At 70.1% G+C, this 115,343-nt stretch carries 90 protein-coding genes, 1 tRNA gene and 3 pseudogenes; 34 read left to right on the top strand and 60 right to left on the bottom strand.

The features are described from left to right. Positions 1–40 precede the first annotated feature (40 nt). Positions 41–2,497: a DNA topoisomerase (ATP-hydrolyzing) subunit A gene (locus KCH48_RS24600; protein WP_210576884.1), complete on the top strand. Its 2,457-nt coding sequence runs from the start codon at positions 41–43 to the stop codon at positions 2,495–2,497. Here the strand turns inward: KCH48_RS24600 and KCH48_RS24595 are convergent. Further along, positions 2,494–3,558 carry a GTP-binding protein gene (locus KCH48_RS24595; RefSeq protein WP_210576883.1) on the bottom strand — a complete coding sequence of 355 codons (1,065 nt, stop codon included), beginning with the start codon at positions 3,556–3,558 and terminating at the stop codon, positions 2,494–2,496. The genes KCH48_RS24600 and KCH48_RS24595 overlap by 4 nt on opposite strands. Positions 3,559–3,877: 319 nt before the next feature. On the opposite strand from KCH48_RS24595, the gene KCH48_RS24590 reads away from it, so the two are divergent. Further along, on the top strand, positions 3,878–4,444 hold the full coding sequence (locus KCH48_RS24590) for a DUF6082 family protein (RefSeq protein ID WP_210576882.1): 567 nt from the start codon (positions 3,878–3,880) through the stop codon (positions 4,442–4,444). 68 nt (positions 4,445–4,512) lie between these two features. Here KCH48_RS24590 and KCH48_RS24585 read toward each other — a convergent pair whose 3' ends face one another. Further along, positions 4,513–4,752, bottom strand: a complete 240-nt coding sequence (locus tag KCH48_RS24585) for a hypothetical protein (protein WP_210576881.1) — start codon at positions 4,750–4,752, stop codon at positions 4,513–4,515. 280 nt (positions 4,753–5,032) lie between these two features. After that, positions 5,033–6,196, bottom strand: a complete 1,164-nt coding sequence (locus KCH48_RS24580) for a citrate synthase/methylcitrate synthase (protein ID WP_210576880.1) — start codon at positions 6,194–6,196, stop codon at positions 5,033–5,035. Between the two features lie 110 nt (positions 6,197–6,306). Here KCH48_RS24580 and KCH48_RS24575 point away from each other — a divergent pair, with 110 nt between their 5' ends. From KCH48_RS24575 to KCH48_RS24560, 4 genes are all read left to right on the top strand, one after another. Then, on the top strand, positions 6,307–7,563 hold the full coding sequence (locus KCH48_RS24575) for a citrate synthase (protein WP_210576879.1): 1,257 nt from the start codon (positions 6,307–6,309) through the stop codon (positions 7,561–7,563). A 53-nt stretch (positions 7,564–7,616) separates the two neighbouring features. Next, positions 7,617–8,558, top strand: coding sequence for a sucrase ferredoxin (locus KCH48_RS24570; RefSeq protein ID WP_210576878.1), 942 nt, complete (start codon positions 7,617–7,619; stop codon positions 8,556–8,558). Between the two features lie 127 nt (positions 8,559–8,685). Then, the gene (locus tag KCH48_RS24565; RefSeq protein ID WP_210576877.1) at positions 8,686–10,362 is read left to right on the top strand and encodes a sensor histidine kinase; all 1,677 of its coding nucleotides are present in this window, start codon (positions 8,686–8,688) and stop codon (positions 10,360–10,362) included. Further along, positions 10,359–11,039 carry a response regulator gene (locus KCH48_RS24560; protein WP_210576876.1) on the top strand — a complete coding sequence of 227 codons (681 nt, stop codon included), beginning with the start codon at positions 10,359–10,361 and terminating at the stop codon, positions 11,037–11,039. Before KCH48_RS24565 ends, KCH48_RS24560 begins: the two co-directional genes overlap by 4 nt. 85 nt (positions 11,040–11,124) lie before the next feature. On the opposite strand, the gene KCH48_RS24555 is transcribed toward KCH48_RS24560, so the two are convergent. The 5 genes and pseudogenes from KCH48_RS24555 to KCH48_RS24535 form a co-directional block, all read right to left on the bottom strand. Further along, positions 11,125–12,717, bottom strand: coding sequence for a cation acetate symporter (locus KCH48_RS24555; protein WP_210576875.1), 1,593 nt, complete (start codon positions 12,715–12,717; stop codon positions 11,125–11,127). Next, positions 12,714–13,268 carry a DUF485 domain-containing protein gene (locus KCH48_RS24550; protein ID WP_210576874.1) on the bottom strand — a complete coding sequence of 185 codons (555 nt, stop codon included), beginning with the start codon at positions 13,266–13,268 and terminating at the stop codon, positions 12,714–12,716. Before KCH48_RS24550 ends, KCH48_RS24555 begins: the two co-directional genes overlap by 4 nt. Positions 13,269–13,336: 68 nt before the next feature. After that, positions 13,337–13,543: pseudogene (locus tag KCH48_RS24545) on the bottom strand (DNA-binding response regulator); the annotation flags it as partial. A gap of 99 nt (positions 13,544–13,642) precedes the next feature. Next, positions 13,643–14,036 (bottom strand): annotated as a pseudogene (locus KCH48_RS24540) (DUF1453 domain-containing protein). A 487-nt stretch (positions 14,037–14,523) separates the two neighbouring features. Next, positions 14,524–16,647 (bottom strand): type IIA DNA topoisomerase subunit B, encoded by a 2,124-nt coding sequence (locus KCH48_RS24535; protein WP_210576873.1) that lies wholly within the window; start codon positions 16,645–16,647, stop codon positions 14,524–14,526. Positions 16,648–17,088: 441 nt separating this feature from the next. Here KCH48_RS24535 and KCH48_RS24530 point away from each other — a divergent pair, with 441 nt between their 5' ends. Beyond that, positions 17,089–17,319, top strand: coding sequence for a hypothetical protein (locus KCH48_RS24530; protein ID WP_210576872.1), 231 nt, complete (start codon positions 17,089–17,091; stop codon positions 17,317–17,319). A 104-nt stretch (positions 17,320–17,423) separates the two neighbouring features. Here the strand turns inward: KCH48_RS24530 and KCH48_RS24525 are convergent, their stop codons facing one another. The 7 genes from KCH48_RS24525 to KCH48_RS24495 all read right to left on the bottom strand — a co-directional run bounded on the left by KCH48_RS24525 (position 17,424) and on the right by KCH48_RS24495 (position 28,717). Next, the gene (locus tag KCH48_RS24525; protein ID WP_210576871.1) at positions 17,424–18,293 is read right to left on the bottom strand and encodes a serine protease; all 870 of its coding nucleotides are present in this window, start codon (positions 18,291–18,293) and stop codon (positions 17,424–17,426) included. Positions 18,294–18,423: 130 nt separating this feature from the next. Next, positions 18,424–19,965: an RNA polymerase sigma factor gene (locus KCH48_RS24520; protein WP_210576870.1), complete on the bottom strand. Its 1,542-nt coding sequence runs from the start codon at positions 19,963–19,965 to the stop codon at positions 18,424–18,426. 425 nt (positions 19,966–20,390) lie between these two features. Beyond that, positions 20,391–21,278, bottom strand: coding sequence for a FadR/GntR family transcriptional regulator (locus tag KCH48_RS24515; protein WP_210576869.1), 888 nt, complete (start codon positions 21,276–21,278; stop codon positions 20,391–20,393). A gap of 163 nt (positions 21,279–21,441) precedes the next feature. Further along, on the bottom strand, positions 21,442–23,610 hold the full coding sequence (locus KCH48_RS24510; RefSeq protein WP_210576868.1) for an ATP-binding cassette domain-containing protein: 2,169 nt from the start codon (positions 23,608–23,610) through the stop codon (positions 21,442–21,444). Positions 23,611–23,722: 112 nt separating this feature from the next. After that, positions 23,723–24,481, bottom strand: coding sequence for an NUDIX domain-containing protein (locus tag KCH48_RS24505; protein WP_210576867.1), 759 nt, complete (start codon positions 24,479–24,481; stop codon positions 23,723–23,725). A 130-nt stretch (positions 24,482–24,611) separates the two neighbouring features. Further along, positions 24,612–26,786: a glycogen debranching N-terminal domain-containing protein gene (locus KCH48_RS24500; RefSeq protein ID WP_246885798.1), complete on the bottom strand. Its 2,175-nt coding sequence runs from the start codon at positions 26,784–26,786 to the stop codon at positions 24,612–24,614. A 269-nt stretch (positions 26,787–27,055) separates the two neighbouring features. Continuing rightward, positions 27,056–28,717, bottom strand: a complete 1,662-nt coding sequence (locus KCH48_RS24495) for a DUF4192 domain-containing protein (protein WP_210576866.1) — start codon at positions 28,715–28,717, stop codon at positions 27,056–27,058. Positions 28,718–28,858: 141 nt separating this feature from the next. Between KCH48_RS24495 and KCH48_RS24490 the strand changes: the two genes are divergently transcribed. Both KCH48_RS24490 and KCH48_RS24485 read left to right on the top strand, forming a co-directional pair. Next, positions 28,859–31,024, top strand: coding sequence for a RecQ family ATP-dependent DNA helicase (locus KCH48_RS24490; RefSeq protein ID WP_210576865.1), 2,166 nt, complete (start codon positions 28,859–28,861; stop codon positions 31,022–31,024). 356 nt (positions 31,025–31,380) lie between these two features. Then, positions 31,381–32,001, top strand: a complete 621-nt coding sequence (locus KCH48_RS24485; protein WP_210576864.1) for a hypothetical protein — start codon at positions 31,381–31,383, stop codon at positions 31,999–32,001. Positions 32,002–32,369: 368 nt separating this feature from the next. On the opposite strand, the gene KCH48_RS24480 is transcribed toward KCH48_RS24485, so the two are convergent. The 3 genes from KCH48_RS24480 to KCH48_RS24470 all read right to left on the bottom strand — a co-directional run bounded on the left by KCH48_RS24480 (position 32,370) and on the right by KCH48_RS24470 (position 34,481). Further along, positions 32,370–33,005 (bottom strand): hypothetical protein, encoded by a 636-nt coding sequence (locus tag KCH48_RS24480; RefSeq protein ID WP_210576863.1) that lies wholly within the window; start codon positions 33,003–33,005, stop codon positions 32,370–32,372. A 68-nt stretch (positions 33,006–33,073) separates the two neighbouring features. After that, a complete protein-coding gene (locus KCH48_RS24475; protein ID WP_210576862.1) occupies positions 33,074–33,775 on the bottom strand; it encodes a ribonuclease HII in 702 nt (233 codons plus the stop codon). Positions 33,776–33,857: 82 nt separating this feature from the next. Next, positions 33,858–34,481 carry a TetR/AcrR family transcriptional regulator gene (locus KCH48_RS24470; protein ID WP_210577005.1) on the bottom strand — a complete coding sequence of 208 codons (624 nt, stop codon included), beginning with the start codon at positions 34,479–34,481 and terminating at the stop codon, positions 33,858–33,860. A 188-nt stretch (positions 34,482–34,669) separates the two neighbouring features. On the opposite strand from KCH48_RS24470, the gene KCH48_RS24465 reads away from it, so the two are divergent. After that, complete coding sequence (locus tag KCH48_RS24465) at positions 34,670–36,220, top strand: MFS transporter (RefSeq protein ID WP_210576861.1); 1,551 nt, start codon at positions 34,670–34,672, stop codon at positions 36,218–36,220. A 262-nt stretch (positions 36,221–36,482) separates the two neighbouring features. Here the strand turns inward: KCH48_RS24465 and KCH48_RS24460 are convergent, their stop codons facing one another. Next, positions 36,483–37,388 (bottom strand): ADP-ribosylglycohydrolase family protein, encoded by a 906-nt coding sequence (locus tag KCH48_RS24460; protein ID WP_210576860.1) that lies wholly within the window; start codon positions 37,386–37,388, stop codon positions 36,483–36,485. 599 nt (positions 37,389–37,987) lie between these two features. Here KCH48_RS24460 and KCH48_RS24455 point away from each other — a divergent pair. Next, positions 37,988–39,217, top strand: coding sequence for an IS110 family transposase (locus KCH48_RS24455; protein WP_210576859.1), 1,230 nt, complete (start codon positions 37,988–37,990; stop codon positions 39,215–39,217). A gap of 20 nt (positions 39,218–39,237) precedes the next feature. On the opposite strand, the gene KCH48_RS24450 is transcribed toward KCH48_RS24455, so the two are convergent. Both KCH48_RS24450 and KCH48_RS24445 read right to left on the bottom strand, forming a co-directional pair. Further along, positions 39,238–39,897 (bottom strand): histidine phosphatase family protein, encoded by a 660-nt coding sequence (locus tag KCH48_RS24450; RefSeq protein ID WP_210576858.1) that lies wholly within the window; start codon positions 39,895–39,897, stop codon positions 39,238–39,240. Between the two features lie 118 nt (positions 39,898–40,015). Next, positions 40,016–40,621 carry a YdbC family protein gene (locus KCH48_RS24445; RefSeq protein ID WP_210576857.1) on the bottom strand — a complete coding sequence of 202 codons (606 nt, stop codon included), beginning with the start codon at positions 40,619–40,621 and terminating at the stop codon, positions 40,016–40,018. A 148-nt stretch (positions 40,622–40,769) separates the two neighbouring features. Between KCH48_RS24445 and KCH48_RS24440 the strand changes: the two genes are divergently transcribed. Beyond that, on the top strand, positions 40,770–41,303 hold the full coding sequence (locus tag KCH48_RS24440; RefSeq protein ID WP_210576856.1) for a TerD family protein: 534 nt from the start codon (positions 40,770–40,772) through the stop codon (positions 41,301–41,303). Positions 41,304–41,370: 67 nt separating this feature from the next. Here KCH48_RS24440 and KCH48_RS24435 read toward each other — a convergent pair whose 3' ends face one another. Beyond that, positions 41,371–44,277: a vitamin B12-dependent ribonucleotide reductase gene (locus KCH48_RS24435; RefSeq protein WP_210576855.1), complete on the bottom strand. Its 2,907-nt coding sequence runs from the start codon at positions 44,275–44,277 to the stop codon at positions 41,371–41,373. 162 nt (positions 44,278–44,439) lie between these two features. Beyond that, a complete protein-coding gene (gene nrdR / locus KCH48_RS24430) occupies positions 44,440–44,994 on the bottom strand; it encodes a transcriptional regulator NrdR (RefSeq protein WP_210576854.1) in 555 nt (184 codons plus the stop codon). A 563-nt stretch (positions 44,995–45,557) separates the two neighbouring features. On the opposite strand from nrdR, the gene lexA reads away from it, so the two are divergent. Beyond that, on the top strand, positions 45,558–46,337 hold the full coding sequence (gene lexA / locus KCH48_RS24425; protein WP_210576853.1) for a transcriptional repressor LexA: 780 nt from the start codon (positions 45,558–45,560) through the stop codon (positions 46,335–46,337). A gap of 112 nt (positions 46,338–46,449) precedes the next feature. Here lexA and KCH48_RS24420 read toward each other — a convergent pair whose 3' ends face one another. The 3 genes from KCH48_RS24420 to KCH48_RS24410 form a co-directional block, all read right to left on the bottom strand. Next, a complete protein-coding gene (locus tag KCH48_RS24420) occupies positions 46,450–48,435 on the bottom strand; it encodes an ATP-dependent DNA helicase (RefSeq protein ID WP_210576852.1) in 1,986 nt (661 codons plus the stop codon). A gap of 486 nt (positions 48,436–48,921) precedes the next feature. Then, a complete protein-coding gene (locus KCH48_RS24415) occupies positions 48,922–49,968 on the bottom strand; it encodes a GNAT family N-acetyltransferase (protein WP_374104706.1) in 1,047 nt (348 codons plus the stop codon). 64 nt (positions 49,969–50,032) lie between these two features. After that, on the bottom strand, positions 50,033–51,949 hold the full coding sequence (locus KCH48_RS24410) for an IucA/IucC family siderophore biosynthesis protein (protein ID WP_246885822.1): 1,917 nt from the start codon (positions 51,947–51,949) through the stop codon (positions 50,033–50,035). On the opposite strand from KCH48_RS24410, the gene KCH48_RS42370 reads away from it, so the two are divergent. Next, a complete protein-coding gene (locus KCH48_RS42370; RefSeq protein WP_246885856.1) occupies positions 51,929–52,069 on the top strand; it encodes a hypothetical protein in 141 nt (46 codons plus the stop codon). The two genes, KCH48_RS24410 and KCH48_RS42370, sit on opposite strands and share 21 nt — an antisense overlap. A 279-nt stretch (positions 52,070–52,348) precedes the next feature. Here the strand turns inward: KCH48_RS42370 and KCH48_RS24405 are convergent, their stop codons facing one another. Then, the gene (locus KCH48_RS24405) at positions 52,349–53,965 is read right to left on the bottom strand and encodes a diaminobutyrate--2-oxoglutarate transaminase family protein (RefSeq protein ID WP_307840933.1); all 1,617 of its coding nucleotides are present in this window, start codon (positions 53,963–53,965) and stop codon (positions 52,349–52,351) included. A gap of 353 nt (positions 53,966–54,318) precedes the next feature. Between KCH48_RS24405 and KCH48_RS24400 the strand changes: the two genes are divergently transcribed. After that, entirely contained in the window at positions 54,319–55,533 is a 1,215-nt protein-coding gene (locus KCH48_RS24400) for a serine protease (protein WP_210576850.1), read from the top strand. Between the two features lie 133 nt (positions 55,534–55,666). On the opposite strand, the gene hflX is transcribed toward KCH48_RS24400, so the two are convergent. From hflX to miaA, 6 genes are all read right to left on the bottom strand, one after another. Further along, complete coding sequence (hflX, locus tag KCH48_RS24395) at positions 55,667–57,160, bottom strand: GTPase HflX (RefSeq protein ID WP_210576849.1); 1,494 nt, start codon at positions 57,158–57,160, stop codon at positions 55,667–55,669. Between the two features lie 174 nt (positions 57,161–57,334). Then, positions 57,335–58,798, bottom strand: coding sequence for a M1 family metallopeptidase (locus KCH48_RS24390; RefSeq protein ID WP_210576848.1), 1,464 nt, complete (start codon positions 58,796–58,798; stop codon positions 57,335–57,337). A 121-nt stretch (positions 58,799–58,919) separates the two neighbouring features. Next, positions 58,920–61,040 carry a bifunctional (p)ppGpp synthetase/guanosine-3',5'-bis(diphosphate) 3'-pyrophosphohydrolase gene (locus tag KCH48_RS24385; RefSeq protein WP_210576847.1) on the bottom strand — a complete coding sequence of 707 codons (2,121 nt, stop codon included), beginning with the start codon at positions 61,038–61,040 and terminating at the stop codon, positions 58,920–58,922. Between the two features lie 279 nt (positions 61,041–61,319). Continuing rightward, positions 61,320–62,189, bottom strand: coding sequence for a diaminopimelate epimerase (gene dapF, locus KCH48_RS24380; RefSeq protein ID WP_210576846.1), 870 nt, complete (start codon positions 62,187–62,189; stop codon positions 61,320–61,322). A 34-nt stretch (positions 62,190–62,223) separates the two neighbouring features. Next, the gene (locus KCH48_RS24375; RefSeq protein WP_210577002.1) at positions 62,224–62,721 is read right to left on the bottom strand and encodes a hypothetical protein; all 498 of its coding nucleotides are present in this window, start codon (positions 62,719–62,721) and stop codon (positions 62,224–62,226) included. A 108-nt stretch (positions 62,722–62,829) separates the two neighbouring features. Next, the gene (miaA, locus tag KCH48_RS24370) at positions 62,830–63,768 is read right to left on the bottom strand and encodes a tRNA (adenosine(37)-N6)-dimethylallyltransferase MiaA (protein ID WP_210576845.1); all 939 of its coding nucleotides are present in this window, start codon (positions 63,766–63,768) and stop codon (positions 62,830–62,832) included. 284 nt (positions 63,769–64,052) lie between these two features. On the opposite strand from miaA, the gene KCH48_RS43210 reads away from it, so the two are divergent. Both KCH48_RS43210 and KCH48_RS24360 read left to right on the top strand, forming a co-directional pair. Continuing rightward, the gene (locus KCH48_RS43210) at positions 64,053–64,229 is read left to right on the top strand and encodes a gliding motility protein (protein ID WP_307840932.1); all 177 of its coding nucleotides are present in this window, start codon (positions 64,053–64,055) and stop codon (positions 64,227–64,229) included. 25 nt (positions 64,230–64,254) lie between these two features. After that, a complete protein-coding gene (locus KCH48_RS24360; protein ID WP_210576843.1) occupies positions 64,255–64,527 on the top strand; it encodes an antitoxin in 273 nt (90 codons plus the stop codon). Between the two features lie 100 nt (positions 64,528–64,627). Here KCH48_RS24360 and KCH48_RS24355 read toward each other — a convergent pair whose 3' ends face one another. Together KCH48_RS24355 and miaB are read right to left on the bottom strand one after the other, a co-directional pair. After that, positions 64,628–65,359, bottom strand: a complete 732-nt coding sequence (locus KCH48_RS24355; RefSeq protein WP_210576842.1) for a class III extradiol dioxygenase subunit B-like domain-containing protein — start codon at positions 65,357–65,359, stop codon at positions 64,628–64,630. A gap of 75 nt (positions 65,360–65,434) precedes the next feature. Continuing rightward, positions 65,435–66,955, bottom strand: a complete 1,521-nt coding sequence (gene miaB, locus KCH48_RS24350; RefSeq protein WP_210576841.1) for a tRNA (N6-isopentenyl adenosine(37)-C2)-methylthiotransferase MiaB — start codon at positions 66,953–66,955, stop codon at positions 65,435–65,437. Positions 66,956–67,052: 97 nt separating this feature from the next. Between miaB and KCH48_RS24345 the strand changes: the two genes are divergently transcribed. Beyond that, positions 67,053–68,636 (top strand): carboxylesterase/lipase family protein, encoded by a 1,584-nt coding sequence (locus KCH48_RS24345; RefSeq protein ID WP_210576840.1) that lies wholly within the window; start codon positions 67,053–67,055, stop codon positions 68,634–68,636. Here KCH48_RS24345 and KCH48_RS24340 read toward each other — a convergent pair. Genes KCH48_RS24340 through KCH48_RS24330 form a run of 3 tightly spaced genes read right to left on the bottom strand, consistent with a single transcriptional unit; the run spans position 68,575 to position 72,144 of the window. Continuing rightward, complete coding sequence (locus KCH48_RS24340; RefSeq protein WP_246885820.1) at positions 68,575–70,440, bottom strand: glycoside hydrolase family 5 protein; 1,866 nt, start codon at positions 70,438–70,440, stop codon at positions 68,575–68,577. The genes KCH48_RS24345 and KCH48_RS24340 overlap by 62 nt on opposite strands. 55 nt (positions 70,441–70,495) lie before the next feature. After that, entirely contained in the window at positions 70,496–71,200 is a 705-nt protein-coding gene (locus KCH48_RS24335; protein WP_246885795.1) for a response regulator transcription factor, read from the bottom strand. Beyond that, positions 71,200–72,144 carry a sensor histidine kinase gene (locus tag KCH48_RS24330; RefSeq protein ID WP_307840931.1) on the bottom strand — a complete coding sequence of 315 codons (945 nt, stop codon included), beginning with the start codon at positions 72,142–72,144 and terminating at the stop codon, positions 71,200–71,202. Before KCH48_RS24330 ends, KCH48_RS24335 begins: the two co-directional genes overlap by 1 nt. Before the next feature lie 247 nt (positions 72,145–72,391). On the opposite strand from KCH48_RS24330, the gene KCH48_RS24325 reads away from it, so the two are divergent. Both KCH48_RS24325 and KCH48_RS24320 read left to right on the top strand, forming a co-directional pair. Continuing rightward, positions 72,392–72,877, top strand: a complete 486-nt coding sequence (locus KCH48_RS24325) for a cation:proton antiporter regulatory subunit (RefSeq protein WP_210576838.1) — start codon at positions 72,392–72,394, stop codon at positions 72,875–72,877. Positions 72,878–72,881: 4 nt separating this feature from the next. Further along, the gene (locus KCH48_RS24320; protein ID WP_210576837.1) at positions 72,882–74,135 is read left to right on the top strand and encodes a cation:proton antiporter; all 1,254 of its coding nucleotides are present in this window, start codon (positions 72,882–72,884) and stop codon (positions 74,133–74,135) included. 55 nt (positions 74,136–74,190) lie between these two features. Here the strand turns inward: KCH48_RS24320 and KCH48_RS24315 are convergent, their stop codons facing one another. Next, positions 74,191–74,595, bottom strand: a complete 405-nt coding sequence (locus tag KCH48_RS24315; protein WP_210576836.1) for a MazG nucleotide pyrophosphohydrolase domain-containing protein — start codon at positions 74,593–74,595, stop codon at positions 74,191–74,193. A gap of 109 nt (positions 74,596–74,704) precedes the next feature. Here KCH48_RS24315 and KCH48_RS24310 point away from each other — a divergent pair, with 109 nt between their 5' ends. After that, positions 74,705–75,703: a TAXI family TRAP transporter solute-binding subunit gene (locus tag KCH48_RS24310; protein WP_210576835.1), complete on the top strand. Its 999-nt coding sequence runs from the start codon at positions 74,705–74,707 to the stop codon at positions 75,701–75,703. 21 nt (positions 75,704–75,724) lie between these two features. Here the strand turns inward: KCH48_RS24310 and KCH48_RS24305 are convergent, their stop codons facing one another. Together KCH48_RS24305 and KCH48_RS24300 are read right to left on the bottom strand one after the other, a co-directional pair. Next, positions 75,725–77,134, bottom strand: coding sequence for a HAMP domain-containing sensor histidine kinase (locus tag KCH48_RS24305; protein ID WP_210576834.1), 1,410 nt, complete (start codon positions 77,132–77,134; stop codon positions 75,725–75,727). Between the two features lie 9 nt (positions 77,135–77,143). Beyond that, positions 77,144–77,830, bottom strand: coding sequence for a response regulator transcription factor (locus tag KCH48_RS24300; RefSeq protein ID WP_210576833.1), 687 nt, complete (start codon positions 77,828–77,830; stop codon positions 77,144–77,146). Between the two features lie 290 nt (positions 77,831–78,120). Between KCH48_RS24300 and KCH48_RS24295 the strand changes: the two genes are divergently transcribed. From KCH48_RS24295 to KCH48_RS24265, 8 genes are all read left to right on the top strand, one after another. Further along, positions 78,121–78,897: an amino acid ABC transporter ATP-binding protein gene (locus tag KCH48_RS24295; RefSeq protein WP_210576832.1), complete on the top strand. Its 777-nt coding sequence runs from the start codon at positions 78,121–78,123 to the stop codon at positions 78,895–78,897. Positions 78,898–78,979: 82 nt separating this feature from the next. Further along, positions 78,980–79,831, top strand: coding sequence for a glutamate ABC transporter substrate-binding protein (locus KCH48_RS24290; protein ID WP_210576831.1), 852 nt, complete (start codon positions 78,980–78,982; stop codon positions 79,829–79,831). Positions 79,832–79,906: 75 nt separating this feature from the next. Beyond that, the gene (locus KCH48_RS24285) at positions 79,907–80,575 is read left to right on the top strand and encodes an amino acid ABC transporter permease (protein WP_210576830.1); all 669 of its coding nucleotides are present in this window, start codon (positions 79,907–79,909) and stop codon (positions 80,573–80,575) included. Next, positions 80,572–81,498 carry an amino acid ABC transporter permease gene (locus KCH48_RS24280; protein ID WP_210576829.1) on the top strand — a complete coding sequence of 309 codons (927 nt, stop codon included), beginning with the start codon at positions 80,572–80,574 and terminating at the stop codon, positions 81,496–81,498. Before KCH48_RS24285 ends, KCH48_RS24280 begins: the two co-directional genes overlap by 4 nt. A 176-nt stretch (positions 81,499–81,674) precedes the next feature. Next, positions 81,675–83,309 carry an FAD-dependent monooxygenase gene (locus KCH48_RS24275; RefSeq protein WP_210576828.1) on the top strand — a complete coding sequence of 545 codons (1,635 nt, stop codon included), beginning with the start codon at positions 81,675–81,677 and terminating at the stop codon, positions 83,307–83,309. A gap of 81 nt (positions 83,310–83,390) precedes the next feature. Next, entirely contained in the window at positions 83,391–83,477 is an 87-nt protein-coding gene (locus KCH48_RS43460) for a putative leader peptide (protein ID WP_374104709.1), read from the top strand. Positions 83,478–83,555: 78 nt separating this feature from the next. Continuing rightward, entirely contained in the window at positions 83,556–84,098 is a 543-nt protein-coding gene (locus KCH48_RS24270) for a cysteine dioxygenase family protein (protein ID WP_210576827.1), read from the top strand. Then, positions 84,095–84,514 carry a rhodanese-like domain-containing protein gene (locus tag KCH48_RS24265; RefSeq protein ID WP_307840930.1) on the top strand — a complete coding sequence of 140 codons (420 nt, stop codon included), beginning with the start codon at positions 84,095–84,097 and terminating at the stop codon, positions 84,512–84,514. Before KCH48_RS24270 ends, KCH48_RS24265 begins: the two co-directional genes overlap by 4 nt. A 208-nt stretch (positions 84,515–84,722) precedes the next feature. Here KCH48_RS24265 and recX read toward each other — a convergent pair whose 3' ends face one another. The 4 genes from recX to KCH48_RS24245 form a co-directional block, all read right to left on the bottom strand. Further along, positions 84,723–85,730 (bottom strand): recombination regulator RecX, encoded by a 1,008-nt coding sequence (gene recX, locus KCH48_RS24260; RefSeq protein ID WP_210576826.1) that lies wholly within the window; start codon positions 85,728–85,730, stop codon positions 84,723–84,725. A 4-nt stretch (positions 85,731–85,734) separates the two neighbouring features. Beyond that, complete coding sequence (gene recA, locus KCH48_RS24255; RefSeq protein WP_210576825.1) at positions 85,735–86,862, bottom strand: recombinase RecA; 1,128 nt, start codon at positions 86,860–86,862, stop codon at positions 85,735–85,737. A 263-nt stretch (positions 86,863–87,125) separates the two neighbouring features. Then, positions 87,126–88,412 carry an AI-2E family transporter gene (locus KCH48_RS24250; protein WP_307840929.1) on the bottom strand — a complete coding sequence of 429 codons (1,287 nt, stop codon included), beginning with the start codon at positions 88,410–88,412 and terminating at the stop codon, positions 87,126–87,128. 60 nt (positions 88,413–88,472) lie between these two features. Beyond that, complete coding sequence (locus KCH48_RS24245) at positions 88,473–88,667, bottom strand: DUF3046 domain-containing protein (protein WP_210576824.1); 195 nt, start codon at positions 88,665–88,667, stop codon at positions 88,473–88,475. 80 nt (positions 88,668–88,747) lie between these two features. Here KCH48_RS24245 and KCH48_RS24240 point away from each other — a divergent pair, with 80 nt between their 5' ends. Then, positions 88,748–89,692 carry a hypothetical protein gene (locus KCH48_RS24240; RefSeq protein WP_210576823.1) on the top strand — a complete coding sequence of 315 codons (945 nt, stop codon included), beginning with the start codon at positions 88,748–88,750 and terminating at the stop codon, positions 89,690–89,692. A gap of 6 nt (positions 89,693–89,698) precedes the next feature. On the opposite strand, the gene KCH48_RS24235 is transcribed toward KCH48_RS24240, so the two are convergent. The 3 genes from KCH48_RS24235 to KCH48_RS24225 are packed head-to-tail and all read right to left on the bottom strand — an operon-like array spanning position 89,699 to position 91,613. Beyond that, positions 89,699–90,007, bottom strand: coding sequence for an AzlD domain-containing protein (locus tag KCH48_RS24235; protein ID WP_210576822.1), 309 nt, complete (start codon positions 90,005–90,007; stop codon positions 89,699–89,701). Beyond that, complete coding sequence (locus KCH48_RS24230; protein ID WP_210576821.1) at positions 90,004–90,750, bottom strand: AzlC family ABC transporter permease; 747 nt, start codon at positions 90,748–90,750, stop codon at positions 90,004–90,006. Before KCH48_RS24230 ends, KCH48_RS24235 begins: the two co-directional genes overlap by 4 nt. Next, positions 90,651–91,613 carry an AraC family transcriptional regulator gene (locus KCH48_RS24225; protein WP_210576820.1) on the bottom strand — a complete coding sequence of 321 codons (963 nt, stop codon included), beginning with the start codon at positions 91,611–91,613 and terminating at the stop codon, positions 90,651–90,653. The genes KCH48_RS24230 and KCH48_RS24225 overlap by 100 nt, the downstream gene beginning before the upstream one ends. A gap of 93 nt (positions 91,614–91,706) precedes the next feature. Here KCH48_RS24225 and KCH48_RS24220 point away from each other — a divergent pair, with 93 nt between their 5' ends. The 3 genes from KCH48_RS24220 (at position 91,707) to KCH48_RS24210 (ending at position 98,554) form a co-directional block, all read left to right on the top strand. After that, a complete protein-coding gene (locus KCH48_RS24220) occupies positions 91,707–96,710 on the top strand; it encodes an ATP-dependent helicase (RefSeq protein ID WP_210576819.1) in 5,004 nt (1,667 codons plus the stop codon). A gap of 161 nt (positions 96,711–96,871) precedes the next feature. Then, on the top strand, positions 96,872–97,711 hold the full coding sequence (locus KCH48_RS24215) for an Fpg/Nei family DNA glycosylase (protein ID WP_210576818.1): 840 nt from the start codon (positions 96,872–96,874) through the stop codon (positions 97,709–97,711). A 78-nt stretch (positions 97,712–97,789) separates the two neighbouring features. Continuing rightward, positions 97,790–98,554 carry an SDR family NAD(P)-dependent oxidoreductase gene (locus tag KCH48_RS24210; protein WP_210576817.1) on the top strand — a complete coding sequence of 255 codons (765 nt, stop codon included), beginning with the start codon at positions 97,790–97,792 and terminating at the stop codon, positions 98,552–98,554. Here the strand turns inward: KCH48_RS24210 and KCH48_RS24205 are convergent. The 10 genes and pseudogenes from KCH48_RS24205 to KCH48_RS24160 all read right to left on the bottom strand — a co-directional run. Then, a complete protein-coding gene (locus KCH48_RS24205; RefSeq protein ID WP_210576816.1) occupies positions 98,502–98,780 on the bottom strand; it encodes a hypothetical protein in 279 nt (92 codons plus the stop codon). The genes KCH48_RS24210 and KCH48_RS24205 overlap by 53 nt on opposite strands. A gap of 211 nt (positions 98,781–98,991) precedes the next feature. After that, complete coding sequence (locus KCH48_RS24200; RefSeq protein ID WP_210576815.1) at positions 98,992–99,462, bottom strand: Dps family protein; 471 nt, start codon at positions 99,460–99,462, stop codon at positions 98,992–98,994. Between the two features lie 184 nt (positions 99,463–99,646). After that, entirely contained in the window at positions 99,647–100,027 is a 381-nt protein-coding gene (locus KCH48_RS24195) for a helix-turn-helix domain-containing protein (RefSeq protein WP_210576814.1), read from the bottom strand. A gap of 109 nt (positions 100,028–100,136) precedes the next feature. Then, entirely contained in the window at positions 100,137–100,682 is a 546-nt protein-coding gene (locus tag KCH48_RS24190; RefSeq protein WP_210576813.1) for a CinA family protein, read from the bottom strand. After that, the gene (gene pgsA, locus KCH48_RS24185; protein WP_210576812.1) at positions 100,679–101,440 is read right to left on the bottom strand and encodes a CDP-diacylglycerol--glycerol-3-phosphate 3-phosphatidyltransferase; all 762 of its coding nucleotides are present in this window, start codon (positions 101,438–101,440) and stop codon (positions 100,679–100,681) included. Before pgsA ends, KCH48_RS24190 begins: the two co-directional genes overlap by 4 nt. After that, positions 101,437–102,909 carry a 30S ribosomal protein S12 methylthiotransferase RimO gene (gene rimO, locus KCH48_RS24180; protein ID WP_210576811.1) on the bottom strand — a complete coding sequence of 491 codons (1,473 nt, stop codon included), beginning with the start codon at positions 102,907–102,909 and terminating at the stop codon, positions 101,437–101,439. Before rimO ends, pgsA begins: the two co-directional genes overlap by 4 nt. Before the next feature lie 93 nt (positions 102,910–103,002). Continuing rightward, a complete protein-coding gene (locus tag KCH48_RS24175) occupies positions 103,003–103,833 on the bottom strand; it encodes a helix-turn-helix domain-containing protein (RefSeq protein ID WP_210576810.1) in 831 nt (276 codons plus the stop codon). A 262-nt stretch (positions 103,834–104,095) separates the two neighbouring features. Continuing rightward, positions 104,096–106,813, bottom strand: a complete 2,718-nt coding sequence (locus KCH48_RS24170) for a DNA translocase FtsK (RefSeq protein WP_210576809.1) — start codon at positions 106,811–106,813, stop codon at positions 104,096–104,098. Between the two features lie 141 nt (positions 106,814–106,954). Beyond that, the gene (locus tag KCH48_RS24165) at positions 106,955–107,641 is read right to left on the bottom strand and encodes a two-component system response regulator (RefSeq protein WP_210576808.1); all 687 of its coding nucleotides are present in this window, start codon (positions 107,639–107,641) and stop codon (positions 106,955–106,957) included. Between the two features lie 318 nt (positions 107,642–107,959). Then, positions 107,960–110,707 (bottom strand): annotated as a pseudogene (locus tag KCH48_RS24160) (ATP-binding protein); the annotation flags it as partial. A 908-nt stretch (positions 110,708–111,615) separates the two neighbouring features. On the opposite strand from KCH48_RS24160, the gene KCH48_RS24155 reads away from it, so the two are divergent. Then, a complete protein-coding gene (locus tag KCH48_RS24155) occupies positions 111,616–114,369 on the top strand; it encodes a SpoIIE family protein phosphatase (protein WP_210576806.1) in 2,754 nt (917 codons plus the stop codon). 47 nt (positions 114,370–114,416) lie between these two features. On the opposite strand, the gene KCH48_RS24150 is transcribed toward KCH48_RS24155, so the two are convergent. Beyond that, a tRNA-Thr gene (locus KCH48_RS24150) sits at positions 114,417–114,492 on the bottom strand. Between the two features lie 83 nt (positions 114,493–114,575). Further along, positions 114,576–115,238, bottom strand: coding sequence for a DegT/DnrJ/EryC1/StrS family aminotransferase (locus tag KCH48_RS24145; RefSeq protein ID WP_210576998.1), 663 nt, complete (start codon positions 115,236–115,238; stop codon positions 114,576–114,578). Positions 115,239–115,343: the final 105 nt, after the last annotated feature.

Here is a 115,343-nt window from a genome sequence, read left to right as displayed (position 1 = left end):
CCGTGGGCGAGCGACCAGTAGACAGAGGAGCCAGGCAGCGATGGCCCGCCGCAGCACGAAGACCCCGCCGCCCGACGACTCGTACGAGGAGCGGATCCTCGACATCGACGTCGTGGACGAAATGCAGGGCTCCTTCCTCGAGTACGCGTACTCGGTCATCTACTCCCGAGCCCTGCCGGACGCCCGCGACGGCCTCAAGCCGGTGCACCGCCGCATCGTCTACCAGATGAACGAGATGGGCGTGCGCCCCGACCGCGGCTATGTGAAGTGCGCCCGCGTCGTCGGCGAGGTCATGGGTAAGTTGCACCCGCACGGCGACGCGTCGATCTACGACGCCCTGGTGCGCATGGCCCAGCCCTTCTCGATGCGTGTCCCCCTGGTCGACGGCCACGGCAACTTCGGCTCGCTGGGCAATGACGACCCGCCCGCCGCCATGCGGTACACCGAGTGCCGGATGGCCGAGGCCACGGGCCTGATGACGGAGTCGATCGATGAGGACACCGTCGACTTCAACCCGAACTACGACGGCCAGGAGCGGGAGCCGGTGGCCCTGCCCGCCGCCTTCCCGAACCTCCTGGTCAACGGCGCCTCGGGCATCGCGGTCGGTATGGCCACGAACATGCCGCCGCACAACCTGCGCGAGGTGATCGCGGCCGCCCGCCATCTGATCCGGTCCCCCGGCGCCGATCTCGACGCCCTGATGAAGCACGTCCCCGGCCCCGACCTGCCCACCGGCGGCCGGATCGTCGGCCTGTCCGGCATCCGGGACGCCTACGAGACGGGCCGCGGCACCTTCAAGATCCGCGCCACGGTCTCCGTGGAGACCGTGACCGCGCGCCGCAAGGGCCTCGTCATCACCGAGCTGCCCTTCACGGTCGGCCCGGAAAAGGTGATCGCCAAGATCAAGGATCTCGTCGGCTCGAAGAAGCTGCAGGGCATCGCCGACGTCAAGGACCTCACCGACCGTGCGCACGGCCTGCGCCTGGTCATCGAGATCAAGAACGGCTTCGTGCCGGAAGCCGTCCTGGAGCAGCTCTACAAGCTGACGCCGATGGAGGAGTCCTTCGGCATCAACAACGTGGCGCTGGTCGACGGCCAGCCGCTCACGCTGGGCCTGAAGGAACTGCTCGAGGTCTATCTCGACCACCGCTTCAACGTCGTGCGGCGCCGCAGCGAGTTCCGCCGGGGCAAGCGCCGCGACCGGCTGCACTTGGTGGAGGGCCTGCTCACCGCCCTGGTGGACATCGACGAGGTCATCCGCCTCATCCGCTCCAGCGACAACTCCGCGCAGGCCAAGCAGCGCCTGATGGAGCGCTTCTCGCTGAGCGAGATCCAGACGCAGTACATCCTGGACACGCCGCTGCGCCGCCTCACCAAGTACGACCGGATCGAGCTGGAGTCCGAGAAGGACCGCCTGAAGGCGGAGATCGAGGAGCTGACCCGGATCCTGGAGTCGGACGCGGAGCTGCGCAAGCTGGTCTCCGCCGAACTGGCCGCGGTGTCCAAGAAGTTCGGCACCGACCGGCGTACGGTCCTGATGGAGTCCGCGGGCTCCCAGGTCGCCGCCGTCCCGCTCCAGGTGGCGGACGACCCGTGCCGGGTGCTGCTGTCCTCGACGGGTCTGCTGGCCCGTACGGCCAATGGCGACCCGTTCGCGGAGGACGCCGACGCGCGCCGGACCAAGCACGACGTGATCATCTCGGCGGTACCGGCCACGGCCCGCGGTGAGATCGGCGCGGTCACCTCGTCCGGGCGTCTCCTCCGGATCAACGTCGTCGACCTGCCACAGCTCCCGGACACGGCGGCGACGCCGAACCTCGCGGGCGGCGCCCCGCTGGCCGAGTTCGTGTCCCTGGAGGACGACGAGACGGTGGTCTGCCTGACCACGCTCGACGAGTCGTCCCCGGGTCTGGCGCTCGGCACCGCGCAGGGCGTGGTCAAGCGTGTGGTCCCCGACTACCCGTCCAACAAGGAGGAGTTGGAGGTCATCACCCTCAAGGACGGTGACCGGATCGTCGGCGCGGTCGAGTTGCGCACCGGCGAGGAGGACCTGGTCTTCATCACGGACGACGCCCAGCTGCTGCGCTACCAGGCCGCGCAGGTCCGCCCGCAGGGCCGCGCCGCGGGCGGTATGACGGGCATCAAGCTCACCGAGGGCGCCAAGGTCATCTCGTTCACCGCGGTCGACCCGGCGGCCGACGCGGTGGTCTTCACCGTCGCCGGCTCGCGCGGCACGCTGGACGACTCCGTGCAGACGACGGCCAAGCTGACTCCGTTCGACCAGTACCCGCGCAAGGGCCGCGCCACCGGCGGCGTGCGCTGCCAGCGCTTCCTCAAGGGCGAGGACTGCCTCTCCCTGGCCTGGGCGGGCCCGGTCCCGGCGCGGGCCGCGCAGAAGAACGGCACACCGGCCGACCTCCCGGAGATCGACCCCCGCCGCGACGGCTCGGGCGTGTCCCTGGGGAAGACGGTGTCGGTGGTGGCGGGGCCGGTCTAGAGACCGGGCTCCTCCAGATCCCCTTCGGGATCCTGTACGTAGCGCAGGACGCCCCACATGCCGTGCTCGTCGGCGTGTGGGGCGTCGTCCTTGCACACCTCCAGCTCCTTGCCGAAGGCCGGGGCATCGACGCCGGCGCCGATGAGGACGAGCTGGGTCACGCGCGCGTCGCCGGAGCCCCAGGGCTCGGGACGGAACCGGAGGAACCGTCCGACGGCATGGACGCCGTACCAGTTGTTCGGGTCGTGGGGGCCGAAGTCGACGTATCCCTTGATCCGGTACAGCCCCTCGGGCCTGCTGTCGAGGAACTCCATCAACCGGCGTGGGTTCAGGGGCACTTCGGAGGTGAAGGACAGGCTGTCGTAGGCCGCGTGCAGATGACCGGCGTGGTCGTGGCCGTCTGGCCCGTGATCGTGGAGGTCGTCGAAGGTGAGCTGCCCGATGCGCTCGCCCGCCGGGCGGCAGTCGAAGAGGAACTCGGGGTCGATACGGCCGTAGGTGGCGGGGACGACGGCAGCGCGGTCGACGAGGGACCGGACGACGTCGAGGACCCGCTCACCGTCGGGCGCCCGGTCGACCTTGTTCACGACGACGAGGTCAGCGAGGGCGAGATGCCGGTCGATTTCGGGGTGCTTCGCGCGCGTGCCGTCGAACTCGGCGGCGTCGACGACCTCGATCAGACCGCCGTACACGATCCCCGGATGCTCACTGGCGAGCACCATCCGCACCAGCTCCTGCGGCTCGGCCAGGCCGCTGGCCTCGATGACGACGACGTCGATACCGGCCGAGGGCCGGGCGAGCCGGTCGAGGTAGAGATCGAGTTCACTGACGTCGACGGCACAGCACAGGCAGCCGTTCCCGAGCGACACGGTGGAGTCGCCGAGCGCCCCCGCCACGGCCATCGCGTCGATCTCGATGGCGCCGAAGTCGTTGACGATGGCCCCGATACGGCTGCCGCCGCTGCGGTGGAGCAGATGGTTGAGCAGCGTCGTCTTGCCGGAGCCCAGGAAACCGGCGAGCACGACGACCGGGATCTGCGTCCGGCCCGGGCTCGGTACCAATGTGCGACCTCTCTCGCGCCAACGCGCACCCCGGCTCGCGGCCCGGCGTGCGTCCGAAACTGTGAATGCCGCCCCAGGATACGAGCGGAGAGAATCCCCGCGAAGTGAACGATTGTTAGCAGCCCGCGCGGGGCAGACGTTGGGCAAGGCGCCGGAGCGTGCGACCCTCGCATTCCTCTGTGCGCCTCCTCTCCGCCTCCCCGCCGATCAGAGCCGCTCGGCACCCTGGAGGCGGCAAGCGCCGCCCATCGCTCGCCGGTCCCCCTCAGTCGACCCGCACCCGACGACCGGCGGACGGCCGCCTGATTCGGGGGTTGACATGGCCACACGGAAGTACGGGGTACGCGGACTCGGCTCGGCCGCCGCGGCCGGGCTCGGCGTCGTCGCGGGTGTCCTCGCCTGCAAGGCGGCCGAACGAGGCCGTCTCGATGCGCTGTGCGCACGCGTGGAGCGTCTTGAGGACGAAGCCAGAACCGCACAGAACGCCCGCGCCAACCTGGTGGCCTGGCAACAGCGTCAGCACTGGGAGCTGCTGAGCAAAGCCATCGACGACCCCGAACTCGCCGAGGTGCTCGACCACTACGAGGGAAACCTCACCCCGAAGCAGCGGCGCCAGTACCTCTTCGCCAACGCCATGTACACCAACCTGCTCACCTCCTACCGCATCGGCAACCTGAGCAAGGACGAGTTCTTCCAGCATGTTCGGGGGATGCTCCAGAACCCGGTCATGAGGGAGTACTGGCACGCCGGCGAGCAGCAGCGCGCCAGCCTGGCCGACACCGAAGAGGCCGGTCTGGGCCTGATCGTCGACGAACTGCTCCACGAACTGGAGGAGGCCGACCCCGAGGAGTGGTGGGTGGTGGGAGATCCGCCGGGCGAGCAATGACGAAGGCGCCCACCTGGCACGAAGCGATCTCGTACCGGGCAGACGCCTTCGGCGATACCGATGACGACTCAGGCGTCCGGGATATCGGCCTTCGCCTTGACGAGGGTCTCGCGGGTGATCACGACGATGCGCTCATAGTCGGCGCGAGCCGCGTCGGCGGGCAACCGCGAGTCCAGTGAGTCGGTGACATCCGTGCCGATAATGGCAAAATTGCCGTCGGCCAATTCAAAGATGTCGGGGCACGTCGCGCCGTTCGTGCTGCCGCGAAGGCGTGGAGATACGCCGAGGCGGCGAATGATCTGACTCACTGTCAATTTCCTCTGTCTCAAGGCACAAGCGTCTGCCAACGCTGCTGCGGCGGCGACGGCAGGATACGTCGAGCCTTGACCAGCGGTGCGTCCGAACCGCGATCGCCAGACGGCAAGCACCCGAGTTATCCAACCCCTGAGGCCTTCGGGTAGACGCACCTCTTTGCGACTTCGTTATCACTCACCGGGGTGAATGGAATCGCACACCGCCTGAACATCCCCAAGAGTGACGCACGAAGGCGAAGCCTGCACTTCCCCGCAAAGGAACATATATCCAATGTCAGGCCGCCGGCACGTCAACCGGCGCCCCCGGCCCCACATACCGCGCCACCGGGCGGATGATCTTCGAGTCCTCCGCCTGCTCCAGGATGTTGGCGCTCCAGCCCACCGCCCGCGCCGCCGCGAAGGTCGGGGTGAACATCTCGCGCGGCAGACCGCAGAGTTCCATGACCACGCCCGCGTAGAACTCGACGTTGGTGTGGAGTTCGCGGCCCGGCTTCAGCTCGGCGAGGATCGCCTCGACCCGCCGCTCGACCTCGACAGCGAAGTCGACACGCGGGCCGCCGAAGCGCTGGGCGATCTCGCGGAGCATCCGGGAGCGGGGGTCCTCCGTGCGGTAGACGGGGTGACCGAAGCCCATGATGCGGTCGCCGGCCAGGACGCGCTCGCGGATCCAGGCGTCGATGCGTTCGGGCGTGCCGATGGCGTCCAGGGTGTCGAGTGCCCGGCTGGGAGCCCCGCCGTGCAGCGGGCCGGACAGCGCGCCCACGGCTCCCACGAGGCACGCGGCCACGTCCGCTCCGGTGGAGGTGATGACGCGCGCCGTAAAGGTTGATGCATTGAAGCCGTGATCAATGGTTGAGATCAAGTATTGCTCGACCGCCCGGGCCCGCAGCGGGTCCGGCTCCGAGCCCGTCAACATGTACAGGTAGTTCGCCGCGTACGAGAGGTCCGCGCGCGGCTCCACCGGCTCGAGGCCCTTCCCCAGCCGGTGCAGTGCGGTCAGCAGCGTCGGCACGGCGGCGGCCGCGACGAGGGTGTCCCGGCGGCGCCGGTCCGCGTCGATGTCGTACACCGCCCGGAAGCCCTTGGCCGCACCCAGCAACGACAGTGCCGTACGCATACCGGCGAGCGGGCCGGACCGGGCGCTCGCCGCCGCGATGACGGGCAGTGCCACGCGCACCTCGTCGGGCAGTCGGCGCAGGGCGGCGGTCTCGGCCGCGAACGCGGCACCGCGCTCGGCGTCCGGCAGTTCGCCGACGACCAGAAGATGCCAGACGTCCTCGAACCCGCGGGTCTGCGCGAGCTCGACGGCCGAGTACTGGCGGTAGTGGTAGAAGCCCTCGAGTCCTCGCACGTCGCCGATCTCGGTGTCGGTCACGACGACACCGGCGAGCCCTCGCGGTACGTCGACGAGGGTGGTTGCGGACCTGTTGACGGACATGATTTCCTCCCTGAACTTGATTTGACTGTCCACTCTTGACTCAATCTCTGTCAATATTGATTGAATCAATATGAGATCAATGATTCTGCAAGACGGATACGGTGACCTCCATGCCCGATCAAGAACCCGCCCCCAGTCGCCCGGAACGGCGGCTGAGCACCAAGGAGGCCGCCGAGCTTCTGGGTGTGAAGGCCGAGACCGTGTACGCCTACGTGAGCCGCGGTCAGCTCAGCAGCCGCCGAGCGCCGGGCGGCCGGAGCAGCACCTTCGACGCGAAGGAGGTCGAGGCGCTGGCACGGCGCAACAGGCGGGCCGGCGGCGGGAGTCCGACCTCGGGCGGCGAGCTGTCCGTGCGCACCCGCATCACGCTCATCGACACGGACCGGTACTACTACCGGGGCGTCGACGCGACCGAGCTGGCCGCGCGCCACACCTACGAAGAGGTCGCCGAGTGGCTGTGGACCGGACAGCTGCGCCCCGGCACCGTCTTCACCGCCCCAGAGGCATCCGTCGCCGTCGCCCGCCGCGCCGTCGCCGCGCTGCCCGAACACACCGACCCGACCGACCGGTTGCGGGTCGCCGCCATCGCCGCCGCGACGGCGGATCCGCTGCGCTTCGACCTGTCCGAGGAGGCTGTGCTCGGCACGGCCCGCATTCTCATCCCCACGCTCGTCGACGCACTGCCGCCGATGCGTCCCGGCCACGGCGGCGAGGGCCCGCTGGCCCACCGGCTGTGGGCGCGGCTCAGCGGACGGCAGGCCGACGAGGCCTCGCTGCGCGTCCTGGACACCGCGCTCGGACTGCTCGTCGACCACGACCTGGCCGCCTCGACACTCGCGGTACGCGTCGCCGCGTCGGCCCGCGCACACGCCTACGCGGCCGTCTCCGCGGGCCTCGGCGTCATCGAGGGCCCCTTGCACGGCGCCGCGAGCGGACTCGTCCACCGGCTGCTGCTGGACGTCCTCGACCAGGGCGACGCCGGGCCCGTGATCGCGGACGAACTGCGCTCCGGGCGCCGTATCCCGGGACTCGGCCACCGGCTCTACGCCGGCGAGGACCCACGCGCGCGTGCCCTGTTCGCCCTTCTGGAGGACATCCCCCGGGCCGCACCCGCCCTAGCCGCGGCCCGCGACATCGTGGCCACCACCGCCCGGCACACCCCGCTGCACGCCAACGTCGACCTGGCACTCGCCGTGCTCACCGCATCCAGCGGCATGCCTGCCACGGCCGGCGAGACGATCTTCGCCGTGGCCCGTACGGCGGGCTGGATCGCCCACGCCCTGGAGGAGTACGGCGAGCGCCCGCTGCGCATGCGCCCGAGCGGGCTCTACGAGGGCCCGAGGCCGCCCAGACCGCTGCCGGGGTAGGACTCGACAGGGCCGGAAGTCACCCTGGATCAAGTCAGGTTAGGCTCACCTCTGTGAGTACGTGTGCAAGCGTCTCCCGAGACCTCGACGAGCCCATTTCGGGAACCGCGGCGACCGCGACGACCTGGCTGCTGCTGGAGCAGCCGGGTCCCTGGGGTGTCAAGGCGCTCACTTCGAGCCATCTGGATCCCACGCTGGGCCGTGCCCTGGAGACCGCCGCCGAGGGCACGGGCGTACGCATCGCACTCATCCGGCGCCCAGGACGCCACGCCGACCTCGGCACCCCCACCGCACGTCAGGTGTACGTGGCCCACACCGTGCCCGGCAACGTGTGGCTGCACGGGGCCACCGTCCGCGACCCGTGGCGCCTGCTCGACCTCGACTTCGCCGCACTCGGCAGAGGCGACCACCGCAGCGCCGGCACGGCGCTCGGCGCCCGGCCCCACGCCGGTGATCCGCTCGCGCTCGTGTGCACCAACGGCAAGCGGGACCGCTGCTGCGCGCTCCTCGGCCGTCCCCTGGCGGCCGCACTCGCCGCCTCCGGGGTCGAGGGGGCCTGGGAAGTCACCCATCTGGGCGGTCACCGCTTCTCGCCGACGCTGCTCGTCCTGCCGTACGGCTACGCCTACGGCAGGGTCGAGGCGCCCGCCGTGAAGGAGATCCTGCACGCCGTGCAGGAGGAACGGATCGTCCTGGAGGGGTGCCGGGGCAGTTCGGCCTGGGAACGGCCCGCTCAGGCGGCCGAGCTCGCGGTCCGCACGGCGGCCCGCGAACACACCGCGGACGCGCTGACGGTCGTACGGACGGACGGCGCGGCACCGCGCTGGGAGGTGACCGTCGCGCACGCGGACGGACGCCACTGGCGCGTGGTCGTCGCCCAGGGTGCGTCGCTGCCGCCCCGCCAGGAGAGCTGCGGCGCGTCCGTGCTCGGCTCACCCGCGCGGATGGACGTGGTGGCGGTGCGCGAGCTGACACCGGCCGCACTCGCGAGCTGACCGCACGACCGACGTCAGGGATGCCGCAGCACGGCGTGTCCGCAGGCAGCGCCTGTCCATGCGTTGATCAAGAGATCCATGCCACACCCCTACGGCTGCTCCGGCACGTCCGCGTAACGTCTTGGGTATGAGCCCCACTCCCCCCGCACGCCGTCTGCGGCTCGGTCTGCCGCGCCGGGTGTTCTCGCAGGTGCTGCTGATGCAGGTGGCGATCGCCGCGGGCGTCGCGGTACTCGCGACCGGGCTGTTCCTCGCGCCGCTCAGCGACCAGCTGGATGACCAGGCGATGCGCCGAGCGCTCTCGATCGCACAGACCGCGGCGGCCCAGCCGCAGCTCGCGGAGCAGGTCGAGCACACTCCGCCGACGGCCGGCGGGCCGGTTCAGCGGGAGGCGGAGAAGATCCGCAAGGCCACCAAGGCCGAGTACATCGTGATCATGGACACGCGCGGAGTGCGCTGGTCGCACACCGAGCCCGCGCAGATCGGCAAGCACGTCTCCACCGACCCCAGCGAGGCGCTCGCCGGCCAGGAGGTCATGGAGATCGACGAGGGCACGCTCGGCCGCTCCGCGCGCGGCAAGGTGCCGCTGCGGGACAGCGACGGGGAGATCGTCGGGGCGGTCTCGGTGGGCATCGCGTACGACAGTGTCCGGGCCCTGCTGATCCACGCGATCCCAGAGCTGCTGGCCTACGCGGGCGGAGCCCTGGCCGTCGGCGCGCTGGCCGCCTGGCTCATCTCCCGGCGGGTCCATCGGCAGACCCGGGATCTGGCCTTCTCCGACATCTCCGGACTGCTCGCGGAGCGTGAGGCGATGCTCCACGGCATCCGGGAGGGTGTCGTCGCCCTGGACCGCGCGGGCCGGGTCCGCCTGCTCAACGACGAGGCACAGCGCCTGCTGAGCATCGGCGACGAGGCCGTGGGCCGCTCCCCCGACGAGGCGCTCGGCGAGGGACGTACCGCCGATGTCCTGTCCGGGCGGGTGACGGGCACCGATCTGCTCACGGTGCGCGGCCAGCGTGTCCTGATCGCCAACCGGATGCCCACCGACGACGGCGGCGCCGTCGCCACCCTGCGCGACCGCACCGAGCTGGAGCAGCTGGGCCGGGAACTCGACTCGACGCACGGCCTGATCGACGCCCTGCGCGCCCAGGACCACGAGCACGCCAACCGCATGCACACGCTCCTGGGCCTGCTCGAGCTGGAGATGTACGACGACGCCGTGGACTTCGTGGGAGAGGTGGTCGGCGACCACCGGGCGACGGCGGAGCAGGTCACGGAGAAGATCGAGGACCCCCTGCTCGCCGCTCTGCTGGTCGGCAAGGCGACCGTCGCCGCGGAGCGCGGAGTCGCCCTGCGCGTCTCGGACCGGACACGGCTGCCGGACCGGCTGGTCGACCCGCGCGGGCTGGTCACGGTCGTCGGCAACCTCGTCGACAACGCTCTCGACGCCGTCGCGGGCACGATGCACGCGCGCGTGGAGGTCGAATTGCGCGCCGAGGGGCGGACCGTCGTCCTCAGGGTGCGCGACACGGGGCCCGGGATCCCTGAGGAGCAGCGGGAGTTGGTCTTCACCGAGGGGTGGTCCACCAAGCAGCCGCCGGCGCACGGCAAGCGCGGCATCGGGCTCTCCTTGGTGCGCAGGCTGGCCGAGCGGCAGGGGGGCAGCGCGGTTGTGGGCGAGGCGCACGGCGGGGGCGCGGAGTTCACCGTAGTCCTGCCCGAGGCACTGACCGAGCCGGACCTGGAACCGGCCCTCACGGTCCCGTCGGCACCTGCGAGCGCCGCCACAGAGGAGTCGCGATGATCGAGGTCCTGGTGGTGGACGACGACATCCGGGTCGCCCGGGTGAACGCCGCCTACGTCGAGAAGGTGCCGGGCTTCCATGTGGCCGGCGAGGCGCACAGCGCGGAGGAGGCGCTGCGCCAGGTGGAGTCGCTGCCGCGCCTTGACCTCGTCCTCATGGACCACTATCTGCCCGACGAGACGGGACTCGCGGTCGTCCAGGAGATGCGCCGCCGGGGCCACCAGACCGACGTGATCATGGTGACGGCGGCCCGGGACATCACGACCGTACAGGCGGCGATGCGGCAAGGCGCGCTGCAGTACCTGGTCAAACCGTTCGCCTTCGCGGGGCTGCGGGCCAAGCTGGAGGCGTACGCGGAGCTGCGCCGCACCCTCGACGGCGGCGGCGAGGCGGAGCAGGCCGAGGTGGACCGTATCTTCGGCGCGCTCTCGGCACCGTCGGAGCCCGACCTGCCCAAGGGGCACTCCCCCACCACCGTGGAGCTGGTCCGTCAGTGCCTGATGAGCGCCGACGGGCCGCTGTCGGCCCAGGAGATCGCCGAGCGGACCGGGGTGAGCCGCCAGACCGCCCAGCGCTATCTGAAACTCCTGGAACGCACCGGACGGGCCCGTCTCACCCTCAAGTACGGCGACGCGGGCCGCCCGGAACACCGTTACGTGTGGGCGACCCGCGCCTGAGGACACGGCCCGGGTGGGGGCGGGGGGAAGGGACCGTGCCCCCTCCTTATACGGATGCCGGGCGCCCTCTTCTCGGCCGCCCCGCCTACACCGCCCCCGCCCCGGTCAGCGACCGCACTTCGGTCTCCGCGTGTTTGGCGTCGTCGGGTTCCTCCGCCGAAGTGACCGTGCCGAGCCAGCCAGCGACGAAGCCCAGCGGGATGGAGACCAGGCCGGGGTTCTGCAGCGGGAAGTACTGGAAGTCCACGCCGGGGAACAGCGATTCGGGGCTGCCCGACACCACCGGCGACAGCACCACGAGGGCCACGGCTGGGATCAGCCCGCCGTATACGGCCCACACCGCGCCGCGTGTGGTGAAGCCGCGCCAGAACAGCGAGTAGAGCAGCACGGGCAAGTTGGCCGAGGCGGCGACGGCGAAGGCCAGCCCCACCAGGAAGGCGACGTTGAGGTCGCGTGCGAGTAGGCCGAGGGCGATGGCGACCACGCCGATGCCGACCGCGGCCGCGCGGGCGACGGCCACCTCGCTGCGCGGCTTGGCGTGCCGGCGTCGTAGGGACGCGTAGAGGTCATGGGCCACGGACGCCGAGGACGCAAGCGTGATGCCGGCGACCACCGCGAGGATCGTGGCGAAGGCGACAGCGGCCACGACCGCGAACAGAACCGTTCCGCCGGTGGAATCTGCGCCGCCTCCGAGATCGAGCGCGAGCAGGGGAACCGCCGTGTTTCCGGCCGCGTTCGACCCCTGTACGGCATCCGGGCCGACGATCGCTGCCGCGCCGAAGCCCAGCACGATGGTCATCAGGTAGAAGCCGCCGATGAGCCCGATCGCCCAGACCACCGAACGCCGTGCGGCCCGTGCGGTCGGCACGGTGTAGAAGCGGGACAGGATGTGCGGCAGCCCGGCCGTGCCCAGCACCAGGGCGAGTCCGAGGCTGATGAAGTCGAAGCGGGCGGTCCAGTCGCCGCCGTACTTCAACCCGGGCGCCAGGAACGATTCGCCATGACCGCTGCGCTCCGCCGCCGTCAGCAGCAGTTGGTCGAAGTCACCGCGGAAGCGCACCAGCACGAGCACGGTCAGCGCCACTGTGCCGCTGAGCAGCAGAACCGCCTTGACGATCTGAATCCATGTGGTGGCCCGCATCCCTCCCAGCGATACATAAATCACCATCAGCGCGCCGACACCGACGACCGTCCAGGCCTGTGCCGCCTCACTCTTACTCCCCAGCAGCAGCGCGACCAGGCTGCCCGCACCGACCATCTGCGCCACCAGATACAGAACGGACACGGTGACCGAGGAGGTTCCCGCCGCGATCCGCACCGGCCGCTCACGCATCCGCGCCGCGACCACATCGGCGAGCGTGAACCTCCCGCAATTGCGCACCAGTTCCGCGACCAGGAACAGCACGACGAGCCAGGCCACGAGGAAGCCCACCGAGTACAGCATCCCGTCGTAGCCGTAGAGGGCGATAAGCCCGGAAATGCCGAGGAAGGAGGCCGCCGACAGGTAGTCGCCCGCGATGGCAAAACCATTCTCCACCGGAGTGAACAGCCGCCCGCCCGCGTAGAACTCCTCCACCGAACCCTGCCGGTTGCGGCTGACCCAGGTAGTGATGCCCAGGGTGACGGCCACGAAGGCGCTGAACAGGAGCAGCGCCAGCGTCTGATGGTTGTCCGTCACGAAGCACCGCCCCGTGCCTCACGCGTCAGTTCCTGGGTGTCCCACCGCAGTTCGAGCGCGGCCCGGTCCCTGCGCAGCCGAGCATGCCGGACATAGGCCCAGGTCAGCAGAAACGTGGTGAGGAACTGCCCCAGCCCCGCGAGCATCGCCACATTCACGGCACCCACCACGGGTCGGCCCATCAGCCCTGGAGCGGTCGTGGCCGTCACCACGTATCCCACGTACCAGGCGAGGAATCCCGCCACCGCCGGCACCACGAACCGCCGGTAGCGACTGCGCACTTCCCGGAAGGCCGCGCTGCGTTGCACCTCGAGGTACACATCGGCCGCAGCCCTTTGCTCATGCTCCTCACGCGCGGGCGGAACGACCGGAACCGGTCCTCCGGCCTCGCCCGACTCCCCCCAGCCCGAGGCGAGCGCGTCGTACCAGGGATCGTCGTACCGCACGCTTCCGGGCTTCTCGGCGGGAGGTGGGCAATAGCCGCCGCTCTGCCCGGCCGTACTCTCGGGTCCACCCCCGCCTACGCCGGAGCGACCGTTGCTTGAGTGCATGCCCAAGGATGGACAGAACGGGAAGATCCCTGACTCTTCTTCCCCGCGCTCTCACCCCATCAGGTGACTCACCCCGTCGGCGGCCGCGCCAGCCCTTTCGCGAACGCGTAACGCACCGCCTGAGCACGGTCCTTCTCAGAGTTGCTGAGCCCTTCGGCGATCAGCTCCAGCACCTCGGTCTCCCGCGCGGTGAGCCCGTCGGGCGGCACCGCCGGCGCCGTCGGGGATTCAGGGTCCGACAGCCGCTCCAGCAACCGTCGTTGGATGCTCGGCGACGACCAGCCGGACGGCCGAGGCGAACAGCCGACGGGGCCTGGCGTGTTCCTTGCGGCTGAGCGCTTCCCGGGAGGGCCAGACCGTCCAGGTGTTCTCCCTCACACATGTTCCTTCCACGCGGGCCGGGACACGGTGTCACCGTACGCCGGGCTCTGCTCGGGAGTCGGACGCGGGGATCGAGCACGCCAGGTGAGGATCCCTCCACGGACGAGCAACGTGAGCGCCAGAGCGAGGAGCAGGGCGGACGTGTCCTGGGCTCCGCCCATATGCGGGTGGTCCACGCCCACGCGGCTCCCGTGGCGACGCCGATGAGGAGTTCGGCGCCGAGCAAGAACACTGACTCGGTGCGGTGATGGGCGTCGATGAGGACGGGCTCGCGCAACGCGACGACGGTCAGGACCGCGGGGGCGAGCCACCAGCGCTCTCCCTGCCGATCCGGCTTGCGCGGAACTGGCGCACGATCACCAGAGCGGCCACGGCCGTGATCAACAACGCGAGCGAGGAAGGACGGTGCCGACAGCGAGCGCTGCCGACGCCTTCGACACTACGGAAATTCGCTGGTCAGGAGATCGGAGCCAGGGTGGATCATGGGTGGATCCGGCACCGCTGCCGTCTCCACCCACGGGTGGACACGACGGACTCCGTCGCCGGTCGCCGGTGCTGCGGGCGAGGCACGCCTTGCTCGGCAGCAGTCCGACAGGACTGTAGGCAGGGCGATACCTTGCCTGACAGCCGGCCGACAGAACTGCTCGCATCGCACCTCTGCCCGACAGTCGGTCGGCGGCCGGGCATCCCGCACGGCAGCGCGGCCGGTGAGCGGCACGCACAACGCCCGTGCCGACAGCCACGGCACCCGCCTCCACCCGGCAGTGCCGCGACCCTCACCCGACGGCCGGCCACCGGCACCGTTTCCGGCACCCGACCGCCACCGTTTCCGGCACCCGACCGCCACCGTTTCCGGCCAGGCCGAGCGCAGCGGCTACGCGTCGATGCGGGACCGGTCCAGCGTCGCCGCCGAGTTGGAGATGAACTCCTTGCGCGGTGCGACGTCGTTGCCCATCAGCAGATCGAAGACCTGCTCAGCGGACTCCAGATCGCCGAGGTTGATCCGGCGCAGTGTGCGGTGACGCGGGTCCATGGTGGTCTCGGCCAGCTGGTCGGCGTCCATCTCGCCGAGGCCCTTGTACCGCTGGATGGAGTCCTTGTACCGGACGCCCTTGCTCTCGAACTCCATGAGCTTGTCGCGCAGTTCCCGGTCCGAGTACGTGTAGACGTACTTGTCCTGGCCCTTCTTGGGCTGGATGAGCTCGACACGGTGCAGTGGAGGGACGGCCGCGAAGACCCGGCCGGCCTCGACCATGGGCCGCATGTAGCGGTGGAACAGGGTCAGCAGCAGCGTCCGGATGTGGGAGCCGTCCACATCGGCGTCGGTCATCATGATGATCTTGCCGTAGCGGGCCGCGTCGATGTCGAAGGTCCGGCCCGACCCCGCTCCTATGACCTGGATGATCGCCCCGCATTCGGCGTTCTTGAGCATGTCGGTCACGGACGACTTCTGCACGTTGAGGATCTTGCCGCGGATCGGCAGCAGCGCCTGGAACTCGGAGTTCCGGGCGAGCTTGGCGGTGCCGAGCGCGGAGTCTCCCTCGACGATGAACAGCTCGCTGCGGTCGACGTCGTCACTGCGGCAGTCGGCGAGTTTGGCGGGCAGCGACGAGGACTCCAGAGCCGTCTTCCGGCGCTGCGCGTCCTTGTGCTGGCGGGCGGCGATCCGGGTACGGGCCGCGGAGACGGCCTTCTCCATGACCACGCGTGCCTGGGCCGCGTCGTCCCTCTTGGTGGAGGTGAGGAACGCCTTGAGCTCCTTGGTGATCACGGTGTTCACGATGCGGCGGGCCGCCGAGGTGCCGAGGACCTCCTTGGTCTGCCCCTCGAACTGGGGCTCGGCCAGACGCACGGTGACGACCGCGGTGAGGCCCTCCAGGGCGTCGTCCTTGACGATGTCGTCCTCGGCGACGCGCAGCAGCTTCTTGGCGCGCAGCACCTCGTTCAGCGTCTTGGCGACCGCCTGCTCGTAGCCCGCGACGTGGGTGCCGCCCTTGGGCGTGGCGATGATGTTGACGAACGACTTCAGGGTCGTGTCATAACCGGTGCCCCAACGCATCGCCACGTCGACGCCGAGCTCGCGGGTGACCTCCGTGGGCGTCATCTGGCCGTGGTCGTCCAGGACCGGGACCGTCTCCTTGAAGGAACCCTGCCCTGAGAAGCGGAGGACGTCGCAGACCGGCTTGTCGGTGGCGAGGTACTCGCAGAACTCGCTGATGCCCCCGTCGAAGCGGAAGGACTCCTCGCCCTTGCTGCCGTCTTCACCGAGGCCGAGCTCGTCGCGCACGACGATGGTCAGGCCGGGCACCAGGAAAGCCGTCTGGCGTGCCCGCTGGTGCAGGTTCTCCAGAGAGAGCTTGGCGTCCTTGAGGAAGATCTGGCGGTCGGCCCAGTACCGCACGCGGGTGCCGGTGCGGGTCTTGGGGATCTTCTTGGCCTTGCGCAGGCCGCTCTTGGCCTCGAACTTGGCGTCGGCGCCGTCGCCGTCGAAGGCTCCGGGGACACCGCGCCGGAAACTGATGGCGTGCGTGTGGCCACTGCGGTCCACCTCGACGTCGAGCCGGGCGGACAGGGCGTTCACCACGGAGGCGCCGACGCCGTGCAGACCGCCGGAGGCGGCGTACGAGCCGCCGCCGAACTTGCCGCCGGCGTGCAGCTTGGTCATGACGACCTCGATACCGGAGAGGCCGGTCTTGGGCTCGACGTCGACCGGAATGCCTCGGCCGTTGTCCCGGACCTCGACGGATCCGTCGTCGTGGAGGATCACGTCGATGTGGTCGCAGTAGCCCCCGAGGGCCTCGTCCACGGAGTTGTCGATGATCTCCCACAGGCAGTGCATCAAGCCACGGCTGTCGGTCGACCCGATGTACATACCCGGGCGCTTCCGCACGGCCTCGAGCCCCTCGAGGACGAGCAGGTGACGCGCGGTGTAGTTGGAACCGTCCCGGTCTGCTCCTGCCAGCAGCGCTGTGGACGGCACGGACGTCTCGGCGGTCACGCGGTTCGCTCCTCGCTGAATTTCAGGTGGGGCCCTTCTGGGTAAGGGCGCGGCTTCGGTTGCCGCTCAGAGGGTACCGAGGCCTGGTAGAGCCGTTGTAACGCCACCCTCGTCATGAACTCACACTAGCCCAGGGTCGCAAAGGTGTTCGATCCCTCGATGGAGTGAAGCACACATCACGTTCCCTTCCAGGCATGAACCATTTAGGCTCCGGGCACGTCCTCATGAACAACCGGCAACCCAGCCGGGAGGACCGACATTGACCGACAGTGCGAAACCGTAAGACACATAGACACGCAATACGGCACATTCGCCGCCAACCGGCAGCAGCCGGCCGCCCGCGAAGATTTTTTTCAAGGGAAAGCCACGAGCGGGAACGTTTTCGGGCTGGTTGGATGTTGACCCTGGTACGACAGCTCGTCGAGCTAGAGAAGAGGCGACGTGACTACTGTTCTGACCCCCGCGAGCCCGCTGACGGCCGCCGATCGCTGCGACCGCTGCGGCGCCCAGGCATACCTGCGCGTCGTCCTGCTGAGCGGCGGAGAACTGCTCTTCTGCGCCCACCACGGTCGCAAGTTCGAGCCGGAACTCAAGAAGATCGCCGCTGAGATACAGGACGAGACGGAGCGACTGACCGCCGCTCCAGCAGCCGCCTCCGAAGAAGACCGCTGACACCTCGCGTCCACGACGAGCCAGCACCGGCACAGGCCGGCCCGCGGGCGGCTCCCCTGAGAAAAACCAGGGGCGCCGCCCGTACTCGTACCCACAGACCCTCCTCAGCCCCGGCCAGGCGCCCCCGTACGCCTCGCCCCCGGGCTGCCGCCCCAGCCCAGCGTGCGCATGACCTCGGACACCCGCGTATAGACGCCAGGGCTCTCAGCACGCCCACAGCCGCTCCCCCAGGACACGAGCCCGATCAGCTTCCCCTGTGCGACGAGCGGCCCTCCACTGTCCCCCTGACAGGCATCGTGGCCACCCTTCTCTTCCCCGGCACACACCATGGTGTCGGCGCCATAGGTGCCTTCGGCGCTGCCCGGATACGCCTGCTCGCAGAGGGCATCACGCAGTACATGCACGCGTGCCCCCCGTAGACTGCGTGCGTAGTCGCCGGAGCCGGTGACATCACCCCAGCCGTAGACAGTGGCGGCCGTGCCCGGTTCGTACGCCTGATCGCCGGCGGCCGCCATCCGGACGACCGAGCTCTTCGGGAGGGCTTGCGCAAGGGTGACCACCGCGAAATCGCCGGCGTTGCTGACGCTGTCGTAGTCAGGGTTCACCCAGGTGTCGCGTACGGCGATCTCCCGTCCCTGGTCGGAGAGCAGGTCCGTACGCCCTGTGATGACCTTGAGGTCGCGCACCTTGTCCGGGGGCGCGCTCAGGACGTCCTCGCCCAGACAGTGAGCCGCGGTGAGCACGGTGGTGGGGCCTACCACCACGCCGTCACAGAACTGCCCCGCGCGCGTACCCCCGAACCGGTCACGGCTGGACAGCGCCACGGTCCACGGGCTCTCGGATATCTCGACCGGGAAACCACCGACGACGACGTTGTCCGCGGACACCGGGACGGCGGACACGACCGTTACGGCGGTGGCGGCGACCGCGAGAACCAGCGGCCGGGTCAGCCCCCGGGAAAAAGGAAAACGCATACACGTTCCTCACTCTGGGGTGGTCATGGAAAACCCAGGGTGATTCACAACTCCGACCCCCGCACCCGCTCAGCGCGAAGGCCCGGCCCCCCTGGAGGGAGCCGGGCCTTCGGCGTCGTACGACCGCGACCTAGTCGAGGTAGTCGCGCAGCACCTGCGAACGGGACGGGTGGCGCAGCTTCGACATGGTCTTGGACTCGATCTGGCGGATGCGCTCGCGCGTGACGCCGTACACCTTGCCGATCTCGTCGAGGGTCTTCGGCTGACCGTCGGTGAGACCGAAACGCATGGAGACGACGCCCGCCTCGCGCTCGGACAGGGTGTCGAGGACGGAGTGCAGCTGCTCCTGGAGGAGTGTGAAGCTGACCGCGTCGGCCGGCACGACGGCCTCGGAGTCCTCGATGAGGTCACCGAACTCGCTGTCGCCGTCCTCGCCCAGCGGGGTGTGCAGGGAGATGGGCTCGCGACCGTACTTCTGGACCTCGATGACCTTCTCCGGGGTCATGTCGAGTTCCTTGGCCAGCTCCTCCGGGGTGGGCTCGCGGCCCAGGTCCTGGAGCATCTGGCGCTGCACGCGCGCGAGCTTGTTGATGACCTCGACCATGTGCACCGGGATACGGATGGTGCGGGCCTGGTCGGCCATCGCGCGGGTGATCGCCTGGCGGATCCACCAGGTGGCGTACGTGGAGAACTTGTAGCCCTTGGTGTAGTCGAACTTCTCGACCGCGCGGATCAGACCGAGGTTGCCCTCCTGGATGAGGTCCAGGAAGAGCATGCCGCGGCCGGTGTAGCGCTTGGCCAGGGAGACCACCAGGCGGAGGTTGGCCTCCAGGAGGTGGTTCTTGGCTCGGCGGCCGTCCTCGGCGATGATCTCCAGCTCGCGCTTGAGCTTGGGGGCGAGCTTGTCGGCGTTGGCCAGCTTGTCCTCGGCGAACAGACCGGCCTCGATGCGCTTGGCGAGCTCGACCTCCTGCTCGGCGTTGAGCAGCGGGACCTTGCCGATCTGCTTGAGGTAGTCCTTGACGGGGTCGGCCGTGGCACCGGCCGCGGCGACCTGCTGCGCGGGCGCGTCGTCCTCGTCCTCGTCGGACAGCACGAACCCGGCACTCTCGCCGCCCTCGGGCTCCTCGCCCGGCTTGGCTGCTGTTTCCTCGAGGACTTCCTCTTCGCCCAGCTCGGCGTCGTCCTTCTTGGCGGCGGCCGTGGTCTTCTTGGCCGCCGTCTTCTTGGTAACGGTCTTCTTCGTGGCCGCCTTCTTGGCGGTCGTCTTCTTGGCAGCGGCCTTCGTCGCGGACGCCTCGTCCTCGACGGGCGGGTCGACGACGGGTGCCGTCGGCGTGGCGGTGGCGGTGGCCTTCTTGGCGGTCACCGTCTTCGCCGCGACCGTCTTGGTGGCGGTGCGCTTGGCCGGACTCTTCGCTGCGACGCTCTTACGGGTGCGCTTGGGCTCCGCGGCACTGACCATCAGCGTCACACCCTCTTCCTCGAGGATCTGGTTGAGGCTGCGCAGTACGTTCTTCCACTGAGTGGCCGGAATCTGGTCAGCTTCGAAGGCCCGACGCACGTCATCGCCGGCGATCTGCCCCTCAGCCTTTCCCCGCTCAATGAGCGCCATGACAGAGACGGACTCGGCGATCTCCGGCGGGAGCGTACGGGATGTGCTGGCCGACACGAACAACCTCTCGGAACGTTGGAAAACGGCTTCCGGCCCCGTCCACGGCGGACAGGAGCCGACCGCCGACTGGGGGATGAGCCGACGGTGCGGGCGGGGGCCGGGAAGATGCACAGCGCCTTGAACGGCGTCCGTATTCCCTCCGCGGCTGTCACCTCTTAGGTCATCGCACTGTTCCCACGAGCGTTACGCCCAATCTGCGTGGCCCGAGTCACACCCCGTAAGCACTCAAAGCAGTCAGATACGAGCAAAGGGGGTCACTCGTGCCTGTGACGGACCCATGCCGTGTGCCTTTCCGCTCGATCGCGCCGTCGGACCCCGCAGGAACCCGAGGGGTCCTGCGGGGTCCGACAGGGGGCGGTCCGCCGACCGGCATTGCCACAGGAGGGGGAGGCAATCCCGGTCCGCGCCGCCCGTGGTGCGCGTCAGTGCTCGCGCGGCGCGGGCACCACACGCTCCACCTCAGGATGGACGGTGAGCAATTGGCGCATCGCGGCCTCGGCGGCCGGGCCGTCGCCGGCGGCGAGGGCGTCGGCGATCCTGCCGTGATGCGCCAGCGACGTCTCGTTCGGCCTGTCACACCCCGTGACGGGGCCGCCGGAAACCTGGAGGGCGGCCGACACGATCCCGGAGAGGTGCTCCAGCATGCGGTTGCCCGCGACCTGAATCAGCAGGGAGTGGAACTCGGCGTCCGCGCGGGAGAAGGTGAGCGCGTCGCCTTGCCCCATGGCGTGGCCCATGATCTCGACCATGTCCACGAGCCGCTGCTGGATGTCCTCGCGCCCGTGCCCGGCGGCGAGGCGCGCGGCCAGAGGCTCGATCGTCCAGCGCAGTTCGCTCAGCTCGCGTCGCTGGTCGTCGCGCTGCGGCCCGAAGGCGCGCCATTCGATGATGTCCGGGTCGAGAAGGTTCCAGTCGCTGACGGGACGCACGCGCGTGCCGACGTTCGGGCGGGCGCTGACCAGGCCTTTGGCCTCCAGGACGCGGAGCGACTCACGGACGACGGTGCGGGAGACCTCGAAGCGCTGGCCGATCTCCTCGGGCACCAGCGGACGGTCGGCGCCCAGATCGCCGGAGACGATCATCTGGCCCAGCTGCTGGACGAGTTGGCCGTGCAGCCCGCGTCCGCGGCTGCCGGCGGCACGCCGGCCCACCCGGCCCAGCTCCGGATCGGCGCCGTCCCAGGCGGGGGCCCCGACACGGTCGGCGGGGGGCGCCTCGGCGTAGGGATAGCGGTCGAGTTCGCCCGGGCCGGCGAGACCAGAGTCTGCGGAGCGGGCGGCGGTCATCATGGTGTGCGCAAGGGTACTCACGGAACCTTTGTCGGCGCCGTCTCCAACTCCCTTGAGGTCTTTGGTGAAAAGCACACGAAAGGGTGATCGCTCACCCCGTCGCAATTGACGCCTTATCGGAAAGAAATGGGCTTTCCTCGGGGGAGTTGTGCGCAGGGCGGGATCGGAAGGGCTCGGACGGTCGTCATCGGACCCTGCTGCGCAGGGTCGTGAGCAGATATGCGCAGAGCAGAACGGACAGTGACAACGCCAATGCGCCGCCCACGGGTTGACCGACCACCCGGACCGCCGCGGCCAGATATCGCTCTCCGCCGAAGGGCCACTGCATGAGAAGCACCTCGCGCAGCCGCATGGGAAACCCAGCCGCCGTTCGCACAGCCGGCCCCTCCAGGGCCCTGTGTACGAGAGGTACGACGAGAATCGGTACGGAGACCACGGCGGCGAGGCCGGCCGTGGTGGACCGGAAGACACCGGCGGCCAGCACTCCGGCCCAGGCGCAGCCGACCACGAGACCGAGCCAACTCGCGCTCAGCGACAGCCAGTCGGCGGGAACTTGTGCGAGCTCCCGTCCGTATACGAGATAGAGCGCTTCGGCGTTGCAGCCGACCGTGAGGAAGGCCAGCAGCAGCGCGGTGGCCGCGGTGACGAGGAGTTTGGCGGCGAGCAGCCCCAGTCGGCGGGGCACGGTGCCGCGGTCCGCCGCCAGGGCGGGGTGGCGGAACTCGTCGCCGAAGGAGAGCGCGCCTAGCAGGCCGGCGCCGAGCGCCACGGGCGGCAGCGGCAGCTCCTGCGGCCACGCGGCCAGCAGCCGCGGCTGCGGAGTGTGCCCGATGCGGGCCAGGATGACGGCGGTGAGGACAGACACAGCGAGTACGACGGCCCCGGTGATGAACCCCGTGCTGATTCCCGCGGCGCGGCGCAGCTCGTAGCGGAGCGGGCGGAGGGGACTGGGCGAGGGGCGGACGGAGATGGGGGGTGGCAGCGCGGGCGGGGCGTCGAGGGTGCGGACTTCGCCGGGACTGCGGGAGCGCGTTCGCGTGCGGCTGGCCGCGACGCGCGCATCGTCGGAGACCTGCCCTCCCGGGGTCGTTTCGGTGGAGATCTGCGGCTCGTCGGCCGAGGGGGGTGACGCGTCGACAGGCTCGGCGGCGGTCTGCGATGCGTCGACAGCTGCCCGGGGTGCGTCTTCTGCGTTCCGCGACGCGTCGAGAGGCGCCCGGGGAGCGCCCACTGCGCTCTTCGACGCGTCGAAGGGAGGCCGGTGTGCGTCAGCGGAGGTCTGCGAGGCGTCGAGCGGCGCTCCCGGGGCGTCCCCGGTGTCGAGCGGCGCCGGCGATGCATCCCCGGCGTCCACGGACGGCTCAGGCGGTGCCGGAGAGTTCTCGGTCTGCCGCGGCACGTCCGGTGCACGATCGGCTGTGACCGGGGACGGTTGGCGGGGGGTTTGCGGTTCCTGCGCGGGTACGGCCGCCGCGCCGGCCCCCATGTCTCCGATCTCGTCGGCGAGTTGATGTACGAGGATGCCGTGGCGGAACGCGGTCTCGCCGACGTCGGCGCAGGTACTGCCGTACACGGAGAGCCGGTTGCCTCCCTCGCGCACGACCTCGACGGAGCGCTGCCCGGTGCGGGCCTCCTTGGTGAGCAGGGCGGCGAGGCGTGCGGCGTGCGGGCTGCGGACGGCGACCCGGGGGCGGAGCCGGGTGCGGGCGAACTCGGCGGCCTCCTGGTCTGCGACGAGCCTGCCCTGCTCCAGCGTGACGACGCGGTCGGCGGTGCGCGCGGCTTCCTTGGGGTCGGCAGTGGTGTACAGGACCGTGCCCCCCTGGGAGGCGTGCGCGCGCAGTATGGCGTGCAGCCAACGGATCTCGCGGGCGGTGAGGCCGTCGGCGGGGTCGTCGAGCACGAGCGTGTGCGGGTCGCAGAGCAGGGCACAGGCGAGGCCGAGGCGGCGGTCCATGCCGCGTGAGAGGGTGCCCAGACGCTCGTCACGCAGGCTGACCAGGCCGACCACCTCAAGGACCTCGTCGGCGCGGCGCACGGGCAGACCCGCGGCGGCACACAGCATGCGAAGGTGCCCTCGTACGGTCCGGGCGGGGTGTCCGGGCACGTCGCCGAGGAGTACGCCGACCTCACGCGAGGGATGGGCGATGCGGTGCAGGGGGCGGCCCCTGAAGTAGGTGATTCCGCGGCCCTGTTGAAGTTCGAGCATCAGTCTGAGCGCCGTCGTCTTGCCTGCCCCCGGCGCGCCGAGCAGCGCGGTGACGTGGCCCGCGCGCGCCTCGAAGGTGACGTCGTCGACGGCGGGTGGAAGCTCCTTGCGGGGGTTGCTGGTCAATCCGAAGACCTCGATCACCCGCAGCAAGATAGCGCGCTATGTCCAGTTTTTCGGGTATGTCACAGCTTGCTCACCGGCGGTGGTCGGCCGGATCGGACTTCCGTTCGCCCTTCACTCCCGGTGTCCGGCGTCACACCTCGGGGCGCAGCATCGGGGGGTTGAGCAGCGTGGCGCCGCCGGCCCGGAAGAGCTGGGCCGGGCGACCGCCCTGCCGGGTTGTGGTGCCGCCGGTGGGGACGAGGAAGCCCGGCGTACCCGTCACCTTGCGGTGGAAGTTGCGCGGGTCGAGCGCGACGCCCCACACCGCCTCGTAGACACGGCGCAGCTCACCGACGGTGAACTCGGTGGGGCAGAACGCCGTCGCCAGGGACGAGTACTCGATCTTGGATCGGGCGCGCTCGACCCCGTCCGACAGGATCTGTGCGTGGTCGAAGGCGAGCGGCGCCACGGGTTCCCCGTCGCGGCCGTAGCCAGTCTGCTGCAGCAGTTCCTCGACCGGCGCCCAGCGCGCATTGCTGGCGTCGCCGCCCGCTCGGGGGGCCGGCAGGTCGGGGGCGAGCGCCAGGTGCGCGACGCTGACCACCCGCATCCGGGGATCCCGCTTGGGGTCGCCGTACGTCGCGAGCTGCTCGAGGTGGGCGCCGTTGTCCTGGACGGGGACAGCCGGATCATGGGCGCGCAGCCCGGTCTCCTCGGCCAGCTCGCGGGCTGCCGCCTGCGCCAGGTCCTCGTCGGCCCGTACGAAGCCTCCAGGGAGCGCCCAGCGTCCCTGGAACGGCGGTTCGCCCCTGCGTACCGCCAGCGCGCACAGGGCATGGCGGCGCACGGTCAGCACGACCAGGTCCACGGTGACGGCGAAGGGCGGAAAGGCTGACGGGTCGTAGGGCATGCGGCGATCATAGTCGTCTGCCTGACGATAAACACTCCCTTCGTCGGCCGCATCGATTGCTGATCCACTTTGGCTCGGTATGGGTTTCACCCTGCTCCCCCGGCAGTCAGCGGTGCCGCGGCATACGAGGTCACCCTCCCAATTGCAGCTGATCGGCCGCTTCCTCGACCATGGCGAGGCCGAGTCTGCTGACCCGTACGGAGAAGGGGGCGTCCGCCACACGCAGTCCGGTCAGGACGACCTCTCCCAGGGGTGCGCTGGCCATGGGGCGCAGCGTGACCGTCCCGGCGGGTGCGTCGGGGCGGATGCCGGCGAGGGTGGTCAGCAGCAGCACACCGGCAGCCGCGGCCGTGGCAGCCGGGCGGCAGGCTGCGGGGTGTGGGAGGGGGGCGCTCCCGTCGGTGCGCTGCTCCCCCGCGTACATCTCGGGCAGCCGGTGGCCGAAGGTCTCGGCCGCGGACAGTACGCCCCGCAACAGGGCTCCCGCTTCCTTCTCGTACCCGGCCGCGGTCAGCCCGGCCACAGCGACGGCCGTCTCCTGGACGCGCACAGCCCCGGTGCGGTGGCCGAACGAGTTGTACCCCGGCTCCTTCGTTCCCAGCCCGCGCAGACCCCAGCCCGAGTCCATGGCCGGGCCCCCGAGCAGCCGGGCGAGCTGTTCGGTCTGCACCTTGTCGAGCAGGCCGGCTGCCTGCCGACCTCCGCCGCTCAGACCGGTGTCGAGGAGGTGGACGGCGGACGCGCCCAGGTGCGGCACGAGCCGGCCGTCCGGGGTACGGGCGGCTGCCGGCCGGCCGCCGCCCAGGTCGTCGACCCAGAAATCCGCCCGGAACGCCGTCCGCAAGGCCTCGGCCCACTGCCTCAGCTCCGCCCCACCCGGTCTGCCGGAGTCGTCGAGCAGATCGGCGCCGAGCAGTGCGGCACGGTGTGCGTGCGCCTGTGTCTCGCAGCGGAAGGGCCCGCCCGGGTACGGGTCGCGTAGATACGTGCCGTCGCCCACCGTGGTGCGTAGCCAGGTCAGACAGCGGTCGGCCGCCGGGAGCAGTTCCTGTGTCTCGCGTTCGGACAGGCCCCAACGGCGGGCCTCGGCCAGGAGCACGGGAAAGAGGAGCGTGGCCTCCGTGCCCGTACAGGCTGGCGGCAGATGAGGGCCCGCGTCCCGTCGTGGGCCCGGAATCATGCCGAACCGGGTTCCCGGGCCGTCGAGTTGGGTGCGGGCGAGGGTGCGCAGTGTGCCCGCGGCCAGCCGGGTGCCGAGGGGCAGCGTCATCCGGGCGGCGGCCAGTGCGTCCGCCGGAGCGAGGCCACAGCGCCACGGCACGCCTGCGGCCAGGTGCGTGTCCACCGGGTGGGCGGGGTCCCGCAGCAGCAGGGACTGGAGGTCCTCGATGCTCGTGCGCAGGAGTGTCTGGACTCCGGGGTTGTCTCCCGCCGCCCGGGCGGGTGACAGGGGGCTCGTCGCCGCACGGCCCACGGCCCGGAGGGGCCCCGCTCCGTCGGGCCGTACCCGCAGCTCCACGCTCGTGCTGCCTCCCGGGGGCAGTTCGAGCTCCCAGCGCAGCAGCCCCGCGGAGGCCAGCGCATCGTGCGGTGCTGGGTCGGCCGTGACCGAGGACTTCCCGGTGGCGCAGGACCAGCGCAGACCGGAGTCGTGGACACTGGCCGGCAGTTCGTGCCCCGAGGTGCCGCTCGCGATCATGGCCAGGTCGGCCAGATCCGTGCCGAGCGCCACCTCCACGGACAGGCGCAGGGGACGGAGTGCCGCGCTGTGCAAGGTGATCCGCTCTGTACCGTCCGCGCCGCGGATGCGCTCGACGACGACGTCCGGGTCCGGACCGGTGTGTGCGGAGGTGCGCAGGGTGCCCACGAACCGGGCGGTGTCGGCCGCGGTCATCCTGGCCTGCACCGCGAGTGGCTCGCGGCCGGCCACCCGAACCTGGCAGCGGGAGAGCACACGCCGACCCGCGCGGTAGAACCCCTCCAGCCCTCGACCGGTCAGCTGTCCCTGTTCCGTGGAGATGGCGAAACCGGGGAGCGCGACGCAGACCAGAGCGGTGTGGGTGGGCGGCAGGTCCAAGGGCCGAACCGGGGTCGACGGTGGGGCGAAGCGAGACGGGATCGGCGCCGGTCCGCGTGCCTGAGCCTGGGGCCGGGACGGTGCCCAGCCGTGAGAACCGCTCGGGAACCCGGACCTGCGGGTGCCGGCCCTGTCCGCGCACGACGGTGGACCAGCGCCCGGAGCGGACCCGCCGTGTGTGCGGCGCTCGTCGTCGACGACGGTGGCGGGCGGAGTCGGCTGATGCATGTACGGCTCCTTCTGCGCTCTGGGCGCCTTGGGCGTGTCGACGCCGTGCTGGATGCGTCCGGAGTGACATGGGTGGTGCGGCGGCCATGCCCGTCGAGGCGTTCCGCCACTCAGGTGAACGGCATGGGGCTGTTCGGGGTAACGCCCCCGGCAGGGCGACTGGATCGAGTGTTGGCGGACTGGGCCACCCACCGCCGACTGCTCCGGTTGTCGAACCGTCCTCACTCCGCTGCTGCCGTCCGTCCGAGTGCAGCCATTCGTGCTCCCGCTCACGTGTCTTCCTCTTGGCTGCCATCCTTGGCGTGCAGGTCTCCCGGATTGCCGGTGCCATGGGCCGCTCCCTTGGCTGAGGCACGCGTGCGCGTGCCGCCCGCACGAGCAGCCGTCGGGCGCGCGACGCCCGCAGCCGTCGTGCGCGGCCGGGAGGGCTTCGGCCTCGGCTCTCGAGCCTTGGGCTTCGCGGAACGAGGTGAGTCGTCGCTCGCACTCGCGGGCCGTGCACGGCGTCGGCGGCGTGAGGCTGACGCCGATGTGGGCGCGGCGCATGGGTCCGACTCGGCGGCCTCGCTCAGCGCCGGCTCCTGCGTGGCCTCCGCGCTTTCGGATCGCATCGGCTCACGACCATCGCGTTCCGCACGCAGGCAGCGGCGGATCGACTCCGGGTCCAGCCCCTCGTTGCAGGCCTGATGCAGCAGACGGGCGAAGAGGTAACCGGGGTCCGCGCCGAGCGCCATCGCGAGGGCTTCCCTGGCCTCCAGATCGTCCCCCGTCGACCAGGCGACCCACCCGGCAAGCGTGAGCGGCGCCGCGGCATGTTCGCTGTACGGGCCGACGCAGCGGCGGGCCAGGGCTCGCCACAGGCGCAGCGCCGGACCGGCTTCGTCGCCCTCCATCCACTCGGCCGCTCGATCACGCGTCGTACGGTCCTGCAGGCCGAGAATCAGCGTCGCGGCTTCGTCGTGTCCGAGCAGTCCGTCGTCGCGCAGGTCGGCCATGACCGTGCCGGACACGGACGGGGCTGTGGCCAGACGGCTGATGACCTGCCGGGCAAGATCGAGCGTCTCCTGGGCCACGCACGCCCTGCTTTCGTCGTCGAGGATCCGGGGGACGAGGCTCCTTCCGGCGGTGTCCAGAGCAACCTCCTGCTCCAGGGCAGCCGCCGTTTCCCAGGGCAGCAGCCTGGCTCGCAGTTCGCGCAGAGAGCCGCGCACCTGGAGGCCCGCATACGTGGCAGCGGCGGCCAGCACGGAGGTGCCGGGCAGGCCCATGGGCGTGCCTTCAGGCGGGCAGCATTGCCTGTTCACGCAGCAGTACGACCAGAAGCGGCCGTCCGAGATGCACAGTGCCTCGATCACCGGCACGTCCAGCAGACCGCACTCGACGCGCAGCCGCTGAGCCAGCGGCTGCAGTCGCTCCATGACCTGGCGGCCGGATTCCGCGCTCCCCGGCTCCTGGCAGACGTAGGCCACCAACTGTTCCGGGCGGGCACCCCGGCGCTCGCTGCCCGTCACCAGCCCGTGGGCCAACTGCCGGGCCGCGGACGGCCAGTCGTCCGGGTTCGCGGGAATGCCGAGTCGAGCCCGGCCGCCGAAGCGTCCGCGGCCACCCCTGTCGTGGAGGGCGACCAGGACGACGCTGTCCTCTGGGCGGTAGCCGAGCAGATACGGCAGGGCGTCGGCCAGTTCGGCCGGGGTGCGGAGGGTGACCTGGTGCTCGCCGGGATGGCCGTCATACAGGTCGGGTGGGTTGTGCGCGTCAGGGGTGCTGTACGCCTCAGGTGCGTTGTACTCCTCAGGACCGTGGGTCTCGCTGGGGCCGAAGGGCTCGTGGCCTCCGCCGGGCTCGTCCATCGCCCCGTGCGCATCGAGCCCCTCGCGCCGGGCCATGTCCTCGTTTTCCGGTGATCCAGTCGCTTCGCTGTGATTCGTCATGCGCCGACGATCTCCCGGATTGCAGGACTCCGCTTCGACCTGTGGATAAGTCCGATCAGGGACACGCCAATCCGGTCGTCGAGACCCCTCATCGTCCACAGCCGACCCGGATTGTCGGCGCCGTCCTGTTGTATGGGACGCATGGAGCACACGAGCAACGCGGATCTCCGGGCGGCCGCCGACGCGGTCCTCGCCCGCCTCGTCGGGGACGCCACAGGCACGGCCAGGCTGCGCGAAGACCAGTGGCGGGCGATCGAGGCGTTGGTGGCGGACAGACGCCGGGCCCTCGTCGTCCAGCGCACGGGGTGGGGCAAGTCGGCGGTGTACTTCGTCGCCACCTCGTTGCTCCGCGCCCGGGGCAGCGGCCCCACCGTGATCGTCTCCCCACTGCTCGCGCTGATGCGCAACCAGGTCGAGGCCGCGGCCCGTGCCGGTATCCACGCGCGGACCATCAACTCCTCCAACACCGAGGAGTGGGACATGGTCCAGAGCGAGATCGCCGCGGGCGAGGTCGATGTCCTGCTGGTCAGCCCGGAGCGGCTCAACAACCCGGACTTCCGCGACCAGGTGCTGCCCAAACTCGCCGCCGCGACCGGACTCCTCGTGGTCGACGAGGCGCACTGCATCTCCGACTGGGGTCACGACTTCCGCCCGGACTACCGACGGCTTCGCACGATGCTGATGGACCTCCCGCCCGGTGTGCCGGTACTAGCGACCACGGCCACCGCCAACGCGCGTGTGACCGCCGATGTCGCCGAGCAGCTCGGCACCGGGGGCACCTCGGACGCCCTCGTGCTGCGCGGACCGCTGGACCGGGAGAGCCTGAGCCTGAACGTACTCCGGCTGCCGGACGCCGCCCACCGGATGGCCTGGCTCGCCGACCACCTCGACGAGCTGCCGGGCTCCGGAATCATCTACACGCTCACCGTGGCCGCCGCCGAGGAGGTCACCGCCTTCCTGCGGCAGCGCGGACACACCGTCGCCCCGTACACGGGCAGGACGGAGAACGCCGACCGGCAACAGGCCGAGGAGGACCTGATCGCCAACCGGGTCAAGGCGCTGGTCGCCACCTCCGCGCTCGGTATGGGCTTCGACAAGCCCGACCTCGGATTCGTGGTGCACCTGGGCTCGCCCTCATCGCCCATCGCCTACTACCAGCAGGTGGGCCGAGCGGGACGAGGCGTCGAGCACGCCGAAGTACTCCTGCTCCCGGGCAGGGAGGACGAGGCGATCTGGGAGTACTTCGCCTCGCTCGCCTTCCCCCCGGAGGACCTGGTACGGCGCACGCTCGACGTCCTCGCCCGCGCGGAGCGCCCTCTTTCGCTGCCCGCTCTGGAGCCGTTGGTGGAGCTGCGCCGGTCCCGCCTGGAGACCATGCTCAAGGTCCTCGACGTGGACGGGGCGGTCAAGCGGGTCAAGGGCGGCTGGATCGCGACCGGGCAGCCGTGGACGTACGAGACGGAGCGGTACGACTGGGTGGCCCGGCAGCGCAAGGCCGAACAGCAGGCGATGCGCGAGTACGCGTCGGCGACGGGCTGCCGTATGGAGTTCCTGCAACGCCAGCTGGACGACGAAGGGGCAAAGCCCTGCGGACGCTGCGACAACTGCGCGGGCGCGCGCTTCACCGCCGACATGTCCCCGGCCGCTCTGGACGCCGCGCGCGACGACCTCGGCCGGGCGGGCGTGGAGGTGGAACCGCGCAGGATGTGGCCGACCGGGCTGCCGGCGATCGGCGTCGATCTCAAGGGTCGCATTCCCGTCGGTGAGCAGGCCGCGCCCGGCAGGGCTCTCGGACGGCTGTCGGACATCGGCTGGGGCAACCGGCTCCGGCCGATGCTGGCCCCGCACGCCTCGGACGGCCCGGTACCGGACGACGTGGCAAAGGCTGTCGTCGGCGTGCTGGCCGACTGGGCCAAGGGGCCCGGCGGCTGGGCCCAGGGGGCAACGGACGCCCAGGCGCGTCCCGTCGGTGTCGTCACCATCGCCTCGCGCTCCCGGCCACAACTGATCAACTCCCTCGGCGCACACATCTCGGAGGTGGGCCGACTGCCACTGCTGGGCTCCGTCGAGTACACGGGCGACGGGTATCAGGTCTCACGGAGCAACAGCGCCCAGCGGCTCAAAGCCCTCGACGGCGTGCTGACCCTGCCGCCGGCCCTCGCCTCTGCTCTGTCCGGCATCGGGGGTCCCGTCCTCCTGGTGGACGACTTCACCGAGACCGGTTGGACGCTCGCGGTCGCAGCCCGCATGCTCCGGCGTGCCGGCGCGCAGGGAGTGCTACCGCTGGTCCTGGCAGTCCAGGGTTGATCACATCCATCCCGAAGGGCGGCTCCCTGCACGCGTACGCTGGCGGGAAACCGTGCTCCGCGAGCCGCCCCGCCAGGCAGGCCGATTGCGTGGCCCTTCTCCACAAACGGGCGTCCGTCCTTGAAGCACGGCCGCACCATGCGTCGCAGATGACACACCTGGTGGGGATATAAACCACGCACCACCAGATATCGGTCGGTGGCCCCAATTGCTCGTTGCCGCATCCAGGTTCGACAGGAAGAATTGAGGTCCGCTCCCCGTACGGCCCGCCGTGATCCGGCAGGGCTCCTCTGCGGTGCGCGCTCCCCCGAATCCGACCCCGCCCGCAGTGTGGGCGCGTAGCCGAAGGGAGGACCGTGACCTTCGGATTCGCTCCGTCCCCCGCGGCATCCACGTCGTCCGACCTGTCCGCCGCGTCCGCGGCCCGCATGCTCGAACCCGCGGAGTGGGCCGCGGCCGGCATCCCCCTCCTGCGCAACCCACGGGAAATTGTCAGCGGACTGCATTCCCGGCACCATCCCCGGCCGGCAACCGCCATCGTGGCCGTCCTCGACCCGGACGAACGGCTCTGCGCCAGCGCCTCCTTCACCCGCCGCCCCGCCCCGGCCGACGGCTGGATGTTCCGCAACGTCCTGCTCGCCCAGCTGCGTCGGGTTATCCCCCACGACTTGCGGCGCCGCACGCCGGTGCGCACCGCGGTGCTGCTGTACTGCCGCGAGGGCGACGCGCGTTGGACGCAGGAGGACGGCGCATGGATGTGGGGGCTGCGTGACGCCTGCACTCTGCACGGGCTGCGCTGCGGGGCGTACATCACGCTGACCCGCGATGGCTGGCAGGTCCTCGGCGAGGACCGCGGCGGACGCCGACCCAGCGCGGATTCCACCCCGGAGCCCTTCGCCACGTCCGAGGCGCCACCGCCGAAGCCGCAGACCGGCGGAGCAGCCTCGGAGGTCCTGCGCCGCGCGGCGGCTCGCTGAGTGCGCGGTTCCCTGAGGAAGCGCTGACGGAACTGACGGAACGTTTCGACGGAGCCGACCATCGCTACGCTCCAGCCTCGACCCCGACACGAGCCACACCGTCGCCTGCGCTCGGCCCCACCCATCTCACGCCGTGACACGAAAAGCCCTGCGACATGGTCCTGCACGCGCCCTGAGTGGAGGCTTACGTGGCACGGCGTGCGGTCGGGCTCGGTGCTTTCGGTGAAGCGGATCGGCCGTCTCGGAACAAGCGGCACGCGAGCCCCACAAGCCCCACCCACCCGTGCACGCCAAACCCTCCACCGTGCAAACATCGGCGCGGCGACATCACCGTCACCCCGCCGTCCCCCGGACGTTGCGGAACAGGCTCAGACGCCCGCACCCAGTACCGAGTTGATCTGCTGCGGGTCGCCGCAGACGATCAACAGGGCGCCGGCCCGGGTGAGGGCCAGGGGAAGAGCCGAGGCGGCAGCGGCGTCAGGGCCGCCGTTGACGGCGACGACAACCACCGGACGCGAGGCAGCACGGCTCGCGACGGCGGCGTCCGCATAGAAGACGTCGTCACCTGAGTCATGCTGCGCCCAATAGGCGGCTTCACCGAAGGACAGCTCGTGAGCGGCCCATGGATGCTGTTCGCCGGTGGTGATCACCAGCACGTCACTGGGGGCGCGACCCGAGTCCAGCAGCAGATCCACGGCCTCTTCGGCGGCGTCGAGGGCGCCTTCCGCCGAGGCCGGGATCAGTTGGATCTGCGGAGTCGCCGGGGCCGCATCGGAGGCGGCGGGGGCAGCCGGGCCCGACGGCTCGGGCTTGGCCACGTCTCGCGGCGTACGTTGCACCGGCGGCGTGGGCCTGAGGGGCCCGGGACGACCGGGACGCGACGGAGCCGCGGGGCGGGGGCCGGGTACAGGACGAGGGGTCGGCGCGGTACGGCCACTGGCCGGAGTGGCGCGGGGACCCTGGGCACTCTCGTGAATCTGAGGCTCCTCGGGAATGAGAGGCATGAGCTGATATTTATCAAACGTTGGTACGGCTCGCGTCGGCGGGTGGCACATCAGTGCGAGCGGAATCGTCAGAAGTCGAAGCCGAGTTGCCCCTCGATCTCCGGAACGCTTCCGTCCACCCCGTTGCGGACCTTCTTGAGGTGCCGCCACTGGGGCAGCGCATCAAGATACGCCCACGACAACCGGTGGTACGGGGTGGGTCCCCGCTCCTCCAGCGCGGCCTTGTGCACGGGCGACGGGTACCCGGCATTGTCCGCAAAACCGAAGTCTGCATGGTCGATACCCAGTTCGGCCATCATTTTGTCGCGCCGAACCTTGGCGATCACCGAGGCCGCCGCAACCGCCACACAGGACTGGTCCCCCTTGATCACCGTGCGGACCTTCCAGGGCACGCCGAGATAGTCGTGCTTCCCGTCGAGAATCACCGCGTCGGGACGGACCGGCAGGCCCTCCAGCGCGCGCACCGCCGCCAGGCGCAGCGCGGCCGTCATGCCCAGTTCGTCGATCTCCTCCGGAGAGGCGTGCCCCAGGGCGTACGAGGTCACCCACGTGAGGAGCACCTCGGCGAGTTCGGTACGGCGCTTGACGGTGAGCAGCTTGGAGTCGGTGAGGCCTTCGGGGGGCCGACGCAGTCCGGTGATCGCGGCGCAGACGGTGACGGGGCCGGCCCACGCGCCTCGCCCCACCTCGTCGACACCGGCAATGACCTTCGCTCCGGTCGTAGCGCGAAGGGAGCGCTCGACGGTGTGAGTAGGTGGTTCGTACGGCATGGCGCCCTTAGCCTACGCCGCCCGGATCCCCCGACGACACCCTGGTTCACCTGGGGGACGTCACCATCGGCGAACCTCGCAGTCAGACCCCGTACGGCCGCAGCAGCGGGACCATCAACTGGTCGACCATCTCCTCGATTTCATGATCATTCCATTCGCTTGCGCACATCTTCGCTCGGTACATCATCATCGCCGGGATGGCATCGACGACGTATCCGTTGGCCGCGTCGGCTCGCACCTCGCCTCGCTCGATTCCACGGTCGATGACCTCTCGGAGCAACTGGATGGTCGGTTCCACGACACCTTTGATGATCACCCCATGGAACCGCTCGGCCTGGATGTTGTCGCATTCGTGAATCACCGAACGCAAGGCGAAACCGGGCCGCGAGTACATGGCGTCGCGCGCCTGGCGACACAACTGCAGCAGATCGTCGCGCACGCTCCCGAGGTTGGGCGCCGCCTCGAAGCTCGGCAGCCCGGCCCGCAGCGCATCCGCGACGAGATCCTCCTTGGACGGCCAGCGACGGTAGACCGCGGCCTTTCCGGTCTGAGCGCCCGCGGCGACGCCCTCCATCGTGAGGCCGTTCCAGCCGACCGTGCTGAGCTGATCCAACGCGGCGTCGAGGATCGCCCGTTCGAGCACAGCGCCGCGCCGACGGAGGGAAGCCGTCTGAGCGGGCGCGGCCGTCCAGCGCGAAGTAACCATCTGATCGTCTCCAACGAACAGCGGAAGCGGTAATTCCGGAGATGAGGGGACATGCCGCGCGGCGCCAAAGGGGGAAACGCCTCGCGACACAAAGCTAAGTGAACGCTTGCGTTCACTGTCGGGGACTCACTACGGTTGTCGCGACAGTGAACGCGAGCGTTCACTAAGGCACTTGTGGGGGACCCATAGTGACAACCTCTCAGTTGAGCAAGGATCAGAAGCCAGGTGCGGCACGCCGGGAAGGACATCCCGGTATCGCGCTCACCGTCATCGCGGCCTGCCAACTCATGGTGGTACTCGACGCGACGATTGTGAACATCGCTCTCCCGCACATTCAAGACGCACTCAAGTTCAGCACCACCGACCTCACGTGGGTGGTCAGCTCCTACACGCTCACCTTCGGCGGCCTGCTGCTGCTCGGCGGCCGGGCCGGAGACATCCTCGGCCGCCGCCGAGTGTTCATGACCGGCATCCTGCTGTTCACGTTCGCCTCGCTGCTCGGCGGATTCGCCCAGGAACCCTGGCAGTTGCTGGCCGCGCGCGCCCTTCAGGGCGTGGGTGGCGCGATTGCGTCGCCGACCTCGCTGGCACTCATCACCACCACGTTCCCCGAAGGCCCGGAACGGAACCGGGCGTTCGGAGTCTTCGCCGCCGTCTCCGCGGGCGGCGGCGCCGTCGGTCTGCTCGCCGGCGGCATGCTCACCGAGTGGCTCGACTGGCGGTGGGTGCTCTTCGTCAACGTACCGATCGGCGTTTTGATCGCTGTCCTCACGCCGTTGTACATCAGCGAGTCCGAACGGCACCCCGGCGGGCGCTTCGACATCGCCGGCGCGCTCACGTCGACGCTCGGCATGGCAGCGCTCGTCTACGGGTTCATCAGCGCGGCCGACGAGGGCTGGCGGGACAGCATGACCCTCGGCTCCTTCGGCGCCGCGGTGGTCCTGCTGCTCGCCTTCGCCTTCGTCGAGACCCGGGCCGCGGACCCGATCACCCCGCTGCGCATGTTCACCGACCGCAATCGATCGGGCACGTATGTGATCATGCTGAGCCTGGCAGCGGCGATGTTCGGCATGTTCTTCTACATCGTGCTGTTCGTGCAGAACGTGCTGGGATACAGCCCGATCGCGGCCGGCGTGGCCTTCCTGCCGGTGACAATGGTGATCGCGATCGGCGCGGGACTGTCGCAACGGTTCCTGCCCGTGCTCGGCCCCAAGCCGTTCATGCTCGTCGGCTCGGCGCTCGCGGTGATCGGCCTGGTCTGGCAGACCTTGATCAGCTCCGACAGCTCGTACGTCGGCGGGGTGCTCGGGCCGATGCTGGTGTTCGGCTTCGGCATGGGCCTGAACTTCGTCACCCTGACGGTCACCGCAGTGTCCGGTGTCGCCCAGCATGAGGCGGGTGCGGCCTCCGGACTGCTCAACGCCACGCAGCAGGTGGGCGGTTCGCTGGGCCTGTCCATCCTGACGACGGTGTTCGGCTCGGCCAGCAAGGACGAGGCGGAGAAGCAGCTGCCGAAGTTCATGGCCGACGGTTCGGCCGAGCAGAAGGCCGAGTTCGCCAAGACGCAGCAGTTGCCCGCGCCCTGGGGGCACGACGTGCTCACCCACGGCATTTCGATGGGCTTCGTGGCGGCAGCGTCGATGGCCGTGCTGGCGCTGATCACCGCGTGGTTGGTGATCCGGGTCCGCAAGAGCGACCTGGAAGCCCTCGCGGGTACACCGGGCCCGATGGCCGGCTGACCCGGACCGGTCCGCACCGGGCTCGATGTCAGGGGGCGCGATCTCGCGCCCCCTGACGGCACGTGGACACCAGGGCATCACGGCCGCCGCGACAAGCAGCGTCAACAGCCTCGCCCAGAACTCCATGACCACCCCCGCACCCCTCGCATGTCATCTGTATGCGCCGACCCATGCGTCGCACAGCAACTGCCACGACAACGAGCACACGGTTACTCAGAGTTCCCGTCATGCACAGAGAGTTTGCACCGGTGTTTTCGAGGCGCTACGCCGACGTGGGCATCCACTCCGGCAGCGCTTCCGTCCGCTCCGCCCAGGCGCCGGGCGGCGTCCCCGCCTTCCCGGCGGCGATCACCCCGCCCACGATGGCGCAGGTCGTGTCCACGTCTCCGCCGACCTGGGCGGTGGTCCAGAACGCCTCCTCGTAGTCACCGAGGGCACGCGCGGCGGACCAGAGCGCGAACGGCACGGTGTCGTGCGCCGTCGTACGCCGCCCACAACCCAGCACCGCCGCCACCGTGGCCGCGTCGGCGTAGTCGAGCATGTCGCGGGCGCGCCGCAAGCCGGCTCCGACAGCACTCTTGGGCACGAGCGCGATGACGCCGTCCAGGAGCGCCTCGGCACTGGGCGGGCCGCCGGGGGCCGCGGCCATGGAGGCGGCAGCGGCGACGGCCATGGCACCGACCACGGCCTCTCGGTGCTGGTGCGTGGGGTACGCCGAGATCTCGGCCTGGTGGGTCGCCTGTTCCGGGTCGTCCGCGTACCAGGCACCCAGAGGGGCGATCCGCATCGCTGCGCCGTTCCCCCAAGACCCCTGTCCGTTGAAGAGCGCGGCCGCGAGCTCACGCCAATCGCCGCCCTCACGGACCAGCCGCAGCAGACGGTTGACCGCCGGACCATATCCGCGGTCGAAGTCGTGGTGCTCGGCGAAGGAGCGGGCCAGTGCGTCCTGGTCGATGCGGTGGTGAGCGGCGAGGACGGCCACGACGGAGCACGCCATCTCCGTGTCGTCCGTCCACTGCCAAGGAGCCTGTGGCAGCTCGCGGCGCTTCAGCAGCGGGTAGTTCACCGGCACGAAGAACTGCGAGCCCAGGGCATCCCCGACCGCGAGTCCGCGCAGGCTGGCCAGGGCGCGGTCCAGGCGTCCGTCGGGGGAGGATTCAGCGGTCATCGCTCTGCCACTCTAATTCGTTGCTGACGGATCCAGCACCACAGGTGATGCCGCTGGGTCTGTTCGAGTACTGGGACCGCGAAATCTTCTGCCACTCCGGCTGATGAAAGCCTCCGGATAGACGGGTGCACGGCCTGGTGCTGGCGGTGGTGGCGGTCGCGTGGACGCCGAGCGGATGTCTTCATGCGACGTGGTCGACACGAGACCTCCCCAGAGAACGGCGGCGCTCGGCGTCTTCGCGGCCGCCACCACCGCAGAGGGTTGTCGGGCATGCGGGTGTCGTAGGGACGCCTTGCAACTACCAGGCACCAGGTGCCTTATGCCAGAGCGGCGCCATGAGGCACCCGCAGCCCGTCAATCACTATCCGCATGATCACTCGTTGGAGTTGGTGGTGCGAGCCCTCCGCACGGTGACCTCTTGATAGACGCGAGCCCGAGCTCCCGAGTAGACCGAGGCCCGTGGGGTGAGCTGGTGCCACGAACACGGCTGATGAGGTGTCGGACCAGTCACTGGCGGCTGAGTCCTGGAATTAGGTCGCTGCGTGGCCCGCATGCGCTCGTGACCAGCGCAAACACCCGCACTATGGGGAGGGAACAACTTGATCTACTGCGGTATCGACTGGGCCGAACGCCACCACGACGTCGCTCTGGTCGACGACACCGGCCAGTTACTCGCCAAGCGCCGTATCACCGACGATGCTGCCGGCTACCAGCTGCTGCTGGACCTGCTCGCCGAGTACGGCGACACGGAAGAAGCCCCGGTCCCTATCGCGATCGAGACGTCCCGTGGCCTGCTGGTCGCCGTCCTGCGGACCGGGAAACGCCAGGTCTTCGCGATCAACCCGATGGCCGCCGCCCGCTACCGCGACCGCCACTCCGTCTCCCGCAAGAAGTCCGACCCCGGCGACGCACTGGTCCTGGCGAACATCCTCCGCACCGACATGCACGCCCACCGGCCCCTGCCGCAGGACAGCGACCTGGCCCGCGCCATCGCCGTCCTGGCCCGCGCCCAGCAGGACGCCACCTGGAACCGGCAGCAGCACTCCAACCAGCTCCGGTCCCTGCTTCGCGAGTACTACCCATCCGCCCTGGACGCCTTCGCCACCTGGCAGAACGGCCTCTGCCGTCCCGAGGCACGCGAACTACTCAGGCTCGCCCCCACGCCCTCCCGCGCCGAGCGCCTGAGCTGCACGCAGATCCAGGCCGCCCTCAAGCGAGCCGGCCGCAAGCGCGGCATCGAGACCGAGGCCGACCGGATCCGCGCGGTCTTCCGCGGCGAGTGGGCCCACCAGCCGCCGCTGGTCGAGGACGCACTCGGCAAGCAGATGCTCGCCCTCCTGGGCCAGCTGGAAGCCGCCTGCACGGCCGCCGACGACCTCGCCACGGCGGTGGAGGAAGCTTTCCCTCAGCACCCGGACGCTGAAGTCATCCTCAGCTTCCCCGGCCTCGGCGTCCAGCTCGGCGCCCGGGTGCTGGCCGAGATCGGGGACGACCGAAAGCGGTTCGCCGACGCCCGCGGTCTGAAGGCCTACGCCGGCTCCTCGCCCATCACCAGGGCCTCCGGCAAGAAGTCAAGCATCATCCGGCGGAGGGTGAAGAACGACCGTCTCAACCATGCCGGCTATCTGTGGGCCTTCGCGGCCCCCAACGGATCCCCCGGGGCCAAGGCCCACTACCGGCGCCGACGCGACATCCACGGAGACTGGCACGCAGCCGCCCTGCGCAACCTCTTCAACCGCATGATCGGCCAGCTCTACCGCTGCCTACAGGAGCACGAGCTGTTCGATGAACAAGCAGCCTTCCCCACCCAACTCGCCGCCGCAGCTTGACTCTTAGCTTCATGAGGTGTCTATCCGGTGATCCCGTACGGTTCCGGATCTCGCCAGCGCTCGAACGGCCGGTCGAGCGAGTACTTGCCGTCGTCCCCGAGAACGAGCATCCGCATCTCCGCGTTCCCCGGATTCGAAAGCGACTCGAATTCCGCGACCGTCCAGTGGAACCAGCGCATACAGAACAGCCGCATCGCCAGGCCATGAGTGACCAGCAGCACGTTCGGCGGATGGTCGGGGGCCTCGAAGCTGCGGTACAGGCTCTCCAGGAAGCCGCCGACCCGGTCGTACACATCCGCCCCGGACTCGCCCTGGGCGAAGCGGTAGAAGAAGTGACCGTACGCGTCTCGGTAGGCCTTCTGGAGTTGGACGTCGTCCCGGTCCTGCCAGTTGCCCCAGTCCTGTTCGCGCAGCCGGGGTTCCTCGCGCACGCGGACGAGCTCGGGGTCGAGGTGGAAGGCGCGGAACGTCTCGTGTGTACGGCGGTACGGAGAGACGTACACGCTGATGCGCTCGCGGCCGAACACCTCGCGCAGCCGTTTTCCGGTCTCCTCAGCCTGCCGCCAGCCCCGCTCGGTCAGCGCCAGGGCATGGTCGGGCTGGCGTTCGTACACGGTGTCATCAACATTGCCGGTTGACTCACCATGCCGGACAAGGACGATGCGCCGTGGTCGTGCCATGCCAAAACCCTAGATCGAGTGACGGCCCATCGAGCACTCGTACGGGCTCTATACAGCGTAGGTCACACATTTCTTGCAGCATGGGCCCCACTGGGCACACGAAGAGTGCGTCCAGTTCTCAAACTATCCAGGCCGATTCCAGCCCCACGATGTCACCTCTGAGGGCCGCGATGTCCGCCTCGGTCTGAGCACGCAGGGCGAGCCGCTCCACGCGCTCGGTGCGGTATTTGCCGTGCTCGGCGGCCGACTGCCACATCGACAGCACCAGGAACTCGTTCCCGGGCGCCTCACCGAACAGTCCGCGGATCATGCCGGGCGAGCCGGCCATCGCGGGGTTCCACACCTTCTCCTGCATCAGCATGAAGTGCTCGGCACGGTCCTCGTGGACGCGGCAGTGGGCGAACCGGACCAGATCGGCGTCGGTGAAACGCGGCTCGAAGCCCGTCTTCACGTCGAAGCGATAGTCGAACAGCTTGACCTGGGCGTCCTTGAACGTACCCGACTGGGCCGCCGCGAGCCGGTCGTGGGAACGGGCCATGAAGGAGTCGTAGAAGGCACGGCTCTCCCAGAAGGCGAAAATGTGCGCGACGGAAGGCCGCCCCCGACTCCAGCCTCCGCCCTGCCCTCGAAACCCCGGCTCCCCCAGAAGCCCCGCCCACTTTCGCTGCCCCCGCTCGAAGCCGCGGCGGTCCACCACGGTGCAGCGAATCCACTTGACCAGCACCGCGCCATCGTAAGGCCACGGAGCGTGGCCTCGGTCACGCTCGCGCGGACCGCATCCGCGCACCTGCCCACGCGCGCGTGGCACGATGGACAAGCGACCCCGGCTGTCCGGCAGTTGGGGCAGGGGCACACGGGGAAGGGAACGTCTGGTGAACGGGCTCAGCAAGGGGATTCGGAAGGCCGAGGTCGGGCTGAAGTGGGACCCGAGTCCTGCGGGGCAGCCGCCCACGGATCTGGACATCGTGGCCGCGACCTACTTGGCGAGCGATCCGTACGGCGATCCCGCTTATGCGGTGTACTTCGGCAGCCGCTCTCCCGACGGCACCATCACGCTCAACCGGGACAGCAAGGACGGCAAGGGCTTCGGCTGGGACGAGGTCATGACCCTGGAGCTCGACCGGCTCGACAGCCGGTACGCGCGCGTGGTCGTCGGCGTGATCATCCAACAGCGCGCCGCACAGCGGACCTTCGTCAGCGTGCCCAAGCCGAACCTGCGCATCAGCGAGGGCTACGACGTCCTGGCCCAGGACGACTTCGGCGGAGTGCTCGCGGCGACGGCAGCAGCGGTCGGGGAGTTCGTGCGCGAAGGATCCGGCACATGGGACTTCCACGCGGGAATCCACGGCTTCGAGGACGACCCGGCCACGTTCACCCAGGTCATGGGCAAGACACGCTGGTCCTGAACAGCCCGAAGGGGCGCCGACACATGGTCGGCGCCCCTCTGTTTCAGGGCCTGGACGGCAACTGGGGTCAGCTGCAGCCGCTGGTCGAGCCGCAGCCCTCGCAGATGTAGCAGGAGCCGGCCCGCTGCATCTTCGTACCGCAGGAGAAGCACAGCGGGGCGTCGGCCTGGATGCCCAGCTGCATCTCCACCAGCTCGGCGCTGGTGTGGGCCTGCTGCGGGGCCGGCTTGGCCGCCTCGATGACGGCCTTCGGCGTCGCTACGGCCTTCAGCTCCTGGGCGCGCGGCGCCGACTGGGCCAGGCCCTCGACGTCGACCTCGTCGTCGGACGGCTCGTACGAACCGGTCTCCAGGTGACGCTGACGCTCCTCGGCGGAGTGGATGCCGAGCGCGGAGCGGGTCTCGAAGGGCAGGAAGTCCAGCGCCAGGCGGCGGAAGATGTAGTCGACGATCGACTGGGCCATCCGCACGTCCGGGTCGTCCGTCATACCCGCCGGCTCGAAGCGCATGTTCGTGAACTTCGAGACGTACGTCTCCAGCGGCACGCCGTACTGCAGACCCACCGAGACGGCGATCGAGAAGGCGTCCATCATGCCCGCGAGGGTCGAGCCCTGCTTGGACATCTTCAGGAAGACCTCGCCGAGGCCGTCGTCCGGGTAGGAGTTGGCGGTCATGTAGCCCTCGGCGCCGCCGACGGTGAAGGAGGTCGTGATGCCGGGACGGCCCTTCGGGAGGCGCTTGCGGACCGGGCGGTACTCGACGATCTTCTTCTCGACCGTCTCGCGGATGATCGCCTCGGCCTTCTCGGCGGCCGCGGTGGCTTCGGGGCTCTGGTTGCCCTTGTTCTTGGCGGAGAGCGGCTGGCCGACCTTGCAGTTGTCGCGGTAGATCGCGAGCGCCTTGACGCCCATCTTCCACGCCTCGAAGTAGACCTCTTCGACGTCCTCGACGGTCGCCGACTCCGGCAGGTTGACCGTCTTGGAGAGCGCGCCCGAGATCCACGGCTGGATCGCGGCCATCATCCGGACGTGGCCCATCGCGGAGATGGAGCGCTCGCCCATGGCGCAGTCGAACACCTCGTAGTGCTCGTGCTTGAGGCCCGGGGCGTCGACGACATTGCCGTGGTCGGCGATGTGGGCGACGATCGCCTCGATCTGCTCCTCCTGGTAGCCCAGGCGACGCAGAGCCTGCGGGACGGTGCCGTTGACGATCTGCATCGAGCCGCCGCCGACCAGCTTCTTGAACTTGACCAGGGCGAGGTCGGGCTCGAGGCCGGTGGTGTCGCAGGACATCGCCAGACCGATGGTGCCGGTCGGCGCGATGACGGACGCCTGAGAGTTACGGAAACCGTTCTTCTCGCCAAGACGCAGCACGTCCTGCCAGGCCTCCGTGGCCGCGGCCCAGACCGGCGTGTCCAGGTCGTCCATGCGGACGGCCTTCTCGTTGGCGTCGGAGTGCTGCTTCATGACCCGCAGGTGCGGCTGCGCGTTGCGGGCGTAGCCGTCGTACGGCCCCACGACCGCGGCGAGTTCGGCGGAGCGCCTGTACGACGTGCCGGTCATCAGGGAGGTGATGGCGCCGGCGAGGGAGCGGCCGCCGTCCGAGTCGTACGCGTGGCCGGTCGCCATCAGCAGGGCGCCGAGGTTGGCGTAGCCGATGCCGAGCTGGCGGAACGCGCGCGTGTTCTCGCCGATCTTCTGGGTCGGGAAGTCCGCGAAGCAGATGGAGATGTCCATCGCGGTGATCACGAGCTCGACGACCTTGGCGAAGCGCTCGGCTTCGAAGGACTGGTTGCCCTTGCCGTCGTCCTTCAGGAACTTCATCAGGTTCAGCGAGGCGAGGTTGCAGGACGTGTTGTCCAGGTGCATGTACTCGCTGCAGGGGTTCGAACCGTTGATACGGCCGGACTCCGGGCAGGTGTGCCAGTGGTTGATGGTGTCGTCGTACTGGATGCCGGGGTCGGCGCAGGCCCAGGCGGCCTCGGCCATCTTGCGGAAGAGGACCTTGGCGTCGACCTCCTCGATGACCTCGCCGGTCATCCGGGCACGCAGGCCGAACTTGTCGCCGTTCTCCACGGCCTTCATGAACTCGTCGTTCACCCGGACCGAGTTGTTGGCGTTCTGGTACTGGACGGAAGTGATGTCCTCGCCGCCCAGGTCCATGTCGAAGCCCGCGTCACGCAGGGCGCGGATCTTCACCTCCTCCTTCACCTTGGTCTCGATGAAGTCCTCGATGTCGGGGTGGTCGACGTCGAGGATGACCATCTTGGCGGCACGGCGGGTGGCGCCGCCCGACTTGATCGTTCCTGCGGAGGCGTCGGCGCCGCGCATGAAGGAGACCGGGCCGGAGGCGTTGCCACCGGAGGACAGGAGTTCCTTGGAGGAGCGGATACGGGACAGGTTCAGGCCGGCACCGGAGCCGCCCTTGAAGATCATGCCCTCTTCCTTGTACCAGTCGAGGATCGACTCCATGGAGTCGTCGACGGCCAGGATGAAGCAGGCCGAGACCTGCTGCGGCTGGGCCGTGCCCACGTTGAACCACACGGGGCTGTTGAAGCTGAAGATCTGGTGCAGGAGGGCGTAGGCCAGCTCGTGCTCGAAGATCTCGGCGTCGGCGGGCGAGGCGAAGTACTTGTGGTCCTCGCCGGCCTTCCGATACGTCTTCACGATGCGGTCGATCAGCTGCTTGAGGCCGGTCTCGCGCTGCGGGGTGCCGACGGCGCCCCGGAAGTACTTGCTGGTGACGATGTTGACCGCGTTCACCGACCAGAAGTCGGGGAACTCGACGCCACGCTGCTCGAAATTGACCGAGCCGTCGCGCCAGTTGGTCATGACGACATCACGGCGCTCCCAGGCCACCTCGTCGTACGGGTGCACGCCGGGGGTGGTGTGGATGCGCTCGATGCGCAGGCCCTTGCTCGCCTTGGTGCCCTTGGTTCGGGAACCCCGTGCCGGACCGCTCGCCGTCTCTGTCATGCCGCCTCCCTGTACGGGCTAAAACGCCCTGAAGTGCCACGATGTTCCCGTGGCACGGTGTGCTGTCTGGTGCTGCGGGCACCTCTCGCTGTCGCCCGCAGCAGGTCTTCGCTCGCCGCCGACCGACCGGCCCGGAGCCGTGGGTCCGGGCCGGTCCGCCTGTCAGTCGGCGGCGTTGGCGGGCACGGGGACCTGAGTGGTCCCCCCTGGCCCGCGATCGTCTTCCTGGCTCCCCGCGCGCGCGTCTTCGTCGTCGTCGGCGCCGGGACGTCGCATCTCTTCCCTGAGTTCCGCGATGGCGGCCTCGAAGTCCTCCAGCGAGTCGAACGCCCGGTAGACGGAGGCGAATCGCAGATAGGCGACGAGGTCGAGCTCCTGCAACGGGCCGAGTATGGCCAGCCCCACGTCATGGGTGGTCAGCTCGGCGCTTCCGGTGGCCCGCACCGCCTCCTCGACCCGCTGGCCGAGTTGGGCGAGCGCGTCCTCGGTGACAGGTCGTCCCTGGCATGCCTTGCGCACGCCGTTGATGACCTTGGTACGGCTGAAAGGCTCGGTGACTCCGGACCGCTTGACCACCATGAGCGAACACGTCTCCACGGTCGTGAAACGACGGGAGCAGTCCGGACACTGGCGGCGCCTGCGGATCGACGTGCCGTCATCGGTCGTACGACTGTCGACCACACGGCTGTCGGGGTGCCTGCAGAAGGGGCAGTGCATGATCTTCCAACCCTCCTCACAGCAGACTCAATAGCCTCGAAAGACCACTTGGGCCCCTCGAAGCAGCCCCAAGCATAGGCGATGATCGAGGGCTCGAAGACCCCGGGACCACAACTTCTGGGCTGCTGCCGCAATCCAACCACTAGATGTGGGGATTGGCTCATACATGCACACCCTTCGCGCGTGTCGCGCCCGAAGGCCACATGCCGTACGGCAACACCGCCACGTCGGCACGCGCGCGTGCACAGCCGTACCGCCGAGGCACATGCGGGGATACCGTGGGCACCGCAGGGAGAGGTCGTGCGACTCCCGCACAGATGAGGGCCGGTTACGTGTTGACCGGATGCCGGATGGCAGACTGGGGCAACGACCCAAGAGGTCGTTCCTCGGTGGCGAAGAGTACAACAATGGGCGCTTTTGTCCGCCAGGTGTCGCGCTAGCCATACACCCAGACACATGACCGCGGCGGGTGATTCGCGATTTTTCACTCGAACGTGTGTTTGGCGCAACCTTTCGAAAGCAACTACCGTTGTCCAGCAGGGAGACCATCGAGAGGGGCCGACGTGACCACCACCGCAGACAGTGCCACCATCACTGCCCAGGACCGCTCCCAGGGCCGACTCGAGCCGGTGCATGCGATGAACGAAGCCACCAATCCCGAGGGGCACAAGCGCTCCCTACCGGGCCGACCTCCGGGGATCCGGGCGGACAGCTCGGGCCTCACAGACCGGCAGCGCCGGGTCATCGAGGTCATCAGGGACTCTGTGCAGCGGCGCGGCTACCCGCCGTCGATGCGCGAGATCGGGCAGGCCGTCGGCCTTTCCAGCACCTCCTCTGTCGCACACCAGCTGATGGCACTGGAGCGCAAGGGCTTCCTGCGCCGCGACCCGCACCGTCCGCGCGCGTACGAAGTGCGAGGCTCGGACCAGTCAGCCTCCGTGCAGCCCACGGACACGGCGGGCAAGCCGGCCGCGTCGTATGTGCCGCTGGTCGGCCGTATCGCCGCCGGTGGACCGATCCTCGCCGAGGAGTCCGTCGAGGACGTCTTCCCCCTCCCCCGCCAGCTGGTCGGTGACGGTGAGCTGTTCGTACTGAAGGTCGTCGGCGACTCGATGATCGAGGCCGCGATCTGCGACGGCGACTGGGTCACGGTGCGCCGCCAGCCCGTCGCCGAGAACGGCGACATCGTGGCCGCCATGCTCGAGGGCGAGGCCACCGTCAAGCGCTTCAAGCGCGAGGACGGCCATGTCTGGCTCCTCCCGCACAACGCGGCGTACGAGCCGATCCCGGGCGACGACGCCACCATCCTCGGCAAGGTGGTGGCTGTGCTGCGGCGCGTGTGACGGCTGCGGCGGGCGGGCCGACCAGCCCGCCCCCTGACCGGGCCCCGGGACCCCTGCGCCGGTTCCGGGGCCCTGTGCTGTCCGGCTCCGCCCCGCCGGGCGGAGCCGGTTCTCATCCGGCCTGTTCCGCAGCCGCCTGTTGCGCTGCCGCATCGATCGCCGCCAGCGACTTCCGGACCTGGTCGCGGTCCGTGGTGTACCAGAAGTCGGGCAGTGACGCCTTCAGATAGCCGCCATATCGCGCGGTGGCCAGTCGCTGATCCAGTACGGCCACCACGCCGCGGTCTCCCGACGCCCGTACGAGGCGGCCGGCGCCCTGGGCCATGAGCAGGGCCGCGTGTGTGGCGGCGACCGCCATGAAGCCGTTGCCGCCGTTGTCCTCCACCGCCTTCTGGCGGGCGCTCATCAGCGGATCGTCCGGACGCGGGAAGGGAATCTTGTCCATGACGACCAGCTGACAGCTCGGGCCGGGGACGTCGACCCCCTGCCACAGCGACAGCGTGCCGAAGAGGCACGTCTGGGGGTCGGCTCCGAAGTTCTTGATCAGCTCACCGAGCGTCTCCTCGCCCTGGAGGAGGATCGGGAACTCGGGGATACGGGAGCGCAGTTCCTCGGCGGCGAGTTGGGCGGCACGCATTGAGGAGAACAAGCCCAGGGTGCGGCCTCCGGCAGCCTGGATCAGTTCGGTCAGCTCGTCCAGCATGTCCGCGCGGTCGCCGTCGCGCGCGGGGCGGGACAGGTGCTTGGCGACGTACAGGATGCCCTGCTTGCGGTAGTCGAAGGGGGAGCCGACGTCGAGGCCCTTCCACTGAGGGAGGTCGTCGCCCTCCGTGCCCTCGGGGGCCAGTCCCAGGGAGGCACCGACGCCGTTGAAGTCGCCGCCCAGCTTCAGGGTCGCGGAGGTCAGGACGACCGAGCGGTCGGTGAAGAGCTTCTCCCTGAGGAGGCCCGACACGGACATCGGGGCGACGCGTAGTGAGGCGCCGAAGCGGTCATGGCGCTCGTACCACACGACGTCCCACTCGGAGCCGTTGGTGATCCGCTCGGCCACGTCGTGCACCGATTCCACGGAGGCCAGGGCCTGTTTGCGGACCGCGTCCTCATCCTGGACCGACTTGTCGCGGGTCCCTCCGATCGCGGAGATGACCGTGCGGGCGGCGTCGCGTAGTGCCATGAGCGCGTAGCCGAGATCCTCCGGGATCTCCTCGAGACGACCGGGCAGGGCCAGTTCCATCAGCCGCTCGAAGCCCTCGGCGGCGGTCTGGAGCTGGTCGGCGGCCTTCTCGTTGACGAGCTTCGCTGCGCGGCGCACCGCGCGGTTGACCTGGCCGGGGGTGAGCTCACCGGTGGCCACGCCGGTGACCCGGGAGACCAGTTCATGCGCCTCGTCCACGATCAGCACCTCGTGCTGGGGGAGGACGGGGGCGCCCTCGATGGCGTCGATCGCGAGCAGGGCGTGGTTGGTGACGACGACCTCGGCGAGCTTGGCGCGCTCGCGGGCCATCTCGGCGAAGCACTCGGCGCCGTACGCGCATTTCGTGGCGCCCAGGCATTCCCTCGACGAGACCGAGATCTGCGCCCAGGCACGGTCGGACACGCCGGGGGTGAGGCCGTCGCGGTCACCGGTCTCCGTGTCCTGGGACCAGTCGCGCAACCTGAGCAGATCCTGGCCCAGCTTGCTGGTGGGTGCGGCTGCCTCGAACTGGTCGAAGAGGCCCTCTTCCTCGTCCTGCGGAACGCCTTCGTGGAGACGGTGCAGACAGAGGTAGTTCGACCTGCCCTTGAGCATCGCGAACTCCGGACGGCGGCGCAGCAGCGGGTGCAAAGCATCCACCGTGCGCGGCAGATCCCGCTCCACGAGCTGGCGCTGCAGTGCCAGCGTGGCGGTCGCCACGACGACGCGGTCTCCGTGCGCGAGCGCGGGCACGAGATAGCCGAGCGACTTTCCGGTGCCGGTGCCGGCCTGGACCAGCAGATGGGAGCCGTCGTCGATCGCCTTCGCGACGGATTCGGCCATGGTCACCTGGCCGGGGCGCTCCGTACCGCCGACGGCAGTGACGGCAGCATGCAGGAGTTCGGGGAGTGAGGGCTTCGTCATAGCGCGACCACCCTACGGCCCACCACTGACAAACGAGCGGTCAAGGCGAGGCGAGGGGCTGGATCAAGACCGTGGGCTGCACGGTTGGAGATCGGATCGGTTCGGGTGCCGGTCAGGGGTGACCTGATCGGAGCGGAGGTGTGTCACAGGTGGCTCGGATCGGTTCGGTTGTGGGCCGGGGGCGGGTTTGGTCGCGTGGGCATCTGCGGGCGTGATTCTGCGGAGAGTCGCGAGCTGCCGGGGCGGGTATGCAGGAACGATGCCGGTCCGTGGTCAAGCACCGACCGGTCGAGCCGAGGTATCGCGTCGATGGCCGAAGACCGGCCCCGGTTTCGGTATCGACCAGCGCCGAACGGCGCGGACCGGCCTTGAGCAGGGAGCCCATCGGCGTCGGACAGGCCGGCCGACGACCGCCTCGGTCCGGCGGGAGTGGGAACCGGATCGGCTCGAGCGGTGTACCAAAAGTGACAGCGTGATGGCACGGCGCTACAGCAGATGACGTAGGGAACGGTCTCGGACCATCAGAGCGGCCCGCTTGGCAGGCAGGTCGATCTCGGCGGAGAACCGGAAGCCTGCGCTCAGGAATGCGGCTACGGAGGGGGTGTTGCGAAGATCGGGTTCCGCGACGACGCGTGCGCAGGCGGGCCGCTTGTCGAGCGCGAGGTCGGCGACGGCTCTGAGCAGGGTGCCGCCGAGCCCCTGCCCGCGATCGGCAACTCGACCGATAAGGAGGTGGATTCCAGTGTCGTGAGGTCGAGCGGGATAGTGGCGGGCCAGCGGGTCGAGGTCCGCTCGGTAGACCTCCCAGTAGCTCATCGGCGTGCCCTCCAGCACGCCGAGGCAGGGGATGCTGCGTCCGTCTCCGGCGAACTGGGCACGCACATGGTCCTCGGTCGCGTCCTGGGCGCCCTCCAGCCCCCAGAACGCTGCCACGGCGGGGTCGTTCATCCAGCGGCTGATGAGCGGCAGGTCCTGCTCCAGGTCCACCGGGACGAGCCGGAACACGCCTGCTGGTGTGACGGTCGGCCCCCAGTCGGCGACGTGGTCGAGCAGGTCGTCGTCGACCTGTACGGAAGAGACGGAATGAGGCGCGTCCCCACCGCGGCTCCGCTTTCCATCCGTGCCGACCTGCCGCCCCGCCGCGGCACGCTGAGGCGCGCCCGCTTGCCTCGAGGGGTGGGTCAGCCCGTGCGTGTCGGCCTGCCAGTCGGCGTCGGCCCGCGCCTGCCCGCCCGTCTGCCAGTCACCGTCGCCGTGCGCCCCCGCGTCCGTGTGCCTCCCGGTGCCGACCTGCTCCCGCGCGCGGGCCCGGTCCTCTGCGGGCGCCCGATCCTCCGCGAGAAGGGCGACGAACTCGTCGGGCAGGCGCAGGTCGAGGGTGTCCTCGCAGTCCGCCTCCGAGCAGGCGTCCGTCCCGGTCCTGTTCTCGTCGGCATCAGGGCTCGGACAGGTGGCGTTCTCGGCGGCGGCGTTGGGACCACCGTCGGTGACGGCTGCGGTACCGGCGTCAGCGCTCGCGTCGGTGGGAGGCACTGGGACGCTCCTCTCAAGAGAAGGAGGGGGCATGTTCCTCGGAAGTGAAGGGAGTTGGTGATGGTCAGAAGTGGAGGGGGTTGGCGATGGTGACGTAGACGGACTGGGTGTCGATCGGGCCGATCAGCTCGTCGAGGCCGTGCAGCCGGGTCAGCAGGTTGGCCTTGCAGCGCAGCACGGGTGAGTCGAGCAGCTGGGTGGGCAATGAACTGCGCAAGCGGGCTGGACCGACTGCGACCTCGCCGAGGAAGCGGCGGAAGGCGGCGAGCAAAAGCTGCTCGTCGACAAGGCGTTGGGAGCCGAACGCACCGATGAGGCCAAGCACGTTGTTGATCGCCAGGTAGTAGGCGAAGCGCTCGTCGGCGACCTCGTCGGAGACGAAGGTGTCGCTGCGCCGACCGACGCCGGGCAGCCGGGCTTCGAGTTCCGCGCGCCGGGACTCACGGAAGTAGTAGCCCTGGTTGTCGCGGTAGCGACCGCCGGTCGGCCAGCCCTCGGCGTCCAGCAGAAGCAGCGTGTTCTGCTGGTGTGCCTCCAGCGCGATGCCTGCCTCCGCGTCCAGCCACAGGACGGGTCGGACGACCTGCTCGAGGTAGCGGAGGAACCACTCGGCGGCAACCGCGCCGAGAGGTCGGCCGGTCCGGTCGGCGAGACGCGTGACCACCTCTGCCAGACGGGACTTGACACATGGCCACCGCGATGGGGCGCCGCCGGACTCGGAGCAGCCTGCGACCGCGTCCGACGGAGGGTACGGCCGAAGGGAGACAAGTGCTGCGACGCAGGAGACGTCGTTCGAAGGGCTGAACGGGTTGTGCCGGATCATCACGTCGAGGCCAGGCACGGGGTTGCCGTCCAGCGTGTCGACTGCGAGCCAGGCCGGGTCGCGGACGATGTCGAAGCCCGGGTGAGCCGCCTGCCACTCCTTGGCCAGGCCACTGCGCAGCACACGGTGGACCTCGACGCCGCGGTGGAGCTCCTTGCGGAGGTTCTCCCGGCGGGAGTTGGTGATGCGCAGGCCCAGGGACAGCTTGAGCATCGCGGGGGCGTCGGAACGGTAGACGGTTCGCACGGAGGAGGTGGGATGCCACGGGGTGCCGTGCTCGCCGAGGTCACGGAGCAGTCCTGCGTCGAGCAGAGCCGCGGTCTCGGGGCGCCTCTGGACCTCGCGCAGTTGCCAGGGGTGCAGCGGGAGGGCCGCATGGCCGTCGGGCAGAGGCTGTTCCGCCTCGGTCAGTCGCGCGGTGAGCTGCGGTGCCGGGACAGGGCGGCCTCGTTCGGTCCAGGCGGAGTCGGTGGCGAGGACGGAGGGGGCGACAGCCAGCCAGCGCAAGGGGAAGGAGCCGCGCAACTCGGGTGAGTAGCACCGTGCTTCGCGCTCGGAGAGACCCTCGCGGCTCTTCGGGGTCGGGTGCAGTGGGTGGCCGAGAAGGAGCGCTTGTTCAGCCGCGAGGAACAGGTCGGGTGCGTCGGAAGGGCGTTGCCGACGGTCCTTGATGAAGGAGGTGGTCAGTCGGACGGAGTCGGCGACACGGGAGACGAGTTCGGTGCGGCTGGCTGCGTCGGGCGTGGTTCGATCGGTTGGGTCGAGGGTGGTGCGATCGCCTGCGCCAAGCATGGCGTGCCTGTCTGTATCGGAGGCGGCTCTCTGGAACGAGCCGGGGCTCGGCTCGGTAGCCCTGGCAGGCAGATCGGTCGTTCCCGCCACCGGAGATGCCTCCCTGGTGAGCAGGGCCGCGACCGTGACCGCGTCGGCCGGTGGGGATGCCTCCGGGGCGTTGGCAAAGCGGGGGAGACCGAAGCGGTGGCAGCCCGTCGGGGACCAGTAGTGGACCGGGACGAGCAGGGCCGTGCCGCTGGCCGGCAGGGGGATGCGGAGGGTGCCGTTGTCGGGAGAGGGGAGGTTGGTCTCGCGCGTCCAGCAGCGCAGCAGGTTCTCCACAGCCGCGGACTGAGCCGCCGTATGCGGGTCCGGGTGTTCCAGGAGGTCGGCGGTGACCTCGTGTGGCCGTCCGGCGTCAAGGGCTGCGTCCTGCTCGGGTTGGCGTTCCCCATCGGGAGCCCCGCCCTGTTCCGGGACCCGTTCCGGGCGCTCGGCGGATGACGGGGAGGTCGGCTGAGCCGTGGCCGTCAGGGGAGATCCGGGTTCGGCGGGGCCTGACAGATCCCTGTGGGCGTGAGCGCCGGGTGCGGGAGTGGTGTTCAACGCTGTTCCTCGTGAGGTGGTTCTGGCTCGTCGCGCGACAAGCTCTGGAGGTGAGATGGCATGGGCGAAAGAGTCGGCGGGCGGCGCATCGGTGCCCGTGCGACGGCGGACGCACGGGCATTCAGGCGAGCCCTTCCCGGGTCGCCGAGCCACCCCGTTCGCTGGGCGGGTGCGCCATCACGTCGGCGCGACGGGTGCTTCTCGTCGGGACGGATGACGTTCGCGGGCCACAGCGGCCACAGCATCGGCCAGTCGGTCGAGCACCGCGGTCGCCTGCTCGTCGCTGATCGTCAGCGGTGGCAGGAGCCGTACGACGCTCGAGTGCCGTCCACCGAGCTCGATGATCAAGCCGCGGCGCAGGCACTCCCGCTGTACGGCGGCCGCGAGTTGGGGCGCAGCTGGGCGAGGACCGCGAAGGGGTGCCTGCGCATCCGCAGGGCCAACTGTGCCCACGCGGCCATGCGCGGCGGCCCCGCCCGTGTGCGCCTCACCACCGGCACGGTCCCAACCACCCGAACCGCCCGCCGGTCCCCCTCCGCCTCCCGCCGGTTCAAATCCCGCCCAGGCGGCGCCCCCACCCACCTCACTGTCAGCCCCTCGTTCCGGCGCCGCACCCGCCTCCGGATCCACCACCTCGACGCCGATCATCAGCCCCCGCCCCCGCACATCACCCACGCAGGAGAACTCATCAGCAAGGGAGCGGAGTTGGGAAAGCATCCGGGTGCCGAGATCGGCCGCCCGTTCGGCGAGGCGGTTCTCGCGGACGTATGCCAGCGTCGCCGTCCCCGCCGCCATGGCGAGTTGGTTGCCACGGAAGGTGCCTGCGTGGGCGCCGGGTTGCCAGACGTCGAGGTCGTCGCGGTAGACCACGAGCGCCAGGGGCAGGCTGCCGCCGATGGCCTTGGAGAGGACCATCACGTCGGGGGTGACTCCACTGTGCTCGACCGCCCAGAAGGCACCGGTGCGCCCGACGCCCGTCTGGACCTCGTCGGCGATCAGCGGGATGGACCGGGCCCCGGTGATCTCCCGCATTCGGCGCATCCAGATGTCGGGCGCGGGGATGACCCCGCCCTCGCCCTGCACGGGTTCGAGGATCATCCCGGCGGGGTGCGGCACACCGGACTTGGGGTCGTCGAGGACGGACTCGGTCCAGCGGGCGGCGAGTTCGGCACCGTGTGCGCCGCCGATGCCGAAGGGACAGCGGTAGTCCTGCGGGTAGGGCAGCCGTGTGACTCGTACGTCGAAGGCGTGCCCGGACGCTTCGAGGGCGCCGGCGGTCATCCCGTGGTAGGCGCCGGTGAAGGCGAGCATCCCGGTGCGCCCGGTGGCGGACCGTACGAGCTTGAAGGCGGCCTCCACCGCGTCCGTGCCGGCCGGTCCGCAGAACTGCACGCGCGCGTGGTCGGCGAGGCCGGACGGCAGGGTGTGGAACAGCTCCGTGATGAACGCGTCCTTGACGGGCGTCGCCAGGTCGAGGACGTGCAGCGGTGCGCCGGAGTCGAGAACCTTGCGGATGGCCTCCAGGACGACCGGGTGGTTGTGCCCCAGGGCGAGGGTCCCGGCGCCGGAGAGGCAGTCGAGGTAACGGCGTCCGTCCGCACCTTCGATGGTCAGCCCGCGTGCCCGCACGGGCACGATCGGCAGGGCGCGCGCGTAGGTGCGTGCCGCCGACTCGCGTGCCGACTGGCGCCGCAGGATCCCCTCGTGCACGGAGCGCGTCCCCGCGGCATGACGCGCCACAGACACCCCCGCCGGCTCCGCAGTCCCCCCGGGCGCAGACTCGGTCACGGTCACGGCTCCCTGTCCTCCCGCTGTCCAGGGGCGACCGGGTCCCGGCATCAACCGCCCGACACCCGACACCCGGCATTTTTCGCACACTTGGCCATGCGCACGCAGCGCTGGGGACCGCACACGCAGACAGCAGGCCGCCCCCCACCGCTACCAACCGCGCACTGCTGACCGGGTTACGGGTTGCCTCAAGATCCTTCCCGTGACGGAACTGTTGCTGTTCCGTCGGAAGTCCCCCACAGCGAGCGCATAGTGTGAGTTGCCGTTCCTGGACGCCGTGGCGTCAGCCGCCATCAAGTGGGCTCCGCGCAAGAGCACGCCGCAGCGCCGCATTCGTTTACCTCAGGGGGAGTCAGATCATGCGATCGACAAGGCCTTCGTTCACCGCTCGCCGAGAAGGGAGCGCGCGCCGCAGAACCTCCCCCGTACTGGCCGCCGCCGCGCTCGCCTCCGCGCTCGTTCTCACCGCCACCGCCTGCGACTCGGGCGACGCCGATGCGGGCGGCCAGGCCTCGGCCTCCCCCGAGGGCGACGGCAAGATCACGATCCCGGACGACATCAAGGACCGGCTCAAAGAGCACGGGATCGACATGGACAACTGGAAGAACGGCGCCTGGAAGGACTGGAGCAAGGACGACTGGCTGCGTGAGGCCGAGGACTTCGTCAACCCCATCATCGAAGACCTGTGGAACCCGGACCGGATGCGGGACGCCGAAGAGCCGGACCAGGGCGTCGACGACAGCGACCTCGCCGGTGACCAGGGCGTGACCGACCCGACGCCCGAGCCGGTGGATGCCAAGGCCGTACCGCCTGCGTACCACGACAACGCCGCCACGGCAGGAAAGGTGTTCTTCGACTCCCCCGAGGGCACGATGGTCTGCTCGGCGACGGTCGTGCAGGATCCGGCCAACCCCGGCAAGTCCAACATGGTGTGGACGGCGGGCCACTGTGTGCACGCGGGCAAGAGCGGCGGCTGGTACCGCAACATCGCGTTCGTGCCGTCGTACAACGACTCGGGCAAGTCGGCCGCCGATCTGGAGAACGCCACCAAGGAGGAGGTCGCTCCCTACGGTGTCTGGTGGGGCGACTGGGCGCAGACCTCGGATCAGTGGATCGAGCAGGGCGGTGCGACGGGCGGGGACGGTGCGTCGTACGACTTCGCCGTCATCCATGTGACGCCCGAGACCGGCGACGGCAAGTCGCTGGAGGAAACGGTCGGTTCGGCGCTGCCGGTGGACTTCGAGGCTCCGGCCGTGCAGAAGGTGGAGAGCATCACGGCGACCGGTTACCCGGCGGGGGCGCCGTTCGACGGCCAGACGCTGTACCAGTGCCAGGACAAGCCCGGGCGGCTGTCGATCAACGCCTCCGACCCGACGATGTACCGCATCGGCTGCACCATGACCGGCGGTTCGTCCGGAGGCGGCTGGGTCACCACGGGTGCGGACGGCGAGGAGACGCTCGTTTCCAACACCTCGATCGGTCCGGTGACCGCCGGCTGGCTGGCGGGTCCGCGACTGGGTGAGGAAGCCAAGGGCGTGTACGACTCGGTGAGCGAGAAGTTCGCCGGCCAGTGATGTGAGCCGGCGGCGGCTGGGTCACCACAGACGTTAGCAAGGCGTACGGCGGTCAATGACCCGGCAGCCGCCCGCGCACGCGGAAGGCCCGCCCCGCAAGAAGCAGGGGCGGGCCTTCCGTTTCGTACCGGTGTCAGGCGAGCGGTGCCGGAACGTAGGGCGTGAGGTCCGCCGCCAGTTCCTCGTGCACCCGCGCCTTGAGCAGGGTGCCCTCCGGGGTGTGCTCCTCGGAGATCACCTCGCCCTCGGTGTGGGCGCGGGCGACCAGCCTGCCGTGCGTGTACGGCACAAGCGCCTCGATCTCGACCGATGGCCGCGGCAGCTCGTTGTCGATCAGCGCCAGCAACTCGGCGATGCCCCGGCCGGTGCGGGCCGAGACGGCGATGGAGCGCTTCTCGATCCGCAGCAGCCGCTGGAGCGTCAGCGGGTCCGCAGCGTCGGCCTTGTTGATCACGACGATCTCGGGTATGTCCGTGGCACCGACGTCCCTGACCACCTCGCGTACGGCGGCCAGCTGCTCCTCCGGGTTCGGGTGCGAACCGTCGACCACGTGCAGGATCAGGTCGGACTGGCCGACCTCTTCCATGGTGGAGCGGAACGCCTCGACCAGGTGGTGCGGCAGATGCCGGACGAAGCCGACGGTGTCCGCCAGCGTGTACTGCCGGCCGCTCGGCGTCTCGGCCCGGCGCACGGTCGGGTCCAGGGTCGCGAACAGGGCGTTCTCGACCAGGACGCCGGCGCCGGTGAGGCGGTTGAGCAGCGAGGACTTGCCGGCGTTGGTGTAGCCCGCGATGGCGACCGAGGGCACCTTGTTGCGTCGGCGCACCTGGCGCTGGATCTCGCGGCCGGTCTTCATCTCCGCGATCTCCCGGCGCATCTTCGCCATCTTCTCGCGGATCCGGCGCCGGTCCGTCTCGATCTTGGTCTCACCGGGGCCACGGGTGGCGAGGCCGCCGCCCTTGCCGCCGCCCATCTGCCGGGACAGCGACTGACCCCAGCCGCGGAGCCTCGGCAGCATGTACTGCATCTGCGCGAGCGCGACCTGCGCCTTGCCCTCTCGGGACTTGGCGTGCTGGGCGAAGATGTCGAGGATCAGGGCCGTACGGTCGATGACCTTGACCTTGACGACGTCCTCAAGGGCGATGAGCTGGCCCGGGCTGAGCTCACCGTCGCAGATGACGGTGTCCGCGCCGGACTCAACGACGATGTCGCGGAGCTCGAGGGCCTTGCCGGAGCCGATGAAGGTGGCCGCGTCGGGCTTGTCGCGGCGCTGGATCACACCGTCGAGCACGAGTGCGCCCGCCGTCTCGGCGAGAGCGGCGAGCTCTGCCAGGGAGTTGTCCGCGTCCTGCGCGGTGCCCGTGGTCCAGACGCCGACGAGCACGACCCGCTCCAGACGGAGCTGTCGGTACTCGACCTCGGTGACGTCCTCGAGCTCGGTGGAGAGGCCGGCGACGCGGCGCAGGGCCGCGCGCTCGGAGCGGTCGAACTGGTCGCCGTCCCGCTCTCCGTCGATCTCGTGGCTCCAGGCGACGTCCTCTTCCATCAGGGCATCGGCCCGAAGACCTTCGGGATAGGCGTGCGCGAGGCGCTCAGTGTCCTGGGAAGGGGAAGAAGAGGAGGTCATTGGGTCCTTACGTCGTTGGAAATGTCATTTCGGCGGTCATTGAACACAACGTACGAGCACTCCGGGAGATTCCCGCGCCCCGTACCCGCCGACCTGACGATGGTCGCACGGTACGGGGCGTCTCGTCACTGAGTTATTCGTCGGCGCCCCGGGTCAGGCAGGGCCGGTCAGGCGCTAGGCGCCCGGCGCCTCCGACTTCCAGTCCGGGTGACCTGGCATCGGCGGGGTCTTCGTGCCGTACAGCCAGTCCTGGAAGAACCCGCCGAGGTCGCGTCCGGACACCTCGGAGGCGAGCCGCACGAACTCAGCCGTGGTCGCCGAGCCGTCCCGGTGCTGCTGCACCCAGGTCCGCTCCAGGCGCTCGAAGGCCGGGCGGCCGATCGTCTCGCGCAGCGCGTACAGGACGAGCGCGGCGCCGTCGTAGACGTTCGGGCGGAAGATGCCGATCTTCTGGCCGGGCTCGGGCACCTTGGGTGCGGCCGGTGGTCCGCCGGCGGCACGCCAGCCGTCGGAGGAGCGGTACGCGGCCTTCATCCGGGTCTGGAGCTTCTTGCTCGCCTTCTCCTCCGCGTACAGGGCCTCGTACCAGGTGGCGTGCCCCTCGTTGAGCCACAGATCGGACCAGGTGCGGGGGCCGACGCTGTTGCCGAACCACTGGTGGGCCAGCTCATGGACCATGATCGAGTCGACGAACCACTCGGGGAAGCCGGACCCGGTGAACAGGTCTCTCTCGAAGAGAGAGAGGGTCTGCGTCTCGAGTTCGAACCCGGTGTCCGCCTCCGCGATGAGCAGCCCGTAGGTCTCGAAGGGGTACGGCCCGACCTTGCCCTCCATCCACTTCATCTGAACAGGGGTCTTCTTCAGCCACGGCTCGAACAGCTTGACGTCCTTGGTGGGGACGACGTCCCGGATCGGCATGCCGTGCGGCCCGGTGCGGTGCAGCACCGTGGAACGGCCGATGGAGACCTGCGCGAGTTCGGTGGCCATGGGGTGCCGGGTCCGGTACGTCCATGTCGTCTTCCCGCGCGCGCGGTCGACGCCGGCCGGCATCCCGTTGGCGACGGCGGTGTGGCCGTCGGGTGCGGTGACCCGGAAGGTGAACATCGCCTTGTCAGAGGGGTGGTCGTTGCACGGGAACACCAGGTGGGCGACGTCGGCCTGATTGGCCATGACGAGCCCGTCGGCGGTGCGCACCCACCCTCCGTCGCGGCCCCCGGCCGCCGGCCGGGGATCGCTGGAATGCCGCACGGTGATCCGCATCCAGTCGCCGGCGGGCAGCGGTTTCGCCGGGGTGACGACCAGGTCCTCCTCGGTACTGGTGAAGGTCGCCTTTTCCCCGTTGACCTCGACCGACTTGACCTCGCTGTGCGCGAAGTCGAGGTTGACGCGGTCCAGCGCGGTGGTCGTCCAGGCACTGATCGTCGTGACCGCCTGGAGGGGCTTGCTGTTGGTGCCGGGATAGGTGAACGAGAGGTCGTACGACGCCACGTCGTATCCGGGGTTGCCCAGGTGCGGGAAGAGGCGGTCGCCGACGCCGAGGGGGGCCGGCGGGGCACTTGCCGCGACGAGGCAGACGGACACGGCAGAGGCGAGCAGGGCCGCCTTCAGCCGTCGGGGGGTGCGGGGGGTGAGCAGCATGGACCACGGCTACCAGGGCTCACCCGGAGCACGGCGACGACGCGCGTCCGGCCCACTCGAAAGGGGTCCTGGAGGAGGTCGTACGGTGCGGCACGCGCGCGTGGGGGCGACGTCCCGCCCCTCACGCTCCCGGTGTCCGGGCCCGTCCCACGTCGTACACCCCTGGCACGTTCCGCATGGCCCGCATGAGGGCGGGAAGGTGGGCGGCGTCCGGGAGTTGGAGGGTGTAGGTGTGGCGGACGCGTTGCTGGCTCGGGGGTTCGACGGTCGCCGACACGATTTCCGCGCCCTCCAGGGCGATGGCTTCCGTGAGGTCGGCCAGGAGATGGGGGCGGCCGAACGATTCGGCGACCAGGGTGACCCGGCACTCGGTGGTCTCGCCCCAGCGCACGCCGACCTCCGCGCGCCCCGAGCTCTTCATACGCGCCACCGCGGCGCACTCGACGCGGTGCACGGTCACCGCTCCCCCGCGGACCGCGAATCCGGTGACCTCGTCGGGCGGTACGGGCGTGCAGCAGCCGGCGAGCCGTACGGTCGCGCCGGGCTGGTCGACGACCGCGTTCGCGGCGCCGGGCCGGGTGGCGGGGACGTCTGCGGCGGGCCGCGAGGCCGCGGACGGCGTCCCGGGGTCGCGCTCGGTCTCGGGTTCGGGTTCTGCCTGCGAAGGGTGGGTCGCGAGCCACCGTTGGATCGCGATCCTGGCCGCCGGTGTGTGCGCGTGCTCCAGCCACTCTCTGGAGGGCTCGGAGGCCGGGTCCTGCCCCATGAGGAGCTGGACGGTGTCGCCGTCCCGCAGGACCGTGCTCAGCGTCGCCAGGCGGCCGTTGACGCGGGCGCCCATGCAGGCGTGCGCGTCCTCGCCGTACTGCGCGTACGCGGCGTCCACGCAGGTCGCGCCGTCGGGCAGGCCGAGCGTGCCGCCGTCGGGCCGGAAGACGGTGATCTCGCGGTCCTGGGCGAGGTCCTCGCGCAGGGTGGACCAGAAGGTGTCGGGGTCGGGAGCGCCCTCCTGCCAGTCGAGCAGGCGGGAGAGCCAGCCGGGCCGGGTGGGGTCGACGCGCTCGCCGTCGGCCGGGTCTTCGGGGGCGGGGGCGTAGGGGTTGCCGAGCGCGACGACGCCGGCCTCGGCGACCTTGTGCATCTGGTGCGTGCGGATGAGGACTTCGGCGACCTGGCCGTCCTGCCGGGCGACAGCGGTGTGCAGCGACTGGTAGAGGTTGAACTTGGGGACGGCGATGAAGTCCTTGAACTCCGAGACGACGGGCGTCATACAGGTGTGCAGCTCGCCCAGGACGCCGTAGCAGTCCGCGTCCTCGCCCACCAGCACCAGCAGCCGGCCGAAGTCGCAGCCCCTGAGGCGCCCCCGCTTGCGGGCCACGCGGTGCAAGGAGACGAAGTGCCGGGGCCGGATGAGGACTTCGGCCTGGATGCCGGCGTCGCGCAGGACGGTGCGCACCTCTTGGGCGACCTCGGCGAGCGGGTCGTCGGGGAGCGCCGCGTTGTCGGCGATCAACTTGCGTGTGTGGTCGTACTCCTCGGGGTGCAGGATCGCGAAGACGAGGTCTTCCAGTTCGGTCTTCAGGGCCTGGACGCCGAGGCGTTCGGCGAGCGGGATGAGCACGTCCCGGGTCACCTTGGCGATGCGTGCCTGTTTCTCGGGGCGCATCACGCCGAGGGTGCGCATGTTGTGCAGCCGGTCGGCGAGTTTGATCGACATCACGCGGACGTCGCTGCCGGTGGCGACGAGCATCTTGCGGAAGGTCTCGGGTTCGGCGGCGGCGCCGTAGTCGACCTTCTCCAGCTTCGTGACGCCGTCGACGAGATAGCGGACCTCGGCGCCGAACTGCTCACCGACCTGATCGAGGGTCACCTCGGTGTCCTCGACGGTGTCGTGGAGCAGAGAGGCCGTCAAGGTCGTGGTCTCGGCGCCGAGTTCGGCGAGGATCAGGGTGACGGCGAGCGGGTGTGTGATGTAGGGCTCGCCGCTCTTGCGCATCTGCCCGCGGTGCGAGGACTCGGCCAGCACATAGGCGCGGCGCAGGGGTTCGATGTCGGCGTCGGGGTAGTGCGCGCGGTGGGCCTCCACGACATGGCCGATGGCGTCGGGCAGCCGGTCGCGGGCGGTGGGGCCGAGCAGCGCGGCGCGGCCCAGGCGGCGCAGGTCGATCCTGGGGAGCGACCTCCTGCGGGGCCCCGTGGGCGCTACGGGACCTGCGGCAGGGTTCGTTGCCTCCGCACTCATGGGCACCTCCGGCTGCGTGGACCGGCGGACGGGGTTGCCCCATGGCGGACGGCGGCTCAGGGGATGGCTTCGTTCCCCCGTCCGGGCCGGTGCTTGATGCTACCGAGCCCATCACGCGTGATTGACCGCCTCTCGCCGAGCGTGAAACGGATCACCCATTCGAGCGATGGTCTGGACGTTTACGATTTCCGGCCATGTGACCTGCGGCCAACGGCAGTTCCGGACCTCGCGAGCCCGTGAAACCAGGACTTCCGGTGTCGAGGGCCGTGCTACGGACCGTCACCGAACCGCGTTTTCCAGCCATTCCGCGTCGATCTCTCCCTCGGCCACGATCACCGCGGGACCGGTCATCTCGATCTCGCCGTCGGGCCGCTCGGTGATCACCAGGGTCCCGCCGGGGACATCGACGGTGTACGTCGCCGGGGTGCCGGTGACCGCGGGGTCGGCGCCGTCTCTGCGCGCGGCGGCCACGGCGACGGCGCACGCGCCCGTGCCGCACGAGCGGGTCTCGCCGGCGCCGCGCTCGTGCACGCGCAGCGCGACGTGGGCGGGGCCGCGGTCGACCACGAACTCGACGTTCACCCCGTCCGGGTAGGCGGACGCCGGGCTGAAGGGCGGCGGGGTGAACAGGGTGCCCGCGTGGGCGAGGTCCTCCACGAAGGCGACCGCGTGGGGGTTGCCCATGTTCACGTTCCGCGCGGGCCAGCTGCGCTCGCCGACGCTCACGGTGACGTCCCCTTCGGGCAGACGCGCCTTGCCCATGCCGACCGTGACGCCGCCGTCCTTCGCGATGTGCACGCTCTTCACGCCCCCGCGCGTGGCGACGGCGAGGTCACCTTCGACGACATGTCCGGCGCGCTGGAGATAGTGCGCGAACACCCGCACTCCGTTGCCGCACATCTCGGCGATCGAGCCGTCGCCGTTGCGGTAGTCCATGAACCACTCCGCCTCGGCCGCCATGTCCTTGGCCTCGGGGTGCGCTGCGGACCGTACGACATGCAGCAGCCCGTCGCCGCCGATGCCCGCGCGGCGGTCGCACAGGGCGGCGACGTCGGCCGGGGACAGGTCGATGGCGTTCTCGGGGTCCGGGACGATCACGAAGTCGTTCTCCGTACCGTGCCCCTTGAGGAAGGCGATCCGCGTGCTCATTCCTCGATCGTAAGGGGTGGGTACGACACCGGGCTCAGCGCAGCCGGGCCACTCGCCAGACGGCCAGCACCACAACGGCCGCGACCACCACGACGTATGCGATCACGACCCGCCAGTCCGGGCGGCGGCCCGAGCCGCGCTGGGGCAGGCCGGGCCACGTGTAGCCGACGCGGCGGGCGGCCATCATGCCCCAGCCGGCCGCGCAGGAGCAGATCAGCAGCCCCAGCATGGCGATCACGGCGCCGCTGTCGCCGAAGTCGAAGGCCAGCGGGAAGCCGAACATCAAGGAGCCGACCGCGGCCAGGGCGACGATGGGTGCGAGCTGCCAGATGCGCAGTCGGCGCTGCGGCCGCAGCTCGACCTCGACCTCCGGGCCGCCCGCGAGCATCTCGTCGGGTTCAGGACCGTCGTCGGTCACACTGTCCTCGTCGAGCCCGTCCGGGCTCAGACCGTCGCTGTCCGGCTCCCGCTCACCGCTCTCGGCGGTGAGGGGGTCGGTGTCTTGTGCGGTGTCGCGAGGGCCGGCCTCCATCGCCACGCGCCCTCCCAACTCGGACTCCACTTGGTCGATCGAAGCTCGATGATGGCACGGCGCCGGAGGCCGGGATGGTGGCCGGAGCGTCCCGATGCCATGACGTGATCAGGCTGTAACCGGTCGTTCGAGCAAGGCCAGCGCGAGGTGCGGAAGTTCTGTGAGATCCGCCGCCGCCCCACTCAGCCAGTGCACCCGTGGATCGCGTCTGAACCATGAATCCTGACGGCGCGCGAAGCGCTTGGTGGCACGGACGGTCTCGGCGCGCGCCTCCTCCTCCGTGTACTCCCCCGCGAGCGCGGCGAGCACCTGCTGGTAGCCGAGCGCGCGCGAGGCCGTACGCCCCTCCCGCAACCCTTGTGCCTCAAGGGCGCGCACCTCGTCGACGAGCCCCGCATCCCACATCCGGTCGACCCGGCGGGCGATGCGGTCGTCGAGTTCGGGGCGTGTCACGTCCACGCCGATCTGGACGGTGTCGTAGATCGAGTCATGGCCGGGAAGGTTGGCGGTGAAGGGCCTGCCGGTGATCTCGATCACCTCGAGGGCCCGGACGATACGGCGGCCGTTGCTGGGGAGGATCGCGTACGCGGCCTCGGGGTCCGCGGCGGCCAGCCGGGCGTGCAGCGCGCCGGAGCCGCGGAGCGTGAGCTCCTCCTCCAGGCGGGCCCTGACGTCGGGGTCCGTGCCGGGGAACTCCAGGTTGTCGACGGCGCCGCGGACGTACAGACCGGAGCCGCCGACCAGGATCGGCCAGCGTCCGGCGGCGAGCAGCGCGTCGATCCGTTCTCGCGCGAGTCTCTGGTACTCGGCGACGGACGCCGTGATGGTCACGTCCCAGATGTCCAGGAGGTGGTGCGGGACGCCGGAGCGTTCCTCGGGCGTCAGCTTGGCGGTGCCGATGTCCATCCCTCGGTAGAGCTGCATGGAGTCGGCGTTGACGACCTCGCCGCCGAGGCGCTGGGCCAGAAAGACGCCCAGATCGGACTTTCCGGCCGCGGTGGGTCCGACGACGGCGATGACGCGGGGGGCGGGGGGTGCACTGCTCACCGACCCAGTCTCGCAAACCTCTGGCAGCCCTCTCGAACGAGTTACGTGACGGCACGGCCCCGGGGTCGTTCCCTGTTGCGAGGTTTTCGCCGCCGATTTCGAGAGGCGGTGACCCGGGCCGCACAAACGGGCGCACCGGGCTACGCGGGAATTCGCCCGCACGAGTAACGTATGGAGTGGATATGGGCGTTTTTGCACGACTTCTCCGAAGGTCGAAGACTGCGGAGGAGACGTCAACCGCCGAGGCGCAGGCCGACACACCGACGGCCGACACCGCGGCGGACGTGACGGAGGCCACTGAGGCGGCGGAGCCGAAGGTGCCGTCCGAGGCCACGGAGGAGACGGCAGAGACTGTCGAGGCCACCGCCGCGGAGGGTGTCGAGGTCCCCAAGCACGACATCCCCAAGCAGTCCTCGGAGGAGGCTGCCGACCGGGAGGCCGGCGACGGCGCCCGCACGTAACTGCTCCCGCGAGGGAAGGTGGACCATGGGTCTCCTGGACAAGATGAAGGCCAAACTCGCCCCGGCCAAGGACAAGGTCTCGGGCCTCGCGCAGCAGCACGGGGACAAGATCACGCACGGCCTCGACAAGGCCGCAGAGACCGTCGACAAGAAGACCAAGGGCAAGTACAGCGGCAAGATCCAGTCGGGTACGGGCAAGGCCAAGGGAGCCATGGATCGACTCGCGCACAAGGACGACACCGGCACGGGCGACGCACCCACGACGCCGCCGCCGGACTCGCCGCCGCCGACTTCCTGAACGGCACACCGACGGACGGCCGCGGAGCGGATGAGCTCCCGGCCGTCCGCCGTTTCATCCACGCGGGGGCCGATGCCGCCCGGCCGTCCCGAATACGGCTCTACGACCAGGTCGCGACCACGTACCCCACGCCGTACGGCGCGTCCTCGTAGAGCAGCACACCCTCCAGCCGCGCCCCCTCGGCCGCGCCCGCGAGAACCTGCCAGGCGGCCCGCCCCGATGCCTTCAACTCATACGCCAGCTCCACGTCGAGCGCCTTCAGCGCCGCCACGTCCGCCGTCCCGAGCGCACGCGCGACCTCCGCGTCGAAGGGCGCCGCCCGCTCGTCGAGATAGCCGGGGGCCTTCAGCGTGCGGCACGCGCTGGCGTCGCCCATCACCAGCAGCGCCACCCGCTCGGCACGCGCGGCGATCGCCCTTCCCACTTCAATACACCGCTCGACCGCCAGCGGTTCCCCCACACCGAGTCCCTCGATCGGGGCGCCCGACCATCCGATGCGCTCCAGCAGCCATCCGGCCACGGCGAGCGAGGCCGGAAGCGGCCGCTCCGACTCCGCCGCTGTCTTCTCGTCGCCGCCCTTGCCACTGCCGAGCCGTACGTCGAGATCCACGCCGAAGCCGTGGAAGGAGCCGCGTGTGCCCTCCGGGTGCGTTCCGCGTCCGTTCCGCTCCGCCGGCCCGAGCACCACGAGCAGGTCGGGCCGGGCGGCGGCGAGGACACCGAGCGCGTTCGTGCACGCGGCGCGCGCGGCGTCCATCTCGGGCGCGGCGCCCGCGGCGACCTCCGGCACGAGGAGCGGTGGGCAGGGGCAGACGGCGGCGGCGACAAGCATGGTCGGCAGATTAACCCCGGACACCCGTACACCTGTGACCGAGCCGCACGCCTCGCTCAGGACCGCCGCCCCAGGTCAGTCGCAGCCGCAGCCGCTGCCCGTGGCCACCGGCAGCGGCTCGGGGACGCCGATCTTCGGCAGGCCGAGCATCACGCCGGCCGGCTCGGCCGTCTCGGCGGCGTTGCGCTTCTCCCAGGCATCGCCCGCGCGCGTGGGGCGCACGTCGAGGACAGGGCCCTCGGCGAGGAGGTGGTGCGGAGCGGCGTACGTGATCTCGACGGTGACGACGTCGCCGGGGCGGACCTGCTGGTCGGGCTTGGTGAAGTGGACCAGGCGGTTGTCGGGTGCGCGGCCGGAGAGGCGGTGGGTGGCGCCGTCCTTGCGGCCCTCGCCCTCGGCGACCATCAGCTCCAGGGTGCGGCCGACCTGCTGCTTGTTCTCCGCCCAGGAGATCTCCTCCTGGAGGGCGACGAGACGCTCGTAGCGCGCCTGGACGACCTGCTTGGGGATCTGGTTCTCCATGGTCGCCGCGGGCGTGCCGGGCCGCTTGGAGTACTGGAACGTAAACGCTTGCGCGAAGCGGGCCTCGCGGACGACGTGCAGCGTCTGCTCGAAGTCCTCCTCCGTCTCGCCGGGGAAGCCCACGATGATGTCGGTGGTGATCGCGGCGTGCGGGATGGCGGCGCGGACCTTCTCGATGATCCCCAGGTAGCGCTCCTGGCGGTAGGAGCGGCGCATCGCCTTCAGGACCGTGTCCGAGCCGGACTGCAGCGGCATGTGCAGCTGCGGCATCACGTTCGGCGTCTCGGCCATGGCGGCGATGACGTCGTCGGTGAAGTCGCGCGGGTGCGGGGAGGTGAAGCGGACGCGCTCCAGGCCCTCGATCTTTCCGCAGGCCCGCAGCAGCTTGCTGAAGGCCTCGCGGTCGCCGATGTCGGAGCCGTACGCGTTGACGTTCTGTCCGAGCAGCGTGATCTCGGAGACGCCCTCGGCGACCAGGGCCTCGATCTCGGCGAGGATGTCGCCGGTCCGCCGGTCCTTCTCCTTGCCGCGCAGGGCCGGGACGATACAGAAGGTGCAGGTGTTGTTGCAGCCGACGGAGATCGACACCCAGGCCGCGTACGCGCTCTCGCGCCGGGTCGGCAGCGTCGACGGGAACGCCTCCAGCGACTCGGCGATCTCGACCTGCGCCTCTTCCTGCACACGCGCGCGTTCCAGCAGGACCGGGAGCTTGCCGATGTTGTGCGTGCCGAAGACGACGTCCACCCAGGGCGCCTTCTTCACGATCGTGTCGCGGTCCTTCTGCGCCAGGCAGCCACCGACGGCGATCTGCATGCCGGGCCGCGAGGCCTTCCTCGGGGCGAGGCGGCCGAGGTTGCCGTACAGCCTGTTGTCGGCGTTCTCACGGACGGCGCAGGTGTTGAAGACGACGACGTCCGCGTCGCCGTCGGAGCCCTCGGGGGCGCGCACATAACCGGCCTCTTCGAGCAGCCCGGACAATCGCTCGGAGTCGTGGACGTTCATCTGGCACCCGTAGGTGCGCACTTCGTAGGTCTTCACGTCCACTGCCTGGCTCCGGTCGCTGCTGCTGGTCATTCCTCAAGGGTAGGCGGTCCCGGCAGAACCCTTGGCCCCAGTGCTGAGCCGCCATAAATGAATGGCACACAGCGCGGCACGACGGGATGATCCGGGCATGGCCTTCGCCTCGCCCGAGCCTCAGCCCGCACCCGCACGTCAGCCCGTACTGGTCCGCACGACCGCCGGGACGGTGCGCGGCATCCAGGAGGGCGATGTGGCGGTCTTCCGCGGCATCCCCTTCGCCGAACCGCCGGTCGGCGCCCTCCGATTCGCCGCACCTCAGCCCGCGCGCGGGTGGGACGGAGTGCGGCCCGCCCTGGACTTCGGGCCGCCGCCCCCGCAGGGCATGGACACGACGGCGACGGACTCGCGAGGCGACGACTGGCTGACGATCAACGTCTGGACGCCCGAGCCGGACCCTGGTGCGGGGCGTGCGGTGATGGTGTGGATCTACGGCGGCGCCTATACGTTCGGCACGTCCGGCCTTCCCGAATACGACGGTGCTCGTCTCGCCGAGGACGTCGTCGTGGTGACCTTCAACTACCGAGTCGGCGTCGAGGGTTTCACGCACATCGAGGGCGCACCGGCCAACCGGGGCCTGCTCGACCAGGTCGCGGCCCTGGAGTGGGTGCGCGACAACATCCGGGGCTTCGGCGGCGATCCCGACCGTGTCACCGTCTTCGGCCAGTCGGCGGGCGCCGGTTCCGTGGCAGCGCTGCTGGCCATGCCGCGTGCCGCCGGGCTCTTCCGGAGGGCGGTCGCGCAGAGCGTGCAGGGCACGTTCTTCTCGCCGGAACTCGCCGCCGACATCGGCACCGTATGCGCGTCCGAGCTGGGCCTGCGTCCCACGGTGGCCGAGCTGTCCACGGTGGACCCGCAGCTGCTGGCCGCCGCCGGAGACGCGGTCACCGCCCGGATGCCCGCGTCGGTCGAGCGGTGGGGCCGGGCCGCGTACCGGTCGATCATGTACGCGCCCGTCGTCGACGGCGACGTCCTTCCCGTGAAGCCCTGGCAGGCCCTGTCCGACGGCGCGGGCCGGGGCATCGACCTCCTCGTCGGGCACGCGCGCGATGAGCAGCGTTTGCTCAGCCTGCTCGACGGAACGCTCGGTCAGGTCACGGAGGAGCTGGCCGAGACGGCGCTGCGCATCCTCGCCCCGGGTCCGGACGGCGCTCGTCGCTTCCGTGACGGCTTCCCCGACGCAGGCCCCGGTGCATGGCACGAACTGGTCCTCTCGGACTGGCTGTTCCGCATGCCGAGCCTCCGCCTCGCCCACGAGCAGCGGGCCGCGGGCGGCCGGGCGTACGTCTACGAGCTGACCTGGCCCGCCCCGGGCATGGGCGGCGTCCTCGGCGCCTGCCACGGCCTGGACGTACCGCTCGTCTTCGGGAACCTGGACCGCGGGCAGCCGGCCATGCTGCTCGGCGACGGCCCGTCCCCCGAGGCTGAGGCGCTCTCCGCACGCATGCGTGCCGCGTGGACGCGGTTCGCCGTCGAAGGCGACCCCGGCTGGCCCGCGTACGACATGGAGCAGCGCCTGGTGCAGCTCTACGACACCCGGCCGACCGTCACCCGGTACCCGGAAGAGACCTCACGCCTCCTCTGGCAGCACCACGCCTTCGACCCGCTGCCGCTGCTCAGCGCACCTTCCGGCAGTACAGCGCGTCCGGCGTTCGCGCGGACCCCACCCGGCCGGTGAACGCGATCCCGGCCGCGTACTCGTCGTCCGCGCACTGCCCCTTGTAGTGGCCCTGGGCGAAATCGCCGCCCTTGGGGGCGGGTCCCCGGTTGTCGCCCCGGTCGAACCAGACCGTACGACCGCTTGTGCTCGGGACCGAGCCGGCCGCGCACAGGGCGGAGGACACGGCCGCCCCGCGCGCGCTGTACCCGATCAGGAAGTCGCCGTCGGCGCACTGGAGCTTGGTGTAGCCGGAGGCCCAGTCGTTGCCCGGCGCCACATGCCGTTCATCGACGACCAGCTCATGACCGGACGCACCCCACGAGGAACCGATGTCCGAGCACAGGCCCCGGTTGCCGGTGTGGGCGATGCCGAGCAGCCGCTGTCCGTCAGGGCAGACCGCCTTGCGGGCACCGGAGTCGAAGTCGGGCAGCGCCCGCATCCGCCGGGACTGTACGAAGTCGCCGTGGTCGGGGCTGAGCATCGACCACTCCGCGACCGGCGCGACGTGGCCCGTACGCCCTTGGGCCTGGACGAGCCGGGTCCAGGCCGCCGCACGCCAGTCGTCACCGTCGTACACGCCCATCCGGTGGCCCGCCGCGTCCCAGTGCAGCAGGGCCCAGCCGTTGCCCTTGCGGTCCTCGTGCCAGCCGACGAGCGGCCAGTAGGCGAAGTCGGCGTCGGTACGGATGAGTTGGCCGACGAAATTCTCGAACCAGGCGCGCTGCTCGGCGCCCGTCTCGCCACGGCCTCCGATGCCGAACTCGCTGATCCAGAGCGGTGCGGTGAAGTGCCGGTCCTGTTCGGCGGTGACGAAGAAGGCCTGGCGGTTCAGCACGTCGATCAACTCGGTGGGACTGAAGTCCCGGTAGCGCGGGTCGCTGGTCTCGCCCGTCCCGGTCGCCCCGCTGTGGTTCGGGCCCGTGTAGTCGTAGAAGTGGGCGGAGTATACGAGCTTTCCGGAGTCGACAAGGGTGTGCGAGAGGCGGCGTACGGGCTCCAGGGTGGGGCGTTCGTGCGCGAAGCCGTCGACGGGGATGCCGGTCCAGTTGATGCCCTCGACGATGATCAACAGGTCAGGGTTGGCCTCCGTCAGGATGCGGTCGCCGACGCGCTGGGAGGCGGCGAACCAGTCGTGGTCGTCGCCGAGGCCCCAGTTGGGGTCGTCCCAGATGTTGCGACGGACCTCGTTGTAGAGGTCGGCGCCGACGACACGATCGTTGTCCCGGTAGCGACGGGCCATGAACAGCCAGTCGCTCTCCCACGTACCGGCGGACTGGCTCGCGTTCCAGCGTTCGTTGCCGTCGACTCCGCAGCACCAACGGGTGGTGTTGGTGTGGTTGTTGAGGATCACGGCGAGTCCGGCGCCGGTGAGTTCGCGCACCACGACGTCGTACACCTGGAGCGGTGTCTTTCCGCGCAGGGACGGATTGGCCGCGACGGCGTCGTCCGTGACGGGAACGCTGTCGTGGACCATCTCGTTGGAGAAGGGGAGGCGGATGCTGTTGATTCCGATCTCCTGGAAACCGGCGATGATCTCGGCCATGGGGGCGCGGTCGAGGCCTAGCGGGATCCGGCCGGAGTTCTCGCCGGCGTGGTGGTTGGCGTCGTCCGCCGTGCTGCCCGAGCCGTTCCAAGTGCCGCTGGCGCCGTGCCAGTTGCCGGAGCGCAGCTTGAAGCGGTCGCCGTCGGCGTCGACGATCCAGCGGCCGCGGGTGCTGAGCGGACCCGTCCAGTCCGCCTCGGCCGCCTGCGCGGGGACGGACGTCAGAGGCACCAGGAGGAGTACGGCGACCAGTGCCGCCCTGAGGAAGCGCATCCACATTGTCATGGCAGCGTCATGATGACGCGGTGCCCGGACTTAGTCCATACCTGAGCCGTCAAGGCTCGATGAGCCCCGCCCGTATCGCATACCGCGTCAGTTCCAGCCGGTCCCGCATCCCCAGCTTCTGCAGCAGATTGGCCCGGTGCCGCTCGACCGTCTTCGCGCTGATGAAGAGGAGTTCGCCGATCTCCTTGGAGGTGTGCCCCTCCGCGACCAGCTTCAGGATCTCCTCCTCGCGGTCGGTGACGGCCCGCGCGGGCAGGTCGTCGCCCCGGTGCAGACGGTCCAGGTAGGAGCGGACGAGGGCCCGTTCCGCGCCCGGGTAGACGAACGGCTCGTCCCGCATCGCCGCCCGGCACGCCTCGACCAGGTCCCGGTCGGCGACGGACTTCAGGACATAGCCGCTGGCCCCCGCCTTGAGGGCCTCGAAGAAGTACTGCTCGCTGTCGTACATCGTGAGGATGAGGATCCGCAGCCCCGGCATGCGGCGCGAGAGTTCGCGGGCCGCCTGCAGGCCGGTCATCCGGGGCATGGCGATGTCCAGGACGGCCAGATCCACCTCGGTGTCACGGGCCCGCGCGACCGCCTCGGCACCGTCGCCGGCCTCCGCCACGACCGTCAGATCGTCCTCGCCGTCGAGGATCAGCCGCACACCACGGCGTACGAGCGTGTGGTCGTCGGCGAGCAGGACGCGGATGCCGTGTTCCGACGCGGGGATGCCGTGTCCCGATGCAGGGATGCCGTGATCCGGTCCGGACATCAGCGGCCTCCGGCTGGTATGCACAGGCGTACGTCCGTCCCGCGGCCCTCGGACCCCGGCCGCACGGCGAAGTCCGCGCCGATCAGCAGCGCCCGTTCGCGCATGCCTCCGATCCCGGCGCCCTCCGCCGCCGTACCGACGCCCTTGCCGTTGTCGCCCACGACGAGTTCGACGCCGTCCGCGATCCGCCGGAACCGGATCTCGGCGCGATCGGCTCCGGCGTGCCGGGCGGTGTTGGTGAGGGCCTCCTGGGCGACGCGGTAAACGACGAGTTCCGCCTCCTCGGGCAGCGCGGGCAGGTCGCCGGGGATGTGGTGGCGCACCGCGAGACCGTGCGCGGTGAACTCCGTCGCCAGCGAGCGCAGGGCACTGGCCAGGCCCAGCTCCTCCAGCACGCCCGGGCGCAGCCGGCGGGCTATGCGGCGGATCTCGTCGAGGCCGGCGCGAGTGGCCTCCTGGGCCTGGCCGACCTCCGCGCGCAGGTCCTCGGGGGCGCGGTCGGCGACGCGTTTGAGCTGGAGGAGGACGGCGGTCAGGGTCTGGCCTACCTCGTCGTGGAGTTCCCGGGCGATGCGGTGGCGTTCCCGTTCCTGCGCGGACAGCGCACGGGCGGCACCGGCGGCGCGCTCGGCCTCCAGACGGTCGAGCATCGTGTTGTACGTCGTGATGAGCTCGGCCGTCTCCGCCGGACCGGCGACCACGGCGCGGGCGCCCGGGCGCAGCAGGTCGGCGGTGGCCATGGCCCGGCCGAGGCGCTGGAGCGGGGCCAGCCCGACACGCAGGACGACGGCGTTGGCGGCCAGCAGCACGGCCAGTCCGGCGGCGACGACGAGGGCCTCGGCGGGCTGGACGGGGGTCGAGACGGTGACCGGGCCCAGCAGCAGGGCGGCGGCCACGATCAGGCCGGCGGCGTTGAGCGAGAAGATCCGCCAGAACAGCGACACGTTCCCGGCTCCACTCCGTCCGATCCGTCGGCACTTCTGCGCCCGTACCAGACTCGCCGACCGCCCGCGGCCACGTATATCCGTCACAACACCCATGTCGCCACCGTATGCGCGAGTGACAGCATGGCGGCGTCGGCCTGAAGCCGATCAAGCCGGCCGGCACCGGGACAAGAGAAAGAGCCGGGACGAGAAAACCCGGACGAGAGGACCCGGACGACAGAACCGGGACGAGAGAAAGAGAAGAAACGTGTCCGCTCCACGCCTGAGGGCCACGCCGCTGCCGGGCATCGGGGTCCAGTACGACCTGATGACGCGAGAGAACCGCCATCTGTCGGTGGTGGCACACCGCGACGGCGCCCGCACGGTGAGCGTGTACCGGGCCGACGACCCCGACTCCTGCGCCCAGTCGCTACGGCTGACCGGCGCCGAGGCGGGCTCGCTGATCGATGCGCTCAAGCCGTCCCACCACAGTGCGAGCCTGCTGTACACCTCGGACCTGGGGCTGGTCGCCGAGCGCGTCGAGGTGGCCGCCACCTCACGCTGGAACGGGCGGGTGCTGGGCGAGACCCGGATGCGGACCGAGACGGGCGCGTCCGTCGTGGCGGTGCTGCGGCGGGCCGAGGCGATCCCGTCCCCGGCACCGGACTTCCGGCTCGTGGGCGGTGACACGCTCATCGTCGTCGGCACCCGCGAAGGCGTCGACGCGGCCGCGGCGATACTCGGGCGGGAGTGAACGGGTGCATTCCGCGGTCCTGCTCATCGAGTTCGGTTCCATCATCCTCGGCCTCGGCCTGCTCGGCCGGTTCGCCGCCCGCTTCCGGCTCTCGCCCATCCCGCTGTACCTGCTCGCCGGGCTCGCCTTCGGCGAGGGCGGGCTGCTGCCGCTCGGCGCGAGCGAGGAGTTCATCGCCACCGGTGCGGAAATCGGCGTCATTCTGCTGCTGTTGATGCTCGGCTTGGAGTACACGGCCGGCGATCTGGTCACCAACCTCAAGTCCCACTACCCCGCCGGGCTGGTCGATGGCGCCCTCAACGCCCTGCCGGGTGCCCTGGCCGCGCTGCTGCTGGGCTGGGGGCCGGTGGCCGCCGTCGTGCTGGCCGGTGTCACCTGGATCTCGTCGTCCGGGGTGATCGCGAAGGTGCTCGGCGATCTGGGCCGGGTCGGCAACCGAGAGACCCCGGTCATCCTGAGCGTGCTGGTCCTGGAGGACCTGGCGATGGCGGTGTACCTGCCCATCGTCACCGCGCTGGTGGCCGGGGCCGGGCTGCTGGCGGGCAGCGTGACGCTGGCGATCGCGTTGGGCGCGGCCGGGCTGGTGCTGTTCGTGGCGGTGCGATACGGGCGGGTGATCTCCCGGTTCGTGTCGAGCGACGACCCGGAGAAGCTGCTGCTGGTGGTGCTCGGGCTGACGATCCTGGTCGCGGGCGTGGCGCAGCAGCTCCAGGTCTCCGCGGCCGTGGGCGCGTTCCTGGTCGGCATCGCGCTGTCCGGGGAGGTCGCGGAGGGCGCCCACACCCTGCTGAGCCCGTTGCGTGACCTGTTCGCCGCCGTCTTCTTCGTCTTCTTCGGACTGCATACGGACCCCGCCAGCATCCCGCCCGTCCTGCTCCCCGCCCTCGCGCTCGCCCTCGTCACCGCCGCGACGAAGATCGCCACCGGCTACTGGGCGGCCCGCCGCGCCGGCATCTCCGTCAAGGGCCGCTGGCGCACGGGGGGCGCCCTGGTGGCCCGCGGCGAGTTCTCGATCGTCATCGCCGGGCTGGCCGTCAGCGCGGGCATCGAGCCGTCCCTGGGCCCACTGGCGACGGCGTACGTCCTGATCCTCGTCGTCCTCGGACCGCTGACCGCGCGCTACACCGAGCCGGTGGCCATGTGGTGGGGCGGCCGTCGGAGCAAGCGCCGGGACGCGCGGGAGAGTCCGCCCAGGGCGACGGAATCGCCGGAGGTGCCCCCTGCGGCGAATGCCTTGGATACGGGGACGGGTCGCTGAGGGGTTGGGGCCGGGGTTCGTCGGGGCCGCAGTACACAGCGGCGCGCCCCCACCGTCACGCCGCGCCGGGTGCCCACCCCTGGCGGCGCAGTACCCCCGACACGTCCGGTGCCTCGTAGTGCTCGCCCTTGAGGACCTTGCCGTCCGATCTGCGGGCGACGTGGCCTTCGGGGCCCAGCTTGCTCATGTTGGAGCGGTGGATCTCGGCGATCACCGCGTCGAGGTCGAACCCATGGACGAGCGCCGTGCCGTACGCCACGTAGACCACGTCCGCCAGCTCGTGCGCGAGCCGGTCGAGCGGGCCGGTGACCGAGACCTCGGCGACTTCGGCAGCCTCCTCGGCGAGCAACTCGCCCCGATGCGCAGCCAGTTCGGGAGACACGTCAGTCGGGGTGCTGCGGACGTCCAGCCCGACGGCGCGATGGAAGGCACGGACCAGGTGGGCGGGCGAAGAGCTCATGCGGGGAACTCTAGCGACCGCCACTGACAGTCCCTGGGGGCGGCGCCGTCGCCCCATCTGTGACCCCGGCGCTGGTCAGCACCGCGTCCGTGCTGGCAGGATCGCCCGCATGTCCCAGGTCTTCCCCCGTATCGGCAGGCGCCGGGCCCTGCAGGGCTCGGCTGCCGGGTTTGTCGTGTTCGGGTTGCTGCTGTGGTGGCTGCTGCCGCTCGGTGAGGATCCGCCCGGTGGGACGATCACGTTCAGCACCGGGACGCCTGCGGGCGTCTACCAGAGGTACGGCAAGCTGCTGCGCAAAGAGCTGAACAAGGACATGCCGAACCTGAACGTGCGGCTCACCACCAGCGACGGCTCGCAGGAGAACGTCGCGCGCGTGGCGACCGGGAAGGCGGACTTCACGATCGCGGCGGCCGACGCCGTGGAGACGTACGACCTGGCCGGCAGGCCCGGCGCCGACCGGCTGCGCGGTGTCGCGCGGCTGTACGACGACTACGTGCAGCTCGTCGCCCGTCCGGGCTCGGGCATCGACTCGGTGGCGGACCTGCGGGGCAAGCGGGTGGCCATAGGGCCGGCTCACTCAGGCGTACGGCTGATCTCCAACCGCGTGCTCGAGGCGGCCGGCATCGACCCGGAGAAAGGCATCACGCCGCTCTCCGACGGCATCGACACCGGGCCCGCCCGGCTCAAGAAGGGCGAGATCGACGCGTTCTTCTGGTCCGGTGGGCTGCCGACGGAGGGCCTGCTGAAGCTTGCCGACCGCCTCGCCTACCGGTTCGTGCCGATCGACGCCGACCTCGTCGCCAAGGTGCACGCCAAGGGCGGCGCCACCCGGTACTACCGCGCCACCGAGATGCCCGAGTCGGCCTACCCCAGCATCCAGAAGGGCAACGCCGTGCCGACGATGGCCGTGTCCAACCTGCTGATCACCCGGGCCGACATGGATCCCCGGCTCACCGACTGGCTGACCCGCACCGTGATCAACAGCCGTGACGGCATCGGCAACCACGTCCACTCGGCCCAGCTGGTCGACGTACGCACCGCGATCTATACGGACCCGCTGGCACTGCATGATGGCGCGCGGCGCTACTACCAGTCCGTCAAGCCGTAGTCCCACCATCGGCAGGACCCGCTAGGACACCGGCTCCGACCTCGGCACCGTCACCGTCGCCGTCAGCCCCTGCGGCTGGTGATGGCCGAACGAGAGCGAGCCGCCGGCCGCCCCCAGCAGCGCACGCGTGATGGACAGGCCGAGGCCGGAGCCCTTGATGTTCTGGTGACGGCCACTGCGCCAGAAGCGGTCGCCTATACGGGCCAGCTCCTCGTCGGTGAGGCCGGGGCCGTTGTCGGTGACCACGACGGTCGCCGTGTCGCCGTTGGCCGTGACGGTCACCTCCACCCGCTCTTCCTTCGGCGTGAACTTCACCGCGTTGTCGATCACCGCGTCCAGCGCGCTGGACAGGGTGACGGGGTCGACCCAGGCCGTGGTGGGCGGGCAATCCCCCACCAGCCGTACGCCCTTCGCCTCGGCGGTCGGCGACCAGGCCGCGACGCGCTCGGCGGTCAGCTCGCCGATGTCGGTGAGCCTGAGGTCCGCCTCCACGTGCTCGGCCAGGGCGAGGTCGAGCAGGTCGTCCAGGACCTGGGCCAGCCGCTTGCCCTCGGCCTGGACGGAGGCGATCTCCTCATTGCCCTCGGGCAGCTCGAAGGCGAGGAGCTCGATACGCAGCAGCAGCGCCGCGAGCGGATTGCGCAACTGGTGCGAGGCGTCGGCGACGAAGGCGCGCTGCTGCTCCAGGACGCCCTCGACGTTGTCCGCCATCTCGTTGAACGACCGGGCCAGCCTGCGGAGTTCCGGCGGCCCGCCCGCCACCGCGACCCGGGATTTCAGGCTGCCGCTCGCGATCGCGTGGGTGGTGGAGTCCAGGACCCGTACCGGCCGGAGCACCCAGCCGGTGAGTCGTAGTGCCGCGCCGACCGCCAGCAGCATCGCGGCGCTCTCGCCCGCGCCGATGATCAGCCAGCCGTGCAGGATCCGTGAACGCATCTGCCCGGTGGGCGAGTCGGTGACGACGACGGCGACGACGTCACCGTCCCTGATCACCGGGGACGCGACGACCAGCCGGTTGCGCTGCCAGGGCCACACCTGCCGCGGGTCGTGACTGCGGCGGCTGAGCAGCGCCTCACCGAAGGCGTCACGTACCTCGCCCTTCTCCGGCTGATCCCAACTAGTCGGCGCACTGGCCATGGGGGTGCCGTTGCGGTAGAAGACACCGGCACGAATGTCGTAGACCTCGTAGTAGCTGAGCAGCTCACGCTTGAGGACCTCCCGGCGCTCGTCGACGACCGTGGTGCCGGTCCGCCCGCTGGGCGCGTCGGTGACGAACTGGGCGAGGGCGGCGAAGCGTGCCGTGTCGTCGATCCGGTCCACGACCACCTTCTGCTGCTGGGCTCCGGCCACGCTGACGGCGAGCGGGAAGCCGAGGGCGAGCAGGACGGCCGCCATCAGGACGATGAGCAGCGGGAGGAGACGAGTGCGCACCCTTGCCCGCTACGAGGTGGGGGCGACGAGCCGGTAGCCGACGCCGCGCACGGTCTCGATCAGGGCCGGCATGCGCAGCTTGGCGCGCAGGGACGCGACATGCACCTCCAGGGTGCGCCCGGTCCCCTCCCAGCTGGTGCGCCACACCTCGCTGATGATCTGCTCGCGCCGGAAGACCACGCCGGGGCGCTGGGCCAGCAGGGCGAGGAGGTCGAACTCCTTGCGGGTCAGTTGGACAACCGAACCGTCCACACTGACCCGTCGCGTGGGCAGGTCGATGTGCATGGAGCCCAGCTTCAGCACGCTCTCACCGCCGGCGGCGGCGTCCTCGTGGACGGTGCGCCGGCTGACGGCGTGGATACGGGCGAGCAGTTCTCCGGTGTCGTACGGCTTCACCACGTAGTCGTCGGCGCCCAGGTTGAGGCCGTGGATCCGGGAGCGGACGTCGGAGCGCGCGGTGACCATGATCACCGGGATGCTGGTGCGCTTGCGGATCTTGCCGCACACCTCATAGCCGTCCTGGTCGGGCAGGCCCAGATCGAGCAGTACGACACCGAAACCCGCGCCCTCGGGAACGAGCGCCTGGAGAGCCTCCTCGCCGCTGCGGGCGTGCGTCACGTCGAAGCCGTGCCTGGCCAGGACCGCGGACAGAGCGGCGGCGACGTGGTTGTCGTCCTCGACGAGGAGCAGTCTCATTCCCGGCTCCCTTCAGTTCATCGGCCGTACGGTGACGGTGGGTAGAAAAACGCGGGCACGCGCGCGTGCGCACGTTGCAGTCACGCTGATGGATGAGGACGGCGTCAAGAGGGTTCCGGTTGCGCGGCGCATCCGTTACCCGGAAGCAACCCGCCCAGGTCACAACTGCTACGACAGGTGTCCGATTGCTATCGGATCGTGATGCTCAGATTCCCCTCAGATGTAGAGACGCAGGTCGCGTAGGGTTATTACTGTCCTCCGGAAACCGAGGAGGACGGAGCCTGAGTGCGATGACCAAAGTATCGGTGGCCAAGGAAGATGTGGCCGCAACCGGCGACCTGGTCGTCCTGAAGAGCGTCAACAAGCATTTCGGCGCGTTGCACGTACTCCAGGACATCGACCTGACGATCGCCCGCGGCGAAGTCGTCGTGGTCATCGGGCCCTCCGGGTCCGGGAAGTCCACCCTGTGCCGCGCCATCAACCGCCTCGAGACGATCGACTCCGGCGCGATCGCCATCGACGGCAAGCCGCTGCCCGCGGAGGGCAAGGAGCTCGCCCGACTGCGCGCCGACGTCGGAATGGTCTTCCAGTCCTTCAACCTCTTCGCGCACAAGACCGTGCTCGAGAACGTGATGCTGGGCCAGATCAAGGTCCGCAAGGCGGACAAGAAGAAGGCCGAGGAGAAGGCCCGCGCACTGCTCGACCGGGTCGGGGTGGCCAACCAGGCCGACAAGTACCCCGCGCAGCTCTCCGGCGGCCAGCAACAGCGTGTCGCCATCGCACGCGCCCTCGCCATGGACCCCAAGGTCATGCTCTTCGACGAGCCGACATCGGCTCTCGACCCGGAGATGATCAACGAGGTCCTCGAGGTCATGCAGCAGCTCGCCCGCGACGGCATGACCATGATCGTCGTCACTCATGAAATGGGCTTCGCCCGTTCGGCCGCCAACCGGGTGGTCTTCATGTCCGACGGCAAGATCGTCGAAGAAGCTGTGCCGGACCAGTTCTTCAGCAACCCCCGCAGCGACCGTGCCAAGGACTTCCTGTCGAAGATCCTCCACCACTGACCCCCACCCGTCGCGCCCGCGCGACGAGCTGCGTCACCCGCACCAAACGGCATTCTCCTCATCACACCAAGGGATGTTCACCATGAAGCTCCGCAAGGTCACCGCAGCGGCCGCGGCTGCGCTCGTCCTCTCCCTGACCGCGACGGCCTGTGGGGGCGACGACAAGGACAGCGATGCCGGATCGGGCGCCACCGACGGCGGCGGCGGCACGATCAAGGTCGGCATCAAGTACGACCAGCCGGGTCTCGGCCTGAAGGAAGCCGGCGGCGAATTCTCCGGCTTCGACGTCGACGTGGCCACGTACGTGGCGAAGGAACTCGGCTACGCGCCCGACAAGATCGAGTTCGTCGAGACCAAGAGCGCCGACCGTGAGACCGCGCTGGACCGCGGCGACGTGAAGTTCATCGCGGCCACCTACTCGATCACTGACGAGCGCAAGCAGAAGGTCGACTTCGCCGGCCCCTACCTGCTGGCCCACCAGGACCTGCTGATCAAGTCCGACTCGGACATCACCGAGGCCACCGATCTCAACGGCAAGAAGCTGTGCTCGGTGACCGGCTCGACCTCGGCGCAGAACGTCAAGGACGAGATCGCCCCGAAGGCCCAGCTGCGCTCGTACGGCACCTACTCGGAGTGCATCGCCGGTCTGCAGAGCGGCGCTGTGGACGCGGTGACCACCGACGACTCGATCCTCGCGGGCTTCGCGGCGCAGGAGCAGTACAAGGGCCAGTTCAAGCTGACCGGCCTGAAGCTCAGCAACGAGAACTACGGCATCGGCGTCAAGAAGGGCGACACCGAGACCGTGAACAAGATCAACGCCGCCCTCGAGAAGATGGTCAGCGACGGCGCCTGGGAGACCGCGGTCAAGGAGAACTTCGGCCCGGCGAACTACAAGAACGAGCCCGCCCCGAAGATCGGCGACATCAAGAGCTGAAGCAGCGCCTGACAGGTGCGCCGCCCGGCGGGGCGGCGCACCCGGGCATCTCTACACCCGGAAGCGCGGGAGATCGTGTTCGATTTTCTTGAAGGTTACGACGTCCTAGGGGCGTTCTGGACGACGGTGCAACTCACCGTCCTCTCCGCCATCGGCTCGCTGATCTGGGGCACTGTGCTGGCCGCCATGCGGGTCAGCCCCGTCCCGCTCATGCGCGGATTCGGCACCGCGTACGTGAACATCGTCCGGAACATCCCGCTGACGGTCATCATCGTCTTCGCCTCACTCGGCCTTGCCGACATCTTCAGGGTGACGCTGGGCGCCGCCGACGACTTCGAAGCCCTGAGCTTCCGGCTGTCGGTCCTCGGTTTCGTCGCCTACACCGCGGCCTTCGTCTGCGAGGCGATCCGCTCGGGCATCAACACCGTGCCCGTCGGACAGGCCGAGGCGGCCCGTGCCATCGGGCTGAGCTTCAGCCAGATCCTCTGGTTCATCGTGCTGCCCCAGGCCTTCCGTTCGGTGATCGGCCCGCTGGCCAACGTGCTGATCGCGCTGACCAAGAACACCACCGTGGCAGCCTCGATCGGTGTGGCGGAGGCCGCCCTGCTGATGAAGGAAATGATCGAGAACGAGGCGCAGGTCGTACTCATCGGCGTCGTCTTCGCGTTCGGATTCGTGGTTCTGACCCTGCCCACCGGCCTCTTCTTCGGCTGGCTGAGCAAGCGACTGGCGGTGAAGCGATGACCTCGGTCCTCTACGACGCTCCAGGCCCCCGGGCCAAGCGGCGCAACATCATTCTCTCGGTGGTGTTCTTCGTCCTCCTCGCCCTGCTCGTGTGGTGGATCTACAAGACGATGGACGACAAGGGCCAGCTGGAGTGGGCCCTGTGGGAGCCGTTCACCGAGTCCGAAGCCTGGACGACGTATCTGCTGCCCGGCCTCGCAAACACCCTGAAGGCAGCGGCGCTCTCCATGATCATCGCCCTCCCGCTGGGCGCGATCTTCGGCATCGCCCGCCTGTCCGACCACCGGTGGGTACGGATCCCGGCCGGTGCGGTGGTCGAGTTCTTCCGGGCGATCCCGGTGCTGCTGCTGATGCTGTTCGCCAACCAGTTCTACTCCAGCTACACGGACGTCAGCACCGAAGACCGTCCGCTGTACGCGGTCGTCACGGGCCTGGTGCTCTACAACGCCTCGGTCCTCGCCGAGATCGTCAAAGCCGGCATCCTCTCCCTGCCCAAGGGGCAGACGGAGGCGGCCCAGGCGATCGGACTGCGCAAGGGCCAGACGATGACCAGCGTCCTGCTGCCGCAGGCCGTCACCGCGATGCTGCCGGCCATCGTCAGCCAGCTGGTGGTCATCGTGAAGGACACCGCACTGGGTGGCGTGATGATCGGCTTCACCGAGCTGCTCAACTCGCGCGGCACACTCGCGGCGTTCTACGCCACCGTCATCCCGAGCTTCATCGTGGTGGCGGCCATCTACATCGTCCTGAACTTCATCCTCACGAGCTTCGCGGGCTGGCTGGAGCAGAGGCTGCGGCGCAGCAAGCGGAGCACGGGCGCGGTGCTCGGCAAGGACGACGTGGAGGAGCTCAACGCGGCGGAGGTCGGCGGCTCCTACGGGACCGGCGCCGGCGGCAGCTTCGGAGGAGCCGGCGGCATCTGATCAACCGTCAAGTGGCACGACCGCACGGAGGGCAGTGGCATGATCGCCACTGCCCTCCGTCACTTGACGCAAGCACCAGCAATAGGTTGCATACGTTCTGTGATCGTGCACCCTGCTCCAACTTCCTGTTCACCCACGTCCCTGAGGACGCCACTGCGGGCAGGGGGCGCCGCGTCGTGGACCCGGTGATCATCGTCGGGGCGGGGCCCGTCGGGCTCACGCTCGCGCTCGCGTTGGCGCGTCAGGAAGTGCCGTCGGTGGTCCTGGACGAGGGCCCGGGCAAGGACGAGCCGCGTCCCGCACGCACGGTCGTGCTGCGCGAGGACACCGCCGCCCTCGTGGAGCGCCTCACCGGCGTCCCGTCGGCCGAGGCGGGCTGCCGCTGGGCCGGATGGCGGTCGATGCGCCGCAAGCAGGTGATGCGCGCGGTCACTTTCGACGAGACCGAGACCGAGCCAGGGCTGGCCGCCCCGCTGCACATCGCACAGCACGTGCTGACGTCCTCCCTGCGCGCGGCCGTCACCGGCGAACGGCTGGTCGACATCGCGACGGACAGCCGCCTCGACACCATCGAGCAGGAACCTTCAGGCGTCACGGCCCACACCCGCGGCCCCAAGGGAACGTGGTGGCGCGGCAGTTTCCTGGTCGGCTGCGACGGCCCGCGCTCGACCGTGCGCAAGCTCCAGGACATCCGCTTCCCCGGCCGTACGGCGGTGGAGCGACACGCCGTGGCCGCGCTGCGGGCGGAACTTCCGTGGCCCGACGAAGCGTTGCTCCATCGGATGCCGCCGTGGCGGACGTCGGGACCCTCGGGCGGGGAGGTGACCGGGCGCCCGCTGCCGGACGGCGTCTGGCGGCTGGACTGGCTGCTGCCGCCCGGCAAGGACCTGGTCACGCCGGAGCTGCTGGTGGCCCGCGTCCGGGAGACGCTCGCGGGCTGGACAGGCGGCTCGACACCGCCGTACGAGCTGCTGGACACCGGAGTCCACATCGTCCATCACCGCCTGGCCCGGCGGTGGCGGGTGGGCCGGGTCTTCCTCGCGGGGGACGCCGCCCATCTGCTCGGCGCGCTGGGCACGCAGGGGCTGGACGAGGGGCTGAGGGACGCCGACAACCTCGCCTGGAAGCTGGCGCTGGCCTGGCACCACGGGCCGCACGAGGCACTGCTCGACAGCTACCAGGCCGAGCGGCGCGGCATCGTCGCCGCCCGGCTGCGCGCCGCCGACCAGGCCCTGCCCCTGGTGCGCGGGGGCGGAGGGCTGCGGTCGTACGTCCCCGGATCGGCCCGGGGCCATGACGGCCTGCTCACCGACGGCCACCTGGGGCAGGGAGCACTGGGCGCGACGGGGGCATACGACCGTTCACCGCTCGCGCCCGGGCCCCTCGAGGGCGAGACCGTCGTGGACACACTGCCCGGCGCACAGGTCACCGACGTGCGGGTCACCGCGGAGGACGGCTCCTTCGTGCGGCTGCGGGACCGGCTCGGCCGTGGCGCGCTGCTCGTCGTGCTGGTCGCGCCGGGCACGGGCGTGTGGGAGCGGCGGCACTGGGTGACCGCCGGGATCATGCCCCGGCTGGCTGCGGCGGTGACGGCGCTGCCACACCCAGCCGAGCTGCTGGTTACCGAGAGCTACCCGGGGGCGGCCGCGCACACGGTGCTGCTGGTGCGGCCCGACGGACACCTGGTCACCGCGCTGAACGGCGTGCGCCCGGCCGACCTGTACACAGCGGCCGAGGCGACACTGGGCGGGCCGGTGCGGGCGAGGGCGGGGGCAGAGGCAGAAGCGGAGGCCACGGCGGGGTCGCGCTGAGCGGCACCCGTCGTCATCCGATCCGGTCCATATAGTGACCGTGAGTTGACCGGTCCACGCCGACATGGTGTACTCCGCAGCGTGATCGACACGTGTGTGCACCTGTGGCGGAGGGTCCATATGGACCTCGTCCGCTTTGCGGGCTGCATGTGTACCCGGTCCTGCTGAATTCGCATCCCTCTTCACCTGCGCGCGCCGCCGAAGTGCAGCCGCGCGCTCCCGCGAACGCTCATCAGGACGGTGTACGTGTCTGTCTCCCCCTCTCTCTCCAGCTCTGTCCCTGCCTCGGCGCCGACTGCGCCCACCCAGGCGGACCTTCTCGATTTCGTACGACGCACAGCCGCCGACGCCGCGTTGATCGCCTCTCTTCCACTCGACCCCGAAGGCCGCACCTGGGTGCGTCTGGAGGGGCCCGGCGGCAGTGAGGCCTGGCTGATCGGCTGGCCACCCGGCACAGGCACCGGCTGGCACGACCACGCCGACTCGGTCGGTGCCTTCCTGACCGCCGCCGGCGAGCTCAAGGAGCACTCGCTGGCCGCCCGGCTCCCCACCGATGGCTGGAAGACCCTGGAACTCAGCGAGGACGTGGACCGGGAGCGCCGACTGCCGGCCGGCCAGGGCCGCTCCTTCGGCCACCACCACGTCCACGAAGTCCTCAACGAGTCGCCGGACCGGCACGCCATCTCCGTCCACGCCTACTACCCGCCCCTGCCACAGATTCGCCGCTACAGCCGCACCGGGCCGATCCTGCGCCTGGAGCAGGTCGAGCGCCCGGAGGACTGGCAGTGAGCGGCGGCAGCAGTGCGAGCGAACGGCCGGTCGGCATCGAAGAGTTGCTGCAGCGGGTCCGCGAGAGCTACGACCGCATCGAGCCGCAGGACGCCTACGACGCCGTCCAGGCCGGTGCGGCGCTGCTGGTGGACATCCGGTACGCGGCCCTGCGCGAGCGGGACGGTCTGATTCCGGGCGCCCTGGTCGTCGAGCGCAACGAACTGGAGTGGCGCCTCGATCCCCAGGGCAGCCACCGGGCACCCGAGGCCACGAGCCATGACCTGCGCGTGGTCGTGGTGTGCAACGAGGGATACGCCTCCAGTCTGGCGGTCGCATCCCTGCATCAGCTGGGCTTGCGGCGGGCCACTGATCTGGTGGGCGGCTTCCAGGCTTGGCGGGACGCGGGGCTTCCGGTGACGTCGGGGCAGGGTTGAGCGACATGTGAGGCCGTCCATCACGCGGAACCGCTGGGCGAGTTGGTACGGCATGTGCGGCCTTGGACACGATGGGCGCCCCCGCGCGTCCACCGTGTCCGGGGCCGACGTGCCGGGAGCCCTCCCCCGCGGAGAGCCCACTTCAGAACCCGACGTCTTCAGAGCCCGTTCGTCTTGAGAACGCGTTCGTCTTGAGAACCCGTCGTCTTCAGAACCCCTCCTCCCCGAGGAACTCCGTGTCCTCGCCCTCCTCTTCGAGCGCCTGCCGGACCACCCGTAGGGCCATGCCCTCGGGGTAGCCCTTGCGGGCGAGCATGCCCGCGAGGCGGCGGAGTCGCTTGTCGCGGTCGAGACCGCGGGTGGCGCGCAGTTTGCGGGCGACGAGTTCGCGTGCGGTCGCTTCTTCCTGCTCGGAGTCGAGCTGCGACACGGCCGCGTCGATCAGTGTGGAGTCGACGCCCTTGGTCCGCAGCTCCTGGGCGAGAGCACGCCGGGCCAGGCCCCTGCCGTGGTGCCGGGACTCCACCCAGGCGTCCGCGAACGCACTGTCGTTGATCAGCCCGACCTCCTCGAACCGCGACAGCACCTCCTCGGCGGCGTCGTCGGGAATCTCGCGCTTGCGCAGGGCGTCCGCGAGTTGCTTTCGCGTGCGCGGGGTCCCGGTGAGCAGGCGCAGACAGATCGCCCGCGCCCGCTCCACCGGGTCCCCTGAAGGTTCCTCCCGCTCGGCCCTCGACGAGGAGGAGGCGCCTTCGTCCTCACCGGACGGCTCCCCACGGCCACGCCGTCGACGCCCGCGTCCACCGCCCCCGGCGCGAGCTCCGCCGCCCGTGTCGCGGACCCCGCCATCCGCGTCACGAGCGCCACTGCCCGCGTCCCAAGCCCCACTGCCCGCGTCACGATCCCCGCCGCCCGCGCGACGAGACCGGCCACGGCGACGCGAACCGCCCGCCGAACCGGCGCCGGGCACCGCGCCACCGTCCGGCGACTCTCCCCTGTCCGGCCACGCCGCACCGCCCGGCTCGGCGCCGTACTCCCCGCCCCTGCCGTACCGTTCCACGTGGTCGTAGCCGTATCGCTCCACGTGGTCGTACAGCACGGCCGCGTCGCGGTCCCCGCGGTCGTCCGCCGCGTAGGAGCCTCCGTCACCCGGTCTCTGCCGCTCACGCGGAGCGCCCGGGTAGACGTGCTCGGCCCAGTCGGTTCGTCGTGTCACGGCGTCAGCTCTTGGCGGTCGCGGCCTTGGTCTTGGTGACCTTGGCGGCAGCCGGCGCGGGCACCGTCTTCGCGGCGTCGGCAGCGGCGGCGGAGACCGCGGCGTCCGCGCCCGGTTCGGCGGCCGGCTCCTCCGGGCGTACGCCGACGCCCAGCTTCTCCTTGATCTTCTTCTCGATCTCGTTGGCCAGGTCGGGGTTGTCCTTGAGGAAGTTGCGCGCGTTCTCCTTGCCCTGGCCGAGCTGGTCGCCCTCGTACGTGTACCAGGCGCCGGCCTTGCGGACGAAGCCGTTCTCCACGCCCATGTCGATCAGGCCGCCCTCGCGGCTGATGCCCTGGCCGTAGAGGATGTCGAACTCGGCCTGCTTGAAGGGCGGCGCGACCTTGTTCTTGACGACCTTGACGCGAGTGCGGTTGCCGACCGCGTCGGTACCGTCCTTCAGGGTCTCGATGCGACGGATGTCGAGCCGCACCGAGGCGTAGAACTTCAGCGCCCGGCCACCGGTCGTGGTCTCCGGCGAGCCGAACATCACGCCGATCTTCTCGCGGAGCTGGTTGATGAAGATCGCGGTGGTCTTCGACTGGTTGAGCGCGCTGGTGATCTTCCGCAGTGCCTGGCTCATCAGACGGGCCTGCAGACCGACGTGGCTGTCGCCCATCTCGCCCTCGATCTCCGCGCGCGGGACGAGCGCGGCGACGGAGTCGATGACGATCAGGTCGAGGGCGCCGGAGCGGACCAGCATGTCCACGATCTCCAGCGCCTGCTCGCCGTTGTCCGGCTGGGAGAGGATCAGGTTGTCGATGTCGACGCCGAGCTTCTTGGCGTACTCGGGGTCGAGGGCGTGCTCCGCGTCCACGAAGGCGACCTGACCGCCCGCCTTTTGGGCGTTCGCCACCGCGTGCAGGGTCAGCGTGGTCTTACCGGAGGACTCCGGTCCGTACACCTCCACCACGCGGCCGCGTGGCAGGCCGCCGACGCCGAGGGCGACGTCGAGCGCGGTCGACCCGGTGGGGATGACCTCGATGGGCTCGTTCGGCCGCTCGCCGAGGCGCATCACCGCGCCCTTGCCGAATTGCCGTTCAATCTGTGCGAGCGCGGCGTCCAGTGCCTTCTCGCGGTCGGTACCTGCCATGGGTTCCACCCGGTTTGCTTGAGTCGATCGCTTCACGTCAAAGACGCTAACGCCTGCCACTGACAATGCGCCCCGACGCCCGTCCGGCCTGTGGATAACTCGGGCACTTCTCCATCCAAACCCGATGGAAATCCCCGTCGAGAGCCTCGCCGGAGCTTCCATAAGAATGGATGTTCGATTTTCGTGTCAAGCGCACCACGTGACACCTCCGAGCCTACGTTCACGGCCCGACAACGCCCCGAATCCGCCGGATCCGCCGGGATTCAGCTGTCCGGCCGGGACTCAGCACTCGTCCGGGAGTCAGTGCTCGTCGGGGAGTCAGTGCTCGTCCGAGGCCTGCCCACCCACAGCTCACGCGCCCGCATGAACAGGCCGGGCCCGGACTGCCCTCTCCGGTGCCCATGGACACGGGGGTCGTCCGTGACGTCGTACCGCTTCACATAGGCCCCGAGGAACGCCTGCAGCGTGGCGACCGCCGGGATGGCGATCAGCGCGCCGACGGCACCGAGGAGGGCGGTGCCCGCGACGACCGAGCCGAAGGCGACCGCGGGGTGGATGTCGACGGTCTTCGAGGTCAGCTTGGGCTGCAGCATGTAGTTCTCGAACTGCTGGTAGATCACGACGAAGATCATCACCCACAGCGCGTACCAGGGATCGACCGTGAAGGCGATCAGCATCGGCAGGGCGCCCGCGAGATAGGTGCCGATGGTGGGGATGAACTGCGACACCAGGCCCACCCACACGGCGAGCACGGGCGCGTACGGCACGTCCAGTATCTGGAGCAGGATGTAGTGCGCGACTCCGGAGACGAGCGCCATCAGGCCGCGCGAGTAGATGTAGCCGCCGGTCTTGTTGACGGCGATCTCCCAGGCGCGCAGCACCTCGGCCTGCCGGGCGGGCGGCAGCACCGAGCAGATCGCGCGCCGCAGCCGGGGGCCGTCCGCGGCGAAGTAGAACGAGAACAGCGCGATCGTGAGCAGCTGGAACAGGCCTCCCAGGACCTGGGTGGATACATCCAGGACGCCGGTGGCGCTGTTCTGCACGTAGCTGCGCAGCCAGTCGGAACGGAGCAGGCCCTCCTGGACGTCCACCCGCTTCAGATCGGAGTGAAAGTGCGCGTTGACCCAGTTGATCACGGAGTCGAGATAGTTCGGGAAGTCCTCGACGATCTTGATGATCTGCCCCGCGAGCATCGAACCGAGCAGCGTGACGAACCCCGCGGCCGCGATCATCACGGCGAAGAAGACGAGGAAGGTGGCCAGTCCCCTGCGCATCCCGCGCGCCGCCATCCAGCTCACCGCGGGCTCGATGGCCAGGGCCAGGAAGAACGCGATGAGGATGTTGATCAGCAGGCCGGTGAGCTCATGGAAGGCCCAACTGCCCAGCTGGAACACGGCGAAGAGGGCAAGCGCGAGCAGCATGGCGCGCGGCAGCCAGCGCGGCATGCGGGCGTTCGGCCCGGCGCCGCCGGCCGGGGGCCGGGTGGGCGGCGTCGTGCCCAACGGGGATGCCTGCGGGGTGACCTGGCCGGTCTCGTCAGTGCGTGCCACGGAGCAAGTCTCGCCCACTGCACCGACAATCGAACCCTGTCCTGCGATCTTCGTGACCTGTCAGCGCCTGTCCTGTGGCACGTTCATGACCGCGCAAACCACGCGCCACACGTCCTTGGCCTCCCAGCCGGCATCGAGCGCCCCGTACACCGTGCGCCCGCCGAGCTCCGCCATCACGTGGTCGCGCGCGAACGTATCGGCGTATCCCTGACCGAAGTGGTCAGCCATCCGCTGCCAGAAGACCGTCAACCGCATGACTCCAGTATCCCGCCCCTGAGAGTGGGCCTCGGCCGGGAGCCCTTGCCGGGACCGCGTCGCGCCCTACGGTCTGTCGCATGGCCGAATCCGGAGCTTCCCCACTCCCCCCGACGCCCCCGGCGCACTCCCCGCTGTTCCGCGCCGAGCAGTTCGTCTGGCTCACCGCGCGCGTGCTGGAACAGCGCCTGTTCGCCCACCACTTCCTGCACGGCAGCCCCGACCCCGTGGAGACCGCGCTCGACGCCTACCGCAACGACGACGGCGGGTACGGCCATGCGCTGGATCCCGATCTGCGCGGCCCCGTGAGCCAGCCCCTGCACACCGGTCACGCCCTGCGCGTGCTGGACTCCATCGGACGCTGCGCCGGGCAGCGGGTGGAGCGCGTGTGCCGCTATCTGACCTCCGTCTCCACCGCGGACGGCGCATTGCCGTCCGTCCATCCCGCCCAGCGCGGCTACCCCACGGCTCCGTTCGTGCCGATCGTCGACGACCCGCCCAGCGAACTCCTGGCCACCGGACCGGTGGTCGGCCTGCTGCACCGCAACGAGGTGTGGCACGCCTGGCTGTTCCGGGCCACGGACTTCTGCTGGCACACGGTCGAGTCCCTGAAGCAGTCCCATCCGTACGAGATCGAGGCGGCCGTGGCCTTCCTGGACTCCGCGCCCGACCGCCCGCGCGCGGAGGCGGCCGCCGACCGTCTCGGCCGCCTGGTGCGCGAGCACCGGCTCGCGGCACTGGACCCGGAGCACCTCGACGCCTTCCCGGTCGCGCCCGGCTACGCCCCGGGCGAGCATCACTTCCCGTACGACTACGCCAGGACCCCGGGCTCTCTCTCGCGCGCGTGGTTCACGGACGAGGAGATGGAACGCTCCCTGGACCACCTGGCGAGCCGGCAGCAGGAGGACGGCGGCTGGCCGATCACCTGGCGCCAGTGGGCACCGGGCACGGCACTGGAGGCACGCCCCATGGTGACGATCGAGGCACTGCGCACCCTCAGGGCGTACGGCCGGACCATCGGCTGAGCCCGGTCACCCGCCCACGGCGCGCACCCCGGCCGTCACCACCACGGCCGCCGCGACGACCAACAGGAACGGAGCGCGCAGCACCAGTGCGACAGCGGCCGCGGCGAGACCGGCGGCCCTGGCGTCCAACACCAGAGCTCGGCCGTCGGCGAAGGTCTGCTGGGCCGTGAGCGCGGCGAGGAGGGCGACGGGCAGCAGGGCTGCCAGTCGCCTGACGAGCGGCCTCTCGAGGGCACCCGCGGGCACGAGCAGTCCGGCGAGCTTGACGGCGTAGCAGCCGACAGCGGTCGCGGCGATCGCGATCCAGATGTTCAACGGGCCTCCTCTTCCGCCTCATTGCGTACGGTGCCCCTGCGCCGCCCCGCCAGGAAGAGCACCACCGGTGCCGCGAGCGCGGCCGCCAGGACCGGCACTCCGGCGGGCAGGACGGGCAGGAGGCCAAGGCCCAGGACGACGGCGAGAGCGGCCACGGCCCGCTCGGTGGTGGACTTCAGCATCGGCGCGAGCAGGGCCAGGAAGACGGCCGGCCCTGCCGCGTCGATCCCCCACGCGTCCGTGTCGCCGATGGCTTCGGCCCCCAGCGCGCCGAGCAGCGTGGTGAGGTTCCACAGCCCGTACAGGGTCAGTCCGGTGACGGCGAAGCCGATACGGGCGCTGCGTCGCGTCGGCTGCGCGAGCGCCACGGCCGCCGTCTCGTCGATGACCCACTGGGCGGCGAACGGCCGCACCGCGCGCGGGAGTGCCAGCAACTGCGACAGCCGCAGTCCGTAGAAGGCGTTGCGCACGCCGAGGAAGAAGGCACCCGCGGCCGCCGTGAGCGGGTTGCCGCCCGCCGCCAGTGCCCCCACCAGCGCGAACTGGGACGCGCCGGTGAACACCAGAAGGCTCAGCGCACAGGTCTGCGGGAGCGTGAGCCCGCTGCCGGCCGAGGTCACCCCGAAGGCGAACCCGGACAGTCCTACAGCGACTCCGACTCCGAGGGCGTCGCGGACGACGGCGGCGTCGGTCCTGTCTTCTGCTCCGGCGCGTATCTCCGGGAGAGCTGTCTGATCTGCCACGCCTGGGACGGTAGGCGCAGCCCCTGCTGTGCGTCTTGTACGTTCTTGCGCTCACGCCGATACGCCCCTGGAGGGACCCCCACGATCCGGCTGAAGTGGCGGTTCAGATGGGGCTGGTCGGTGAATCCCACCGCCACGGCCGCCTCGGCCGGCGTCGAACCCGCGTCCAGCAGGCGTCGCGCCCGCCGCACGCGCGCGTCGGTGAGCCAGGCGTGCGGCGGCATCCCGTAGGCGGCCCGGAAAGCCCGTAGCAGGGCGAAGGGACTGGTTCCGAACTCGGCCGCCAGCCGCTCCAAAGTCGGCGGCTCGGCCATCCGCTCCTCCAGTACGGCACGCGCGCGTGCCGCGATCCGAGAACCTGCCGTCCGCGGGTCTCGCCGCGGCAGCGGCCCGCCGTTCAGCCTGAGCAGCCGGGTCACCGCGACCCTCAGCAGGGTGTCGGCGGCCAGCGCGTTGCCCTCGTCGGCGGCTCGGAGCACCTGATGCACCAGGCTCACGGTGTACGGGTCGTCGACCACGGGACTGATGAAGCCGGGGGTACCGCGGATCGTCGTGGTCTCCGCGGCGATCTCGGCGACGACCTCCGGCGAGGGGTACACAGCGCCGTACCGCCATCCCTCGGGCACGCCCGCGCGGCCCGTGTGGGCGGTGTCCGGGTTGACCAGCGCGAGCGCGCCGGGGCCTGCGTACTCGTCGGCGCCACGGTGGTGGAACACCTCGACGCCCTCGGCTATGGCGGCGATGACGAAGTTCTCGTGCGTGTGCCGCACGAAGGTCTTGTGGATGTACCGGGCCCGCAGCAGATCGACACCGGGCAGCTCCGCGTACTGCCAGTGCCGCGCCCGCTCACCCGATCCGGCCATGCCCCCATTCTCACCACACCCCCGCCCAGCCCGCCGCCGGCTATGTCGTCGCAGGTCAGAGCGATTGTCAGTGGCCGGGTGCAGGATGGACGCATGGTCAGCTCCGCACATCGAGCCCTGGACGGCTTCTCCCCCGCGACCCGCGGCTGGTTCACGGGGGCCTTCTCCGCGCCCACCGCGGCCCAGGCGGGCGCGTGGCGGGCCATCGGGGAGGGCTCGGACGTGCTGGTGGTGGCCCCCACCGGCTCCGGCAAGACCCTGGCCGCCTTCCTCGCCGCCCTCGACCAGCTCGCCTCCACACCCCCGCCGGCCGACCCGAAGAAGCGCTGCCGTGTCCTCTATGTGTCTCCGCTGAAGGCCCTGGCGGTCGACGTCGAGCGCAACCTCCGCAGCCCGTTGACCGGCATCCGGCAGGAATCCGTGCGTCGCGGCCTGCCCGAGCCGGAGGTCAAGGTGGGCATCCGCTCCGGCGACACCCCGGCCGCCGAGCGCCGCGCCCTGTCCACGCGTCCCCCGGACATCCTGATCACCACCCCGGAGTCCCTGTTCCTGATGCTGACGTCGGCCACCCGCGACGCGCTGACCGGCATCGAGACGGTGATCCTGGACGAGGTGCACGCGGTGGCCGGCACCAAACGCGGCGCCCACCTCGCGCTCTCCCTGGAGCGTCTCGACGAACTGCTCCCGAAGCCCGCCCGCCGTATCGGCCTCTCCGCCACGGTCCGCCCTGTCGACGAGGTGGCCCGCTATCTGTCCCCCCGCCGCAAGGTGGAGATCGTCCAGCCCAAGTCCGGCAAGGAATTCGACCTCTCGGTCGTCGTCCCGGTCGAGGACCTGGGCGAACTGGGCGGCTCCCCGGTGGCCGACGGCGGCGAAGGGGCGGAGCGCCCGTCGATCTGGCCGCATGTGGAGGAGCGCATCACCGACCTGGTGCAGGCCCACCGCTCGACGATCGTGTTCGCCAACTCCCGCCGCCTCGCGGAACGCCTGTGCAACCGGCTCAATGAGATCGCCTACGAGCGGGCCACCGGCGAACCCCTGGGCGAGCACCACGCCCCCGCCGAACTCATGGGCGGCTCGGGAGCCGCCCAGGGCGCCCCACCCGTCATCGCCCGCGCCCACCACGGCTCGGTCTCCAAGGAGCAGCGCGCCCTCGTCGAGGAGGACCTCAAGGCAGGACGGCTCCCGGCCGTGGTCGCCACCTCCAGCCTCGAGCTCGGCATCGACATGGGCGCCGTCGACCTCGTCGTCCAGGTCGAATCCCCGCCGTCCGTCGCGTCCGGCCTCCAGCGCGTGGGCCGCGCGGGACACCAGGTGGGCGCGGTCTCCACCGGCGTGGTCTTCCCGAAGTACCGCGGCGACCTGGTTCAGGCGGCCGTGGTCACCGAGCGCATGCGCACCGGCTCGATCGAGTCGCTGAGGGTGCCGGCCAATCCGCTGGATGTCCTCGCCCAGCAGATCGTCGCCATGACGGCGTTGGACACCTGGCAGGTCGACGACCTCCTCGCCACGGTCCGCCGGGCCGCACCCTTCGCCTCGCTCCCGGAGTCGGCGTTCACCGCCGTACTCGACATGCTCGCGGGCCGCTATCCGTCCGACGCCTTCGCGGAGCTGCGTCCGCGCGTGGTGTGGGACCGCGTCGCCGGCACGATCACCGGCCGCCCCGGCGCCCAGCGCCTCGCCGTCACCTCGGGAGGCACGATTCCCGACCGGGGCCTCTTCGGGGTGTTCCTCGCCGGAGCCGACCCCAAGAAGGGCGGCGGCCGGGTCGGCGAGCTCGACGAGGAGATGGTCTACGAGTCCCGCGTCGGGGACGTCTTCACCCTCGGCACCAGCTCCTGGCGCATCGAGGACATCACCCGCGACCGCGTTCTGGTCTCGCCCGCGCCGGGCGTACCGGGCAGGCTCCCCTTCTGGAAGGGCGACCAGCTGGGCCGCCCGCTCGAACTGGGCCGCGCGGTCGGCGCGTTCCTCCGCGAGGTCGGCTCCCTGTCCAAGGACGACGCCCGCCTCCGCCTGCTCGCCGCGGGCCTGGACACCTGGGCCGCGGACAACGTTCTGTCCTACCTGGACGAACAGCGCGAAGCCTGCGGCCACATCCCGGACGACCGCACGATCGTCGTGGAGCGGTTCCGCGACGAGCTCGGCGACTGGCGGGTCGTCGTCCACTCCCCCTTCGGCGCCCAGGTGCACGCCCCCTGGGCGCTGGCGCTCGGCGCCAAGCTCTCCGAGCGGTACGGCATGGACGCCCAGGTCATGCACGCCGACGACGGCATCGTGCTGCGCCTGCCCGACGCCGACATCATGGGCCTGGACCTGCTCGACCAGGCACCGATGAAGGCAGGCACGGAGTACGACGCCGAGCAGGCGCCGGTCGGCGCGGCGGACGTCGTCTTCGACAAGGGCGAGGTCGACCAGGTCGTCACCGACCAGGTGGGCAGCTCGGCGCTGTTCGCGTCCCGTTTCCGCGAGTGCGCCGCCCGCGCCCTGCTGCTGCCGCGCCGCAACCCCGGCAAGCGCACCCCCCTGTGGCAGCAGCGCCAGCGCGCCGCCCAACTGCTCCAGGTGGCCAGCGAGTTCGGCTCGTTCCCGATCGTCCTGGAAGCGGTCCGCGAGTGCCTCCAGGACGTCTTCGACGTCCCCGGACTCGTCGAGCTGATGGGCGACCTGGAGTCCCGCAAGATCCGCCTGGTCGAGGTCACCACCCCCGAGCCCTCCCCCTTCGCCCGCTCCCTCCTCTTCGGGTACGTGGCCCAGTTCCTGTACGAGGGAGACTCCCCGCTCGCCGAGCGCCGCGCCGCCGCCCTCTCTCTGGACTCGCGGCTGCTGGCCGAGCTGCTCGGCCAGGCGGAGCTGCGCGAACTGCTCGACGCCGAGGTGCTCACCGAGCTGGAGAAGGAACTCCAGTGGCTCACCGAGGACCGCCGCGCCAAGGACGCCGAGAGCGTCGCCGACCTGCTGCGCCTGCTCGGCCCGCTGACGGAGGCCGAGTTGGCCGAGCGGGGCGCCGAACCGCAGTGGGCCCAGGACCTGGCCGGCGCGCGCCGCGCCATCCGGGTCCGGATCGCGGGCGCCGACCACTGGGCGGCGATCGAGGACGCGGGCCGTCTGCGTGACGCGCTGGGCACGGCGCTGCCGGTCGGCGTCCCGGAGGCCTTCACCGAGCCGGTCAAGGACCCGCTCGGCGACCTCCTCGCCCGGTATGCCCGCACCCACGGCCCGTTCACCTCGGCCACCGCGGCGGCCCGCTTCGGCCTGGGCGTGGCGGTCACCGAGGGCGCGTTGCAGCGCCTGGCGGCGAACGGCCGGGTCGTACAAGGGGAGTTCCACCCCGCCGGCATCGGTCAGGAGTGGTGTGACGCGGCGGTCCTGCGCCGTCTCCGGCGCCGTTCGCTGGCCGCGCTGCGGCATGAACTGGAGCCGGTATCGCCGCCCGCGCTGGCCCAGTTCCTGCCCCAGTGGCAGCACATCGGCAAGGGCCACGGACTGCGCGGCATCGACGGACTGGTGCGTGCCGTGGAGCAGTTGCAGGGCGCGTCCGTACCGGCATCGGCTCTGGAGAAGCTCGTCCTGCCGTCCCGCGTCGCGAACTACACGCCCGCGTTGCTCGACGAACTCACCACCGCCGGAGAGATCGTCTGGGCCGGCGCGGGCGCGCTCCCCGGCAAGGACGGCTGGATCTCCCTCTACCTCGCGGACGCGGCCCCACTGCTCCTGCCGCCCCCGCATCCCCTGGAACTGACCGCGCTCCACCAGTCCGTCCTGGACGCCCTCTCCGGTGGCTACGGCCTGTTCTTCCGCCAGATCGCCGACCAGGTCCGGGCCACCACCCACCCCGACGCCACGGACCCTCAACTGGCCGACGCCATCTGGGACCTCGCCTGGTCGGGGCGTCTGACGAACGACACCCTCACCCCCATGCGCTCCCTCCTGGGCTCGGGCCGTACCGCGGGCTCCACGGCCCACCGCGCCAAGCGCACGGTCCCGCGCGGTCGTTACGGCTCGCTGACCGCCGCCGCCCGCCCCGCCTCCCGCACCGGCCCTCCGACGGTCGCCGGGCGCTGGTCCCTGCTCCCGGAGCGCGAGCCCGACCCCACCGTCCGCGCCCACGCCCTGGCCCGCACCCTCCTCGACCGGCATGGCGTGGTGACGCGGGGAGCCGTCTCCGCCGAAGGCGTCGAGGGCGGCTTCTCGGCGACGTACCGCATCCTGTCCGCCTTCGAAGACAGCGGCCAGGCAAGGCGCGGCTACGTGGTGGAAGGCCTCGGCGCCGCCCAGTTCGCCATGGACGGCGCGGTCGACCGCCTCCGCGCGGTGGCGTCCGCCCGAGACCGGGGCGAGGCCCTGCCGCCCCAGCCGCACAACGCCTCCCACGACTTCCCGCCCGTTGCCTTCGAGCCGCTGGACGGCTTCACGCCGGACGGCTTCGACGCGCCCGACGGCTCCACAGCGGACGGCTTCGAGGAAACCGACGGCGCCACTCCCGGCCGTGGCTACGGCCCCATCCCCGGCCGTGACTTCGGCCCCACCCCCGGCCACGACTACGGCTCCCCCGCCTTCGAAGACGGCTTCGGCACCCCCCATTCCCACACCCCCCGCTCCCACGCCTCCCGCCCCAACTCCCCCCGCTCCCGCGACGAGTACACATCACCGCGCGACTTCCCGCCGCCTCGTACGACCCCGCACCGCACCCGCCCCACCTCCGACTCCCGAGCCGTCGTCCTCGCCGCCGCCGACCCCGCGAACGCGTACGGCGCCGCGCTCCCCTGGCCCGAGCCCCCGACCGGCGCCGGTCACAAGCCGGGTCGCAAGGCGGGCTCCCTCGTGGTCCTCGTCGACGGCGAGCTGACGCTCTACATGGAGCGCGGCGGCAAGACGCTCCTGGCCTGGCCCTCCACCCCGGACAGCGCGGCCACGGACGACCCACGCCTGCGGGAGGCCGCCGACGCCCTCGCCACGGCCGCCCGCGCGGGCTCCCTCGGCACGGTCACGGTGGAACGCGTCAACGGCGCCTCGGCCCTGACTTCCCCCCTCGGCAGCCTCCTGGAAGGATCCGGTTTCATCGCCACCCCCAGGGGCCTGAGACTGCGGGCCTGACCCACCCGCACGCACGGGCAAGGAATCGGAGCACTACGACGGCAGCTCTCATCAGAGCACCACGACGGTGCCCTCGCCGGAGCACCACGACGCCGGCCCTCGTCGGAGCACCAAGGCAACCCCCGTCGAGGACGACGCCCCCGAAGGAGAAACGGACCCACATGCCCGAAGGAGACACCGTCTGGCAAGCCGCAAGGCGCCTGCACGGCGCGCTCGCGGGCCAGATGCTGACCCGGAGCGAACTCCGGGTCCCCAAATTCGCCACCGCCGACCTCACCGGCCGGACCGTCCTGGAGGTCACGCCCCGCGGCAAGCACCTGCTGACCCGCCTCGAGGGCGGCCTGACCCTCCACTCGCACCTACGGATGGACGGCTCCTGGAAGGTGTTCGACGCGGGCCAGCGCTGGACCGGCGGCCCCGCCCACCAGATCCGCGCCATCCTCGGCGCAGCCGCCCACACAGCCGTCGGCTACCGCCTCCCCGTCCTGGAGCTCCTCCGCACGACCGACGAGCACCGGGCCGTGGGCCACCTAGGCCCCGACCTCCTGGGGCCGGACTGGGACCCCGACCGCGCTCTGGTCAACCTCCTCGCGGACCCCGCCCGCCCCCTCGGCGAGGCCCTGGTCGACCAGCGCAATCTGGCCGGTATCGGCAACGTCTACAAGAGCGAGCTCTGCTTCCTGCTCGGCGCCACCCCCTGGCTCCCCATCGGCGCCCTCCCCTCCGAGCACGCCGCCCAGCTGCCCGTCCTCGCCAAGCAACTCCTGGAGGCCAACCGCGACCGCCCTGTCCGCATCACCACGGGCCGCCGCGGCCAGGATCTCTTCGTGTACGGCCGCGCACCCCGCCCCTGCCTCCGCTGCCACACCCCGATCCGCGTGGCCGACCAGGGCGACGGCCGCCGCGAACGCCCCACGTACTGGTGCCCGACGTGCCAGGCCGGCCCCGCCCCGGCGCCCGGCACCTCTCGCAGGAGACGGAACCCACCCTCGTACGACTGAACGAACCGGCAGATGCGACGGAACCCGCCCCCGTGCAACTAATTGACGGACCGTCAGAAACCCTCGTACCGTCCCTTCATGCCCGTCAAGGCGTACGACCTCACCGGACGCACCGCATTCGTCACCGGCGCCGCCGGCGGAATCGGCCGGGCCTCGGCGGTCCTGCTCGCGGAGGCGGGAGCCACCGTGCACTGCGCGGACCGCGACGCACAGGGCCTGCACGAGACGGCGACCCTGATCAAGGACGCGGGAGGCGTGGCCCACACGCACGCTCTCGACGTCACCGACCGCACGCAGCTCCAGCAGGCCGTCCACTCCTGCGAGCATCTGCACGTCATGGCCGCGGTCGCCGGAATCATGCACAGCAGCCCCGTCCTGGACACCAGGGACGAAGACCTCGACCGCGTATTGAACGTCAACTTCAAAGGCGTGCTGTACGCCTGCCAGGAGGCCGCCCGGTTGATGCTCGCCCAGCAGATCAGGGGCAGCATCATCACCATGGCGTCGGGAGCCGTCGACACCGGCGGCCCCGGCCTGCTCTGCTACGGCGCCGCCAAGGCGGCCGTCGTCCAGCTGACGAAGACTCTGGCGGCCGAGGTCGGCCGGAACGGCATTCGCGTCAACGCGGTCGCTCCGGGCTGGATCCGCACACCCATGACGGACCGCCACGACAGCGAGGCCCAGGCGCGCACCGAGTCGCTGATGGCCCGGAGGTCGCCACTGGGCCGGGTCGGCGAGCCGGAGGACGTCGCCCACACGGTCCTGCATCTGGCGTCGGACGCGTCGGCCTTCACGACGGGCCAGATCCTGCGCCCGAACGGCGGGGTGGCGATGCCCTGGTAGTGAGGGCCACCCGCCAGGCCTCCCGCCAGCGCCCGGCCCGCACGGCGCCTGCCGCCCGCGCCTTCGGCACACAGTGCACCGGCAGCAGGCTCAGCCCCCATCCCCCGGCGGCGACGGCGCCCTCCAGCACCCCGGCATCGGGCGCCAGCGCGAGCCGCAGCACGGCCCACCACCACAGCACCCCGAGCCCGAGGGCCGCCCCCCAGCGCCCTATCGACCCCGTCATGGCACCACCTCCGGCCCGACGCTAGGGGGCCGCCTCACCCGCCGGGAGGGCGCACCCGCGGCACACGGATGCAGCACAGGCCAATGCCGTCACACCCAGGAGGCACGACCCCCGTCAAGCACGGCGCTTTCAAGCTCGCGGGCCGGGTCGTCCCGCGAGCACGACCACGCCACAGACCTGCGGCGCGGAACATTCCGCAAGCAGCACCGCGTCACCCGTTCTCGGCCTGGAACATCCAGTGCTGCTTCTCCAGGTCCGCGGTGATCCCGATGAAGATGTCCTGGCTGACCGGATCGGGCTCGGCGGTCGCCTTGATCCGGTCCCGCATGCGAGTGATCACCGCACCCAGGGCATCGACCAGCGTGGCCACCGCATCGCCGTCCGTGACCCAGCCCTCGCGCACCGGACCGATACCGCTGCCGACCGCCACCGTCGCCGCGCGCCCGTCCGGCGAGACACCCAGCGCCGAGGCGCGCTCGGCGACGGTGTCGGAGTGCGTCCGGGCCAGGGCCACCAGCTCGTCGAGCTGAAGATGGACGGAGCGGAAGCGCGGGCCGACCACGTTCCAGTGGACCTGCTTGGCCACCAGGGCCAGGTCGACCAGGTCGACGAGAGCGCCCTGCAGCGCCTCGGACACGGTCTTCAGATCCGCGTCGGACAGCGGGCTCTTGACGACGTACATCCGAACCTCCGTTGGGTCGCCCCGTCACATCTCTCCACCATGACCGGCCTGCCCGACACCGGCAAACGGACCAAAAGGGACCTGCAGGGACGAGAAAACCCCGGCAGCGCTCCCCCGGATCTTCCGGAGGAGCCCCGACCGGGGCTTCACACACTTGGTCAGCTCATGCGCGCAGGCGCATGACTCACGCGGCAACCACGTCCACGGCCTCGGCAGGCGCCTTGATGGTCACCCGTTCCGGTGGCACACCGGCCACCGATACGGAACCCAGCATCGGACGCACCGACGTGGGTACGGACTCGCTCGAAGTGGCCGCAGCGGATCGGGCCAGCTCGGCGAGTGCGAGCTCGTCGCTCACTTCCCGCATGAGTTCGGACATCCGTACGTCCAGCGCGTCGCAGATGGCGGACAGCAGCTCGGAGGAAGCCTCCTTCTGCCCCCGCTCCACCTCGGAGAGATAGCCGAGTGAGACTCGGGCGGACGAGGAGACTTCGCGCAGAGTACGGCCCTGGCGTTGGCGCTGCCGACGCAGCACGTCACCCAATAGGCGACGGAGCAGAATCATCGGTGGCTCCCTCCTCGGACCGCGTAGCCGCATCCTTCACGCCCCACCGTACCGCCTTGCGCCGCGGCCGTGCGGGGAGCGATGTCGTGTTCACTCAGGGCTGCAAACATCAAAACCCCCCGTTCTGTTCCGTATCCTGTGCCCGCTCATTCCCAGTCTGTTCGCTCGCAAGCTGCTGCAGGAGCAGAGCGAGTACGCTCCGTACACTCTCCATACGAATTTCCGCCCGGTGGCCGTTCAACCGCAGCGAGGCCACTTTCCCGCCATCGGTTGCCGCGGAGTCCGCTGCGAAGGGGCCGTCGACGGCGATGAAAACCGTGCCGACGGGCTGCCCGTCCTGGGGTTCCGGACCGGCGACACCGGTCGTCGCGAGGCCCCAGTCGGCGCCCAGCGCCTTGCGCACTCCAGCCGCCATCTGGGCCGCGACCTGCGGATCCACCGCTCCGCGCTGCGCCAGCAGGGTGGCGTCGACACCGAGCAGTTCATGCTTCAGCTCGGTGGCATAGGCGGTCACCGATCCCCGGAAGGCCTTGGACGCTCCTGGTGCCGCTGTGATTTCCGCCGCAACCAGCCCGCCGGTGAGGGATTCGGCGACGGCCAGCGTCTCTCCCCTCACAGTGAGTAGTCTCACCAGCTCGTCAGCTGCGGAATTCATGCGTCCGCCTCCTCCGACGCGGCCCTGCGCTCGGCGATTCCCTGCCTGCGCAGCACAATGGCTTGTCTCACATAGTCGAGCCCGGTCACCACGGTCAGAACAACCGCCGCCGCCATCACCCACCACCGCAGTGTGGCGAGCCATCCCGTGAGCGCCAGGACGTACATCCCGACCGCGACGCCCTGGGTGAGGGTCTTCACCTTGCCGCCACGGCTCGCCGGAATGACGCCGTACCGGATGACGATGAAACGCAGCAGGGTGATCCCGAGTTCCCGGCCGAGGATGACGATCGTCACCCACCACGGCAGATCGCCGAGGGCGGACAGACAGATCAGCGCCGCGCCCATGATCGCCTTGTCGGCGATGGGATCGGCGATCTTCCCGAAGTCGGTGACGAGGTTGTACGCGCGCGCCAGATGACCGTCGAACAGGTCCGTGATCATGGCGATGGCGAAGGCCGCCCAGGCGAGCGAGCGCCACGCCGGGTCGTAGCCGCCGTCGGCCAGCATCAGCGCGACGAAGCCGGGAACGAGGAGCAGCCGGAGCATGGTCAGGAGGTTGGCGATGTTCCAGACGCTGGCCTGGTCGACGGCTGCGGCGGCCAGCTTTCCGCCCCGCGCCGACTTGGCACCGCCCGATGCACCGGAGGCACCACCGGAGACGGACGCGGAGGCACCCCCGGAGACCGACGGTGCCGAGGTCACCGGTCCTTTCGCCTTGGCGGAGCCGCCTGCGGCGGACGCCGGGACTCCCGTCATCTGGTCGCCTCCTCTCCGTATCCGAGCGAGCCCTGCAGCGGCTCGGCCACCAGGTCGACACCCTCCGTACCGACCACCTTCGCCTCGACCATACGACCGACGCCGAGGCCTTCGCCGCTCGTGAGCAGCACCTGGCCGTCCGTCTCCGGCGCCTGGTGCATACCGCGGCCGTACGCGCCCTCCTCCCCGTCGACCGATTCGACGAGCACCTGCACGGTCTCGCCCACGCGCTCCTCCGCGCGTTGCGAGACGAGTTCCTCGGCCAGCCGGGAGACATGTGCCAGTCGCTCGGCGACGACGTCCTCGTCCAGCTTGTGGTCGTACGTCGCCGCCTCGGTGCCCTCCTCGTCGGAGTAGCCGAAGACGCCGATGGCGTCCAGCCGCGCGCCGTTCAGGAATCGCTCCAGCTCGGCCAGGTCGGCCTCGGTCTCGCCGGGGAAGCCCACGATGAAGTTGGAGCGCACGCCGGCCTGCGGGGCCTTGCTGCGGATGGTGTCGAGCAGTTCCAGGAAGCGGTCGGTGTCGCCGAAGCGGCGCATCGCGCGCAGCACGTCGGGGGCGGAGTGCTGGAAGGACAGGTCGAAGTAGGGCGCGACCTTCTCGGTCGACGTCAGGACGTCGATGAGCCCGGGGCGCATCTCGGCCGGCTGCAGATAGCTGACGCGCACCCGCTCGATGCCGTCGACCTCGGCGAGCTCCGGCAGCAGGGACTCCAGCAGCCGGATGTCGCCCAGGTCCTTGCCGTACGACGTGTTGTTCTCGGAGACCAGCATGATCTCCTTGACGCCCTGCTCGGCCAGCCACCGTGTCTCGTTCAGCACATCGCTGGGCCGGCGCGAGATGAAGGAGCCGCGGAAGGACGGGATCGCGCAGAAGGAGCAGCGCCGGTCGCAGCCGGAGGCGAGCTTCACCGAGGCGACCGGGGAGCCATCCAGACGGCGGCGCAGGGGCGCACGCGGACCGGAGACCGGAGCCACGCCTTCCGGCAGGTCGGCCGGAGCGCCATGGCCGGGCAGGGCGACGTCGGACACCGACTGGCGCTCCGCCGGGCTGATCGGCAGCAGCTTGCGCCGGTCACGCGGGGTGTGGGCGGCGTGGATGCCGCCGCTCAGGATGGTCTGGAGCCGGTCGGAGATGTCGGAGTAATCGTCAAAGCCGAGCACGCCGTCGGCCTCCGGCAGCGCCTGAGCCAGCTCCTTGCCGTACCGCTCGGCCATGCAGCCCACCGCCACGACGGCCTGGGTTCTGCCCTGCCCCTTGAGGTCATTGGCTTCGAGGAGGGCGTCGACGGAGTCCTTCTTGGCGGCTTCGACGAAGCCACACGTGTTGACGACGGCGACATCCGCGTCCTCAGCGTCCTCGACGAGTTCCCAGCCGTCCGCCTCCAAGCGGCCTGCGAGCTCCTCCGAGTCCACCTCGTTACGGGCGCAGCCAAGGGTGACGAGTGCGACGGTACGGCGTTCAGGCATGGGCTCAAGACTACTTCGTCCCACTGACACCCCACGTCGACGGGGTTGGCCGATCTTGGCCAACCCCGTGAGTGCTTCACCCGATGCGACCGCTTATCCGACCTGCGGATCGCCCTTCGTGTACGTCAGCCGCTCGACCGCCCCCGGCTGCCAGTCCTCGTCGATCTTCTTGCCGTTGACGTAGAGCTGGATCGCCCCGGCGTCACCGAGGACGAGGTTGATCTTCTCGCTGTCCTGGAAGGTCTTGGTCTCGCCCTGCTTGAGGAGGCCGTCGAAGAGGAGCCGGCCGTTGTGGTCCTTGGCCGAGATCCAGCTGCGGCCGTCGGCGGCGCTGACCTGGACGGTCACCTTGTCCTGGGGCGCGGCCGCGATGGCGCTGTCCGTCGGGTCGGGCTTGGGTTCGTCGGGCTTGGCCGGCGTGGGCGAGGCGGTCTTGCTCGTCGAGGGCGTGGACCCTTCGGCGACCTGGGTCTTGTCGCCGCCGTCACCGCCCTTGAACGCGGTGAACCCGACGAAACCGACCACCGCGACGATCGCGGCGACCATGGCCGCGGTCCAGTTGGGCCCGCGCCGCTCGGGGCGGATGCGTTCCGCCTCGAAGAGCGGGGCCGCCGGGGTCGGCGCCGGACGCCCGCCGTGGTCGGCGTCGTACTGGGCGAGCAGCGGGGCCGGGTCGATGCCGACGGCCTTGGCCAGGGTCCGGATGTGACCACGGGCGTAGACGTCTCCGCCACACGGGCCGAAGTCGTCCGCCTCGATGGCGTGCACGATGGGCAGGCGGACCCGGGTGGCGTTGGTGACGTCGTCGACGGTCAGCCCGGCCGCGATGCGTGCCTGCTGAAGGGCACGGCCGATCGACAGGCGGGCTTCCTCACGGTCGTCTTCGAACGGACGCTCGTCTTCAGGGGAGTTGCCGAGGGACACGGGGGCGCCTTTCGAGCGTATAGCCACCTGTGCTGGAGGTTCAGTCTAGGGGGGGTGCGAAAGGGTGGGGCAACCGGGCGGTGGGACTTTGTACGCCATCGGAATGGCCCGGCATCCCGATGGTGGGGCACAAGCTTTTCGCTTCCCTCAACTTGACGTACGTCCAAGGGAAACGGTTGCTCAATGATCCCTTACGGGCAGGTCACGGTTGAACATCGGCCCGCCGCGCATCCGCACGCAAGGTGACCACTGCGCCTGGTTCCTACCCTGGAGACTCCCCACGGATCACGGCCAGCACGCCATCCAGCTCGTCAGGTTTCACAAGAACGTCACGTGCCTTGGACCCTTCGCTCGGTCCGACGATGCCCCGGGACTCCATCAGGTCCATCAGCCGGCCCGCCTTGGCGAAGCCGACGCGCAGTTTGCGCTGGAGCATCGAGGTGGACCCGAACTGCGTGGAGACGACCAGTTCGGCCGCCTGGCACAGCAGGTCGAGGTCGTCGCCGATGTCCTCGTCGATCTCCTTCTTCTGCTTGGTGCCCACGGTGACGTCGTCCCGGAAGACGGGCGCCATCTGGTCCTTGCAGTGCTGGACGACGACCGCGACCTCTTCCTCGGTCACGAAGGCGCCCTGCATACGGGTCGGCTTGTTCGCCCCCATCGGCAGGAACAGTCCGTCGCCCTTGCCGATCAGCTTCTCGGCACCGGGCTGGTCGAGGATGACCCGCGAGTCCGCCAGCGACGACGTCGCGAAGGCGAGCCGGGAGGGCACGTTGGCCTTGATCAGACCGGTCACGACATCCACCGACGGCCGCTGCGTGGCCAGCACCAGGTGGATACCGGCCGCGCGCGCGAGCTGCGTGATCCGCACGATCGAGTCCTCGACGTCCCGCGGCGCGACCATCATCAGGTCGGCGAGCTCATCGACGATCACCAGCAGATACGGATAGGTCTTGAGCTCCCGCTCGCTGCCTTCCGGCGTCTTGAGCTTGCCGTCGCGGATGGCCTGGTTGAAGTCGTCGATGTGCCGGTATCCGAAGGCCGCCAGATCGTCGTACCGAAGGTCCATTTCCCGTACGACCCACTGGAGCGCCTCAGCGGCCCGCTTCGGGTTGGTGATGATCGGCGTGATCAGGTGGGGAATGCCCTCGTAGGCGGTCAGCTCGACGCGCTTGGGGTCGACGAGGACCATGCGCACGTCCTCTGGGGTCGCCCGCATCATGATCGACGTGATCAGGCAGTTGATGCACGAGGACTTACCCGAACCGGTGGCTCCGGCGACCAGGATGTGCGGCATCTTCGCCATGTTCGCCATCACATAGCCGCCCTCGACGTCCTTGCCGAGCGCGACCAGCATCGGATGGTCGTCCTCGGCCGCCGCCGCGAGCCGCAGTACGTCCCCGAGGTTGACCATCTCGCGGTCGGTGTTCGGGATCTCGATGCCGACCGCCGACTTGCCGGGGATCGGGCTGATGATCCGCACGTCCGGGCTGGCGACGGCGTACGCGATGTTCTTGGTCAGCGCGGTGATCCGCTCGACCTTGACCGCGGGGCCGAGCTCGACCTCGTACCGCGTGACCGTCGGCCCGCGCGTGAAGCCGGTGACGGCCGCGTCGACCTTGAACTCGGAGAAGACGGTGGTGAGCGAGGCGACGACGGCGTCGTTCGCGGCACTGCGCGCCTTGCCGGGGCCTCCGCGCGTGAGGAGGTCGAGCGACGGCAGGGAGTAGGTGATGTCTCCGGAGAGCTGGAGCTGCTCGGCGCGCGGCGGCAGATCGCGGATCTCGTCGGGGGCGGACTTCGTGAGATCCGGTACGTCCGCCTTGAGCTTCTCCTGCTTCGGCCGTGCGGCCGGGACAGGCGTCGGGGTGGGGGTCGGCGTGCGTTCACGGTCGCCCACGCTCACGCCCTGGGTGAGGTCGGCGACGATCGGCGAGGGCGGCATACCGTGCATCACGGCACCGTCCAGGGCGGCAGCGGCGGCGGCCGCGACGTCCACGGCGTCCATCTGCCGGTCCATCGCGGGCTTGGGCACCGCGGAACGCCTCGGACGACCGCGACGCCGCGAGAGGGCCTCCTGCTCCGCGCTCTCGGGGTCGTACGCCTCGGGCTTGGGTCCGCGCCTGCGCGGGCGCTCGGGGAGCGCGTCACGCCACTGGTCGTCGTAGCGTTCGTCGTCGTCGGAGAACTCGTCCTCGTCGTCGGCCGGGTCGTGGAGGAGCCCGAGCTTCCTGCCGAGCAGCCGCAGCCGCTGCGGGATGGCGTTGACCGGGGTCGCCGTAACGACCAGCAGCCCGAAGATCGTGAGCAGCACGAGCAGCGGTACGGCGAGCAGTTCACCCATGGTGTACGTCAGCGGGGTCGCCGCGCCCCAGCCGATGAGACCGCCGGCGGCCCTTATGGCCTGCATGCCGTCGCTGCGGGCGGGCGCGCCGCAGGCGATGTGGACCTGGCCGAGCACGCCGATGAGGAGCGCGGACAGGCCGATCACGATGCGACCGTTGGCCTCGGGCTTCTCGGGATGCCGGATGAAGCGCACAGCGATGAGGGCGAGCAGCGGCGGCACCAGCAGATCGAGGCGGCCGAAGGCGCCGGTGACCAGGATTTCGACCAGGTCGCCGACGGGACCGCGCAGATTGGACCAGGTCCCCGCGGCCACGATCAGCGCGAGTCCGAGCAGCAGCAGGGCGATGCCGTCCTTGCGGTGCGCCGGGTCGAGGTTCTTCGCGCCCTGCCCTATGCCCCGGAACACCGCGCCGACGGCGTGCGCGGCGCCGAGCCAGATCGCGCGCACGAGCCAGAGGATGCCCCCGGTGGGGTTCGGCGCCGGCTTGGGCGCGGGCTTCTTGGCCGCGGCCTTCTTGGCGGGCGCCTTCTTCGCCGGGGCCTTTTTGGCGGCGGCCTTCTTCGCCGGAGCCTTCGCCGAAGCGGCAGCCTTCTTCGAAGGCTGCTTCTTGGCTGCGGAGGGACGTGAGGCCATAGGTGTGAGGTTACCGGTGGAGACGGCAGCGGACACGTGTGCCCACTGCTTCACCCGTTCGTGTCGCCCTTGCCGGGGCGGGAAACTGACGCGCGCTCAAACACCACGTGCACGCGGGTACAACTGCGTCTGCGGCGGGCGTCAGTTCTGCGAGGGCACCGACGGTGCTCCATTGCCCGCGCCCGGCTCCAGAGCGTCCAGCGCCCGGCGCAGGCCGGTGAGTTTGCGCTCGAGATGTGCGGCCGTGGCCACGGCCGCCGCGTCCGCGGACTCGTCGTCGAGCTGCTTGGACAGCGCCTCGGCCTGCTCCTCGACGGCCGCGAGCCGCGCCGACAGCTCGGCGAGCAGCCCGGCCGGCTCCTTCGCCTCGCCGACCGCGGTCTTGCCTCCGCCGCCCTCCAACTGGAGCCGCAGCAGGGCCGCCTGCTCCCGGAGCTGGCAGTTCTTCATGTAGAGCTCGACGAAGACGGAGACCTTCGCGCGCAGCACCCACGGGTCGAAGGGCTTGGAGATGTAGTCCACCGCGCCCGCCGCATAGCCGCGGAAGGTGTGATGCGGACCGTGGTTGATGGCGGTGAGGAAGATGATCGGGATGTCCCGGGTCCGTTCCCGCCGCTTGATGTGCGCGGCGGTTTCAAAACCGTCCATGCCCGGCATCTGCACATCCAGCAGGATGACCGCGAAGTCGTCCGTCAGCAGTGCTTTGAGCGCTTCCTCCCCGGACGATGCCCGCACCAGCGTCTGATCGAGCGCAGAGAGGATGGCCTCCAGCGCCAGCAGATTCTCCGGCCGGTCATCGACCAGGAGGATCTTGGCCTTCTGCACCATGGCCCGCCCTCCTCGCCCCGGCTTGGGGCCTCCCCTGTCCTCAGGACTTGGGGTGACGCCGGTGCGCGCCGCCCCAGGGGACGACTCCCTTGCGCCGCCCGTCCTTGTGCCGGTCATGGTAGCCGCACCCTGCCTGTCGCCACACCCTGTCACCGCGATGTCACTGTGCACGTAGCAGAAACGCAGCAGGAGACCAGAAGGTTCCCCGTATCCCGTACTTCTACACGGCTGCGGCCACCCTGCGTCAGCAACTCCGGGTGAACATCGAAGGTTCCCACTACTTCCCCGCCGCTTCGCCTCGCGCCCCGACGGTTTTGGTCACTCCTCCCTCATCCACTGCTGCATGACCGCCAGCAGATGATCGGGGTCGACCGGCTTCGTCACATAGTCGGAGGCACCCGACTCGATCGCCTTCTCCCGGTCGCCCTTCATCGCCTTCGCGGTGAGCGCGATGATCGGCAGCCCGGCGAACTGCGGCATCCTGCGGATCGCCGTCGTCGTCGCATACCCGTCCATCTCGGGCATCATGATGTCCATCAGGACGACCGCCGCATCGTCGTGCTGCTCCAGCACCTCGATGCCCTCACGGCCGTTCTCGGCGTACAGCACCGACAGGCCATGCTGCTCCAGGACGCTGGTGAGCGCGAAGACGTTGCGGATGTCGTCGTCGACGATCAGCACCTTCTGCCCGCCGAACCGGATGCCCCGGTGCGACCGTGGCGCCGTGTCCTGGTCGTCGGCGGGCCAGCGCTCCTGTCCCGGCTGCTCGGCCGCCGCGATGGGCGTGGTCCTGCGCCGGCGCCTGAAGAGCGCGGCGGCGCCGTTCTGGGTCTCGCGGTACGACCTCACCTCGGCCGGCGTCTCGACCTCCACCTCGGACAGCTCCGACAGGTCGGCCGCGGCCCGGGACGCGGACGCCACCAGGTCACCGGCCTCCAGCACGGGCAGCCCCTGGTGGTAGCCCTGCGGCGGCAGTTCACTCGGATGCAGCGGCAGATACAGCGTGAACGTCGACCCGCGACCAGGCTCGCTCTGCGCGTGGATCTCACCGCCGAGCAGCTGGGCGATCTCCCGCGAGATCGACAGCCCCAGACCAGTACCGCCGTACTTCCGGCTGGTCGTGCCGTCCGCCTGCTTGAACGCCTCGAAGATCACCCGCATCTTGCTGGCCGCGATACCGATGCCGGTGTCGGTCACCGAGAACGCGATCAGATCCGCGTCCGCGTCCCGCAGCGAGCCCGTCTCCAGGAGCTGCTCGCGAATCGCCAGCGGGACGTCCGCGCCGGCCGGCCGGATCACCAGCTCGACCGATCCGGAGTCGGTGAACTTCACCGCGTTGGACAGCAGGTTGCGCAGCACCTGAAGCAGCCGCTGCTCGTCGGTGTGCAGCGTGGCGGGCAGTTCCGGAGACACCCGTACGGACAGGTCGAGGCCCTTCTCCGCGGTCAGCGGGCGGAACGTGGCCTCCACGTAGTCGACGAGCTGGACGAGCGCGATACGCGTCGGCGAGACGTCCATCTTGCCCGCCTCGACCTTCGACAGATCGAGGATGTCGTTGATCAGCTGGAGCAGATCGGAGCCGGCGCCATGGATCGTCTCGGCGAACTCCACCTGCTTGGGGGTGAGGTTGGAGTCCGCGTTGTCGGCGAGCAACTTGGCCAGAATCAGCAGCGAGTTGAGCGGCGTACGCAGCTCGTGCGACATGTTCGCCAGGAACTCGCTCTTGTAGCGCATGGAGACGGCGAGTTGCTCGGCACGCTCCTCCAGGACCTGCCGCGCCTCCTCGATCTCGGTGTTCTTGACCTCGATGTCGCGGTTCTGCTGGGCCAGCAGCTCGGCCTTCTCCTCCAGTTGGGCGTTGGACTCCTGGAGGGCCTTCTGCCGGTTCTCCAACTCCGCCGACCGCTCGCGGAGTTGCTCGGTCAGCTCCTGCGACTGCCGCAGCAGCACCTCGGTCTTGGTGTTGACGGAGATGGTGTTGACGCTGGTCGCGATCATCTCGGCGATCTGGTTGAGGAAGTCCTTCTGGATCTGCGTGAACGGCGTGAAGGAGGCCAGCTCGATGACACCGAGCACCTTGCCCTCGAACAGCACCGGAAGCACGATCACTTGCGCGGGCGGTGCCTCGCCGAGCCCCGAGGAGATCTTCAGATAGCCGCTCGGCGCGTTCTCCACGAGGATCGTGCGCTTCTCCTGGGCCGCCGTCCCGATCAGCGCCTCACCGGGCCGGAACGACGTCGGCATGGAGCCCATCGAGTAGCCGTACGAGCCGAGCATGCGCAGCTCGTACGCGTCCTCCTGGTCGCCGCTGATGTCCTTGCCGTCGAGCAGCGGCATGGCGAGGAAGAACGCGCCGTGCTGTGCGGAGACCACCGGCGTCAGCTCGCTCATGATCAGCGAGGCCACGTCGTCGAGGTCGCGGCGACCCTGCATGAGCGCGGAGATACGGGCCAGGTTGCCCTTGAGCCAGTCCTGCTCCTTGTTGGCGATCGTGGTGTCGCGCAGGTTGGCGATCATCTTGTTGATGTAGTCCTGGAGTTCCTGGATCTCGCCGGAGGCGTCGACGTCGATCTTCAGGTTCAGGTCACCACGGGTCACCGCGGTCGCCACGCGCGCGATGGCACGTACCTGCCGGGTAAGGTTTCCTGCCATTTCGTTCACGGACTCGGTGAGGTCCCGCCAGGTGCCGTCGACGTCACGCACGCGTGCCTGACCGCCGAGCTGGCCTTCGGTACCCACCTCACGGGCGACTCGCGTCACCTCGGAGGAGAAGGACGACAGCTGGTCCACCATCGTGTTGACGGTGTTCTTCAGCTCCAGCATCTCGCCGGCCACATGAACCGTGACCTTCCGCGACAGATCACCCTTCGCGACCGCGGTCGTCACCAGCGCGATGTCCCGCACCTGAGCCGTCAGCCGGTACGCCATGGTGTTGACGGAATCCGTGAGGTCCTTCCACGAACCCGACATACCGCGCACCTGGGCCTGCCCGCCCAGCTTGCCCTCGGTCCCGACCTCACTGGCCACACGCGTGACCTCGTCGGTGAAGATCGACAGCTGGTCGACCAGATTGTTGACCGTCCGCCCGACCTTCAGGAACTCCCCGCGCAGCGGCTGCCCCGTGGTGCCGTCCGGCGCCTGCGTCCGCAGCTCCATACGCGGCGACAGATCACCTTCGGCCACCGCCGAGAGCACCCGGCCGACCTCGGAGACCGGTCGTACGAGATCGTCGACCAGGGCGTTCGAGTGGTCGATGGCGGCCGCCCAGGAGCCCTCACAGGGGCCTGATTCCAGCCGTTCTGTGAGCTTGCCCTCACGGCCCACCATGCGCCGCACGCGCGACAGCTCACCCGTCAGGTGCAGATTGCGGTCGGCCACCTCGTTGAAGACCGCGGCAATCTCCGACATCACGCCGTCACCGGACACCGTGAGCCGCTTGCGGAAGTTCCCGTCCCGCATCGACACGAGGGCCGCCAGCAGTCTGTCCAGGGACGCCGTGTCGACCGCGGTGGTCCCGCCCCGCGGTTTGCGCTGGTTACTCAGGGACTGTCCGCCTTTCGCGCGCGTTTTAGTGCCCCGCGTCGCTGCGCCAGACTCCACTTGTCCCTCCCGCAGGGGTCGACCGTTGCTGCTGCGATCCGGTACTACTGCTCGGCGTACCAGTTACTACTGCGTATTCCTGCCGGATATACCAGGCCACACCCGGGGCTGCTGCCCCCCGGAGGCGGATCTCACTCTGCCTGTCCGGACCTTCACAAGAAGCTTGCCCAGTGTTTCACCCTCGCTGAACCCGGCCATAACAGTTCGGCAGCTTCCCACACCGTCCGCACACCCTCCGGACGGAAACACTGCAGACCGGCATCCGCATGGACGGGGAAGGTAAGTAACCTTGCATGCGGCTGTCCAGCCGCGCCGGTCCGTCCGGCCTGGGCGGTGGCACGAGAACGAGCGGGCATCGGAGGGGCGGCCGCACCATGACCACCGGACTGATCCCGGGGGGACATCCCCCGGACCCCCGGCCGACCGACGGCCTGCCGTCGCAAACGCGACGGGAGCCGGTCGGCCAGGGAGCCCTGCACGTCGACAACCGGTCGAGGAGTTCTGTGATCACCGCGCGCGCGGCCGCCAGCTTCGAGCCCGTCGGGCGATCGGTCGCGACCGCCCGCGCCTTCGTCCGCGACACGCTCCAGGGCTGGGGCTTCGCCGACATCGTCGACGACGCCGTCGTCCTCACCAGTGAACTGGTGACCAACGCCGTGGTGCACGCGGGCACCTCCGCGGACGTCCTGTGCCTGCGCAGTGACGACGGCGTCCGGATCGAAGTCGCCGACCGCTACCCGGAGCGCGAGATCCCCCTCCAGGGCTCCGCCGTCAACATGGGCAGCCCGGACCGCGAGGGCGGCCGTGGCCTCCAGCTGTGCGCGGCGCTGGCCGGCCGCTGGGGCGTCGAGTACACGCCCACGCACAAGCAGGTCTGGTTCCAACTCGACCTCCCCGACCGCGCGGTGGGCACCCGCACTGCGGGCCCCTCGCTCCCCGCAGACCTCCTGCCCCTCGCCGACGGCCGCGTCCGCGTCGCCGTCGTCCAGATCGACCGCACGGGCTGCATCTCCGCCTGGAACGAGGACGCCGAGGAACTCTTCGGCTACGCCTCCGAACAAGTGAACGGCAAGCCCCTCACGGACCTCGCGGCCTGGCCGCACACGCCGGGCACCAGCACCGGCGTCGCGGAGGCACTCCAACTCTCGCGCTGGGAGGGCAGTTACGGCATCCGCGGAGCCAACGGCCGGGTGACCCCGGTGTACGCCTCCCACCTCCGGGTCCGCGACACCGGCGGCGAGCCGTCCACGGTCTGCCTTCTCGTACGGGACCACGAACGCGCCGTCCTGCAGACGCCGTTGCGCCACTCCTCCTCCGACTCCGGCACCGGCCCGGACGGTCAGAACACCGACCCCTTCGAGGTGTTCATCGGCTCCCCGCCCCCGGACGATCTCGACGGCCTCCTCCAGCGCACCGTGGAACGCGCCCGCGACATGCTCGACGGCGACAGCGCGTTCCTGCTCCTCGCCACCGACGACGAAACGGAGTTGGAGGTCCGCGCCTCCACCGGCCTGCCCTCCGCCCGCCAGCGCTTCGCCCGCGTCCCCGTCGAGGCGGGCCCCGGCCGCTACGGCTCGGCCCGCATGCCGGCGGTCCACGAGGACCTCACCATGGTCCCCGGCGCCGTACCCCTGCTGAACGGCACCGGCATGCGCTCGGTCGTCACCGTCCCGCTGAAGGTCGAGGGCCGCCTCACCGGCTCCCTGGGCGTCGCCGCGGAGGCCCCCGGCAGATACTCGAACGAGGAGGCGCTGCGCCTCCAATTCGCCGCGGACCGCATCGCGTTGGCCGTCGAGTCGGCCCGTCTGGGTGAACTGGAGCGCCTGCGCCGAGGCTCGCTGAGCTTCCTGGTCGAGGCCTCCGACCTGCTCGCCGGCACGCTCGACCGCGACCAGACGCTCGCCCTCATGGCCCAGATGACGGTCCCGACCCTCGCGACCTGGTGTGCGGTCTACACGATCGCCGACCAGGCCTCGGAGCCGTACCTGTCGTACGTCCTGCACGAGGACGAGGAACTCATCGACGGCATCAAGTCGTTGCTCTCGAAGATCGCCCCGCCGGATCCCGTGCCCACGCCCGGCGCCCGCGTCTGGTCGGCCCCCGCGGAGTCGGCCCACCAGGCGGCGCTGCGCACGTCCATGCGCAGCCTCGGCCTGGGCGAGCCCATCCCGCGCGTCAGCTCGGGCATCGGCCCGACGCTGGCCACCGCCTCGGCGGTCGGCGGCGAGACCGTGGTCCTGCCCCTCGTGGCCCGCAACCGCGTCATCGGCATGCTCACCCTCGGCAAGCCGACGGACGAACACTTCCGCCAGGAAATCCTGGAGCTGGCCGAGGACCTGTCCCGCCGAGCCGCCCTGGCCCTGGACAACGCCCGCCTCTACTCCGAGCGCACAGCCATCAGCCAGTCCCTCCAGCGCAGCCTCCTGCCGCCCGAACTCCCCGACATCGAGGGCGTCGAGGTGGAGGTCATCTACCGCGCGGCCGGCGAGGGCAACGAGGTCGGCGGCGACTTCTACGACGTCTTCCCCATCAGCGACGGCGCCTACGGCTTCGCCATCGGCGACGTCTGCGGTACGGGTCCGAACGCGGCGGCGGTCACGGGCCTGGCCCGGCACGCCCTGCGCCTGCTCGCCCGCGAGGGCCTGAGCGGCCCGGCGGTCCTGGAGCGCCTGAACTCCGCCATCCTCGACGAGGGAGCCCGCAGCCGCTTCCTGACGCTCCTGTACGGCGAGATGCGCCCCCAGGACGACGGCAGCGCGGAACTGAAGGTCGTCTGCGCCGGCCACCCGCTCCCCCTCCGCCTCCGACAGGACGGCACAGTCGAACCGGCCGCCGAACCCCAGCCGCTCCTCGGTGTCATGGAGGACCTCGAGCTGTACGAGCAGACGGTCACCCTGGACCCCGGCGACGTCCTCCTGTGCGTCACGGACGGCGTCACCGAACGCCGCGAGGGCAGCCGCATGCTGGGCGACGACGGCCTCACGGACGTCCTCACCACCTGCACGGGCCTCACGGCCGGCGCCGTCGCGGCCCGCATCATGCGCGCGGTGGAGCGCTTCGCATCCGACGCCCCGTCCGACGACATGGCGATCCTGGCGATGCGAGTCCCGGGACTCCACAAGGACTAGGACAACAGCACAAAGGCCCCCCGCCTATGGGCGGGAGGCCTTATCACTGGAGCCCCCAAACGGAATCGAACCGTTGACCTTCTCCTTACCATGGAGACGCTCTACCGACTGAGCTATAGGGGCCTGTCACGTCCTCGAGGTGTCCCTCGCGGCGACGGAATAGATCATACCCCGAACGAACCTGTGCTCCCAACACGCTCTCCCTGTCAGAAGGCGGGCTGAAGCAGTCCCCCAAGGGCATTGCACGCGGACACTATTCGATGCATGTCCCGCTTCGTCAACGACGCGTCCACAGGCAGCGCCAACGTCTCGTCCGCGGCCCGCTCGGTCTCCGGAAGCGACACACATCGACGGAACTCGGGCAGCCGATGCACAGGCGCCTTCACCGGCACCCGGCATTCAACTCCCCTGACCCGCAGGGCCCGAGCGAAGGCGTCCCGGTCGGGCCGCCCGTTCCCCGGCACCCGCACGACGTACTGCTGATAGGTATGCCCGTGACCACCATCAGGCGTCAGCACGCCCCTCAACTTCGCATCGAGATACGAGGCACGCTCCCTGCGCTGAGCAACCTCGTCGTACGGCACCTCGGACTCCCCCTGCTCCAGCACCAGCAGCCCATGCCGCCGCCCGAGCTCATGCAGCCGCGCGATGTCCGCCGGCCGACCGAAGCGGTGTACGACAACCAGGGCCACTGTCCGCGGAGTTACGGCCGCCTCGACGGCGGACGTGTCCAGGCAGTACGTCACCGGATCTATATCGGCGAACACCGGCAGCGCACCGGCCGTCGCCACGGCCTCGGCGACCTCCACGTTCCCGAACGCCGGGACGACGACCTCGTCACCGACTCCGACACCGGCAGCCCGGAGCATTGCAGCAGTACCCATGCTTCGGATGCTCGTTGCGCAACGTGAACTTGAAGTAACGCACAACAAAAAAGGGTTGGACCCAGAACCGAAGTTCCGGGTCCAACCCTT

The sequence above is a fragment of the Streptomyces sp. GESEQ-4 genome (genome assembly GCF_017948455.1).
In the GTDB taxonomy this organism is placed as follows: domain Bacteria; phylum Actinomycetota; class Actinomycetes; order Streptomycetales; family Streptomycetaceae; genus Streptomyces.
This window is presented reverse-complemented; position numbering and strand designations above follow the sequence as displayed.

What these genes read in the sequence shown, in the direction of transcription:
- KCH48_RS24495 (WP_210576866.1), bottom strand. Translation starts at nt 28,717, where the DNA reads ATGACGAATCACAGCGAAGCGACTGGATCACCGGAAAACGAGGACATG.
- KCH48_RS24215 (WP_210576818.1), top strand. Translation starts at nt 96,872, where the DNA reads ATGCCCGAAGGAGACACCGTCTGGCAAGCCGCAAGGCGCCTGCACGGC.
- KCH48_RS24400 (WP_210576850.1), top strand. Translation starts at nt 54,319, where the DNA reads ATGCGATCGACAAGGCCTTCGTTCACCGCTCGCCGAGAAGGGAGCGCG.
- KCH48_RS24355 (WP_210576842.1), bottom strand. Translation starts at nt 65,359, where the DNA reads ATGCTTGTCGCCGCCGCCGTCTGCCCCTGCCCACCGCTCCTCGTGCCG.
- KCH48_RS24295 (WP_210576832.1), top strand. Translation starts at nt 78,121, where the DNA reads ATGACCAAAGTATCGGTGGCCAAGGAAGATGTGGCCGCAACCGGCGAC.
- KCH48_RS24580 (WP_210576880.1), bottom strand. Translation starts at nt 6,196, where the DNA reads ATGTCCGTCAACAGGTCCGCAACCACCCTCGTCGACGTACCGCGAGGG.
- KCH48_RS24575 (WP_210576879.1), top strand. Translation starts at nt 6,307, where the DNA reads ATGCCCGATCAAGAACCCGCCCCCAGTCGCCCGGAACGGCGGCTGAGC.
- KCH48_RS24460 (WP_210576860.1), bottom strand. Translation starts at nt 37,388, where the DNA reads ATGACCGCTGAATCCTCCCCCGACGGACGCCTGGACCGCGCCCTGGCC.
- KCH48_RS24480 (WP_210576863.1), bottom strand. Translation starts at nt 33,005, where the DNA reads ATGCCTCTCATTCCCGAGGAGCCTCAGATTCACGAGAGTGCCCAGGGT.
- KCH48_RS24590 (WP_210576882.1), top strand. Translation starts at nt 3,878, where the DNA reads ATGGCCACACGGAAGTACGGGGTACGCGGACTCGGCTCGGCCGCCGCG.
- KCH48_RS24170 (WP_210576809.1), bottom strand. Translation starts at nt 106,813, where the DNA reads ATGGCCTCACGTCCCTCCGCAGCCAAGAAGCAGCCTTCGAAGAAGGCT.
- KCH48_RS24220 (WP_210576819.1), top strand. Translation starts at nt 91,707, where the DNA reads ATGGTCAGCTCCGCACATCGAGCCCTGGACGGCTTCTCCCCCGCGACC.
- recA (WP_210576825.1), bottom strand. Translation starts at nt 86,862, where the DNA reads ATGGCAGGTACCGACCGCGAGAAGGCACTGGACGCCGCGCTCGCACAG.
- KCH48_RS24475 (WP_210576862.1), bottom strand. Translation starts at nt 33,775, where the DNA reads ATGCCGTACGAACCACCTACTCACACCGTCGAGCGCTCCCTTCGCGCT.
- KCH48_RS24525 (WP_210576871.1), bottom strand. Translation starts at nt 18,293, where the DNA reads ATGCGTTTTCCTTTTTCCCGGGGGCTGACCCGGCCGCTGGTTCTCGCG.
- KCH48_RS24165 (WP_210576808.1), bottom strand. Translation starts at nt 107,641, where the DNA reads ATGGTGCAGAAGGCCAAGATCCTCCTGGTCGATGACCGGCCGGAGAAT.
- KCH48_RS24340 (WP_246885820.1), bottom strand. Translation starts at nt 70,440, where the DNA reads ATGTGGATGCGCTTCCTCAGGGCGGCACTGGTCGCCGTACTCCTCCTG.
- KCH48_RS24420 (WP_210576852.1), bottom strand. Translation starts at nt 48,435, where the DNA reads ATGACGAAGCCCTCACTCCCCGAACTCCTGCATGCTGCCGTCACTGCC.
- pgsA (WP_210576812.1), bottom strand. Translation starts at nt 101,440, where the DNA reads ATGACGGGAGTCCCGGCGTCCGCCGCAGGCGGCTCCGCCAAGGCGAAA.
- KCH48_RS24505 (WP_210576867.1), bottom strand. Translation starts at nt 24,481, where the DNA reads ATGCCCTACGACCCGTCAGCCTTTCCGCCCTTCGCCGTCACCGTGGAC.
- KCH48_RS24280 (WP_210576829.1), top strand. Translation starts at nt 80,572, where the DNA reads ATGACCTCGGTCCTCTACGACGCTCCAGGCCCCCGGGCCAAGCGGCGC.
- KCH48_RS24225 (WP_210576820.1), bottom strand. Translation starts at nt 91,613, where the DNA reads ATGGCCGGATCGGGTGAGCGGGCGCGGCACTGGCAGTACGCGGAGCTG.
- KCH48_RS42370 (WP_246885856.1), top strand. Translation starts at nt 51,929, where the DNA reads ATGCGGGTCCGGGTGTTCCAGGAGGTCGGCGGTGACCTCGTGTGGCCG.
- KCH48_RS24155 (WP_210576806.1), top strand. Translation starts at nt 111,616, where the DNA reads ATGACCACCGGACTGATCCCGGGGGGACATCCCCCGGACCCCCGGCCG.
- nrdR (WP_210576854.1), bottom strand. Translation starts at nt 44,994, where the DNA reads ATGCACTGCCCCTTCTGCAGGCACCCCGACAGCCGTGTGGTCGACAGT.
- KCH48_RS24245 (WP_210576824.1), bottom strand. Translation starts at nt 88,667, where the DNA reads ATGCGGTTGACGGTCTTCTGGCAGCGGATGGCTGACCACTTCGGTCAG.
- KCH48_RS24565 (WP_210576877.1), top strand. Translation starts at nt 8,686, where the DNA reads ATGAGCCCCACTCCCCCCGCACGCCGTCTGCGGCTCGGTCTGCCGCGC.
- hflX (WP_210576849.1), bottom strand. Translation starts at nt 57,160, where the DNA reads ATGACCTCCTCTTCTTCCCCTTCCCAGGACACTGAGCGCCTCGCGCAC.
- rimO (WP_210576811.1), bottom strand. Translation starts at nt 102,909, where the DNA reads ATGCCTGAACGCCGTACCGTCGCACTCGTCACCCTTGGCTGCGCCCGT.
- KCH48_RS24145 (WP_210576998.1), bottom strand. Translation starts at nt 115,238, where the DNA reads ATGCTCCGGGCTGCCGGTGTCGGAGTCGGTGACGAGGTCGTCGTCCCG.
- KCH48_RS24190 (WP_210576813.1), bottom strand. Translation starts at nt 100,682, where the DNA reads ATGAATTCCGCAGCTGACGAGCTGGTGAGACTACTCACTGTGAGGGGA.
- KCH48_RS24335 (WP_246885795.1), bottom strand. Translation starts at nt 71,200, where the DNA reads ATGTCCGGACCGGATCACGGCATCCCTGCATCGGGACACGGCATCCCC.
- KCH48_RS24600 (WP_210576884.1), top strand. Translation starts at nt 41, where the DNA reads ATGGCCCGCCGCAGCACGAAGACCCCGCCGCCCGACGACTCGTACGAG.
- KCH48_RS24240 (WP_210576823.1), top strand. Translation starts at nt 88,748, where the DNA reads ATGGCCGAATCCGGAGCTTCCCCACTCCCCCCGACGCCCCCGGCGCAC.
- KCH48_RS24315 (WP_210576836.1), bottom strand. Translation starts at nt 74,595, where the DNA reads ATGAGCTCTTCGCCCGCCCACCTGGTCCGTGCCTTCCATCGCGCCGTC.
- KCH48_RS24200 (WP_210576815.1), bottom strand. Translation starts at nt 99,462, where the DNA reads ATGTACGTCGTCAAGAGCCCGCTGTCCGACGCGGATCTGAAGACCGTG.
- KCH48_RS24560 (WP_210576876.1), top strand. Translation starts at nt 10,359, where the DNA reads ATGATCGAGGTCCTGGTGGTGGACGACGACATCCGGGTCGCCCGGGTG.
- KCH48_RS24345 (WP_210576840.1), top strand. Translation starts at nt 67,053, where the DNA reads ATGGCCTTCGCCTCGCCCGAGCCTCAGCCCGCACCCGCACGTCAGCCC.
- KCH48_RS24470 (WP_210577005.1), bottom strand. Translation starts at nt 34,481, where the DNA reads ATGGTTACTTCGCGCTGGACGGCCGCGCCCGCTCAGACGGCTTCCCTC.
- KCH48_RS24550 (WP_210576874.1), bottom strand. Translation starts at nt 13,268, where the DNA reads ATGCACTCAAGCAACGGTCGCTCCGGCGTAGGCGGGGGTGGACCCGAG.
- KCH48_RS24450 (WP_210576858.1), bottom strand. Translation starts at nt 39,897, where the DNA reads ATGGCACGACCACGGCGCATCGTCCTTGTCCGGCATGGTGAGTCAACC.
- KCH48_RS24205 (WP_210576816.1), bottom strand. Translation starts at nt 98,780, where the DNA reads ATGACGGGGTCGATAGGGCGCTGGGGGGCGGCCCTCGGGCTCGGGGTG.
- KCH48_RS24210 (WP_210576817.1), top strand. Translation starts at nt 97,790, where the DNA reads ATGCCCGTCAAGGCGTACGACCTCACCGGACGCACCGCATTCGTCACC.
- miaB (WP_210576841.1), bottom strand. Translation starts at nt 66,955, where the DNA reads ATGACCAGCAGCAGCGACCGGAGCCAGGCAGTGGACGTGAAGACCTAC.
- KCH48_RS24300 (WP_210576833.1), bottom strand. Translation starts at nt 77,830, where the DNA reads ATGAGACTGCTCCTCGTCGAGGACGACAACCACGTCGCCGCCGCTCTG.
- KCH48_RS24290 (WP_210576831.1), top strand. Translation starts at nt 78,980, where the DNA reads ATGAAGCTCCGCAAGGTCACCGCAGCGGCCGCGGCTGCGCTCGTCCTC.
- KCH48_RS24490 (WP_210576865.1), top strand. Translation starts at nt 28,859, where the DNA reads ATGGAGCACACGAGCAACGCGGATCTCCGGGCGGCCGCCGACGCGGTC.
- KCH48_RS24195 (WP_210576814.1), bottom strand. Translation starts at nt 100,027, where the DNA reads ATGATTCTGCTCCGTCGCCTATTGGGTGACGTGCTGCGTCGGCAGCGC.
- KCH48_RS24390 (WP_210576848.1), bottom strand. Translation starts at nt 58,798, where the DNA reads ATGCTGCTCACCCCCCGCACCCCCCGACGGCTGAAGGCGGCCCTGCTC.
- dapF (WP_210576846.1), bottom strand. Translation starts at nt 62,189, where the DNA reads ATGAGCACGCGGATCGCCTTCCTCAAGGGGCACGGTACGGAGAACGAC.
- KCH48_RS24500 (WP_246885798.1), bottom strand. Translation starts at nt 26,786, where the DNA reads ATGCATCAGCCGACTCCGCCCGCCACCGTCGTCGACGACGAGCGCCGC.
- KCH48_RS24360 (WP_210576843.1), top strand. Translation starts at nt 64,255, where the DNA reads ATGGGTCTCCTGGACAAGATGAAGGCCAAACTCGCCCCGGCCAAGGAC.
- KCH48_RS24310 (WP_210576835.1), top strand. Translation starts at nt 74,705, where the DNA reads ATGTCCCAGGTCTTCCCCCGTATCGGCAGGCGCCGGGCCCTGCAGGGC.
- KCH48_RS24375 (WP_210577002.1), bottom strand. Translation starts at nt 62,721, where the DNA reads ATGGAGGCCGGCCCTCGCGACACCGCACAAGACACCGACCCCCTCACC.
- KCH48_RS24435 (WP_210576855.1), bottom strand. Translation starts at nt 44,277, where the DNA reads ATGACAGAGACGGCGAGCGGTCCGGCACGGGGTTCCCGAACCAAGGGC.
- KCH48_RS24385 (WP_210576847.1), bottom strand. Translation starts at nt 61,040, where the DNA reads ATGAGTGCGGAGGCAACGAACCCTGCCGCAGGTCCCGTAGCGCCCACG.